This is a genomic window from Ureibacillus terrenus, from assembly GCF_006569205.1.
In the GTDB taxonomy this organism is placed as follows: domain Bacteria; phylum Bacillota; class Bacilli; order Bacillales_A; family Planococcaceae; genus Ureibacillus; species Ureibacillus terrenus.
In genome coordinates, this window is the sequence record NZ_VIGD01000014.1 from 1 (window position 1) to 83,822 (window position 83,822).

The 83,822-nt window shown below is 42.2% G+C and carries 71 protein-coding genes, 1 tRNA gene, 3 pseudogenes, 1 riboswitch and 2 other annotated features; of the genes and pseudogenes, 54 read left to right on the forward strand and 21 right to left on the reverse strand.

Features of this window, described 5'->3' with window-relative positions; translation table 11 throughout:
- The first annotated feature begins 54 nt into the window (after nt 1-54).
- The 7 genes from FKZ59_RS10900 (at nt 55) to FKZ59_RS10930 (ending at nt 7,798) form a co-directional block, all read left to right on the forward strand.
- Nucleotides 55-126 (forward strand) — tRNA-Glu (locus FKZ59_RS10900).
- 115 nt (nt 127-241) lie between these two features.
- The gene (locus FKZ59_RS10905) at nt 242-1,183 is read left to right on the forward strand and encodes a dipeptidase (RefSeq protein WP_141602790.1); all 942 of its coding nucleotides are present in this window, start codon (nt 242-244) and stop codon (nt 1,181-1,183) included.
- Between the two features lie 284 nt (nt 1,184-1,467).
- Nucleotides 1,468-2,841, forward strand: coding sequence for an isochorismate synthase (locus FKZ59_RS10910; protein WP_141602791.1), 1,374 nt, complete (start codon nt 1,468-1,470; stop codon nt 2,839-2,841).
- Nucleotides 2,838-4,559: a 2-succinyl-5-enolpyruvyl-6-hydroxy-3-cyclohexene-1-carboxylic-acid synthase gene (menD, locus tag FKZ59_RS10915; protein ID WP_141602792.1), complete on the forward strand. Its 1,722-nt coding sequence runs from the start codon at nt 2,838-2,840 to the stop codon at nt 4,557-4,559. Before FKZ59_RS10910 ends, menD begins: the two co-directional genes overlap by 4 nt.
- Nucleotides 4,547-5,356: a 2-succinyl-6-hydroxy-2,4-cyclohexadiene-1-carboxylate synthase gene (gene menH / locus FKZ59_RS10920; protein ID WP_141602793.1), complete on the forward strand. Its 810-nt coding sequence runs from the start codon at nt 4,547-4,549 to the stop codon at nt 5,354-5,356. The genes menD and menH overlap by 13 nt, the downstream gene beginning before the upstream one ends.
- A gap of 20 nt (nt 5,357-5,376) precedes the next feature.
- The gene (gene menB / locus FKZ59_RS10925; protein ID WP_141602794.1) at nt 5,377-6,195 is read left to right on the forward strand and encodes a 1,4-dihydroxy-2-naphthoyl-CoA synthase; all 819 of its coding nucleotides are present in this window, start codon (nt 5,377-5,379) and stop codon (nt 6,193-6,195) included.
- Nucleotides 6,196-6,361: 166 nt separating this feature from the next.
- Nucleotides 6,362-7,798 carry an o-succinylbenzoate--CoA ligase gene (locus FKZ59_RS10930; protein ID WP_141602795.1) on the forward strand — a complete coding sequence of 479 codons (1,437 nt, stop codon included), beginning with the start codon at nt 6,362-6,364 and terminating at the stop codon, nt 7,796-7,798.
- A 98-nt stretch (nt 7,799-7,896) separates the two neighbouring features.
- Here the strand turns inward: FKZ59_RS10930 and FKZ59_RS10935 are convergent, their stop codons facing one another.
- The 3 genes from FKZ59_RS10935 to FKZ59_RS14780 form a co-directional block, all read right to left on the reverse strand.
- Nucleotides 7,897-8,844, reverse strand: a complete 948-nt coding sequence (locus tag FKZ59_RS10935) for a metal ABC transporter solute-binding protein, Zn/Mn family (protein ID WP_141602796.1) — start codon at nt 8,842-8,844, stop codon at nt 7,897-7,899.
- Between the two features lie 103 nt (nt 8,845-8,947).
- Nucleotides 8,948-9,181, reverse strand: coding sequence for a membrane protein insertion efficiency factor YidD (gene yidD / locus FKZ59_RS10940; protein ID WP_141602797.1), 234 nt, complete (start codon nt 9,179-9,181; stop codon nt 8,948-8,950).
- Nucleotides 9,178-9,342: a hypothetical protein gene (locus FKZ59_RS14780; protein ID WP_181733275.1), complete on the reverse strand. Its 165-nt coding sequence runs from the start codon at nt 9,340-9,342 to the stop codon at nt 9,178-9,180. Before FKZ59_RS14780 ends, yidD begins: the two co-directional genes overlap by 4 nt.
- A gap of 189 nt (nt 9,343-9,531) precedes the next feature.
- On the opposite strand from FKZ59_RS14780, the gene FKZ59_RS10945 reads away from it, so the two are divergent.
- The 4 genes from FKZ59_RS10945 to FKZ59_RS10960 all read left to right on the forward strand — a co-directional run bounded on the left by FKZ59_RS10945 (nt 9,532) and on the right by FKZ59_RS10960 (nt 11,702).
- Entirely contained in the window at nt 9,532-9,975 is a 444-nt protein-coding gene (locus FKZ59_RS10945) for a Dps family protein (RefSeq protein ID WP_141602798.1), read from the forward strand.
- Between the two features lie 100 nt (nt 9,976-10,075).
- On the forward strand, nt 10,076-10,396 hold the full coding sequence (locus FKZ59_RS10950; RefSeq protein ID WP_141602799.1) for a transposase: 321 nt from the start codon (nt 10,076-10,078) through the stop codon (nt 10,394-10,396).
- Between the two features lie 48 nt (nt 10,397-10,444).
- Complete coding sequence (locus FKZ59_RS10955) at nt 10,445-10,918, forward strand: NUDIX domain-containing protein (RefSeq protein ID WP_141602800.1); 474 nt, start codon at nt 10,445-10,447, stop codon at nt 10,916-10,918.
- Nucleotides 10,896-11,702, forward strand: a complete 807-nt coding sequence (locus FKZ59_RS10960; protein WP_141602801.1) for an alpha/beta hydrolase family protein — start codon at nt 10,896-10,898, stop codon at nt 11,700-11,702. Before FKZ59_RS10955 ends, FKZ59_RS10960 begins: the two co-directional genes overlap by 23 nt.
- A 72-nt stretch (nt 11,703-11,774) precedes the next feature.
- Here FKZ59_RS10960 and pckA read toward each other — a convergent pair whose 3' ends face one another.
- Entirely contained in the window at nt 11,775-13,361 is a 1,587-nt protein-coding gene (gene pckA, locus FKZ59_RS10965) for a phosphoenolpyruvate carboxykinase (ATP) (protein ID WP_141602802.1), read from the reverse strand.
- Nucleotides 13,362-13,603: 242 nt separating this feature from the next.
- Nucleotides 13,604-13,725: riboswitch (SAM riboswitch) on the forward strand.
- Between the two features lie 203 nt (nt 13,726-13,928).
- Here pckA and metK point away from each other — a divergent pair.
- Nucleotides 13,929-15,125 carry a methionine adenosyltransferase gene (metK, locus tag FKZ59_RS10970; RefSeq protein ID WP_141602803.1) on the forward strand — a complete coding sequence of 399 codons (1,197 nt, stop codon included), beginning with the start codon at nt 13,929-13,931 and terminating at the stop codon, nt 15,123-15,125.
- A 42-nt stretch (nt 15,126-15,167) separates the two neighbouring features.
- Here metK and FKZ59_RS10975 read toward each other — a convergent pair whose 3' ends face one another.
- Nucleotides 15,168-15,680 (reverse strand): gamma carbonic anhydrase, encoded by a 513-nt coding sequence (locus FKZ59_RS10975; protein WP_141602804.1) that lies wholly within the window; start codon nt 15,678-15,680, stop codon nt 15,168-15,170.
- 111 nt (nt 15,681-15,791) lie between these two features.
- Between FKZ59_RS10975 and FKZ59_RS10980 the strand changes: the two genes are divergently transcribed.
- The gene (locus FKZ59_RS10980; protein ID WP_141602805.1) at nt 15,792-16,589 is read left to right on the forward strand and encodes an alpha/beta hydrolase; all 798 of its coding nucleotides are present in this window, start codon (nt 15,792-15,794) and stop codon (nt 16,587-16,589) included.
- Nucleotides 16,590-16,732: 143 nt separating this feature from the next.
- A complete protein-coding gene (locus FKZ59_RS10985; protein ID WP_141602806.1) occupies nt 16,733-18,196 on the forward strand; it encodes an alanine/glycine:cation symporter family protein in 1,464 nt (487 codons plus the stop codon).
- 14 nt (nt 18,197-18,210) lie between these two features.
- On the opposite strand, the gene FKZ59_RS10990 is transcribed toward FKZ59_RS10985, so the two are convergent.
- Both FKZ59_RS10990 and FKZ59_RS10995 read right to left on the reverse strand, forming a co-directional pair.
- A complete protein-coding gene (locus FKZ59_RS10990) occupies nt 18,211-18,789 on the reverse strand; it encodes a class I SAM-dependent methyltransferase (protein ID WP_141602807.1) in 579 nt (192 codons plus the stop codon).
- Entirely contained in the window at nt 18,790-19,746 is a 957-nt protein-coding gene (locus FKZ59_RS10995; RefSeq protein ID WP_141602808.1) for a TIGR01212 family radical SAM protein, read from the reverse strand.
- 332 nt (nt 19,747-20,078) lie between these two features.
- Nucleotides 20,079-20,290: a binding site (T-box leader), on the forward strand.
- Between the two features lie 132 nt (nt 20,291-20,422).
- On the opposite strand from FKZ59_RS10995, the gene leuS reads away from it, so the two are divergent.
- From leuS to cysI, 6 genes are all read left to right on the forward strand, one after another.
- On the forward strand, nt 20,423-22,837 hold the full coding sequence (gene leuS, locus FKZ59_RS11000) for a leucine--tRNA ligase (RefSeq protein WP_141602809.1): 2,415 nt from the start codon (nt 20,423-20,425) through the stop codon (nt 22,835-22,837).
- 390 nt (nt 22,838-23,227) lie between these two features.
- A complete protein-coding gene (cobA, locus tag FKZ59_RS11005; protein ID WP_141602810.1) occupies nt 23,228-23,995 on the forward strand; it encodes a uroporphyrinogen-III C-methyltransferase in 768 nt (255 codons plus the stop codon).
- Between the two features lie 14 nt (nt 23,996-24,009).
- Nucleotides 24,010-24,756, forward strand: a complete 747-nt coding sequence (locus FKZ59_RS11010; RefSeq protein WP_141602811.1) for a sirohydrochlorin chelatase — start codon at nt 24,010-24,012, stop codon at nt 24,754-24,756.
- Entirely contained in the window at nt 24,757-24,903 is a 147-nt protein-coding gene (locus FKZ59_RS11015) for a YezD family protein (protein WP_141602812.1), read from the forward strand.
- Between the two features lie 27 nt (nt 24,904-24,930).
- Nucleotides 24,931-26,748, forward strand: a complete 1,818-nt coding sequence (locus FKZ59_RS11020; RefSeq protein ID WP_181733277.1) for an assimilatory sulfite reductase (NADPH) flavoprotein subunit — start codon at nt 24,931-24,933, stop codon at nt 26,746-26,748.
- Nucleotides 26,749-26,761: 13 nt separating this feature from the next.
- Nucleotides 26,762-28,492 (forward strand): assimilatory sulfite reductase (NADPH) hemoprotein subunit, encoded by a 1,731-nt coding sequence (gene cysI, locus FKZ59_RS11025; protein WP_141602814.1) that lies wholly within the window; start codon nt 26,762-26,764, stop codon nt 28,490-28,492.
- A gap of 148 nt (nt 28,493-28,640) precedes the next feature.
- Here the strand turns inward: cysI and FKZ59_RS11030 are convergent.
- Nucleotides 28,641-29,909: pseudogene (locus FKZ59_RS11030) on the reverse strand (NAD(P)/FAD-dependent oxidoreductase).
- Nucleotides 29,910-30,215: 306 nt separating this feature from the next.
- Between FKZ59_RS11030 and asnB the strand changes: the two are divergent.
- The 3 genes from asnB to FKZ59_RS11045 all read left to right on the forward strand — a co-directional run bounded on the left by asnB (nt 30,216) and on the right by FKZ59_RS11045 (nt 34,624).
- Entirely contained in the window at nt 30,216-32,069 is a 1,854-nt protein-coding gene (gene asnB / locus FKZ59_RS11035) for an asparagine synthase (glutamine-hydrolyzing) (RefSeq protein ID WP_141602815.1), read from the forward strand.
- 204 nt (nt 32,070-32,273) lie between these two features.
- Nucleotides 32,274-33,887 (forward strand): putative polysaccharide biosynthesis protein, encoded by a 1,614-nt coding sequence (locus FKZ59_RS11040; RefSeq protein ID WP_141602816.1) that lies wholly within the window; start codon nt 32,274-32,276, stop codon nt 33,885-33,887.
- An 11-nt stretch (nt 33,888-33,898) separates the two neighbouring features.
- Nucleotides 33,899-34,624 carry a pseudouridine synthase gene (locus FKZ59_RS11045; RefSeq protein WP_141602817.1) on the forward strand — a complete coding sequence of 242 codons (726 nt, stop codon included), beginning with the start codon at nt 33,899-33,901 and terminating at the stop codon, nt 34,622-34,624.
- 54 nt (nt 34,625-34,678) lie between these two features.
- Here FKZ59_RS11045 and FKZ59_RS11050 read toward each other — a convergent pair whose 3' ends face one another.
- Nucleotides 34,679-34,900 carry a DeoR family transcriptional regulator gene (locus FKZ59_RS11050; RefSeq protein WP_141602818.1) on the reverse strand — a complete coding sequence of 74 codons (222 nt, stop codon included), beginning with the start codon at nt 34,898-34,900 and terminating at the stop codon, nt 34,679-34,681.
- A 266-nt stretch (nt 34,901-35,166) separates the two neighbouring features.
- On the opposite strand from FKZ59_RS11050, the gene pepV reads away from it, so the two are divergent.
- The 5 genes from pepV to FKZ59_RS11075 all read left to right on the forward strand — a co-directional run bounded on the left by pepV (nt 35,167) and on the right by FKZ59_RS11075 (nt 40,334).
- Nucleotides 35,167-36,555, forward strand: coding sequence for a dipeptidase PepV (pepV, locus tag FKZ59_RS11055; RefSeq protein WP_141602819.1), 1,389 nt, complete (start codon nt 35,167-35,169; stop codon nt 36,553-36,555).
- Nucleotides 36,556-36,571: 16 nt separating this feature from the next.
- Complete coding sequence (gene dat, locus FKZ59_RS11060; RefSeq protein ID WP_141602820.1) at nt 36,572-37,423, forward strand: D-amino-acid transaminase; 852 nt, start codon at nt 36,572-36,574, stop codon at nt 37,421-37,423.
- Nucleotides 37,424-37,573: 150 nt separating this feature from the next.
- Nucleotides 37,574-38,569 carry a nuclease-related domain-containing protein gene (locus FKZ59_RS11065; RefSeq protein ID WP_141602821.1) on the forward strand — a complete coding sequence of 332 codons (996 nt, stop codon included), beginning with the start codon at nt 37,574-37,576 and terminating at the stop codon, nt 38,567-38,569.
- A gap of 151 nt (nt 38,570-38,720) precedes the next feature.
- The gene (gene trmB, locus FKZ59_RS11070) at nt 38,721-39,377 is read left to right on the forward strand and encodes a tRNA (guanosine(46)-N7)-methyltransferase TrmB (RefSeq protein ID WP_141602822.1); all 657 of its coding nucleotides are present in this window, start codon (nt 38,721-38,723) and stop codon (nt 39,375-39,377) included.
- A gap of 84 nt (nt 39,378-39,461) precedes the next feature.
- Nucleotides 39,462-40,334: a YtnP family quorum-quenching lactonase gene (locus FKZ59_RS11075; RefSeq protein ID WP_141602823.1), complete on the forward strand. Its 873-nt coding sequence runs from the start codon at nt 39,462-39,464 to the stop codon at nt 40,332-40,334.
- Nucleotides 40,335-40,364: 30 nt separating this feature from the next.
- On the opposite strand, the gene FKZ59_RS11080 is transcribed toward FKZ59_RS11075, so the two are convergent.
- Entirely contained in the window at nt 40,365-40,679 is a 315-nt protein-coding gene (locus tag FKZ59_RS11080; RefSeq protein ID WP_141602824.1) for a hypothetical protein, read from the reverse strand.
- A gap of 246 nt (nt 40,680-40,925) precedes the next feature.
- Here FKZ59_RS11080 and FKZ59_RS11085 point away from each other — a divergent pair, with 246 nt between their 5' ends.
- From FKZ59_RS11085 to ccpA, 10 genes are all read left to right on the forward strand, one after another.
- Entirely contained in the window at nt 40,926-42,002 is a 1,077-nt protein-coding gene (locus tag FKZ59_RS11085) for a M42 family metallopeptidase (protein WP_141602825.1), read from the forward strand.
- A 265-nt stretch (nt 42,003-42,267) separates the two neighbouring features.
- Nucleotides 42,268-42,783: a hypothetical protein gene (locus FKZ59_RS11090; protein WP_141602826.1), complete on the forward strand. Its 516-nt coding sequence runs from the start codon at nt 42,268-42,270 to the stop codon at nt 42,781-42,783.
- 116 nt (nt 42,784-42,899) lie between these two features.
- Nucleotides 42,900-43,691, forward strand: a complete 792-nt coding sequence (locus FKZ59_RS11095) for a DUF1444 domain-containing protein (protein WP_141602827.1) — start codon at nt 42,900-42,902, stop codon at nt 43,689-43,691.
- Between the two features lie 20 nt (nt 43,692-43,711).
- Entirely contained in the window at nt 43,712-44,329 is a 618-nt protein-coding gene (gene ytpR / locus FKZ59_RS11100) for a YtpR family tRNA-binding protein (protein WP_141602828.1), read from the forward strand.
- A 242-nt stretch (nt 44,330-44,571) separates the two neighbouring features.
- The gene (locus FKZ59_RS11105) at nt 44,572-47,598 is read left to right on the forward strand and encodes a DNA translocase FtsK (protein WP_141602829.1); all 3,027 of its coding nucleotides are present in this window, start codon (nt 44,572-44,574) and stop codon (nt 47,596-47,598) included.
- Nucleotides 47,599-47,763: 165 nt separating this feature from the next.
- Complete coding sequence (gene murC / locus FKZ59_RS11110; RefSeq protein WP_141602830.1) at nt 47,764-49,071, forward strand: UDP-N-acetylmuramate--L-alanine ligase; 1,308 nt, start codon at nt 47,764-47,766, stop codon at nt 49,069-49,071.
- A gap of 137 nt (nt 49,072-49,208) precedes the next feature.
- Nucleotides 49,209-49,682 carry a DUF948 domain-containing protein gene (locus FKZ59_RS11115; protein ID WP_141602831.1) on the forward strand — a complete coding sequence of 158 codons (474 nt, stop codon included), beginning with the start codon at nt 49,209-49,211 and terminating at the stop codon, nt 49,680-49,682.
- 14 nt (nt 49,683-49,696) lie between these two features.
- A complete protein-coding gene (locus FKZ59_RS11120; protein WP_141602832.1) occupies nt 49,697-50,137 on the forward strand; it encodes a YtxH domain-containing protein in 441 nt (146 codons plus the stop codon).
- Between the two features lie 332 nt (nt 50,138-50,469).
- Complete coding sequence (locus tag FKZ59_RS11125; RefSeq protein ID WP_141602833.1) at nt 50,470-51,555, forward strand: bifunctional 3-deoxy-7-phosphoheptulonate synthase/chorismate mutase; 1,086 nt, start codon at nt 50,470-50,472, stop codon at nt 51,553-51,555.
- 174 nt (nt 51,556-51,729) lie between these two features.
- Entirely contained in the window at nt 51,730-52,749 is a 1,020-nt protein-coding gene (gene ccpA, locus FKZ59_RS11130; protein WP_141602834.1) for a catabolite control protein A, read from the forward strand.
- Nucleotides 52,750-52,793: 44 nt separating this feature from the next.
- On the opposite strand, the gene FKZ59_RS11135 is transcribed toward ccpA, so the two are convergent.
- Genes FKZ59_RS11135 through FKZ59_RS11145 form a run of 3 tightly spaced genes read right to left on the reverse strand, consistent with a single transcriptional unit; the run spans nt 52,794 to nt 55,253 of the window.
- Entirely contained in the window at nt 52,794-53,960 is a 1,167-nt protein-coding gene (locus FKZ59_RS11135) for an acetoin utilization protein AcuC (protein WP_141602835.1), read from the reverse strand.
- The gene (locus FKZ59_RS11140; RefSeq protein ID WP_141602836.1) at nt 53,957-54,604 is read right to left on the reverse strand and encodes an acetoin utilization AcuB family protein; all 648 of its coding nucleotides are present in this window, start codon (nt 54,602-54,604) and stop codon (nt 53,957-53,959) included. Before FKZ59_RS11140 ends, FKZ59_RS11135 begins: the two co-directional genes overlap by 4 nt.
- Nucleotides 54,605-54,620: 16 nt before the next feature.
- Complete coding sequence (locus FKZ59_RS11145; RefSeq protein WP_141602837.1) at nt 54,621-55,253, reverse strand: GNAT family N-acetyltransferase; 633 nt, start codon at nt 55,251-55,253, stop codon at nt 54,621-54,623.
- Nucleotides 55,254-55,417: 164 nt separating this feature from the next.
- Here FKZ59_RS11145 and acsA point away from each other — a divergent pair, with 164 nt between their 5' ends.
- The 5 genes from acsA to FKZ59_RS11170 all read left to right on the forward strand — a co-directional run bounded on the left by acsA (nt 55,418) and on the right by FKZ59_RS11170 (nt 61,510).
- Nucleotides 55,418-57,151: an acetate--CoA ligase gene (gene acsA, locus FKZ59_RS11150; protein WP_408057497.1), complete on the forward strand. Its 1,734-nt coding sequence runs from the start codon at nt 55,418-55,420 to the stop codon at nt 57,149-57,151.
- A gap of 195 nt (nt 57,152-57,346) precedes the next feature.
- Nucleotides 57,347-58,381, forward strand: coding sequence for an N-acetyl-gamma-glutamyl-phosphate reductase (gene argC / locus FKZ59_RS11155; RefSeq protein WP_181733276.1), 1,035 nt, complete (start codon nt 57,347-57,349; stop codon nt 58,379-58,381).
- A 33-nt stretch (nt 58,382-58,414) separates the two neighbouring features.
- A complete protein-coding gene (argJ, locus tag FKZ59_RS11160; RefSeq protein WP_141602839.1) occupies nt 58,415-59,635 on the forward strand; it encodes a bifunctional ornithine acetyltransferase/N-acetylglutamate synthase in 1,221 nt (406 codons plus the stop codon).
- Nucleotides 59,598-60,377, forward strand: a complete 780-nt coding sequence (argB, locus tag FKZ59_RS11165; RefSeq protein WP_141602840.1) for an acetylglutamate kinase — start codon at nt 59,598-59,600, stop codon at nt 60,375-60,377. Before argJ ends, argB begins: the two co-directional genes overlap by 38 nt.
- Nucleotides 60,374-61,510, forward strand: a complete 1,137-nt coding sequence (locus tag FKZ59_RS11170; RefSeq protein WP_141602841.1) for an acetylornithine transaminase — start codon at nt 60,374-60,376, stop codon at nt 61,508-61,510. The genes argB and FKZ59_RS11170 overlap by 4 nt, the downstream gene beginning before the upstream one ends.
- Nucleotides 61,511-61,551: 41 nt before the next feature.
- Here FKZ59_RS11170 and FKZ59_RS11175 read toward each other — a convergent pair whose 3' ends face one another.
- A complete protein-coding gene (locus FKZ59_RS11175; RefSeq protein WP_141602858.1) occupies nt 61,552-64,443 on the reverse strand; it encodes a transglycosylase domain-containing protein in 2,892 nt (963 codons plus the stop codon).
- A gap of 165 nt (nt 64,444-64,608) precedes the next feature.
- Nucleotides 64,609-64,796 (forward strand) — a binding site (T-box leader).
- 103 nt (nt 64,797-64,899) lie between these two features.
- Here FKZ59_RS11175 and tyrS point away from each other — a divergent pair.
- Entirely contained in the window at nt 64,900-66,171 is a 1,272-nt protein-coding gene (gene tyrS, locus FKZ59_RS11180; protein ID WP_141602842.1) for a tyrosine--tRNA ligase, read from the forward strand.
- 113 nt (nt 66,172-66,284) lie between these two features.
- Here the strand turns inward: tyrS and rpsD are convergent, their stop codons facing one another.
- The 3 genes from rpsD to hisJ form a co-directional block, all read right to left on the reverse strand.
- On the reverse strand, nt 66,285-66,887 hold the full coding sequence (gene rpsD, locus FKZ59_RS11185; RefSeq protein ID WP_141602843.1) for a 30S ribosomal protein S4: 603 nt from the start codon (nt 66,885-66,887) through the stop codon (nt 66,285-66,287).
- A gap of 415 nt (nt 66,888-67,302) precedes the next feature.
- Nucleotides 67,303-67,782, reverse strand: coding sequence for a GAF domain-containing protein (locus FKZ59_RS11190; protein ID WP_141602844.1), 480 nt, complete (start codon nt 67,780-67,782; stop codon nt 67,303-67,305).
- A gap of 15 nt (nt 67,783-67,797) precedes the next feature.
- Nucleotides 67,798-68,589 (reverse strand): histidinol-phosphatase HisJ, encoded by a 792-nt coding sequence (gene hisJ, locus FKZ59_RS11195; protein WP_141602845.1) that lies wholly within the window; start codon nt 68,587-68,589, stop codon nt 67,798-67,800.
- A 136-nt stretch (nt 68,590-68,725) separates the two neighbouring features.
- Here hisJ and ezrA point away from each other — a divergent pair, with 136 nt between their 5' ends.
- The 9 genes from ezrA (at nt 68,726) to FKZ59_RS11240 (ending at nt 78,760) form a co-directional block, all read left to right on the forward strand.
- Nucleotides 68,726-70,432, forward strand: a complete 1,707-nt coding sequence (gene ezrA / locus FKZ59_RS11200) for a septation ring formation regulator EzrA (RefSeq protein ID WP_141602846.1) — start codon at nt 68,726-68,728, stop codon at nt 70,430-70,432.
- Nucleotides 70,433-70,608: 176 nt separating this feature from the next.
- On the forward strand, nt 70,609-71,748 hold the full coding sequence (locus FKZ59_RS11205) for a cysteine desulfurase family protein (protein WP_141602859.1): 1,140 nt from the start codon (nt 70,609-70,611) through the stop codon (nt 71,746-71,748).
- Between the two features lie 5 nt (nt 71,749-71,753).
- Entirely contained in the window at nt 71,754-72,962 is a 1,209-nt protein-coding gene (thiI, locus tag FKZ59_RS11210; protein WP_141602847.1) for a tRNA uracil 4-sulfurtransferase ThiI, read from the forward strand.
- Between the two features lie 105 nt (nt 72,963-73,067).
- The gene (locus FKZ59_RS11215; RefSeq protein ID WP_141602848.1) at nt 73,068-73,277 is read left to right on the forward strand and encodes an alpha/beta-type small acid-soluble spore protein; all 210 of its coding nucleotides are present in this window, start codon (nt 73,068-73,070) and stop codon (nt 73,275-73,277) included.
- 170 nt (nt 73,278-73,447) lie between these two features.
- Complete coding sequence (gene mbcS, locus FKZ59_RS11220; protein ID WP_141602849.1) at nt 73,448-75,034, forward strand: acyl-CoA synthetase MbcS; 1,587 nt, start codon at nt 73,448-73,450, stop codon at nt 75,032-75,034.
- A 173-nt stretch (nt 75,035-75,207) separates the two neighbouring features.
- On the forward strand, nt 75,208-76,212 hold the full coding sequence (sppA, locus tag FKZ59_RS11225; RefSeq protein WP_141602850.1) for a signal peptide peptidase SppA: 1,005 nt from the start codon (nt 75,208-75,210) through the stop codon (nt 76,210-76,212).
- Between the two features lie 13 nt (nt 76,213-76,225).
- Nucleotides 76,226-77,053 carry an RDD family protein gene (locus FKZ59_RS11230; RefSeq protein ID WP_246045879.1) on the forward strand — a complete coding sequence of 276 codons (828 nt, stop codon included), beginning with the start codon at nt 76,226-76,228 and terminating at the stop codon, nt 77,051-77,053.
- Between the two features lie 121 nt (nt 77,054-77,174).
- A complete protein-coding gene (gene tpx, locus FKZ59_RS11235; RefSeq protein WP_141602851.1) occupies nt 77,175-77,678 on the forward strand; it encodes a thiol peroxidase in 504 nt (167 codons plus the stop codon).
- 155 nt (nt 77,679-77,833) lie between these two features.
- Complete coding sequence (locus tag FKZ59_RS11240; protein WP_141602852.1) at nt 77,834-78,760, forward strand: class I SAM-dependent methyltransferase; 927 nt, start codon at nt 77,834-77,836, stop codon at nt 78,758-78,760.
- A gap of 103 nt (nt 78,761-78,863) precedes the next feature.
- On the opposite strand, the gene FKZ59_RS11245 is transcribed toward FKZ59_RS11240, so the two are convergent.
- The 4 genes and pseudogenes from FKZ59_RS11245 to FKZ59_RS15175 all read right to left on the reverse strand — a co-directional run.
- Nucleotides 78,864-79,835, reverse strand: a complete 972-nt coding sequence (locus tag FKZ59_RS11245) for an acyltransferase family protein (RefSeq protein ID WP_141602853.1) — start codon at nt 79,833-79,835, stop codon at nt 78,864-78,866.
- A 260-nt stretch (nt 79,836-80,095) separates the two neighbouring features.
- Nucleotides 80,096-80,548 (reverse strand): universal stress protein, encoded by a 453-nt coding sequence (locus FKZ59_RS11250; protein WP_141602854.1) that lies wholly within the window; start codon nt 80,546-80,548, stop codon nt 80,096-80,098.
- Nucleotides 80,549-80,697: 149 nt separating this feature from the next.
- Nucleotides 80,698-81,225: pseudogene (locus tag FKZ59_RS11255) on the reverse strand (IS481-like element ISBst1 family transposase); the annotation flags it as partial.
- 140 nt (nt 81,226-81,365) lie between these two features.
- Nucleotides 81,366-81,689 (reverse strand): annotated as a pseudogene (locus tag FKZ59_RS15175) (DUF6431 domain-containing protein); the annotation flags it as partial.
- 51 nt (nt 81,690-81,740) lie between these two features.
- On the opposite strand from FKZ59_RS15175, the gene FKZ59_RS11265 reads away from it, so the two are divergent.
- Complete coding sequence (locus FKZ59_RS11265) at nt 81,741-83,717, forward strand: RHS repeat-associated core domain-containing protein (RefSeq protein WP_141602856.1); 1,977 nt, start codon at nt 81,741-81,743, stop codon at nt 83,715-83,717.
- The last annotated feature ends 105 nt before the right edge of the window (nt 83,718-83,822 follow it).

The following is an 83,822-nucleotide window of genomic DNA, read 5'->3' on the forward strand; positions in this document are numbered from 1 at the left end:
GTCGGGGTAACCCGGCGCGAGGGTTCAAATCCCTCCTTCTCCGCCATGGAAAACGGCCCCTTGGTCAAGTGGTTAAGACACCGCCCTTTCACGGCGGTAACACGGGTTCGAATCCCGTAGGGGTCATTGAAGACTCGAGACAATGAGAAATTGTCTCGAGTTTTTTTTTGCACTAGATTCCCGTTGGAACATCTTCAGAAATTTTTAAATACTATAGTGACAAAAGGGTTGGGGGGAGAAAATGAAGATTGTGGACCTGCATTGCGATGTTCTAGAAAAATTAGCTCGATTTAAAGATGCTGATTTTCGAAATGATTCAAGATTGCATGCCAACTTTGAAAGGCTCAAAGCGGGCAATGTAATGGTTCAAGTTTTCGCGATATTTATCCATCCTAATATCCCTCAAGAGCGGAAGTTTCAGGAAGCTTTGCGCCAAATTGAAGCGTTTCATCAAAATGTTTTGAAAGAGCCCGAAATGGTTCACATTAAGGATTGGAAACAAATTGATGAATTGAAAGAAGGACAAATAGGGGCTGTCTTAAGTTTAGAAGGTTGTGATGCGATTGGAAAAGATTTAGAGAAATTAAAAATGATTCTTGATGCAGGGGTAAAAATTGTCGGATTAACATGGAATTATGAAAATGAACTAGGATACGGTACATTGGAAGATTCAACAAAAGGCATAAAACCTTTTGGGAAAAAAGTAATCGAATTATTAAATGAACGGGATATTATCATCGATGTGGCGCATTTGAATGAAAAGGGATTTTATGAATTATTGCCGCTTGCGAAAAAAGTGATTGCCAGCCATTGCAATTCCCGAACAATCTGTGATCATCCGAGAAATTTAACGGATGAACAGGTGAAATTGCTCGTTGAAAAAGGTGGGCGCATTCATGTAGTATTTTATCCTCCGCTTGTAGAAAAGGAGAGGAAGACGACCACCATTGAAAAGTTGGTTGAACACATCAAATATTTGGCAGATCTGGTGGGACCGGAACATATTGGATTTGGTTCCGATTTTGATGGCATGGATCCATTATCAATAACCAATTTATCCAATGCAGGGGAATTTCCCAATATCATCGAAAGACTGCGGAAAGAATTTAGCGAAGATGAAGTGAGGCTTTTTTCGCAAGAGGGTTTTATGAATTATATAAGAAAATTAAATAAAGCGTCATAAGAAAAAATTTATGACTAATAGTTTGGAAAGAGAACTTTTATCTTCAGATGGAGTTCTCCTATTTTTGTGCTTATATAGCCAAAATGGCAATAATTTTTTATATTGGGCTCAGCAGTACCTTGAAACATGTGGTTAAAAATATTTATTACTAGTACTAAAAAAATGATATGATAAAATAGATGTTGCATTGTTCGGAAAACGCAATCATGAAATATTCAAACAAGAACGGAAAAAGATTTTCCATTTTTATGGCAAAAGAAATAGCTTTTACGGAGGTTTTTTTCATGCAGCAAAAGTGGTTAAAAACCACTGAAGTTGAAGTGGCGTCAAACAAATTATCTTTTTATATCGAAACAATAGAAGTAAACCAATTGTCCCCTTTGGCATTTTTTGCAGCAGGTGAAAGGAAATATAAAGGAAAGAGATTCTTTTGGCAGAACAGGGAAAAGACACTGGCAATCGTTGGACTCGGACAAGCCATTATTCTTGAAAATAGAAGAATTGACCGATTTGATGATATCGAATTTAAATGGAAAGAATTAACTAAAAATATTGTAATGGAGGAACAGGAACCTCAGCCCATTTTGTTTGGGGGTTTTACTTTTGATCCGGAAAATGTGGAACCTGGCGAATGGGATGGGTTTCCTTCAAGTTACTTTACAGTAGCTACCTTTCAACTGACAAAACAACATGAGAAAACTTATGTCAGCATTCATTTGATAACAGATCGGCAAGATTCTTCCGCTCTTTTTGATCAGTTGAGGGAAGAACGGGATCAATTAATTCACGCAGCGCAAGTAAAAGAATTGAAAACGTATGAAAAACCTGAAATCCGCACAATTGATGAACGGAACAAAGACAATTATTTTCAGGCAGTTCAGAGCGTTACAAATTTAATTCGGAATCATAAAGCGGACAAAGTTGTCATTGCCCGCTCATTAGAATTGGAATTTAAAGGACAACCTTCCTCCCCGCAAGTGATATATCAGATTTTAAATGAGCAGCCGGAAAGTTATCTGTTTGCCCTGGAACGCGACAATTTATTGTTTTTCGGGGCTACACCGGAGCGGCTTGTTAAAGTGGAAAACCAATATGCTTATTCTGCATGCGTAGCCGGTTCCATTAAACGGGGCAAAACGGCGGAAGAAGATAAAAAGTTGGGCGAACAATTGCTGAACGATTCGAAAAACCTGAAGGAACATCAATATGTTGTCGATATGATTGCAAGCACTTTCAAAAAACATTGTGAGCATTACAAGGTGCCGAAACGTCCAAAGCTATTGAAGATCCGCGATATCCAACATTTATATACGCCGGTTGAAGGAAAATTATTCGATCATGCAACAATTTTGCAATTAGTGAAACATTTGCATCCAACTCCCGCACTGGGAGGTGTGCCAAGAAACAAAGCGCTTGAAATGATACGTGAATTTGAAAAAATGAATCGGGGCTTATATGCAGGCCCGGTCGGCTGGATGGATGCCGACGGAAATGGAGAATTCGTCGTTGCCATACGTTCTGCAGCATTGATTGATGATAAAGCCTATTTATATGCCGGAGGAGGAATTGTTGCCGATTCCAATCCGATGACGGAATATGACGAGACATTGGTGAAATTTCGTCCGATGCTGCGGGCTTTAGGAGGACAAATTCAATGAGTGAACGCAAACGGTTGACAGATTATGTGTATCAAATTGCAGCTTCCCTTGTGCAAAACGGGGTTGAGGATGTCGTCATCAGCCCCGGTTCCCGTTCCACTCCTTTGGCGTATGCTTTTGCCTCGGCGAAAGAATTGAATGTTTATCGTCAAGTGGATGAACGTTCTGCAGGATTTTTTGCATTGGGACTTGCCAAGGCAAAAGCGAAACCGGTGGCATTGCTTTGTACATCCGGTACTGCGGCCGCCAACTATTATCCGGCTATCGTGGAAGCGAAATATGCACGGGTTCCGCTTGTGGTCATTACTGCTGACCGTCCGCATGAACTCCGTGAAGTAGGGGCACCGCAGGCAATCAATCAATTGGATTTGTACGGAAAACATGTGAAATGGTTTGCCGATTTCCCGATTCCTGATGAATATAGCCAGACATTGCCGTTTATCGAACGTCATATCGCACGGGCAGTGAATGTGGCAATAACTCATCCATTCGGGCCGGTACATATCAATGTCCCATTCCGTGAGCCATTATTGATTGATTTTCGGGACGAATTACCGAACAGCACGTTTTTCGCCAGCTTCAACGGCATCATAGCGCCGGATTTTGCCGCTATGAATGCGCTATCATCGATGATTCGGGATGCCAAAAGGGGAATCATCATAATCGGCGAATTGGCGCTTGGGACGAACCGGGATTATCTGTGGTCGTTCATTCGGAAAATGAAATGGCCGGTGCTTGTTGAAAGCCTTTCCAATATGCGGACGAATGTCCCCGAAGATTGCCGTGAATACATCATTTCGACATATGATGCGCTTTTGAAAAGCGAAGATTTTAAACGGCAAGCAGCCTGCGACACGGTCATCCGTTTCGGGGACCAACCGGTATCAAAATTTTTAACGATTTTCTTAACGGAATGGAGACCAAAAAATTATATTGTCATTGATGAAGATCCGTCATTCCGGGATTCGGCTTCCGTTGCCACCCATTTCATCCAAGCCGCCATCGGTCCGTGGCTGGAGGAGCTGGAAGTTCAGTCCCTGCTTGAGGAAGGCTACTGTGCCCTTTGGAAAAAATCCGAGGATCTGGCCATCAAACACATCAGGGAATATAGCGCACATGCAGAAGATGAGGGAGCTTTTGTTCAATATTTGCTGGAGCATTTGCCAGAAAAAAGCGATTTGTTTGTAAGCAATAGCATGCCAATCAGGGATATTGACACATTCTTGCTGCCAACTTCCAAAGATATACAAATTTTTGCCAATCGGGGAGCAAACGGCATTGATGGAGTCATTTCAACGGCATTCGGATTTTCAAAAGGAAGAGAAGAAAGGGAAACCTATTTGCTCATCGGGGATTTGGCGGCTTTGCATGATTTGAACGCTTTTCTTTTAACGCGCTATCAGCCGTGCAAAATGACAGTGGTTGTGTTGAATAATGACGGCGGCGGCATTTTCTCCTATCTGTCGCAGGCAACGGTGAAAGAATATTATGAAGATCTGTTTGGCACCCCGACCGCTTTGCGATTCCATGATGTGGCCGACATGTATGGAATGGATTATGTGACCATCAAAGAGTTTGATGAAAAGGAAAAGATTTTTGATAATAACGGACAGCCTTTAAGGCTCATCGAAATCATGACAAACAGGGATGATAACGTCCAAGCCCATCGGATGTTGTGGCAAAAAATACTTTCGGAGATGAAAGAATGGCTGCTTTAACGGTTCGTGGTATCCAAGTGAATGTAGAAATATGGAATGAACATGGAAAAGAAACCCTTGTGCTATTGCATGGTTTTACCGGCTCCACAAAAACATGGCAAAGGGTGATCGGGCTTTTGCCAAAAACAATAAAAATTGTAGCCATTGATCTATTGGGCCATGGCAAAACCGATGCACCAAAAGATCCGTCCCGGTATAAAATGACGGAACAAGTGAAAGACTTGGAAGAAATTTTTGACCGTTTGCGCTTGCAAGATTTCACGTTATTGGGTTATTCCATGGGAGGGCGGACGGCATTGTCCTATGCCGTCCATTATCCGAATCGGATCAAACGGTTGATTTTGGAAAGCGCATCGCCGGGGCTTCGTACCGAAGAAGAGCGGGCGGCAAGAAGAAGGTCGGATGAATCGCTGGCAAATGAAATAGAGGAAAAGGGAATCCATTGGTTTGTGGATAAATGGGAAAACATTCCACTTTTTGCTTCCCAGAAAACATTGCCTGCTGAAATCCGGCAAGCCATTCGGGAAGAAAGATTATCCCAATCGGAAACAGGACTGGCCAACAGTTTGCGGGGAATGGGAACCGGAGCCCAGGATTCCAATTGGCCCAAATTAAATCAGCTCTCCATTCCTGTTGTTCTCATCACCGGGGAATTGGATCAAAAGTTTGTTCAAATCACAAAGCAAATGGCCGAGCAGTTGCCAAATGCCAAACATATCACCGTTCCGGATGCCGGACACTCGATTCATGTGGAAAATCCGGAACAATTTGCTACAATAGTTAAGGGAGTTTTATAAAATTTTGGGAGGTTAATTCAATGACTCGTGAGTGGAAAACTCTACATACTTATGAAGACATTAAGTATGAATATTACAACGGAATTGCAAAAATTACCATCAACCGTCCGGAAGTGCGAAATGCCTTTCGTCCCAAAACGGTTGAGGAATTGATTGATGCATTCTCCCGTGCACGTGATGATTCGAACATTGGAGTTATTATTTTAACCGGTGAAGGTGAAAAAGCGTTCTGCTCCGGCGGTGACCAAAAGGTGCGCGGCCATGGCGGCTATGTGGGCGAAGATAATATTCCGCGCTTAAATGTATTGGATTTGCAACGCTTAATCCGCGTCATTCCAAAACCGGTGATTGCGATGGTAGCCGGATATGCAATCGGCGGCGGCCACGTATTGCATGTGGTGTGCGATTTGACGATTGCGGCAGATAACGCCATTTTTGGACAAACAGGTCCGAAAGTCGGCTCTTTTGACGGAGGATATGGCGCAGGTTATTTGGCCCGCATCGTTGGCCATAAAAAAGCGCGTGAAATTTGGTATTTGTGCCGCCAATATAACGCACAGGAAGCGTTGGAAATGGGATTGGTGAACAAGGTTGTACCATTGGAACAGCTTGAAGACGAAACGGTGAAATGGTGCGAGGAAATCCTTGAGAAATCTCCAACTGCCATCCGTTTCTTAAAAGCGGCATTTAACGCGGATTCCGATGGACTTGCAGGTATCCAACAATTGGCCGGGGATGCAACGCTTTTATACTATACAACTGATGAAGCAAAAGAAGGACGCGATGCGTTCAAAGAAAAACGCAAACCGGACTTCGGCAAATTCCCAAGATTCCCTTGATATCCGTCTGTAAAGTGAATTTTTTGGACTCCTCTGGCTGTCATGAAAGTGTTGTTGCTTTCATGGCAGCTTATTTCATTTGCAGGAAAAAGGATGTTTTTAAGCAATATAAAACTCATAAGGCCCAGTTTTTAGTACAATGAAGGGGAGAAATGGAGGAATTTCGATGTATCCGAATTGGATTTTGCAACGTGCGTATTTGACCCCAAATCGAGTCGGATTAACCTTTGAAGGAAAACAATGGACGTTTCGGGAAATTAAAGAGATTTCGATTTTGCGCGCAAAGCAATTGAACGCTTTAGGGATAGAACAGGGAAGCCGCGTCGCCATTCTTGGGGAAAATGATGCAAACACCGTTTTTGTCATGTACGCATGCATGCACCTGCAATGTGAAATGGTCATTTTGAACCGAAGATTAACGAAAAGAGAATTGGCTTATCAAATTGATGATGCAGAAGTTGGAACGGTTTTAGTGAATGACCGGGATTTGCCTCTGCTCCCTGAAAACGTAAACTTCATTCTTTTTTCCGAAATAGAAAAAAGTGCTTGGAAGCCGGTTGAAATACGGAAAGAATGGTCTTTGGACCAGACGGTTTCCATCATGTATACAAGCGGTACGACCGGATTTCCAAAAGGGGTCCGGCAAACGGCAATGAACCATCAATCGAACGCCCTCGCTTCCGTATTGAACATCGGCCTGTCGGAAAACGATGTGTGGCTTTGCGCCGTTCCCCTTTTTCATATTAGCGGATTTTCCATTTTGGTCCGTTCTTTGTTGTACGGGAATGAAGTAAAACTTTACCGGAAATTTGATCCGGAACCAATCGCCGAAGATATCGCTTCAGGGCGGGTTACGCATATTTCCCTCGTCGCTGTGATGCTGGAACGGATTTTACATGTTTTTGAGGAGAAAGAGCTCAGGGCATCTCCATCCTTTAAACTGGTGTTGGCGGGGGGAGGCCCTTTTCCGATTGATTATTTAAAGCGGGCAGAAGAAAGGGGAATGAGGGTATTGCAGACTTACGGGATGACCGAAACCTCTTCACAGACAGCGACATTGCCCGCGGAAGATGCATTGAGGAAAATCGGTTCTGCCGGAAAGCCGTTGTTCTTCAACCAAATCAAAATATTGGGAGCTGAAGGGCCTTATCAGGAAGGAGAGATTTGCATCCGCGGTCCCCACGTGACGCCCGGATATGTAGGGCGTTTTGAACATAATCCTTCAATGATTGACGGCTGGCTGCATACCGGAGATATCGGCTACTTGGATGAGGAAGGCTATTTGTATGTCGTGGATCGCCGTTCAGATTTGATTATCTCCGGGGGAGAGAATGTATATCCGGCAGAAGTGGAAAATGTGCTGATGGGGCATCCCGCCGTGAAAGAAGCGGGGGTTTGCGGAATCGAGGATGCCACTTGGGGGCAAGTCCCAATCGCTTTTGTCGTTCTAAAAAAAGATGCGTCCATTCAAGAAATCATTGAATATTGCTCACAACATTTAGCGAAATATAAAGTGCCAAAAAAAGTGCATATTGTTGACGCATTGCCCCGGAACGCTTCAAACAAGCTGATGAGAAGAAAGCTGAAAGAGCTGTTACGTTAACAGGCAAATCGATATGATAGGATAACCTGTAACCAATGAGCCATTTTTTATGTTGAAGAAATGGAAAAACGTTCAGCACCGATGCTGAACGTTTTTGTTTAATTCAACGCCTTTTCCAAAGTTTTTATGTTTTTTTCCATTAAAGTAAAGTAATCTTCCTTATTTTTGATGTCATCTTCTGTCAATACGCTCAAATTATGCAGCATCAAAGCCTCTGCGCCGATTTCTTTTTGGATAATGGATGAGAGTTTCGATGACACATTTTGTTCAAATAATATATAATGAACATCGTATTGTTTGGCGAGGCCGGCAATTTCCGCAAGTTCTTTCTGAGATGGTTCGCTCTGGGAATTCAATCCTGCAATCGGAACTTGGGTGAGCCCATAATTTCCGGCGATGTAGCCAAAGGATGCATGGGACACAAAGAAAATTTTCTTGGAAGCGTTGTTGGCAAGTTCTTTCAATTGTTGATCCAATTCATCCAATCGTTTTGCCAACCGCTCGTAGTTTTTGTTGAATGTCTCTTCCTGTTCCGGAAGCTGTTGGACAAGTTCTTCTTTTATCGTCAAGGCCAATTCTTTGGAAATCACCGGTGATAGCCAAACATGCGGATCCACATTTCCGTGATGGTGTCCATGGTCATGTCCGCCTGCTTCCTCATGGGAATGGCCGGTCGATGTTTTTAGTTTTTCTTCATCGATATTTTCGCCGACCGCCACAAATTTTACATGTTCATTCGCCAAGGATTTTTTCGCATTTTCCACAAATCCTTCCAACCCTAATCCGATATAGAAAAATAAGTCCGCATCGGCCAAAGCGATCATATCCTTCTGCGTAGGTTCAAAGGTATGTTCATTTGAGCCGGGTGGATAAATGGATGAAACATTTACATATTCCCCACCGATTTGTTCTGCAAAAAATTGCAGAGGATATACTGTTGTATATATATCAATTTGCCCATCTTTCCGTTGCTTTGATTCGGTATTGGAGCAGGCCGTCAGAAAAAGCGCGAAAGTCAGCAACGAGAGGAGTAACAACTTTTTCATTAGATTCCTCCTTATTAAACTGTAATGATTACGATTTATAAAGTTCACGAAATTAATAATACCATGATTAATGTCGAAAAAACAATAAGAAAAACCTTCGAAATTATCTTTTTTTCGAAGGCCATTCGTCAGGTACGGGATCAATTCCCCCGGGATGAAAAGGATGACATTTTAAAATGCGGATGGTTGTCAGGATGAAGCCTTTGACAGCACCGTGCTTTTCAAAGGCTTCAAGCCCATATTGGGAACATGTGGGATAAAACCGGCAAGTCGGCGGCGTCAAGGGAGATATGTATCTTCTATAGAATCGGATCAGCCAAATAAATAGATGTTTCATTGTTTGATTTGTTCATCCCTTTTATTTAATGTCTGTTCTTGATTCGAATCAATCGTTTGCCTGAAAGCACCTTTTCTTTTGAAATGAATAAAGAGAGCGATTGCCCCAATCATGATAATGATATAAATAATTCCGACAACAATCAATATTCCACTGTCCATAGATTTCACCCCTACTTTGATACTTCCATAACTCAATCATAATTAAATTATTGGGATAAATCCAATCATAATCACCATACTATACTTGCCGGGTGTTTTGAGAGAATTCATTCAATTGTTATAGTTTCGCACCATGGTATACAGTATAATAAAAGTACCAAATGTAAAATATGTAAATGGGGTGGAAATATGGCAAACGATAAATTAATCGAACAACTAAACGAATTGGTATCCACTTACTCTGTATTATATACGAAGCTTCACAATTATCACTGGTATGTGACAGGACCAAGCTTTTTTACGCTGCATGAAAAATTTGAGGAATTATACAATGAAATTACATTGAACCTGGATGAAGTGGCCGAACGGATTTTGACAAAAGGCGGAAAACCGGTCGCGACAATGAAAGAACATTTGGAATTGTCCAGAGTAAAAGAAGCGACAGGTTCCGAAAATGCGGAAGAAATGGTCCAATCCATTATTGACGATTTCAAAGCCACAATGCAATTGATCAAAGAAGCGATGGAAGAGGCGGCAAATCAAGGAGACGACCGTACGGAAGACATGTTAAATGACACATTCCAAAGTCTGGAAAAACATGTTTGGATGTTGTCTGCTTTCTTGGGGAAATAATTGAAAAATCTCAACCTCGAAGGTTCTTTCACGAACCTTTGAGGTTTTTTATTTCTGCCGTATAGGAGAGAATTTTTGCTGCATAATGAATATAAGGAGGGTGATTGCTATCGAAAAGACAACGCTTTATGTAAATGTATTAAATCAATCATATAATTATATCCCTACCGGGGAGCCTTGCGAATTCAAAATTGAATTGGAACCCGAAAAGGCCTTTATCTTCAAGAAGCTATTTAACCAGCTGAACGCCTTGGAATTTGATAATTTAGTAAGGGCGCACCTGCCATACCTTCCATACCATCTTGATCAAGAAAATGATGAAATTGATGTGCGATTGAAAAAAATTTATGCTTTAATCCATGAATTTGGCGATGAAGAAGCCAAGGAATTCGTAGAACAATTGCCCTATTTCAGGAATTGAACAAACCGCATCCCTTCGCTACACTATATGTGTATAGGAGTTGAAGGGATGTTTACTTTTTATGATTTGAACAATAATAAAGTGGAATTAAGTTTTGACGGCCCTCCTTTTCCAATGGAGCCTAAGCATGTCCTGGTGCTCGTTCAAAAAGATGGAAAATGGCTTTGCGCCATCAATGAAAATCGTGGCGTGGAGTTTCCTGGAGGAAAAGTGGAACCGGGGGAATCGTTGGAGGATGCCGCAAAAAGAGAAGTGTATGAAGAAACCTTTGTACATATCACGGATTTAAAAATGTTCGCTTATTATATCGTTTATGACCAATCCCCTTTTTGCAAGGTGGTCTTTACTGCAAAGGCGGAAAAAATGGAACCGTTCCGAAAGCGGTTTGAATCGGAAGGCCGCCTGTTTTTAACGACGGAGGAATTGATGAGCCACCCCCATACAAGTTTTTATATGAGGGATGAAGGAATGAAAAGGATGTTGCAGGAAGTGAGACGGTTTGAAGGAAAATGGCCGTATTGAATCGATCAGAAAATATCCATCTCCGAACCCGAATGTAGAGCTTGATGAAATCGTTTATTGGTCGGATGGACTGCGCGTAAAAGGATTGCTCGCCAGACCAATTGAAAAAGGAATTTATGAAGCGATGTTATATTTGCGCGGCGGTTTGCAGTCGGTAGGGATGGTTAGGCCTGCCCGCATTGCCCAGTTTGCTTCGAATGGTTTTATTGTATTTGCCCCTTATTATCGGGGGAATCGGGGAGGAGAGGGACGGGACGAATTTGGCGGTGATGACCGTTTGGATGCCCTCCATGGTATAGAAGTATTGAAGGCCATGTCAGGCGTTGATTCAGTACATCTTTTTGGCTTTTCCCGCGGCGGTCTGATGGCATTATGGACAGCCATCCTGAGCAAGGATATCCGTTCCGTTGTCACATGGTCGGGCGTATCGGATCTTTCGGAGCTTTACCAGGAACGGGTCGATTTAAGAAGAACATTAAAGCGGCTGATTGGAGGGTCCCCTTCCAAATTACCGGAAATTTATGCTGAACGTTCCCCTATTTTTGAGGTGGACCGAATCCAGGCGCCGGTGCTGATTATACACGGAACGAAAGATGAAAATGTCAGCATTGAACAGTCTTATAGATTGGAACGGGCGTTAAAAGAGGCGGGCAAAGATGTGGAGACATGGTATCAGGCTGATTTGGCCCATCATTATCCACCCCATATCAACAGGGAAACGGTCAAAGCAATTTGCAAATGGATGAAGGACAAAGGGAAAACTTCTACCGGAAATCGGTTTTAAAATGAGAAATGGTTTGTGAACAACAAAAAAATGCTATTGGCACATGCCAATAGCATTTTTTTGTTAAAGCCATTAAACGATTGGTCCGCCTTTTTTCTCAATTTCTTCCGGCACGTTTTTAAATTTCTTGAAGTTTTCTTTGAATAAGTTTGCCAAATAGCGGGCTTTTTCGTCGTATGCTTCTTTGTCTTCCCAAGCTTCTCTAGGATCCAGCACTTCACTAGGAACCCCGTCGATTTGCGTTGGGATGTGGAGACCGAAAATTTGATCCTGTTTTGTTTCTACGTTATTTAATTTTCCTTCAATTGCAGCGCGTACCATTGCACGTGTATATGAAAGCTTCATGCGGCTTCCTACGCCATATTCGCCGCCAGTCCATCCTGTATTTACCAAGAATACTTGAACATCATGTTTGTCGATTTTTTCACCCAACATTTCAGCATATCTTGTAGCCGGAAGCGGCAAGAATGGCGCACCGAAGCATGTAGAGAATACAGGCTCTGGTGAAGTAACGCCGCGTTCTGTTCCAGCCAGTTTGGATGTAAATCCGCTTAAGAAGTGGTACATTGCTTGCTCTTTTGTCAATTTGCTGATTGGAGGAAGCACTCCAAAAGCATCAGCAGTCAAGAAAATAATGGTTTTCGGATGACCTGCAATCGATGGTGTAACAATATTATCAATGTAGTGAATAGGGTATGCAGCTCTCGTATTTTCAGTAAGGCTGTTGTCATCGTAATCAGGTTCGCGCGTTTCCGGATCGATTACAACGTTTTCCAATACGGTTCCAAAACGAATGGCATTATAAATTTCCGGTTCTTTTTCAGCGGATAAATTGATCGTTTTAGCATAGCATCCGCCTTCAATATTAAAGACACCGTTGTCAGACCAACCGTGTTCATCGTCACCGATCAGTTTGCGGTTGCTGTCTGCCGAAAGGGTTGTTTTACCTGTACCCGATAAACCGAAGAACAATGCTACGTCGCCATCTTCACCGACGTTAGCGGAGCAGTGCATTGAAAGAATTCCTTTTTCAGGCAATAGATAGTTCATGATGCTGAAGATGGATTTTTTCATTTCACCCGCATATTCTGTGCCACCAATAAGAATAATTTTCTTTTCAAAAGAAACGATGATGAACGCTTCGGAGTTTGTTCCATCCACAGCAGGATCTGCTTTGAAACCGGGTGCCGAAACAATTGTGAATTCGGCCTGATGGGAAGCCAATTCCTCTTTTGTTGGACGGATAAATAATTGATGGCAGAATAAATTATGCCAAGCATATTCGTTTACAACTTGAATAGGAAGCTGTGTTTCTTTGTCGGCGCCGGCAAATCCTTTGAAGACGAATAATTCATCTTTTTCTTTGAGATAGTTTAATACTTTCACATACAAATTATCAAACACTTCTGCAGAAATCGGCTGGTTTACGCTGCCCCAGTCGATTTTATCTTTAATGCTGTCTTCTTCGACAATAAATTTATCTTTCGGAGAACGGCCGGTATATTTTCCTGTTTCTGCCACAATAGCGCCGTCAACTGTAAGTCTGGCTTCTCCTCGGATAATGGATTTTTCAATCAATTGTGGCACTGACAGCTGAGTGTTTATATTTTTACCTTTTAATAATTCCTTCAGCTCATTTGCAACTTCTACTGAATTCATCGATTAAATACCATCCTTTTTTTATTTTTAGGGAAATTAGCTTTAGTTATTATAATACAAAAAATAGTATAACACATTGGGTAGAATAATCTATACTAATTCGAAAATTTATTTATGAAATTTTTTGACTACTTGCAACCCCTTTCTAAGGGACTAATGTTGAAAAATGGACCATTGAAGAATGTAAGAAAAAACATTTGACAATGCATTCTAGATTCCGTAACATGTTGGATGAACGGATACTCTTATCCAGAGATGGTGGAGGGTTAAGGCCCTATGAAACCCGGCAACCTGCATTATTTATATTTATTATAATAATGCGTGGTGCTAACCTGATGCAAGGGGTTCCCTTGAACGATAAGAGTGAAAGGTGGAGATTTCAGTTCCTTTCCTCATGAAAGATGTGGATAGGAACTTTTTTTATTAAAAAACAAAAATCGATTTTTTTCAAGCTAAAATAGATCATTTTGCCTTTCATGATCCTTGGCAAAAGAACTGAAGGATTATGGATAATGAGTACCGTATCACATCTGAGATTCGTCTCACGATTTTGTAGGAGGAAAATTAATGTCAAAACGTCGACTGTTTACATCAGAAAGTGTAACGGAAGGGCATCCGGATAAAGTTTGCGACCAAATATCCGATGCGATATTAGATGCAATCCTTGCAGAGGATCCAAACGCGAGGGTGGCCTGCGAAGCCATTGCGACTACAGGGTTGGTTCTTGTTACGGGAGAAATTACGACAACTACATATGTCGATATTCAAAGCATTGTACGAAATACTGTCGCGGAAATCGGATATACGCGCGGAAAATTTGGATTTGATGCTGAAAACTTGGCGGTGCTTACCGCAATAGGGGAGCAATCGCCTGATATTGCGGAAGGTGTAGACCGTGCGTTGGAAGCCCGTGAAGGATTGATGACAGATGAGGAAATCGAAGCGATCGGAGCCGGTGACCAAGGGCTAATCTTCGGATTTGCATGCAATGAAACGCCTGAATTGATGCCGCTTCCGATCAGTTTGGCCCACCGGCTTGCAAGAAGATTGGCGGAAGTCCGCAAGTCTAAAGAAATTCCTTATTTGCGTCCTGACGGAAAAACGCAAGTAACAATCGAATATGATGAAAACAATGTACCTCGCCGAGTTGATACAATCGTTCTCTCAACACAACATGATGAGGGAATCCCGCTTGAACAAATCAAACATGATGTGATGGAGAAGGTAATCAAAGCCATCATTCCGGAAGAATTATTGGATGGAGATACAAAATATTTCATCAATCCGACTGGACGCTTCGTAATTGGAGGACCAAAAGGAGATGCAGGACTTACCGGAAGAAAAATCATTGTGGATACTTATGGCGGTTACGCCCGTCATGGGGGAGGAGCCTTTTCCGGAAAAGATCCGACAAAAGTGGACCGTTCCGCTGCGTATGCCGCCCGCTATGTAGCTAAAAATATTGTCGCGGCAGGACTTGCCGATCGGGTTGAAGTGCAAATCGCTTATGCAATCGGGGTGGCCCGTCCTGTATCGATTTCCATCGATACTTTCGGAACAGGCAAAGTCAGCGAAAGTCAATTGATTCAATGGGTGAACGAACTGTTTGATTTACGGCCTGCGGGCATCATTAAAATGCTCGATTTGCGTCGGCCGATTTATAAACAAACCGCCGCATACGGCCATTTTGGACGCACGGATGTCGATTTGCCTTGGGAAAGAACGGATGTCGCAGACATATTGCGGAAAAAAGCAGGACTATAAGTTATATATGAAAAAATGCAGGCATTTATGATGCCTGCATTATTATTTCTTTAAGGATTGATAATATTTTCCTTTTTGAACATATTCATTGATGATGCGGTCCATATCTTTGCGTTCCGCTTCTGACACTTCCCGGACAACTTTTGCGGGATTGCCCATGGCAACGGAATTAGGAGGGATTTTTTTTCCTGGAGGCACCAGGCTTCCGGCGGCAACGAGCGCACCTTCGCCGATTTCGGCACCATCCAAAATAATGGCTCCCATTCCGATTAATGCCCGCTTGCGAATAATGCAGCTGTGCAAAGTGACCTGATGGCCTACAATCACTTCATCTTCAATGATGAGCGGATTGTTCGGGCTTTGGTGCAGACAGCTCAAATCCTGGATGCTGCAACGTTTACCGATGATCGTCGGAGCCACATCTCCCCGAATGACAGTTCCAAACCAAACTGTCGTATCTTCGCCGATTGTGACATCTCCTGTAATGGTTACGTAGTCTGCGATATATGCGGATGGATGGATATTCGGTTCTTTCTCTTTATAAGGATAAATCATCGCAATGCTCCCCATTTCTAATGTATTATTTATGTATATTAATCCTAACAAATAAGAAAATCTTTGAAAATATATGCAGCGAAAAGTTTCATTGGATTTAGGAGGAACACTATGTGGAAGTGGGAAACCGAAAAACAGCCGAAAGCGGTTGTGGTGATAGTACACAGCGCTTTCGAGCATCATCGTTGGTATGCATGGTTGATAGAAAAATTAAGAACGGAAGGCTTCCATGTGGTTATGGGAGATTTGCCCGGACATGAAGAGGGTTCGAAATATACCAGGGTCCACGATGAATTAATTGATGAATATTTGTTGTTTATTAAGCAGCTGATGAAAAGCGCGCTTCAATATCAATTGCCGGTATTCCTCATTGGACATGGGTTTGGAGGAACGTTGGCGATCCAATTTTTAAGAAAAACAAAACCGGAATGCGCCGGCGTGATTTTAAGTTCTCCATGGCTGGAATTGCAGAAGCATTCCAATTTGCTGGCCAGTGCACTGGCCAGCATGAATATAGCCCCAAATAAAAAAATATCCCTGGAATTATCCAAACGCCTGTTGACCCGAAATCCTAACGGGATTGAAGAAATGGCCGATGATGTGCCTTATCATTCGAATGTGACAGGCCGATGGTACCGGGATGTTCTTCAATTAATGAGAAATTTAAGTATGCAGCAGGAAAGAACTTTGACATTGCCTATTTTGCTGATGACGTCAGGAAAAGATAAAGTGGCGGATTCGGATGCTGCAAGAAAATGGCTGTTATTGCAACAAACAAAGGAGTTTCAATATAAAGATTGGCCCCACAGCTGCCATAATATTTTTCATGATCAAGATCGGGAAGCCGCTTTTTTATATATGAAGGATTTTATCAATAATGTATTGCGTTCTATTGGTTATATCGTATAACATCACCAATATTTGAATTAGGATTTTCTTGAAATACATAAAATATTATCATAAATATTGATTGATAGTATTAATTTTTGTAATATTAAACTACTCTTCACAAATTATTAATAATTTTTATTTATTTCCAAAGGGGTGTATATATGATAGAGAACGCTTTAAACTGGATTTACAATATCCTTTGGGGCCCCATCATGATTTACGGTATTTTAATCGTAGGGCTTGTATTTTCGATTATGACCCGATTTGTCCAGATCCGGAAAATTAAAGAAATGTTCGTGCTGATGTTTAAGGGGCAAAAATCAGATGCGGGTATTTCTTCGTTCCAAGCGTTAACGGTAGCGCTCTCAGGCCGGGTGGGCACCGGTAACATCATCGGTACGGCAAGCGCCATAGCTTTCGGTGGTCCCGGAGCAGTGTTTTGGATGTGGGTGACAGCCTTCATCGGAGCATCAACGGCGTATGTGGAATCGACGCTCGCGCAAATTTATAAAACGAAAAAGTTGGGAATTTATCGCGGCGGTCCTGCCTATTACATGGAAAAGGGGACAGGGCAGCGCTGGTTCGGAATATTGTTTGCGATTGCGGCGATTTTAGCGATGGCCATATTGATGCCCGGGGTCCAATCGAACGCCATTGCCAGTGCGATGGACAATGCGTTTAACATCTCTCCTTGGATTACCGGCTTAATTACAATCGCTTTGCTCGGTTTTATCATCATCGGAGGCGTAAAGCGCATCGCAAATGCGGCGCAAATTATCGTTCCATTTATGGCACTCGCTTATCTTCTTGTGGCTATCATAGTCATCATCATGAATATTACAGAAGTGCCCGCCGTTTTCGGATTAATATTCCGAAGCGCATTTAATTTGGATGCAACATTCGGCGGCATGATCGGTGCAGCCATCGCCTGGGGGGTTAAACGCGCCGTTTATTCCAATGAAGCCGGACAAGGAACGGGGCCGCACGCAGCAGCCGCGGCGGAAGTATCCCACCCGGTAAAACAGGGCCTAGTTCAAGCTGCATCGGTTTATATTGATACATTGTTTGTGTGTTCCGCAACAGCGTTGATGATTTTGTTCATGGGCACTTATAATACGAATGTCAACAGCGCCGAAGGGGAATTGGTTGTAGAACATGTGCCAGGCCACAATTACACGGAATTTACGCAACTTGCGGTGACCGGGGCTTTCCCTGGTCTGGATAACTTCGGATCTGCCTTTGTCGCTTTTGCCTTGTTCTTCTTTGCGTTCACTACATTGATGGCCTACTATTATATCGCTGAAACGAACGTGGCGTATTTGTTCTCCGGACGGACAGAGGGCATCATTACGTGGATACTGAAGTTCGTTCTTCTGGGGTCTGCATTCTATGGTTCAATCAGAACATCCGATTTGGCTTGGCTTCTCGGGGACATCGGGCTTGGCCTGATGGTTTGGACGAATGTCATCGGTATTATCATCTTGGCTAAACCGACATTCGTGGCTTTGAAGGATTATGAGGAACAAAGAAAAGCCGGAAAAGATCCGGTATTTGATCCTATCAAATTGGGAATCAAGAATGCTGACTTTTGGATTGAACGAAATAAACAAAATCAAAATGATTAAAAAAACTGCCGGCTCTATTCAGAGTCCGGCAGTTTTTTCATTTTCTCCAAGGCGATCAGGAAAGGGGGATCATTTTTTTGATTGATAAATTCGTAACGGAGAACGTGAACATATTTTTGGGGAAGCTGACTGACATATTCAATGACCGCATCCCTTTCTTCTTTTCCTCCTTCATGGCCGGGGTAGACGACCAAAACGATGAGGCCGCCAATTTTTAATCTCGATAACAATTGTTGAATGGCGGAAATGGTTGTTGCGCCCTTTGTGATAATGTCGTGGCTTCCGCCGGGCAAATAGCCCAGATTGAAAATGGCACCTGCAATTTCTTCCTGGATGTATTTCGAAAGATGTTCATGTCCATCCAATATGACTTTCACTCTTTTTTCCAGTCCATGCTTCTTCAAACGATCTTTTGTTGCATCCACCGCTTGCTGCTGTATATCAAAAGCGTAAACAAATCCCGAATCTCCTACAAGCTCTGCCAAAAATACCGTGTCATGGCCATTACCCGCAGTGGCATCAACGGCGACATCGCCTTCTTTAATAACGGAAGACAATAAAGTTTTAGCGTATGGGAGCACCCGTTCCAACATTTATTTCTTCACTTCCGCTTTGTAGTATTTTCCCTGCCAGGAATTTCTCCGTTCCAATTCGGCATCGATTCCATTCAACACTTCCCATTTATTGACGCTCCACATTGGTCCAATCATTAAATCAATCGGACCATCCCCGGTAATGCGGTGTACAACCATCGTAGGAGGGAGTATTTCCAATTGGTCCGCCACCAAATGGATGTATTCATCCATTTCCAAGAAGCGCAACAGGCCTTTTTCGTATTGTTTTACCATAGGTGTGCCTTTCAACAAATGGAGCAGGTGAATTTTGATGCCTTGGACATCCAATTTGGCGACTTCCCTTGCAGTTTCCATCATCATATCATAATCTTCCAGCGGCAGTCCGTTGATGATGTGGGTACATACGCGAATATTATGCTTGCGGAGTTTTTCCACTCCTTTTACATAGGTTTCATAGTCATGGGCGCGATTGATTAATTGCGCCGTTCTTTCGTGAACCGTTTGAAGGCCAAGTTCAACCCATAAAAACGTTCTTTCATTGAGTTCCGCCAAATATTCCACCACATCATCCGGCAGGCAATCCGGCCGTGTGGCGATGCTTAATCCGACGACCCCGTCACAATTCAGCGCCGCTTCGTATTTTTCTTTCAGTACAGGAAGTGGAGCATGGGTATTGGTGAAAGCCTGAAAATAAGCGATCGTTTTCCCGTCTTTCCATTTATTTTGCATTTTGGCTTTAATTTTTTCATATTGGACAGGGATCGGATCAACCCTGTTGCCCGCGAAATCCCCGCTGCCGGCAGCGCTGCAAAATGTGCATCCTCCAAAAGCGACGGTGCCGTCCCTGTTCGGGCAATCAAATCCTCCATCCAGCGCCACTTTATATACTTTTTCACCGAACATGTCCCGCAAATAGCGATTCCATGTATAGTAACGTTTCCCGTCAGAAGGGAATGGATATTGCTGTTCTGTCAATGAATTCACTCCTTACCGGCATTCACAAACGATATTAGTAATTGATTTATTATTGATTTTATTGCACGGAATACCATTACACATTATAGCATTGAAGAAACCGGTTGTAATCTGATTCACCATGCATAAAGAGTGTTATGGATTTTACATTATTGGATATAATAGGAAGTGTAGAAATGCAGAACAGGTTTTTAAATTGATTGATGAACATCTAGCCAGAAAAGGAAATTTAGTCTAAAATATTATTGGCAGTTTTGTTATAGGACAATAGGTCTTGTATATTTTCCATATTTCCATTAAAATGTATACATTGAAAATAAGGTGCGATAAGTGCGACGACGAGGAGAAGGAATAGTAGATTTTGAAGCTTTTCAGAGAGCTAGCGGCTGGTGGAAGCTGGCAAGCGGATAAATCGAACTCGCCTTTGAGTCTGTTTTAGTGAATGACAGTAGCTAAAACCGTTCACCGCGTTAAGGTGTCGAGCTGAGTGCATGTGTCACTAATTTGGGTGGTACCGCGGGAGTGCAATACTCTCGTCCCTTCTCTATGGGTTGGGGCGAGTTTTTTTATTTTTAAAATATTCCGTTAATTCTAAAAGCTTTTGGGATAGTCTGGTAACAGGGCATTGATTTTTTCAATGAAAGCGGCAATACATTAAATTAAGGAGGAAGTACCCATGAGTTACAATCATCGAGAGATCGAGAAAAAATGGCAGGAATATTGGGAAAAAAATAAAACATTTAAAACGTTAAATGATGAGTCGAAACCGAAATTTTATGTTTTGGACATGTTCCCTTATCCATCCGGATCCGGTCTTCACGTAGGGCATCCTGAAGGTTATACGGCAACAGACATTTTAGCCCGTTATAAACGCATGCAAGGTTACGATGTACTTCATCCGATGGGATGGGATGCATTCGGGCTCCCTGCTGAGCAATACGCATTGGATACCGGCAACGACCCTGCGGAATTTACACAAAAAAATATCGCAAATTTCAAACGCCAAATTCAGGAACTCGGCTTTTCCTATGACTGGGACCGGGAAATTAATACAACCGATCCGGAATATTATAAATGGACACAATGGATTTTTATCCAATTATATAAACACGGTTTGGCCTATATTGATGAAGTGCCTGTCAACTGGTGTCCGGCACTGGGCACTGTGCTTGCCAATGAAGAAGTCATTGACGGAAAATCGGAACGCGGCGGGCATCCTGTCATCCGTAAACCGATGAAGCAATGGATGTTAAGAATTACGGCATACGCTGACCGGTTATTGGAAGATTTGGATGAACTCGATTGGCCGGAAAGCATTAAAGAAATGCAGCGGAATTGGATTGGCCGATCCGAAGGTGCGGAAGTTGTATTTAAAGTGCAAGGTACGGATAAAGAATTCCGCGTGTTCACCACTCGTCCCGATACCCTTTTTGGAGCGACATATTGCGTTTTGGCGCCAGAGCATGATTTAGTGAAAGAAATTACAACACCTGAACAGAAAGAAAAAGTGGAAGAATATTTAAAAATAGTCCAAACAAAATCGGATTTGGAACGTACGGATTTGGCGAAGGAAAAAACAGGGGTATTTACAGGGGCTTATGCAATTAATCCTGTGAACGGAAAAGCGATTCCAATTTGGATTGCCGACTATGTTTTGGCTTCTTATGGAACTGGAGCCATTATGGCGGTTCCTGCCCACGATCAACGCGACTATGAATTCGCGAAAAAATTCGATTTGCCAATCATTCCTGTTGTAGAAGGCGGAAATATTGAACAGGAAGCATACACCGGAGATGGTCCGCATATCAATTCTGATTTCTTGAACGGACTAGGCAAAGAAGATGCCATCAAAAAAGTAATCGAATGGCTTGAAGAAAAAGGTGTCGGGGAGAAAAAAGTTTCTTATCGCCTCCGCGACTGGTTATTCAGCCGTCAACGTTATTGGGGCGAACCTATTCCAATCATCCATTGGGAAGACGGTACGATGACAACGGTGCCAGAGGAAGAATTGCCGCTTCGATTGCCAAAAACAAATGATATTCATCCAAGCGGAACCGGGGAATCGCCGTTAGCCAACATTGAAGATTGGGTAAATGTGGTCGACCCGAAAACCGGAAAACGCGGCCGTCGCGAAACGAATACAATGCCTCAGTGGGCTGGATCCAGCTGGTATTACTTGCGCTATATCGATCCTCATAACAAAGAAAAAATTGCGGATGAAGAATTATTAAAACGCTGGCTTCCTGTCGATGTTTATATCGGAGGTGCGGAACACGCCGTACTTCACTTGCTGTATGCCCGCTTCTGGCATAAATTCCTATATGACATCGGAGTTGTGCCGACAAAAGAACCGTTCCAAAAATTGTTTAACCAGGGAATGATTCTCGGGGAAAACAACGAAAAAATGTCCAAATCAAGAGGAAATGTGGTTAACCCTGACGACATCGTACGAAGCCATGGTGCCGATACATTGCGTCTTTACGAAATGTTCATGGGGCCTCTTGAAGCTTCCGTTGCATGGTCAACAAAAGGACTTGACGGAGCAAGACGTTTCTTGGACCGTGTGTGGAGATTATTCGTAAATGATGACGGAACGCTTTCTAATAAAATCCAAGAATCCGATGACAAAACATTGGAAAAAATCTATCATCAAACAGTGAAAAAAGTAACGGAAGACTTTGAACATTTGCGTTTTAATACAGCCATCTCACAATTGATGGTATTCATTAACGAATGCTATAAAGTGGAAATTGTTCCAAAAGAATATGCAGAAGGATTTGTAAAAATGCTTTATCCAATCACGCCGCATATCGGGGAAGAGTTATGGGCGGTTTTAGGCCATAAGGACACTATTACATATGAGCCTTGGCCAACATTTGATGAATCGAAACTTGTTGAGGATGAAGTGGAAGTCGTCGTTCAAATCAACGGTAAAGTCCGTACTAAACTGAAAGTTGCGAAAGATACAACGAAAGAAGAATTGGAAGCAATCGCAAAGGCAGATGACAGAGTAAAAGATTACATTGAAGGCAAGAACATTGTAAAAGTGATTGTCGTTCCAGGAAAACTTGTCAATATCGTAGTAAAATGATCGACATATTCCATGACCCGAAAGGCAAGGGCCTTTCGGGTCATGTTTTATTTTTCGTAAATTCTTACTAAATTTATAGAAATATGAAAATTTCTATTGACTTCCAACATCAACAACCTTATTATTTATACCAAAATACTAAGAATTAGAATGGCTTGTCAATTCTTGGTGCCTTCATTATAAAATTGTAATCATTATTTTCTGATGCAGAAGGGATTTGGAGGAATTTTTAGAGGATTTCAAAGTTTCAGTTAATTTTTTAAAAAAGTATTGAAAAATCATAGAGATATTTCGTAATATATAAAAAACAAAAATACTTAGTTAACCAATAAGAATTAAAGATTTTGTGAAAATTTGGTGAAATAGCCTTAAAAAACGTGAGGGAGCAAAATGGGAAAAGTATATATTGTTGGAGCCGGTCCTGGCAGTGTCGACTTAATCACGGTTAAAGGACTGAAATGTATTCAACAGGCAGATGTGATTTTATACGATCGTCTCGTATCAAAAGAATTGCTTTCATATGCGAAGCCAAATGCAGAGTTGATCTTTGTCGGCAAATTGCCGAAGCTGCATCATGTCATTCAAGAGCGGATTCATAAGCTGCTTATTCAACATGCAAGAAAAGGAAAGATTGTTACTAGGTTAAAAGGCGGAGACCCCTTTGTCTTCGGACGCGGGGCGGAAGAAGCGGAAGTATTGCGGGAAGCGGGCATCCCTTTTGAAATTGTGCCAGGCGTCACTTCCGGTATTGCGGCGCCGGCCTATGCCGGAATTCCGGTTACGCACAGGGAATTTGGTTCCAGCTTTGCCATCATTACCGGCCATTTGAAGGACGGGAAAGAAGACGGGATTGACTGGAAAGGATTGGCGGAATCCGTTGATACGCTGGCGATTTATATGGGAGTCGGAAATTTGCCGTACATCACGGAGCAGTTGTTGAAATACAAGCGAAATCCGGAAACCCCTGTGGCATTGATTGAATGGGGAACCACCCTCCATCAAAGGGTCGTAACCGGCACATTAGAAACGATTGTAAGCATTGCGGAAAAAGAAAATATCCAAAATCCCGCAATGATCATTGTAGGGGAAGTTGTAAGATTGCGTGAAAAAATCGCATGGTTTGAACAATGCCGACAGGAATTGCGCGAGACTATGTAATCGGAGGGATGAAATTGCAAGCATTGTTGTATGTTGCCCATGGCAGCAGGGTGAGAGAGGGGAACCGGGAAGCGGTTCAATTTATCGAATCCGTAAAACCCTTTTTCGATGTTGACATTCAGGAACATTGTTTTCTGGAATTGGCAGAGTCTTCGATTTTAAAAGGGGTCGAGAAATGTGTTTCAAAAGGGGCAACACGTATTGCGGTCATCCCGATTTTGCTGCTTTCGGCCAATCATATGAAAATCGATATTCCTTCCGAAATCGAAAAAGCCAAAACCTATTTTCCGTTTGTTGACTTTACAATCGGAAAACCTCTTGGCGTCCACGAAAAACTGATTCACAGTTTGCACAGCCGTGTCATGGCACAATGTCCATCCCCCCCCGGTGAAACAGATATTTTGCTGATTGGACGGGGAAGCAGCGATCCGGATGTACAAAAGGATTTGGATCAAATTGCGAAGCTTCTTCAGCAAACCTATCATTATGCGAAAGTGGATACTTGTTTTTTGTATGGAAATGGCCCATTGTTTGAAGAAAAATTGCCGACGTTATGTGAAAGTCAAAACCGGGTATTTATCATTCCCTATTTGCTTTTTACAGGATTGCTTAAATTGAGCATCCAAAAAAAAGTAGCCAAACAAGGCTTTTCCAGCCGGAGAGTGGTTTTATGCGATTGTTTGGGCTATGACGAAAATGTTCGTCAAGTTTTCATTCAAAGAATAGAAGAAACATTATATTCATTTGCGGGGAGTGGTTGAATGGATAAAAAACAGCAAAATTTTGAAAAGGCAGTAGAAAGCTTAAAGAAAATGATCAGCACAATGAATTATGGTTCGATCACTTTGATAGTGCAGGACAATTATATTATTCAAATTGAGAAAAACGAAAAAATCCGGTTAAAGTAAGAAAATCATTTATTTGTCGAGGTGTGCATTGTGTTAGAAGTCATCAATAGTCCTTTTAATGAAGAACAAGTAAAGAAATTGAACGAGCTGTTGCCGACTTTAACGCCGCAACAAAAAATTTGGCTCACAGGTTATTTAGCTGCCACAGCAAACATTGCCGCTTTGGAGGCCCCAAAAGAATCGGCAGCCCGGCCTGTTGTCCAGCCCGCTACTCCGAAAGCGGTACCGGCTGACAAACAAGTGACCATCCTCTATGCGAGCCAAACTGGCAATGCGCAAAAGCTTGCCGAGAAATTCGGGGAACAGTTGCGGCAATCAGGATTGCAAGTTACTGTTTCTTCAATGAGCGATTTTAAAACAAACGCATTGAAAAAAGTACAATATTTGTTGATTGTTGCAAGCACTCATGGTGATGGGGAGCCGCCTGATAACGCGATTACCTTCCACAGCTTTTTGCACAGCAAGCGGGCTCCAAAATTGGAACATGTAAAGTACGCAGTTCTCGCATTAGGCGATTCAAGCTACGAGTTATTCTGCCAAACAGGAAAGGACTTTGACCTGCAACTTGAAAAACTCGGTGCAAAACGCTTAGTCGACCGGGTGGACTGCGATCTGGATTATGCAGAACCTGCACAAAAATGGTTTGAAGCAGTAAAGGATAAATTGCTGGGAGAATCCGCTTCATTCACGGCTTCCGAGCAAGAAGCGGCCGCAACGACATTGCAGGAAGTAAAAGAATATTCACGAAAAAACCCATTCCAGGCGGAAATCATTGAAAAAATCAATCTCAATGGCCGGGGTTCCAGCAAGGAAACGATCCATTTGGAACTCTCCCTCGAAAATTCAGGCATTACGTATGAACCTGGCGATTGCTTGGCAATCATTCCGGTCAACAATAAAAATCTCGTTCATTCGTTAATTTCCGCTTTAGGATTCGAGCCAAGCGCGCAAGTGGTTGTAGAGGACAAAACGATTACCCTTGAAGAAGCGCTGCTGAACGTGCTTGAAATCACTTTATTGACAAGACCGTTGATGAGAAAAATCGCGGAATTTACAGAAAATGAAAAACTTCATGCATTGTTGAAAGATTCCGATGCTTTGAAACAATTTATTGAAGGTCGGGATCTGCTGGATGTGGCAGAGCGGTTCGGCCCATTCAAATGGGATGAGCAAACATTTGTCAACTGTTTGCGAAAAATGCCGGCCCGCCAATATTCCATTTCAAGCAGCCTGCTGGCCAACCCTGAAGAAGCCCATCTGACAGTGGGGGTTGTACGTTATGAAGTGGATGGAAGAGAAAGACTCGGCGTATGTTCCACGTACATTGCCGACCAATTGGAAGTTGGAGACCATGTGCAAGTGTATGTGCATAAAAATCCGAACTTTAAACTTCCGGCGGATGATACGCCAATCATTATGATTGGTCCCGGCACAGGAGTGGCTCCTTTCAGAGCGTTTATGCAAGAACGTGAAGAACGGGGAGCTACCGGCGAGAATTGGCTGTTTTTTGGAGAACAACATTTCATGACCGATTTCTTATATCAAAAAGAATGGTTAAGTTGGTTAAAGTCCGGCGTGTTGACCAAAATGGATGTCGCTTTTTCCCGCGATCAAGAGGAAAAAGTATATGTACAGCATAAGATGCTGAAGAAATCAAAAGAGTTCTATGAATGGTTGGAAAAAGGCGCAGTAGTTTATGTGTGCGGAGATAAAGAAATGGCGAAAGATGTGCAGGCGACAATCCTCCGAATCATCCAACAGGAGGGCGGAAAAACGGAAGAAGAGGCGAAACTCTATTTGGAGGAAATGAGAAAACAAAAACGTTATCAGCGGGATGTTTACTAAGGAGGAAGCATAGGTGACAAAAAAAGTTGTATTACCACCCCAAGAAGGAAAACCAAGTGATGTGGAGGAAGTGAAAGCCGCAAGCAATTATTTGCGCGGAACGCTTGCTGAATCCATGCAAGACGAACTTACAGCCGGCATTCCCGATTGGGACAATAAATTATTAAAATTCCACGGCAGCTACTTGCAGGATGACCGGGATCAAAGGGTAGAACGGGAACGAAAAAAATTGGAACCGGCTTATCAATTTATGGTGCGTCTCCGTTTGCCGGCCGGGGTTGCGACACCGAAGCAGTGGCTCAAATTGGATGAACTGGCGGACAAATACGGAAACGGTTCAATAAGGCTTACTACGCGCCAAACGGTTCAATTCCATGGCATTTTAAAATGGAATATGAAAAAACATTTGCAGGAATTGAACAGCGTTTTAATTGACACGATTGCCGCCTGCGGAGACGTCAACCGGAACGTCATGTGCAATGCGAATCCGTACCAATCCAAATTGCACAAAGAAGTATCGGAATATGCCGCAAAAATCAGCGAACATTTATTGCCAAGAACAAAAGCTTATTATGAAATCTGGCTGGATCATGAAAAAGTGGTCGACACTCAGGAAGAACAGGAACCGATTTACGGCGCCCTTTATTTGCCGCGGAAATTCAAAATCGGAATCGCCGTTCCGCCGGCGAATGATGTCGATGTGTTTTCACAGGATATCGGCTTGATTGCGATTGTCGAAAATGATGAGTTGGTCGGCTTTAATGTGGCCATCGGCGGCGGTATGGGAATGACTCACGGAGATACAAGAACATATCCGCAACTTGGCAGATTGATCGGGTTTGTAACGAAGGACAAAATTGTGGATGTTTGCGAAAAAATCATGACTGTGCAGCGCGACTACGGCAACCGTTCAGACCGCAAGCAGGCCCGCTTCAAGTATACAATCGACCGTCTTGGCCTTGAAAATGTCAAAAAAGAAATCGAGAAGCGTTTGGGCTACGAATTCGAAGAGGTCCGCGACTTCCATTTTGAACATACCGGAGACCGTTATGGCTGGATCAAAGGGGAGGACGGAAAATATCATTTCACCCTCTTTATTCAAAACGGACGCATCCGGGATTTCGAAAATTATCCGTTAAAAACGGCGATAAGAGAAATCGCCGAAATCCATAAAGGCGAATTCCGATTTACAGGAAACCAGAACTTGATTATTGCCAATGTTAGTCCCCGGGCGAAAAAAAGCATTGAGAAAATCATCGACAAATACAAATTAACCGAAAGCGAGAATTATTCCGCTCTTCGCAGAAATTCCATCGCCTGTGTCGCTTTGCCGACTTGCGGATTGGCGATGGCGGAATCTGAACGATATCTGCCGACGCTTATTCAAAAAATCGAGCCAATGTTAAAAGAATTTGGGTTATATGACGAAGATATCGTCATCCGTATGTCCGGCTGTCCGAATGGATGTTCAAGGGCGGCGATGGCGGAAATCGGATTCATTGGGAAAGCGCCAGGAAAATACAATTTGCATTTAGGCGGAAGTTTCCAGGGAACCCGTCTCGCGAAATTGTACAAAGAAAACATTGGCGAAGAGGAAATATTGGCTACTTTAAGACCAATCTTTGAACATTATGCAAAAGAGCGCCTAGAAGGAGAACACTTCGGGGATTTCGTCATCCGTGCCGGCTATGTGGAAGCAGTAACGGACGGAAGGGATTTTCACAAACAGAAATCCAATGTTTAACCGATTTTGTAAATAAATAGTCTTCTGCCGTGTCAAGAAAGGGATTTGGCAAACTTTCCTCTTACTTGCGTCAAAATGCATTCACGTATTCGCCAATTTTTTAGAACTTGTACCCAAATCCCGATGAATGACATGGCAGAAGACTTTTCTATTTTTCATCGATATTTTTTGCTGCATTCAACCCCGCAATCCGGCCTGTCACAAGGTCGCTTGTGATGTTGAATCCTCCCGTGTAGCCATGGATGTCCAAAATTTCACCGCAAAAATATAATCCTTTCTTTTTCTTTGAAGCCATCGTTTTCGGATCAATTTCTTTGACGGAAACCCCGCCGCCCGTTACAAAAGCTTTTTCTAAAGGGAGAGTTCCATGCACATCCATTGTAAAGGAAACCAGTTCATGGGACAGCTTCCGGATTTGTTCCTGGCCGATTTCGACGCATGCTTTCGAAGGGGCGATTCCCGCTCTTTCAAGCAAAAATAGCAGCCATCTTTCCGGCGCCAACGGTTTCAGTACATTTTTCACTGATTTTTTCGGCTCTTTTTTCAAAAGTTGTTGGATCAGCCGGAAACAAGTTTCTTCATTATGTTCGGTCAATGTTTGAATGCGGATTTGGACCGGCGCACCGCCATTTTTCTTTAATTCTTTGACGACGAATTGGCTGCAAGCAACGCAGGACGGCAGGCCCGCTCAATCCGAAATGAGTAAAGATCATGTCCATTTGGTGGGTGATGACCGGTTTTCCTTTTTTGTTCAAAACGGAAACTGTTGCATTTCTTAAAGATAACCCTTGCAATGTCCGGGCTTGTATAAATGGTTCCTTTGATATGACCGGTACTTCTGTAGGATACAATTCCGTCACTGTATGTCCGGCTTTTTCGGCCCAAGCGTAGCCGTCCCCTGTTGAGCCCGTTTGCGGCACCGCTTTTCCTCCCACGGCAACAACGACGGATTTGGAGAGAATTTCAGTGCCATCTTCCAGACGGACCCCCAAAATTTTCTCATCATCCATTAACAACTTTTTTACAGCTGTATTGAAGCGGATTTCGACTTTCAGACGTTTCAATTCTTTGGCCAGGGCTTCGACCACATCCTGCGCCCTGTCGGAAACCGGAAACATGCGGCCGTGGTCTTCTTCTTTGAGAGGAACCCCCAATCTTCCGAAAAATTTAATAATGTCTTCATTATTAAAAATTGCAAAGGCGCTATATAGGAAACGGCCATTGCCGGGCATATGCCTGATGATTTCATCCACCGGCAGGCGGTTCGTTACATTGCAGCGCCCTCCTCCGGAAATGGCAAGTTTCCTGCCGAGTTTATTTCCTTTTTCGATCAACAACACTTTTTCTTTTGTTCCCCCGCCGCGATTGCCGCCATTAAACCGGACGGCCCCCCGCCGATGACAATGCAATCATACATAAAAAAGCTCTCTTTCCCTTCAATTTTTTTCTTTCCATATTATATACATTGAAGAAAAAAATAAAAAATGACAAGCAAATGGTTATAACAATATAAAAAAACTATTATGCTAAATGTTATGGAGAAACCATGAAAAAAACTATAAAATTGATTCTAGTGAAAAATTGTCTAGTTCTGTCCAGTTTAGTACAATTGAGAAGATTCATTGAATATTGGTCCGATTCGTTTTATAATCATAATTCGGTATGATTGGGATTCAATTTTTGATAAAATAAGCTTGTTATTCAGAAAGTAGAGGCGAAAAAAATGTGTGGATTTACCGGATATATACATGGAACTGACAATATAAATCACCACGAAACAATCGAACGCATGATGGAAACAATCGTCCATCGGGGACCTGACAGCGGAGGAAAGCATGTTGATGACCAGGTATCCCTGGGATTCCGGAGATTGAGCATCATCGATTTATCCGATGCGGCCAATCAGCCGCTTTATAGCGAAGATGGCAGCATCGTATTGGTTTTTAACGGGGAAATCTATAATTTCCAAGAGTTGCGGAAAGAGCTGATCGAAAAAGGATATCACTTTAAAACCAGATCGGACAGCGAAGTGATCATCTATAGTTATCTCGAATACGGCGAGGAGTTTGTTAAACGCTTGCGAGGCATGTTCGCTTTCTGCATCTGGGACAAAAAGCGCAATCAAATGATGCTGGCGCGGGACGGCTTCGGCATCAAACCTTTATATTATACGAACCATACAAAAGACGATACATTCATTTTCGGTTCTGAAATCAAATCTTTTTTACCTCACCCATCCTTTATTAAAGAATTAAATAAAGATGCGTTGCGTCCGTATTTGACATTCCAATACTCCGCCATGGACGAGACATTTTTTAAAGGCGTTTATAAATTGCGTCCTGCCCACTACATGATCATTAAAGACGGCAAAATCGTAAAAATGGAAAAGTATTGGGATAAAAAATACCATGCAAAAGAAGATACTTTGGAACATTATGTAGAAGCCATTCGCAAAACGGTGAAAGAGTCCGTTGAGGCCCATAAAATCAGTGATGTAAAAGTGGGATCCTTTCTATCAGGCGGCATCGATTCAAGCTATGTAACTGCCCTTTTGCGTCCGAACCAATCCTTCTCTGTCGGATTTAAAAATTACGAAAAAATGTTTAATGAAACGGATCATGCGAAAGAATTATCCGATTTATTAAATATCGAAAATAAAAGAACTTTTGTAAGCGCCGATGAAGTGTTCGAAAAATTGCCGACCATCCAATGGCATATGGATGAACCGCAATCCAATCCATCGTCAGTGCCGCTATATTTCCTTTGCGAATTGGCAAGCAGGGACGTAACCGTTGTTTTATCCGGCGAGGGGGCCGATGAAATTTTCGGAGGTTATGAATGGTACCAGCCTTCCAAACGGATGCAGGCGTATGAAAAAATTCCGTTCGGATTGCGGAGAATCCTGTCAAATATTGCGAAGAAATTGCCAAAAAACAAATATACCAATTTCCTTGTAAAAGGCGGCCAAACCATCGAGGAGCGCTTTATCGGAGAAGCGGTTGTATGGGATGAAGAAGATGCCTTAAAAGTGTTAAAACCGGCTTATCGCAGCGGCCCAAGCGTCCATTCCATCACGAAACCGATTTATGATGAAGTCCCTTATGAAGATGACATCACAAAAATGCAATATTTGGATTTGAATCTTTGGCTGCCGGGGGATATTTTGCTGAAAGCGGATAAAATGAGCATGGCCCATTCCCTTGAATTGCGCGTGCCGTTTTTGGACAAAGAAGTCATGGAACTTGCCAAAAATATTCCGTCAAAATATCGCGTCAACGAGAAAGATACAAAATATGCATTGAGACTTGCCGCTTTGAAAGAGCTTCCGGAAGAATGGGCAAAACGCAAAAAGCTCGGTTTCCCTGTGCCAATCCGCCATTGGTTCCGGGAAGAAAAATATTATAATCTGGTTAAAGAAGCATTTCAATCCGACTATGCAAAAGAATTTTTTGATACGGATTTATTGATGAAATATTTGGACGAACATTATCGTCAAAAAGCGAACCATGCAAGATATATTTGGACCGTCTATGTGTTCCTTGTATGGTATAAACGTTTCTTCATTGATATGAAATAATTGTATAATGTACCGGTTTTCATATGGGTTTGAGAACCGGTACTTCTATCAAAAAATGCTTTGGGAAATGTATGGGACTATCCCGCAACACAAAGGGATAGTGCTTATTTTTGTTGCTTCTTTTCGCAAATTGCTTGTGCACTTAAACCGCCCATATGCGTCATAATAAATGGTGAAAAACTAAATAAAGAATGGATGAATCCAATGTCCTCATTAATGAAAGGTACAGCTATTTTAACAATCGGCATGTTTCTGTCAAAAGTGTTGGGGCTGATTTATGTTTTTCCCTTTTATGCGATTGTTGGGGAAAAGAATGTCATACTCTATCAGTACGCTTATATCCCATATACCATCATGCTTTCCATCGCCATTTCCGGGGCGCCGGTAGCGGTATCCAAATTTGTATCGAAGTATAATGCCATGGGAGATTATGAATCGGGCAGAAGATTGTTGAAATCCGGCCTTCTGACGATGCTCGTCACGGGATTTTTGACATTTTTATTGTTAAACTTGCTTGCGATACCGATTGCGGAAATTGTCATCAGAAGCGAAAAGCAGGTTTTTAGCGTGGAACAGGTGGCATCCGTCATCCGATGGGTCAGCTACGCCTTGATTGTCGTGCCATTTATGAGTTTATGGCGAGGATTTTTCCAAGGATATGGAATTATGGAACCGACCGCCTATTCCCAGCTTGTGGAACAGATTGTGCGGATTGTCTTCTTGCTTGCGGCTTCCTTCATTGTGATGATCATTTTGAAAGGCAAGGCTGAAACGGCGATTGCTTTATCGGTTTTTGCCGCTTTCATTGGGGCGATTGGCGGAATCGCGGTGCTTTTCCATTTTTGGAAAAAATATCGTCCTCAAATGAATGAACTGAGAAGAAAAAGCCAAAAGAAATCCAATATCAAGTTGACCGAAATATATGTGGAGGTTATCCGCTATTCCATCCCGATGATTTTTGTCGGAATCGCCAATCCGCTGTTTCAACTTGTCGATATGCTGACTTTTAATAATGCCATGAAGCATATCGGCATGTCGGAAGTATCGGATTTGTATTTGAGCATGCTGAATTTTACAACCCATAAAGTTGTCATCATTCCCGTAATGCTTGCGACAAGCTTGTCTTTGGCCCTTGTTCCGACGATTACAAAATACTTTAATCGGAATGAATTTGACCTGCTCCAAAATGCAATGGATAAATCCTATCAGATATTATTTTTCATTACATTGCCTGCTGCAATCGGCATTTCATTATTATCACACGAGATATATTTCCTTTTGTACAGCGAAAGTGAAATGGGCGCCAAAGTGCTTGCCCATTATGCTCCGGTCGCCGTTTTATTTGCTTTGTTCCAAGTAACGGCGGCGCTTCTTCAAGGGATTGACTATCAAAAATGGATTGTATTCAGTTTGTTGACCGGTATTTTGGTGAAATTGATGCTGAATACCCCGCTCATTGAAGCAATGCAAGTGGATGGAGCGATCTTGTCGACAGCGATCGGGTATACGATCTCGATTGCAATCAATCTGATCGTTTTAAAGAAAGTGTTAAATTACAATTCAAAAGTTGTTGTAAGACGTACAATGCTTATTGTGATTTTGACGGCTGTAATGGCCGTTTGCGTGATGCTGGCCCAGAAGGTAATCATCTGGCTGGCGGGGCCGGTGGACAGCAAAATCTCCAGTTTATTCGTGGCGTTGATTTGCGTTGCAATCGGCGTCTATGTTTACGCATTTATCAGTTTTAGAACAGGGCTTGCCCAAAAATTATTAGGTGAACGAATTACCCGTATTGCCGGAAAATTCGGGTTGAAGTAGGTGTCTATTGTATGCGTTTGGATAAATTGCTCGCCAACTCGGGGTACGGCTCCCGAAAAGAAGTGAAGCAGTTGTTGAAGAAGGAACAAGTAACCGTTGACGGGAAAGTCGTGAAGGACCCGGCTATGCATGTGGACCCGGATCGGCAAGAAATTTATGTATTCGGAGAAAAATTGGAATATAAAAAATATATCTACATTATGATGAACAAGCCGAAAGGGGTCATCTCGGCAACCGAAGATCTACGGGAAAAGACGGTGATCGATTTATTGAGCCCGCTCCTTCGGCATTATCATCCTTTCCCTGTCGGCAGATTGGACAAAAATACCGTGGGATTATTGCTGTTGACGAACGACGGCGATTTGGCCCACCAATTATTGTCGCCAAAGAAACATGTACCGAAAACTTATTTTGCAAGGGTCAAGGGAAAAGTGACGGAAGAGGATGTGAGGGCTTTTCAACAAGGGGTTGTCCTGGATGACGGCACTATTACCAAACCTGCGGAACTAAAGATTTTAAAGTCCGGGGATTTATCCGAAATTGAACTGACGATTTATGAGGGGAAATTTCACCAAGTCAAAAGGATGTTTGAAGCGGTTAATAAAAAGGTCGTTTTTTTAAAGCGTCTTTCGATGGGAAATTTGACATTGGATCCGAATTTGAAATATGGCGATTACCGCGAGTTAACGGATGAAGAAGTAAAAGCTGTCCAACAATATGTCCATAAAAAAGAGTGACCTTTAATGGTCACTCGTTCATTACTGTTGCCAAATTCCAATCTATATCTATCTCTATGATGATAACTTCACTTTTTTCTTCGTCGTTGTCCATTTGCCTCTACTTGGGCTTTCCACCAAGTTGTTGAAGGCTAACACATTCAAATCTCTTTGAATGGTGCGAGGAGTGATGTTGAATTCTTCAACCAAATCCTGTGTAGTGACTGTCCCATTCTCACGAATGTACATGTACACATCTTTAATGCGTGTAAGCATTCTGTCTGTAGCGGGTTTCATATTTGAACCACTCCTTCATCTTGATTCACATGGCAAAGACCAGCGGACGACTGCTTATGAACGAGAGGTCTAAATTTCTGCCTTAGACATCCCCTTTATCAGAATTTTTTGTCAAAAATTCATTTGACAGACTCATTATAGCAATAAACTATTAATTTTTCCACAATTCCAATGATAAAATTTCTGTTTATTATAAAAGATATGTTACTTATAGTCAAATATACATTTTTTGAATTTTGTCCAGAATTGATTCAGAGGTGGAATATATGGATTTTTTGACATTGGCAGAAGCGCAAAAAGAAGCGTTGATTCAAGATCTGCGACAATTGATTCAAATTGAGAGCGTTTTGGATGAAGAACATCAATCGGATGAGGCCCCTTTCGGGGAAGGACCGAAGCGGGCTTTGTTATGGCTTCTTTCAAAGGCGGAGCAGGATGGATTTAAAGTAAAAAATGTCGATCATTATGCCGGGCATATTGAAATGGGAGAAGGGGAAGAAATCCTGGGCATCCTTTGCCATGTGGATGTGGTGCCTGCGGGGAATGACTGGACTTATCCTCCCTTTCAAGGAGTTTTAAAAGATGGCAAATTGTATGGCCGCGGCTCCATTGACGACAAAGGCCCTACAATGGCCGCATATTATGCGATGAAGATGGTGAAAGAGTCCGGAATCCCCCTTTCCAAAAAGGTTCGCATGATTATCGGCACCGATGAGGAATCCGGTTTTCGCTGTGTGGAACATTATTTTCAAAAAGAAGCAATGCCTGACATCGGTTTTGCGCCGGATGCAGACTTTCCGTTGATCAATGCGGAAAAGGGGATAGCACTATTGCAATTTTCCCAAACGGATCCGTTGTCCTCTGAGGAGCAGCTCATCTCTTTTCAGGCGGGCAATCGGCACAATATGGTTCCGGATTTCGCAAAAGCTGTGGTGAAAAATGTTTCGGAGGATTTAGAAGTTCAATTCAATAAATGGTTTAAAGAGTATGACCGGGAAGCAACTTTTACTTGCGAAGGGGAAAGAGTTATAATAACGGTATCAGGAAAATCCGCCCATGCCATGGAACCGGAAAAAGGAAAAAATGCGGCAGTCGTGCTTGCGCAATTTTTAAGTCACCATTTGACAACCGATGCAAGCAAAGCTTTTGTAACCTTTATTGCCGATGTTTTCGGCGATGTATATGGGAACGCTTTAGGATTGGATTATGCGGATGAAGTTTCGGGGCCTACGACATTGAATGCAGGGGTTGTTTCCTTCGATTCCCAAAACGGAGGAAACATTCTCGTCAGCATGCGTTATTCTGTGACTTATCCGTACGAGGAAAAAATGAAAAAAGCGTCGGAACATTTATTGAAATATCCTTTTAGTTTGCATGTATTGTCAAATTCAATGCCTCATTACATTCCGGAAGAGGATGAATTTATTCAAACGTTGCTAAGAGTTTATCGACGGTATACAGGCGATGACCGAAAACCGTTATCTACCGGCGGCGGCACTTATGCACGGGTGCTGAAAAAAGGGGTGGCATTCGGCAGTTTATTTCCTGGTGAACCGGATGTGGCTCACCAAAAAGATGAATATGTTGTCATTGACAACTTAGTAAAAGCCGCTGCCATCTATGCGGAATCCATAGTTGAATTGGCGGCCAAATAATGAAGGAAGTGGGAAAATGGGATTTACTTTATGGAATGATCAAATTGTAAAAGACGAAGAAGTCAAAATAGACAAAGAGGACCGGGGATATCAGTTTGGCGATGGCGTTTATGAAGTCATTAAAGTTTATAACGGCGAAATGTTTACGGTAAAAGAACATATAGAACGTTTTTATTCTTCGGCGGAGAAAATCCGCATTTCCATTCCATATACGAAGGAACACCTTCAAGAGCTTTTGCAGGAACTGATAGAAAAAAATCAAGTAGGTACGGGACATATCTATTTTCAAATTACGCGCGGCGTTTCCCCGCGGACCCATTACTTTCCGGAAGGCGGCGCAAAGCCGGTTTTGATTGGATATACACGGGAAAATCCGCGCCCGCTAGAAAATATTGAAAAGGGAGTAAAAGCAACTTTTGTGGAAGATATCCGCTGGCTGCGTTGCGACATCAAAACTTTGAATCTGCTGGGTGCCGTGCTGGCAAAACAGGAAGCCCATGAAAAAGGGTGCTATGAAGCGATATTGCATCGCGATAATATTGTAACCGAAGGGGCTTCTACCAATGTTTTTGGCGTCAAAGATGGCATATTGTATACCCATCCCGCCAATCACTTGATTTTAAGGGGCATTACCCGGGATGTGGTCATGGATTGTGCCGAAGAAATCAATATGCCGGTGAAGGAAATACCGTTCACTACTTATGAAGCGTTGAACATGGATGAATTATTTGTCACAAGCACAACGTCGGAAATTACTCCCGTGATTGAAATCGACGGCAAGCCGATCAATGATGGCAAAGTAGGGGAATGGACAAGAAAACTACAAAAACAATTTGAAGCCAAAATTCCAAAGCCGTTGCATATTTAATGCCTTTTGTGTTGTTCATTTCATGACCGGAAATAGTATCCTGCGAAGAGGATACTATTTCTTTTTTCATCATCGCTTCAGCGTTACTATGATTTTTTGGAACAGTCATGTAAAATGGATGGAAGAGAGTAGAGTAGGAGAGTGTTTCCGTTGGCACAGCTCATTAAGTTGCAAGATTATATTTCCAGATATCAATTGGATTTGACAAGATATCCAACCCAATATGTGCGTTTAAAAAGGACCCAATGGGAAAAAGTAAAACAGCAATGGCTGTCAGGCGGAGAGCCGATGGCATGGGAACATTTCGGTGAAGAGGAAGAACAGCCAAAACGGTTTTCCATTTTGAAAAGATGGTTTGCCAAAAAACGGTCCATCCAAGACGACATGGAAAACGTTGATGGATTCCAGCACCCCATTTCCGATACGGAGGAACATGGAGATGGGCCGGATTTATCATTTGAGCCGAAGATCATTCATCGCCCTTCAAACCTAGAAGAGTTGAAGCGGATGTTTCTTGACCAGTTATTTCAATTCCAAATAAGATGGGCCAGTTCGACGCTGTTGGAACAATCCAATGTCGATCCCCGTTTCTATAGGGACAGTTTTTTAAAAACCGTTCTCCAACGGCTGCCGGATAATTATTTCGTCTTTTATTACCCGGTAATCAAAGTCAAAAATGCGCCAATCGAATTGGACGTCATCCTTTTGTCGCCGACCGAATGTTTATGCATCACGCTTGTTGAAGCGGAAGAAGATGCTTTTTATGTTGGCGATGGCGAAAGATTTTGGACGAAAAAAATCGGAAAAAGAGATGTGAAAATTTTAAATCCGCTCTTGCAGTTAAACCGGATGGAAATGATTGTAAACCAGCTTTTTAAACATCATCAAGTTGAAATACCGATACGGAAAATTTTGCTTTCAAGAAACGGCTACTTTGACCGGTCGATGTCGCATTTTAATGTCCAATACGTCGACAAGCGGGGATATTCAAGTTGGTTCTTGCATTTAAAATATTCTCCATCCCCCATCAAGAAAAATCAATTTGAAGCGGCGCAGGCCATTTTAAACAGCGTGGAGACGGCAGCCTATCCCCGCGGCATCCGGAATGGTCAAAAATCGGAAGAGCAGCCGGAAAGTGGTTCATAAGTATCATCTGAACGACTAACGTTATGTACATAAAGAGATATGAAGCAAATACATAGCATCCAATAAAGAAAACACCATTTGGAAAAAATGTTTAAAATATAGAATGGATACGATAAAATAGAGGAACAACATAGAAGGTAGGGTAGATTGAGTGAGACTGCGTAACAAACCTTGGGCAAAAGATTTCATCCAAAAACATCCGGAAATTTTGATTCCAAATCCTGAAGAGTTTAAAGGCAAGTGGAATGAGGTTTTCGGCAATGACCATCCACTTCACATAGAAGTAGGAAGCGGAAAAGGGCAATTTATTGTCGGGATGGCTTTAGCCAATCCGGAGATCAATTATATTGGAATTGAATTATATGACAAAGTCATCGTGAAAGCATTGCAAAAAGCATTGGAAGCAGGTTCGCCTCCCAACTTGAGACTGCTGAAAGTCAATGCTGAAGAGTTAGAGAATTTTTTCCAAAAAAATGAGGTGGACAGGATTTATTTGAATTTCTCCGACCCATGGCCAAAAAAGCGCCATGCGAAACGGAGACTCACCCATGAAAGGTTTTTAAGAATCTATGAATCGATTTTGGTGGATGGAGGAGAAATCCACTTTAAAACCGATAACCGGGGGCTTTTTGAATATTCATTGGTGTCGATGTCCCAATATGGCATGGTTTTGAATGAAGTTTCTTTAGATTTGCATGCCAATGAGCCGGAAGACAATATCCGCACGGAATACGAGGAAAAGTTTTCGGCATTGGGGCAGCCGATTTACCGGTTGGAGGCTCAATTTGCAAAAAGGAACGGGGGGTAAAATTGAAACTTGTTGTCAACGGCTGTTGGCAGAAGTTTCAATGAAAGATAAACAATTTTGATAGTATAGGGGGAGAAATGGACGATGGATCAACTGCAATTTCATGACATGACCTTAACATGGTTGGATGGAGGAGTAACCTCCTTGGATGGGGGTGCGATGTTTGGTGTCGTTCCGAAGCCTTTGTGGTCGAGAAAATATCCCGGGAATGAGAAAAATCAAATTGAGCTGTCTTGTGAACCGATTCTCATCCAATATAATGGGAAAAACTATATGATTGACAGCGGGATTGGCAATAAGTTGAATGAAAAACAAATCCGCAACTTTGGGGTAACGGAGTTATCAAATATTGATGATAGTTTACAGAAATTGGGTTTAACTGCGGAGGATATCGACGGAATTTTAATGACCCATATGCATTTCGATCATGCGAGCGGATTGACAAAATATGAAGGGGACAAATTGGTTTCTTCATTCCCCAATGCAACCATCTACGTCTCTCAAATAGAATGGGATGAAATGCGCAATCCCAATATCCGTTCTAAAGCGACATATTGGGAAGAAAATTGGAAGCCGATTCAGGATCAAGTTTCCACTTTCAACGATTTTATCGAAATTGTTCCTGGCATCGAAATGATTCATACAGGCGGCCATAGTGATGGACATGCCATTGTAAAGTTGAAGCAAAATGGGGAAACTTTGATTCATATGGCGGATATTATGCCAACCCATGCCCACCAAAATCCGTTATGGGTGATGGCATATGACGACTATCCGATGACGAGCATTTTTGCAAAAGAAAAAATATTGAAAGAGGCTTATCAAGAGGGCTACAAATTCATTTTTTATCATGATGCCTACTATCGAATGATTCAATGGGATGAGACGGGAAAAGAAATCATCGATTCCGTGAAACGCGGCAAAAAGGCAAACATTCCTCTGCCTGCAAATAATTAAAAAAGATGGGGAATCCCCCATCTTTTTTAATTATGCTTTCTTTAATTCGACGATCACGCCTGAACGGGCATCTGCTGCAAATTCGAAGTTTTCCGTCTCGCCGTCGATCACTCTTGAAATCCCGCCCCGATATACAGGGATTGTTGTAATGCCGTTAGTGAAGTTTTCCGGTTTCATATAAATCCAGGAACCTTCGATCGGACTTTCTTTTCTGAATTCATCTTTGATATTTTCCAATATTTGATTTGGATTCATATAAGGCTGAATACGTTCTGATGCTTCTTTTATGATGACTGCCGCTGCCAATCCGGTTGTTACCCCTAACATAAAATCACGTAAATTCATATTCCAATTACCTCCTTAAATACCATTGTAACACTAAATGGCTTATGAAGTCTCCTTAAAGCAGGATAAAACATTTTTTAAATTATATACACATTTCGATGGAATGGTTGGAATTCCCTTTTTATTTGCCGGATAAAAAAGTTAAATCTTTTTGACCGGAATGAAATATCATTCCGGCTTTCATCGTTATGTGTACCGGATGTTTATGCTAAAATAAAGCAAGTATTGAAAGAGGGAGTGTTCCAAGTGAATGAAGAAACTTTGGAATTGTTTAAAACATTGACGGAACTTCCGGGAGCGCCCGGAAACGAGCACCAGGTGCGGGCATTCCTGAGAAAAGAGCTCGAAAAATATTCGGATGAAATCGTGCAGGACAATTTGGGCGGAATCTTTGGATTGCGAAAGTCAGAGGAATCTAATGCTCCGAAGATTTTGGTGGCCGGCCATATGGATGAAGTAGCCTTTATGGTAAAGAGCATCACCGACAATGGCATGATCCGCTTTCAACCATTGGGCGGATGGAATCCACAGGTTTTGCTCGCCCAGAGGGTGGTCATCTTTGCAAAAGAACGGGAAATTCCGGGCGTCATTGCCTCAACGCCTCCCCATTTGCTGACGGAAGAGCAGAGAAAGAAACCTGTCGACATAAAAGAAATGCTGATTGATGTTGGAGCCGACAGCAAAGAGGATGCCATTCAAATGGGGATCCGCCCCGGACAATCGATTATCCCGGTTTGTCCGTTTACGGTGATGGCGAACCCGAAAAAAATCATGGCGAAAGCCTGGGATAACCGTTATGGATGCGGGCTTGCGATTGAATTGTTAAAAGAACTGAAAGATGAAAAAGTGGTGAACCATCTTTATTCGGGAGCGAATGTGATGGAAGAAGTGGGGCTTCGCGGAGCCCAAGTCTCCACTTACATGATTCAGCCGGATTTATTCTTTGCTTTGGATGCTTCTGCCGCAAATGATATGACCGGCGACAAAAACGAATTCGGCCAGTTGGGAAAAGGTGTGCTTTTGCGCATTTACGATCCGACGATGGTAACCCACCGTACGTTGCGTGATTTTATATTGGATACAGCTGAATCCAATCATATTCCATATCAATATTTCGTTTCAAAAGGCGGCACAGACGCGGGAAGGGTTCATACGATGAACGGCGGCATTCCGAGCGCGGTGATCGGCATTTGTTCCCGCTATATCCATACATCCGCTTCCATCATTCATGTCGATGATTATTTGGCTGCAAAAGAATTATTGGTGACATTGATCCGTAAATTGGACCGCACAACGGTTGATACCATCCTCCAAAATCCTTAATCAACGTTTCTTTTGGCTTTTACCGCCGCTTCTTTGCGGCGGTTTCTTTTTGTTACAAACATGTAATGAGAATGTAACGAATTTCTTAGAACCATTCCGAACAGATTGTAGTAAAGTGAAATGAGGGAAAACATGAAAGAAGCGATCGGAAGAGTTAACTGTGCAAAAGTACAAGCAATTATCTATGATTCTAAAAGGAAAATTTGAGATTGCGCTCTTTTGAATATCCTACTAAAATAAAGTTTGGTAAAGGAAGTGAAACATTATGAAAAAATGGTTATTATTAGCCATTGCCGCCATGCTGTTAACGGGACTCTCCGGCTGCGGGAAATCTGTCGAAGAGCAGATTAATGTCGGAGTAGCCAGCGCGCAAACGGTATTTGAAGAAACCCCAAGGGAGCCGAATAAAAAGATTGGCCAAATCGAACTCTATTTGCCTTCCGGGTATAGCATCAAAGAAACAGATGATGTCAATAACTACGTAATATCAAAGGGAAAAGATAATTACATTTTGTTCGTCAATGTGAACGAAAAAGAAGACAGCAAACTGCATTATGAATTATTGAAAAAAAATTCCGCGAAGAAAATTGTGAAAGAGCAGCCGGTTGAACTTGACGGCGTCTTTGGCTTTACAATGGTGATCAAGCACAATGATGATCAATATGAATTGATTGCCAGCAGCGGTGGCGTAAAATTGTCCACAATCTCCAACGGCCGAAATATGGATGATAAGCTGGTGGAAATGATGATGATTGCCCGGTCAGTCGAAGTGATCCGTTAATGGATTCGTTCTATTCGACTATTGTTCATCTCATTTGATACAATAAATGCAAGAAGAAAAAAACGGTTCACAATATGTGAGCCGTTTATTTGTGCACATAAGGAAGTGAATGCAAATTGAAGACTGAGCAGCTTGTCGAAGAACTGAAAAAACGGTTAGGGACACAAAAATTCGTGTTTTCTTATAATCGGAAAGACGATAAATTGCGGGTGGACCATAAAACCCTTCAAAAAGGAATGGAAATCCATCTTCCGGGTATTCTTGCAAAATACAACGAAAGAAAAGGACAGGCGATTCATGATGTCGTTTATACGATTGAACAGACGTTTCTCGCAATGGAGAAGGAACAGAATGAAGAAATTTATCACCTTTCGAAAATATATCCTGTCATTCGTTCCACATCCTTCCCGTTGAAATCAAAAGAGGGACATGCTTTCATTACGGCAGATCATACAGCGGAAACCCGCATTTTTTATGCTCTGGATTTGGGCGCTACTTACCGTTTGATTGATGAATCCATGCTTCTGAAATTAAACGCGACCCCCGATCAAATCCGGGAAATTGCCCGATTTTCCGTCCGCCAGTTGCCTACGAATACGAAAAAAGATGAGGTGGCGGGGAATGTCTTCTATTTTGTCAATGAAAATGACGGATATGATGCAAGCCGCATCTTAAACGAAGCTTTTCTAAAACAAATGAGGGAAAAAATCGAAGGGGATATGGCCATTTCCGTTCCTCATCAGGACGTGCTAATTATAGGAGATATCCGGAATGAAACAGGATATGATGTGCTGGCCCAAATGACGATGCATTTCTTTTCCATTGGACGTGTGCCAATCACATCATTATCCTTTGTCTATGAAAACGGAGAGCTGACACCGATTTTTATATTAGCAAAAAATCGATAAGAAAAGGAGTCGGAATTCAAATGATTGCAGCATACAATAAAGAACATGTCGGAGATGTACTGCTCGTTCAATTGACAACGGAGGATGTTGCCGCGCCGGAAGTGGAACGGGTGGGGGATGTCGCGTTAATCAAGGAAAAAGCAACAGGGGAAGTGAAAGGATTTAATCTATTTAATGCGAGCAAATATATGGAACTCAATGTAAGCGGCAATGTGGAAGTGACTGAAGAACTCGTTCAACAAATCCGGGCAGCCCTGAAGGCGAACGATGTGGAAGTTTCCATTGACGTGGATTTTTCTCCGAAATTTGTCGTTGGCTATGTGGAAGAAAAAGAAAAGCATCCGAACGCGGACAAATTGAGCGTTTGCAAAGTGAATGTCGGCGATGAGGTGTTGCAAATCGTATGCGGTGCGCCAAATGTCGAAGCCGGCCAAAAAGTGGTGGTTGCAAAAATCGGGGCGGTCATGCCTTCCGGAATGGTCATCAAACCTGCACAACTGCGCGGAGTAGATTCCTATGGAATGATTTGTTCAGCAAGGGAGCTTGCAATTCCAAATGCTCCTCAGGAAAAAGGAATATTGGTACTGGATGAGGATGCCGAGGTGGGTTCACCTTTTCAAATCCCGGAAAAACTATAACATCCTGAATGGTTAGGGCAAGGCTGTCCTAACCATTTTTTAATGAGATGTTAATGGAATGTAAAGGATTTGCAACACAATTTATGTTATCCTTTTTTGGGCAATCAATAGGATGATTCATGCATGATTCGGGTGAATGATACATATATGAAATATAATGTGAATCGATATAGAACATAGCTATATTGCCGAAAAATATCATATAATTATAAAAGGGATGGTATTAGAAAGAGTGATGACGGATGAAATGGCTAAAAAAAACATTGAATAAGTTATTTTTTCAGAATGATATGGAAGAAGAATATGATGAAATAGAGTACGAAGCAGATTGGGAAGAATATACATACGAACAAAAGCAGCCGCAACCAAAGTTTCGGTTTCCATTAATTCCTGACGAAGAAGTCCGGCCGACAAAAAACGAATCTCCCTACCAGCCGGCTGAAGCAATCAAACATGATAATGCAAAGCATGATGTTCATCATGATAAGAATTCACTGGTGTATGACGTGGATGTTCCAAGAATACATGAACTTCTGGAAATGCGGATTCAAAACAAGAAAAAGGCCTCCCGTCCTGATTATAAATCCCCTCGCAGGAGAGAGCTCAACTTGCGGAAGGATGCTGACCGGGAACCTGTCCGGAAAAAAACAGAAAAGACGACGGAACATGAACAAAATCAACTTCCTCTAAATCGAAAAAGATTCATTCCGACAAATGTTCCTTCTCCTGTATACGGTTTTCAAAAACCTCGGCCAATACACGATTTGCTGGCGAAAAAACAGCAAGAAAACAGGGAACGGGAGTTGGATGATCAAAAAGGTTTGCCTGACGCGTCCACCGAAATTGCATCAGGATTTGAAAACAGGCCACGCACCCTTGCAGTTGAAGAGATCGATAAACAATTGGAGAAAGTGAAGGAAGAAGTTGAACAAATTCTCCATCAAACGAAAGAAAGTTTATCGATTACTTTAGAAGAAAAAGGCAGCGATTCACGGTCCGTTTTGGTAGAAGATGCAGGGAATCCGGATGGAATGTCAGGGATTTTGGAAGAACAGGAAGTGCGCTCGGCTCTGCAGGATGAAGCCCCTATCATGCTTGAACCAGCAGCAAACAGCACCCCTTTTATAAACATACAAAAAGCAAAAGAATCGGCAGCGAATGCGGAAATAGGCGGCCAATCCGACGGCAGCCAGACGGATGTTGCTCCAATTGAAATGGAGGATTTCCCATTTTCCGGAGAGCAAGGCGAAAAAATGAGGACGGAAGAAATCGGGAAGGAACAAAAAGGCCCGATGAACGTTTGTGAAGCCGATGAGGCGGAACGGAGCGAAGAACGATTGCAGGCCGAGACCATCATTTTCGGAGAAGGGGCAAATTCTGAAATTTTATTGCAGGAAAGTGGAGAAGCGCCAACGAAAGAATATCAGCCGGAAGAAAAACAATTTCCGACTTCCGATGAGGGGCAATCCAATACAACATTGTTTGACGGTCCTGTTTCTAACGATGATGAATGGCCATTGAAAAAACCGGAAATCGACGGACATCATCCTAATTCTTTGAAGAAGGAATCGGCAGAACGATTGAATGAGAAAGAGAGAAGAAAGGATGGTCCGCATTCAACGGACGAAACGAAAAACGAAATGAAAGAAAATGGGACAAAGAACAGGCCCATTCCGTTCAACGTCATTATGCTGAAGTCGGATAAAGAAAAGTTGGCCAAAAAAGGGCAATCGCATCTTGACTTCGGAAAGCCTGAGCCTCAAGAGAAAAAGATTGAGTATAATCGAAAGAACTTCGAATCTATAACCGGGAAAAAAGAGTTCTTTGAAAATTCAACACAGGTTGAAAAAAAAGATAGCCGATACGAAAAGCCGCCTTTGAGTTTTTTGACCCCGCCGGAATCATCCGCGGAAGATCGGGAATGGATGGAAAGCCAGGCTCAAAAGCTTGTGGAGACATTATCCTATTTCCAAGTGACCGCCAAAGTGGAATCGATTATGCAGGGCCCTGCAGTCACCCAATTTGAAATTACTGTCGGTCAAGGAACAAAAGTAAGCAAAATACGAAATCTTGCAGATGATTTGAAACTCGCCTTGGCTGCGAAAGACATTCGGATTCAGGCGCCGATTCCGGGGAAAAACACAATCGGGATTGAAATACCTAACCGCATTTCCCGGGCTGTGCGTTTATCGGAAGTTGTAAACAGTGAACGATTTTTACAATCCGAATCGCCGATGGAAGCAGCCCTTGGATTGGATTTGACCGGTGAGCCGGTGACAATCGATTTGCGCAAAATGCCCCATGGATTGATTGCAGGAGCGACCGGTTCAGGAAAATCCGTATGCATCAATTCCATTTTAGTCAGCCTGCTGTTAAAGGCCGAACCAAGTGAATTGAAGTTGATGTTAATTGATCCGAAAGTGGTGGAGCTGGCTCCATATAATCATATTCCGCATCTCGTAAGTCCTGTCATAACCGATGTGAAAGCGGCGACAGTGGCGCTGAAGTGGGCGGTGGATGAAATGGAGCGGAGATATCAGCTGTTTGCCCATGCAGGTGTAAGGGATTTGCCCCGGTATAATAAACTTGTAGAACAAGAGGGAAAAGGCTCCTTGAAACTTCCTTATATCCTGATTGTTATAGATGAATTGGCCGATTTAATGATGATGGCCCCTCAAGATGTGGAGGAATCCATTTGCCGGATTGCCCAAAAAGCGAGGGCTTGCGGCATACATTTGATTCTTGCCACACAGCGTCCTTCCGTTGATGTCATTACAGGTTTGATTAAATCGAACATTCCGACACGCATAGCCTTCTCCGTTTCTTCCCAAATCGATTCCCGCACCATTTTGGATTGCCAAGGGGCGGAACGGCTGCTGGGAAGAGGAGATATGCTTTACCTCGGAAATGGCATGTCGGATCCGATCCGTTTGCAAGGAACCTTTGTGACGGATGAAGAAATTGAAAAGATTGTCGATCATGTAAAAAAACAGGGGGAACCCGATTATCTCTTTGAACAGGAAGAGCTGTTGAAAAAAGTGGAAATGATCGAGGAGCAGGATGAATTGTTCGAGGATGTCTGCCGCTTCGTGTATGAACAGGGAGCCGCATCGACTTCCCTTATCCAAAGAAAATATCACATTGGATACAACCGGGCGGCCCGGTTGATCGAAATGCTTGAAAGTTATGGATTTGTATCCGAGCAAAAAGGAAGCAAACCTAGGGAAGTGTATATTACGGAAAAGGATTTAATGGAGCTGTTCGATTGATGAACAAACATCCGGAACAGGAGGGGGGGAGCCCCTCTCATTTTTTTGAAACGAATAAAAAAATACATGCTATAATGGTATAGGTTTTTGATTTACTAAAAATGTATAAACTAGTCATAAGCTTAATATTTATTCATTAGGCTCAATCCCTGGGAGGTTTTAAACATGACAATTTATCATTTTACAGGCATAAAAGGTTCGGGAATGAGTTCACTTGCCCAAATACTCTTCGATTCGGGCGAAAACGTCCAAGGTTCCGATGTGGAAACATACTACTTTACCGAACAGCCTTTAAGGGAAAGAAATATTAAAATATTAAAATTTGATCCGAATAATATCCAGCCCGGGATGACGGTTATTGCGGGAAATGCGTTTCCTGACAGCCATCCGGAAATTGTCCGGGCAAAAGAATTAGGCGTGGAAGTCATTCGTTATCATAAATTTTTAGGGGAATACATTAAAAAATTTACATCCATAGCAGTTACCGGAGCCCATGGAAAAACATCGACAACGGGCTTAATGAGCCATGTCATCGGGGGATATAAACCGACATCATATTTGATTGGCGATGGAACCGGTTATGGGAAAAAGGACGCAACTTATTTTGTGATGGAAGCCTGCGAATATCGGAGACATTTTCTCGCATATCATCCGGATTATGCCATCATGACCAATATCGACTTTGATCATCCGGATTATTTTTCAGATATCGAAGACGTATTTTCCGCCTTCCAGCAATTAGCGCTGCAAGTGAAGAAGGCGATCATCGCTTGCGGGGATGACGAATATTTACAAAAGATTCATGCGAACGTGCCGATCATTTATTATGGAATGGGAGAACGCAACGACTTTGTAGCGAAAAACATCGAAAAATCAACAATTGGTTCAAGTTTTGATGTATATATCCGAAACGAATATTACGACCGGTTTTTCATTCCAATGTTTGGAGACCATGCCATTTTGAACTCGCTGGCGGTCATTGCGCTATGCCATTATGAAGGAATTCCTGCCGATATCATCAAAGAACGGATAAAAACGTTTAATGGTGTAAAACGGCGTTTTACTGAGACGAAAATTGGCAATAATGTTCTTGTTGATGATTATGCGCATCATCCTACTGAAATTATCGCAACAATCCAGTCGGCAAGACAAAAATATCCGGGACGGGAGGTTGTAGCCATCTTTCAACCCCATACATTTAGCCGGACAGAAGCGTTTTTAGAGCAGTTTGCCGACAGCTTAAAACAGGCGGACTCCGTTTATTTATGCGAAATCTTCAGCTCTGCCCGAGAAAAGAACGGAAATCTGACGATTGAAGATTTGGCTAAACTTATAGATGGAAGCGAAGTGATCCGGACAGAGACGATTGATCGATTGAAACAACATCAAAATGCCGTTTTTCTCTTTATGGGAGCGGGAGATGTGAATAAATTCCAAAAAGCATTCGAAACCCTTCTCAAAAAGGGTGCATAGTTTTGGAAGAAATGTGACGAAATTATTTCAATATATATAAAAAAGGGGCGATTTCAAGCTCCTTTTTTTAACAAAAGAAGGAATTCCGAAAAATTTGTCGAAATGAATATACAACTTAATTCTAGGAGGTCTTCAGCATGGAAGTGATTTTATATATCTCGGCACTTGTTGCAGCGCTGGCTTTCCTCGTGCTTTGTATAAGTATAGGAGCTACGTTGTTCTCATTAAAAGGGATTTTAAAAAGCATGGCCGGCACGATTGCCGGAATAGAAAAACAAATGGAAGGCATTACCCGTGAAACGACTTATCTGCTGGAAAAGACAAATACTTTAGCCGCAGATATCATCGATAAATCCGAAAAATTAAACACGGTAGTGGATGCAATCAAAAATATGGGGACATCTGTCAATAATTTAAACAATTCTCTTAATAAGATAACGGATTCCATCTCGAAAGAAGTAAGCAAAAATGAAGAAAAGATTGCCCAGGTTGTACAATGGAGCAATGTGGTCATGGATATTGCCGAAAGATGGAAACAACGAAAAGCCCATCAGGAAGCGGCAGAAGCGGATCATAAGGGAGTTGCGGTTTACAAGCGCGAGAAAAAATGAAGGGGGAAATGACGATGTCAGGAGAAAAACCAAATTTCAATGAAGTGAAAGATCAACAGTTGCCGCAGGAAACTGCGAATCAGGCGGCAAACGGGGAGGAAACGATCAATATGAAAGATTTTGTGATTGGAGCATTAGTTGGAGGTATTGTCGGCGCTGCAGTCGGACTATTGTTTGCGCCTAAAACAGGGAAAGATTTGCGCAGCGATGTAGTTCAACAGGCAAGCAATATTCGGCAAAAAGGAATTGTTCTTACATCCACCGCGAAAGAAAAAACCGCGCAGCTATCAAGCCAAATTAAAGAGCAATCATCCCATTTGGTCGAAAAAGTAAAGTCGAAAAAGGAAAAATCTCCAAAAGTCATGGATGACGGCACGGCTTCTTATGAAGAAAATCTCGTTGATGCATACGAAGGAGAAGAGATTTCAGAGGCAGCCCGTCCATCCTCAATCTAACATAGATGATCAAGAAGGGCATTTGCGAAAACAGATGGTTTTCCAATATGCTCTTTTTTGATTTTATTGCCCGTTTTCCGGACGCCCGCTTTCCCTTGTTCCATAATTCATTGCAGGCCTGCCAAATATAGAGGACCATATCACATCATTTGATTCATTTCCATCAAGGAAGCCTAGAAATCTATTATCGCTTTAGCGAGTTGAAGCACTAAATTAAAAAGACGTGACATTCTGAATTTTCTTGATTATAATATGTATATTATCTTAAAATGTAATAACATACATTCAGTCTTCTGAAAGTGTTGTATTTCAGTAGGGAGGAGAAATTGGGAATGAGTGAAAAACGGTTAGAAGAACTTCGCCAACAAATCGATGAACTAAACCTGGAAATTCTTCGATTGATCAACGAACGTGCGGAAATCGTAAACGAGATCGGAAAAATTAAAGAAAAACAAGGGGTAAACCGATACGACCCATTGCGCGAACGCCACATGTTGGATTTGTTGAAAAAGCATAATAAAGGTCCGTTAAATCAAATGACGGTTGATTATATCTTCAAAACGATTTTCAAAACGGCTTTAAAACAATTAGAAGCGGATACGAAAAAAGAATTGCTTGTTTCCCGCAAGAAAAAACCTGAAGATACAATCATCGAAATTAACGGGAAAAAAATCGGCGCCGGAGAACCGACTTTTATTTTCGGCCCATGTTCCGTAGAATCTTACGAACAAACAGCGCAAGTAGCCGCTTCCATCAAAGCGAAAGGATTAAAATTCATCCGCGGAGGTGCATACAAACCACGTACATCTCCATATGATTTCCAAGGTTTAGGTTTGGAAGGGCTGAAAATTTTAAAACGTGTTTCAGAAGAATACGGTTTGGCGGTAGTTACGGAAATTGTGACACCTGGGCATATCGAAGAAGCGTTGGATTATGTTGATGTCATTCAAATCGGTGCACGCAATATGCAAAACTTCGAATTGTTGAAAGCGGTAGGGGAAACCGATAAACCGGTATTACTAAAACGCGGTTTGGCCGCAACAATTGATGAATTCATCCTTGCAGCGGAATACATCATGTCCAGAGGAAACGAAAATATCATGCTTTGCGAACGCGGAATCCGCACATACGAAAGAGCAACACGCAACACGTTGGACATTTCGGCGGTGCCAATTTTGAAACAGGAAACACACTTGCCTGTGTTTGTTGACGTAACACATTCAACAGGCCGACGCGATTTATTATTGCCATGCGCAAAAGCGGCTATCGCGATTGGCGCAGATGGCGTGATGGCAGAAGTCCATCCGGATCCATCCGTAGCATTATCCGATTCCCAACAGCAAATGGATTTACAGCAATTTGATGAATTTTATGAAGAATTGTTAAAATTTATGAAACAATATGAGTATAAAGCTTAATGCCGAAACTATCCAATCTTTATGATTGGATAGTTTTTTTGTAAAAAATAATAGTGATAAAATCCTATATTTATAAATATATTGTTATAATTTTTTGAACTGTTCCTATGTATTGAAAAAAATGAGCAATGTATCGTATCATGAAGAAAATAACAATTAAAGGGAGGGAGACCTGTGACGGTTACAATTTATGATGTTGCCCGAGAAGCGAATGTTTCGATGGCAACCGTTTCCCGGGTAGTGAACGGGAGCCAAAATGTGAAGCCTTCCACCCGCAAAAAAGTGCTTGAAGTCATAGATCGCCTCGGTTATCGCCCAAATGCGGTGGCAAGAGGGCTGGCGAGCAAAAAAACGACAACGGTGGGAGTTATCATCCCTGATATCTCAAGCAATGTTTATGCGGAAGCGGCCCGTGGAATAGAAGATATCGCGACGATGTATCGATATAATATTATTTTGGCCAATTCCGACCAAAACGAGGAGAAAGAGTTGTCTCTGCTTGATACAATGTTGGGAAAACAGGTGGACGGAATTGTCATGATGAGTGATGTTGTCACACCAAAATTGCTCCAGACAATGGAAAATTCTCCTGTGCCCATCGTTCTTGCGGGATCTGTCGCCGAATCCGAAAAGCTGCCTTCTGTGAATATCGATTATTTCCAAGCGACTTATGAAGCGGTAAAAATGCTGATTCAGAATGGACACAAACGCATTGCATTTGCCAGCGGTCCGTTGACTTATACAATCAATTCAAAATATAAGCTGGAAGCTTATAAAAAAGCGCTTGAAGATGCCGGATTGGAAGTGGACGAATCATTAATCGTGGCAGAAGACGATTCGTATGATGGAGGCATGGAGGCATGGAAAGAATTAAATGAAATCGAAAATCCTCCGACAGCCTATTTTGCCGGCAGCGACGAATTGGCCATCGGAATCATTCACGCAGCTCAGGATCATGGAATTAAAGTTCCGGAAGATATTGAAGTGATCAGTTTTGAGAATACGAAATTGGCGCGCATGGTAAGACCTCAATTGACGAGTGTCGTGTTGCCGCTGTATGAAATTGGTGCAGTATCCATGAGATTGTTGACGAAATTTTTAAATAACGAAAAAGTGGAGAACCACAATGTGATTTTGCCTTACCGGATTGAAAAACGCGATTCTGCTAAAGTAAAGCGAAGCACGGATAATTAAAAAGTGTAGACAAAGTCTTCCAGGATTTTGTCTACACTTTTCCTTTAAAAATGTCTGTTTTTTTCTGTCCGAATAATACTTAATGCTTTTGTAAGCATTTGGGAATTTTTTTCTTCGATTTCCGCTTTTCGCGGGATTGGTTCGAACAATGGATTAGGATCTTCCCATGTCGGAATCAGCGGCACAGGAGCTTCTTGTTGCCATTTATTGAGCCATTCTTCAGGCAGTTTGCCCGTAGGAACCGGCTGATCGGTCATTTCCAGCCAAATCATGGACCATGCTCTAGGTACGACGCGCCAAATGTCATAACCTCCGCCGCCCACGGCAATCCATCGTCCTTCGCAATATTCATGCGCCAATTGATGGGCAAGTTTAGGGATTTCCCGATAGATTTTTATGGAAGCATTCAAATGGGTTAAAGGATCAAAATAATGGGCATCTGCGCCATTTTGGGTAAAAAGTACATCGGGTTTAAAATATTCAATGACTTCCCTTAACGCCTGTTCATACACCATTAAAAAACTGTCATCTTCTGTAAAGGCTTCAAGCGGAAAATTGAAGGACGTTCCGTAGCCTTGTCCATTTCCTCTTTCACTGATGTTTCCTGTTCCGGGGAACAAATATCTGCCGGTTTCATGGATGGACAGCGTACAAACGCTCGGATCATCATAAAATGTCCATTGTACTCCGTCGCCATGATGGGCATCCGTATCTACATATAGAACGCGGGCATGATATTTTTCTTGTATGTAACGGATTGCAATCGAGCTGTCGTTGTAAATGCAAAATCCGCTGGCTCTTCCCCGGAATCCGTGATGTAAGCCGCCTCCAAGATTTAAAGCATGCCGGCTTTTGCCCTCCATGACATAATCTACCGCCTGGAGTGTACTACCGACAAGCAGGCTGCTTGCTTCATGCATATTAGGGAAAATGGGAGTATCTTCCGTTCCCAGCCCATATGGTTCCGCTTGTTCAGGGGTGACGAGGCCGTGCCCTGCTTTCTTTACCATTTCGATATATTTAGGATCATGGACCAATTCGATTTCTTCTTCCGTAGCTACTCTCGCCGGAATAATATCGTCATCCGATAGAGCATCAATGCTTTTGAGTAAATCCATTGTCAAAAGCAGCCGTTTATGGTTGAATGGATGGCTTTCGGAAAATTTATAGCTTAATTGGTCTGGCGAGAATACAAATACTGCATTTTTCATACATTCACCCCTGGCACATTAGGCCACAAAACTTCATAACCATGATCCCGCAAATCTTTGATGATTGGCAATGGATTCATCATACGGACACGTATGGAAATGATGCGGCTGTTTTCGTGTTCGGCATCGGGAAACACTAAAATGCTTAGTACATTTGCATAATGTTTTTTAAATAATATTAACACATCAGCCAATGTCCCTACTTTATCTTTCAGCCGAATATCAATTTTTGAAGAAGGCTGATGCGCGCCTGTTAATTCGATATAAGCATTGAGCAAATCCGACGTTGTGACGATGCCGACGAGTTTTCCGCCGGAAACGATTGGCAGACAGCTGATTTTTGATTCGTAAAAAGTCATTGCGACATCCTCTACAAAATCAAGCGGATGGCCCAAAATAATATCTTTCACCATGAATTTTTCTATCGGTGTTTCGTAAATGGAGCATGCATCTTCTTCTTTCACGCAGGAGGGCAACGCGTTTTTCACGTCATGGGATGTAATCAGGCCCACAATATTTCCTTCTTCATCAACGATGGGAATGTGCCTAATATTTTTGTCCCTCATCATATTTAAGGCGTCATTCAATGTGTTTTCAGGTGTCAGGGTATATACTTCCGTTTTCATGATTTGTTCGACAATCATTCAAATCCCCCTTTGTTTAATACATATACCTATATTTGAATCGCAATCGGTCAAAACGCGTAATCGTATCGTTATCAACCCGTTTCCCGATGCGAACCATCAAGCAATTTGCCGGATGCGACGTGATTTCCGGATCATCTGTCGCACAATATTCGAAACCTGCAGTTTTCATCAAATTTTCCATCATTCTCCGATAATCCCAAACATTGAGGCCGGTTCCTTTTAAATCCCAGTGCCAGTAATATTCCGTTGTAAATATTAAATAGTCTTCCATTTCATCCGCCATGAAAGACACTTCCAACAATTTTTTGGCAACACCGGCTCCCCTATATGATGGTATCACCTCAATAGCCCCCAATTCTAGTACATTTTCTATTTTATCTTCCGCCCATCTCTCAAGAGGATCCGGATATAGATAAGTAACATAGCCGATAATTGTATTATTGTTTCGGGCGATAATAATTCTGCCTTCTTCTAATTTCGCTATGCCGATTAATGCCTTTTTTTGCTGCTCTGGAGGCCTGAATGCTGTCAAATCTTCGTGGAAATCCAGCTTTTCGATCGTTTCAGGCAGCACGGGTCCTTCGACAAAAACTGTGCCTTGAGGCGTTTCCAGCTGTGCGCAATGGTAATTTTTTATATGTTGCATAACCATCACCCCTTCATCTATTACTTACATTATATGATAAAATTGGCGCATAAAAGCAGAAATTTGTGAAAAATAAAGAAATTCATGAAATCTTAAAAATATTTTGCTAATTATAATGATTCATTGTAAAATGTAAAATATCATAGAAAGAAAGGGGAAATTTAATGGGGATGAAAACGACGGAGAAATTAGCAGTTGTACCAGGGGATTATCATTTGAAAAATTATGAAGAAACTTATGCTAATTTCGACTGGAAAGAAGTGGAGAAAGCATTTACTTGGTATGAGACGGGGAGAGTAAATGCTGCCTACGAAGCAATCGATCGTCATGCAGATTCAGAAGAACGAAAAAACAAAGTGGCTCTTTATTTTAGTAACGGGGATCGTAAAGAAGCCTACACGTTCTATGATATGAAACGCATGACAAACAAGGCTGCGAATGTGTTCAAACAATTCGCGGATCTTGAAAAAGGGGATCGTTTATTTATCTTTATGCCAAGATCTCCTGAATTGTATTTTTCATTGCTTGGCGCATTGAAATTGGGATTGATTGTCGGACCGCTCTTTGAAGCATTTATGGAAGGGGCGGTATATGACAGATTATCCAACAGTGAAGCAAAAGCACTTGTGACAACACCTGAGTTGTTAAAACGCGTTCCGTTAGATAGATTGCCGCACTTGGAAAAAGTGTTTGTTGTCGGGGATCAAGTAGAAGAAAATGAAAAAATTGTCGATTTTAATAAAAGATTGGAAGAAGCGTCTGACGAATTCGACATCGTCTGGGTTGACCGGGAAGACGGAATGCTTTTGCATTATACGTCCGGTTCAACGGGAGCTCCAAAAGGGGTATTGCATGTCCATAATGCAATGATTCAGCACTATCAGACAGCCCGTTGGGTATTGGATTTACATGATGATGACATTTATTGGTGCACAGCGGACCCGGGATGGGTTACCGGAACTGCGTATGGAATTTTCGGTCCATGGCTGAATGGCATAACGAATGTCATCATTGGCGGACGTTTCAGCCCGGAAAGATGGTACGGCGCCATTGAAGAATATGGTGTTACGGTATGGTATAGTGCACCGACTGCCTTCAGAATGCTGATGGGTGCCGGTACTGCCGTCTTAAAACAATATGATTTATCTTCTTTGCGGCATGTGCTCTCAGTGGGTGAACCTTTAAATCCGGAAGTAATTCGTTGGGGCATGAAAGAATTGGGCCATCGCATTCACGATACATGGTGGATGACAGAAACTGGCGGACACATGATTTGCAACTACCCTTGCATGGAAATTAAGCCTGGCTCCATGGGCAAACCAATCCCGGGAGTTTATGCTACGATTGTGGATGATGAAGGAAATGAATTGCCGCCATATACGATGGGTAACCTGGCGATCCGCAAAGGTTGGCCGTCCATGATGAGAGCGATTTGGAAAAACCCTGAGCGTTATCAGCAATATTTCTTGAAAGACAAATGGTACGTGTCAGGAGATTCCGCATATAAAGATGAAGATGGATACTTCTGGTTCCAAGGCCGTGTCGATGATGTCATTATGACAGCCGGCGAACGGGTTGGACCATTTGAAGTAGAAAGCAAATTGATTGAGCACCCGGATGTAGTGGAAGCCGGCGTTATCGGAAAACCGGATCCGGTCCGTGGTGAAATCATTAAAGCCTTTATCGTACTGCGGCCAGGGGTTGAGCCGACAGATGAATTGAAGGAAGACATCCGCCAATTCGTAAAAACGGGTCTCGCTGCCCATGCAGCACCTAGAGAAATCGAATTTAGAGACAAACTTCCGAAAACACGAAGCGGTAAGATTATGCGCCGCGTGTTGAAAGCTTGGGAATTGAATCTTCCGACAGGCGACTTGTCAACAATGGAAGATGATTAATTGACACTCCGCCGCCATGTGATTTATTGAGCAAGATAATAATTATGCATCCACCGAAGGATATTTCATTTTTCGACAAATGAATATCCTTCGGTTTTTATTTAATTAAGAAAGTTTTTTAATATATAAACATACATTTGACTTTATAATTATACAAGTTTATACTAACATTATCTGACTGAAGAGGTGAGTGCGTTGAAAGTTGCTATTATTGGAGCTACCGGTTATGGTGGTTTGGAATTAATCCGTTTTTTGCACAATCATCCTGAAGTGGAAAAGATGGATTTATTTACGTCTTCCGAAGAAGGGGTCATTTTTTCATCGAAATATGGGCATCTATTAAATATTCAAGATGTGCCCCTTCAAAAAATAGATTATGAGACGTTGGAAAATTATGATGTTGTTTTTACGAGCACACCAAGCGGCGTTACAAGCAAATTGCTGCCTCCGCTCGTGGGAAAAGGGCCAAAATTGATCGATTTGTCCGGAGACTATCGATTGAAAAATCTGCAAGATTACGAGAAATGGTATAAAAAAGATCCTGCTCCACAAGAAATTGTGGATCAAAGCGTATATGGCCTGACAGAATGGAATGAAAAGAATATAAAAGAAGCTGTCCTAATCGCCAATCCTGGCTGCTATCCGACAGCTGCACTTTTATCCATTCTTCCATTCATCAAGGAAGGGTTAATCGATCCATCCTTTTTGGTCATTGATGCGAAAAGCGGCGTTTCCGGAGCCGGGAACAAACCTTCGAGAACAACTCATTTCAGTGAAACAAATGAAAATTTCTCGATTTATAAAATAAATGAACATCAACATATTCCTGAAATCGAACAAGCCATTGAAATGTTTACAGGAGTAAAAACAGCCATTACTTTTAACACCCATTTAGTGCCGATGACACGGGGGATTTTGGCGACTTCCTACGCGCCTGTGAAAGACGGGGTAACAACGGAAGATTTGACGGAATGTTTGATGGAAACATATAAACGGCATCCTTTCGTCCGTGTCATTACGGACGCCAATACAATCGGGACGAGCCGGGTTAAAGGTTCCAACTATTGTGATGTGTTCGCAAAAATTGATGAACGGACAAACCGGGCTACAATAGTAAGTGTAATTGATAATTTAGTAAAGGGTGCTGCAGGACAAGCGATTCAAAATATGAATGTACAATTTGGATTGCCGCAAACGACCGGTTTGGATGTCGTACCATTGTTTATTTAACCAGCTGGCTATGTAAGAAATGGAGGAATTTAAATGTCGTCAATTAGAGAAATGAAACTATCTAGCAAAAATATTGTATCCCCTAAAGGATTTAAAGCAGCGGGGATTCACTGCGGTATCAAGCATAAGAAAAAAGATTTGGCGATTTTATACAGTGAGGTGCCTGCAAGTGTTGCAGGGGTGTTTACAACCAATAAAGTACAGGCTGCGCCGATTAAAGTAACCAAAGAAGTGGTTTATGAAACGAAAAAAATGCAGGCGGTAATTGTCAATTCCGGGAATGCCAATGCGTGTACCGGAAAGCAGGGATTGCTGGATGCTTATGAAATGCAGCAATTGGCCGCGGAAAAATTGGGCATTGATCCGAAGCTGGTCGGTGTTTCTTCAACCGGTGTCATTGGCGAATTGATGAAAATGGATTGCATCCGCGAAGGGGTAAAAAAGATTGAACTCGGAAACTCATTGGAAAATGGGATCGATTTTGCGCAGGCGATTTTAACTACGGATACGGTGATGAAAAATACAACATATTCCACTCAAATTGATGGAAAAGAAGTCATCATTTCCGGAACTGCGAAAGGTTCCGGAATGATTGAGCCGAACATGGCAACAATGCTTGCGTTTATTACAACAGATGCCAATATCGAATCTGATGTGCTGCAAAAAGCGCTATCGGAAATTACGGATGTGACATTCAACTGTATTACGGTTGATGGTGATACATCCACTAATGATATGGTTTTGGTATTGGCCAATGGTCTTGCCGGAAATAATCCGTTGACACCGGAGCATCCGGATTGGAACAATTTTTATAAAACATTAAAAATGGTTGCGGAAGACTTATCGAAAGCGATCGCACGGGACGGGGAAGGCGCAACGAAGCTCATTGAAGTGGAGGTCGACGGGGCCGTTTCCGATGAAGAAGCCCGCAAAATCGCCAAAACCGTTGTCGGTTCCCCGCTTGTGAAGACGGCGGTTTTCGGCTGCGATGCCAACTGGGGACGCATCATTTGCGCTGTCGGCTATAGTGGTGCCACTGTTGATCCGGAAAAAATCATCATTAAAATCGGCGATAAGAAAATGGTGGAAAATGGCGAACCGATTCCGTTTGATGAAGACGAACTCATTAAAATTTTAAAAGCCAATGAAATTAAAATTTATGTTTCGCTAGGTTTAGGCGACGGCCATGGGATTGCATGGGGGTGCGATTTAACGTATGACTACGTGCAAATCAACGCAAGTTACCGCTCGTAAGCGAATCGTCATCAAATTGGGCGGAAGCACTTTAGAAGGCTTGAATGAAGCGTTCTTTTCCAATTTTAAAACCCTTCAGGAGGATGGCTACGAAATTATCATCACCCATGGCGGGGGGCCTGCAATTAATCGGGAATTGGAAAAAAGGGATGTCCCTTCCCATAAAATCAACGGGATCCGTGTAACGAACGAAGAAGCGATGGAAATCGTCCAGTCGACGCTGATTGGCCAAGTGAATCCAAAACTTGTCCATGATTTGAACCAGGCAGGGATTCAGGCCATCGGTTTAAACGGATTCGACATGAATCTCCTTGAATGTGAATTTTTGGACTTCGAAACTTATGGATATGTGGGCGAAATCAAAAAGATCGATACCGCGATTATCGATATCCTGACGGCAAACAATGTTGTGCCGGTTATCAGCTGCATCGGCGCTACCGAAACCGGGCAAGGATTAAATATCAACGGTGATACGGTAGCCAGTGAAATCGCCCTGGCTGTTGGTGCGGAACGTTTGCTGTTAGTGACGGATGTATCAGGAATCCGCATCGGCGGCGAATACCAGAAAGAGGTGACTCCTGAACAAATCCGTCAATGGATTGAAGAGGGGAAAATTACCGGAGGAATGATTCCAAAAGTCGAAGGGGCGATCCGGGTGCTAAATGCCGGCATCCCGAAAGTGGAAATTGTTGATGATACGTTGACAGGGACAACAATAACAAGCAAGGAGTTAGTAAAATGAGTGCATTGTTTAATACTTATGCAAGAAGACCGATTGCTCTTGTTGAAGGGAAAGGAACGATTGTAAAAGACCAAAACGGAAAAGAATATTTGGATTTTACAAGCGGAATTGCCGTATTATCACTGGGGCATGCCCATCCGGAGCTTGTAAAAGCCCTCCGGGAGCAAAGCGAAAAGATTTGGCATACGAGCAATTTGTTCCAGGCTCCATGGCAAGAAAAACTTGCCGAATCTTTAGTCAAAGATACTCATTTTTCTTACGCTTTTTTCTGCAATAGCGGAGCGGAGGCGAATGAAGCCGCCATCAAACTTGCCCGCAAGCATACCGGAAAACATCATATCATCACTTTTAAACAATCTTTCCATGGACGCACATTTGGCTCCATGAGCGCCACAGGGCAGGAAAAAATCCAAAAAGGCTTTGGGCCTATGTTGGAAAAATTCACGTATTTGCCATTCAATGATGTGGATGCATTAAGAAATGCCGTCGATGATTCCGTTGCCGCCATTATGCTCGAAGTGATACAGGGAGAAGGCGGCGTCAATCCGGTAACCGACGAATTTGCGGAGGCAATTCAAGAAATCTGTTCCCAAAGCGATATATTGTTAATTGTTGATGAAGTTCAGACAGGAATCGGAAGAACGGGAAGCCGCTTTGCTTTCGAACAAACTCCATTAAAACCGGACATTATTTCTTTGGCGAAAGGGCTCGGCGGAGGTTTCCCAATTGCTGCGATTTTAGGAACAAAAGAATTGTATGATACCTTTGGTCCCGGAAGCCACGGCACCACTTTCGGAGGAAATCCATTGGGCGTTGCGGTTGCCCAAAAGGTCATTGACATTGTCTTCCAACCGGAATTTTTAAATGAAGTGAAAAAGAAATCCGAATATTTCATCGACAAGTTGAAAGAGGCTTTCCCTGACGGAGAATTTAAAGTTAAAGGGAAAGGTTTGCTGCTTGGCTTGGAAAGCGAAAATGAAGTGGGAGAATATATTGGAAAATTGGAAGAAGCCGGCCTTTTAGTATGCCCAGCCGGCACAAAAGTGTTGCGGCTGCTCCCTCCTCTTACGGTGAAATATGAAGAAATTGATGATGCGGTTGCCATCCTGAAAAAAGTATTATCGCGGAAATAAAAACAGCGGCACAAACTCTCAAAGTTTGTGCCGCTGTTTTTTTATGGCTGGTCGTTTTCTTCGGAAGGCTCCTGGGCATTTTGGTCAGGAGGTTCCTGATTGTTTGGATCCGGATCTTCCTGGTTTTGTCCATCTGAAGGGTCTGTTGCCGGTGGATTTTTATCCTTTCCATTTTCCTTCGGAGGTTTTTGATCGATTTTTTCGTCTTTTGGTGAAGGTTCCTGTATAGGTTGTGTCTTGGCAATTTCTGATTCCAGACCGGTAATATCCACCGCGGCGACACCGTATTGGCCTTTTCCGACAGGAATGCTCAAACGTTCTCCGCTTTTGACGGAAGCGATGAGTTTCTTGCCCCCATTGGATAGGTCATAAACGCGATATCCCACAACGTCCCGGGATGGGGAGGAAGACCATGATAATGTATTTCCTTTTAGCGTCACGCTTACCGGCTTTGGAGCGGATTGATCCGGATTAAATTGTTTGATGTCCACAACTTTTAAAATCGATTCTCCCAAAAGTTTATCGGGATTTCCTCCAAATCGTCCAAGAATTTTGGTAATAAATTCTTTTTTTAGTGAAATACCGTTGGACGGATAAGTAAATTCCTCAGGTGTCGAATCCAATGCCAGATAAGTTTCGCCGTTGATTTTGACAGTTCTTGTTTCAGAGGAAACGAAGCTGTCATCCACTTTTCTAGGCACAAATTTTCGGATGAATAAGTCGCTGCGCACCAACCCGGCGTTGCTGCATGCTTTCGAAGGAGCCATTCCGGAAATGCCGCAGAAGGATGCATATACGACATTTTTTGGTTTTTGGAATCTTTCTTTTGCAGCGATTAATTCGGGCTTCACATCATAAGCGGCATTCATCAATGTCGCCCATAACAGATTGATTCGTACGCTTGGCTGGAAATATGTTCCGTTGAATTGATATAAAGTTCTATTTTTATCATATCCCAGCCAAACCCCTAAAGTGACGTTCGGATTGTAGCCGACAAGCCAAACATCTTTATAATTTTGGGATGTTCCTGTTTTTCCCGCAAAATCGGATGAGAATTTTAAAGTATTCCGGGCTTTCGTAGCCGTTCCATATTGAAATACATCCCTCATCATATCCGTGATGATGTAGGAAGCTTCAGGAGAAAATACTTGTACCGGTTCAGAAGAATGTTGGTAAATAATATTCCCTTCAGCATCTTCGATTTTTTCGATCATATATGCGTCGATAAATTTTCCGCCGTTGGCAAAAGTGGCATAAGCGTTCGTATTTTCTTCCACTGTTACACCGTTTGTGATTGCGCCGATTGCGGCGGCGGGATTGACAAAGTCCGCTTCCGTCAATTTGGAAAAGCCCATTTTGACCAAAAGTTCCGCCGGTCTTTTGTCGACAATTTGATCATACAGGCGAATCGCAGTCAAGTTTTGCGAGTAGGCCAACGCTTCCCGTGCCGGAATGATTCCCCGCTCCTCATTCGGATTGTAGTTTGTTGGTGCCCATCCTTTATACCGGAATTTCACATCAACGACCGGACTGCCCGCGCCAATGACCCCATATTCAATGGCAGGACCATATACAAGCAGGGGTTTCATTGTGGAACCATTTGAACGGGTTGCCTGGGTTGCATGGTTCACCTGGATAATCTTAAAGTCCCGGCCACCGACAAACCCCAAAATTCTTCCGGTTTTATTTTCGATTAAAATGCTGCCCACCTGCACCGGATCGGGAACTTCCACTTCCTGGGTTGTTTCCGGATCGATCACCGTTTTTGTGAAGGTATGGCCATAATATTTGAATTCCTTAGCCGCTTTGTTCATTGCATCATACAAACCTTTGTCAATGGTCGTATGAATACGGTAACCGCCTGAGCGGATATCGCGCTCGGCCAAAATTAAATATTTTTTATAAAGATTTTCTTCTTCGTCAAACCGTTTTGGATCGATGCCGTCTTTTTCCGCCAGGATGCGGGCCATAATTTCTTTTGCCCGGCGCTCGATTTCAAAAGTCAGATATGGATAACGAATCGTTTCGATTACGGGGTCTTTGAAATCTTTTGTGATGTCATAGTTGATCGCTTCTTGATATTGTTCTTCCGTAATATATCCCGCTTCTTTCATCCGGTATAGAACGACCTTCATCCGTTCGATACCCGGCTGCAGTCCTTCCATATTTTTTAGTTGCCCTTTCTGGGTATAAGGTGTATAAGAGAACGGTGCCTGGGGAATTCCTGCAATATAGGCGGCCTGCGGCAAATTCAATTCGCTTGCGCTTTTTCCGAAAATGCCCTGTGCGGCTGTTTCCACTCCGGCAATGTTCCGCCCCGAAGCGTTCCGTCCGTACGGGATGATGTTTAAATAAGCTTCCAAGATTTCATCTTTTGACATAAAATGCTCAAGACGCAAAGCAAGAAGCAATTCTTTGGCTTTCCGTTCATATGAAACCTCGTTTGTCAATATCTGATTTTTTATCAGCTGCTGGGTCAAAGTGGAACCGCCGGTCTGGGTCGAAGCATTTGTAAAATCTTGAAGCAATCCCCGGAAAACCGCTTTCGGAACAATTCCTTCATGCTCGTAAAAGAATTCATCCTCCGTCGCGAGCACCGCTTGAATCAATAACGGTGATACTTGATCAAGGGTCGTCTTTTTCCTTTCCAGATCGGTTCGGACTTTGCCGATATAAACATTCCCGGCGAAATACATTTCGCTCGTCTCTTCGTAATTGAAGATCTGTTTTCGCATTTCTTCCTTGGTGTAAAGGGGCTCTTCGTCCACTAATGAGGCAAAATAACCGACCCCTATTGAAAAAACAAAAACAAAGCCGATAAGAAAAATGATGAAAAACACAAGCCCGAGATTCCATATGACGCTCAATGCGATCCGGAGCTTGCTGGAATTATAGGAACTGACCATGTTTTCGATTTTCTCATTAATATGCATGAGTTTCCTTATAAAATCTTGAAGTTTCTCTCTCACGCCATTCCCTCCTAAAATCTTGTTTATTATAGCACAATTCTATATAATCGGAGTATAGTTGTTGACAAAGAAAATTTAACGGGTAGAATAATTCATGTAGTTTTTCGTGAAAATTTTAACAATATCTTTTTTCAAGCGTTGAAGAGGCTGAAGTAGTGTTTTCATTCCCTGTATGAGAGAGCTGGCGGTTGGTGCAAGCCAGTCATAATGAAACCACGAATTACGGTCTTGGAGCTTGAGCGTTTTCCGCGTTAAGGACCAATGAGTGGGAGAGTTTTCTCCAAGCCGGGTGGTACCACGTGCTGAGCGTCCCTGCATGCAACAAGGCATGCAGTTTTTTTATTGTTAAATTTTAACTTAATCTTAACCTAAGTGAATCAACCATAAATTCACAAATTTATGAACTGGAGGGAATCAAAGATGTCAAATGCATTATTGGAAGATTTAAAATGGCGGGGATTAATATACCAGCAAACAGATGAAGAGGGACTGGAAAAACTTTTAAATGAAGAAAAAATCTCATTGTATGTGGGGGTTGATCCGACCGCGGATTCCATGCATATCGGCCATATTGTACCGCTGATTACGATGCGCCGTTTCCAGCAGGCTGGCCATAGACCGGTGCTGCTTGTAGGCGGTGCCACAGGGATGATCGGAGACCCTTCAGGCAGATCAACTGAACGCAATTTGTTGTCGAAAGAACAGATTGAAAAGAATGTGGCCGGCCTTAAAAAACAAATGGAACGCATCTTCGATTTCGGAGATGATAAAGAAAACGGAGCAATTTTGGTAAACAACTATGACTGGATCAGCAAAATGAATGTGATTGATTTCTTAAGGGATTACGGAAAGCTGATTAATGTGAATTACATGTTGGCAAAGGATACGATTGCTTCCCGCCTCGAAACGGGCATTTCATTTACGGAATTCTCCTACACATTATTGCAGGGCATCGATTTTAACCATTTATATGACCATTACAATGTCCGTCTGCAAATCGGCGGATCCGACCAGTGGGGAAATATAACAACAGGCCTTGAAATCATCCGGAAAACCCATGATGATGAAGCAAAGGCCTATGGCATCACAATGCCTCTCATTACAAAAGCGGACGGAACAAAATTCGGCAAAACAGCCGGCGGCGCTGTTTGGCTGGATCCTGAGAAAACAAGTCCATACGAGTTTTACCAATTCTGGATTAATACCGCTGACGCCGATGTCGTGAAATATCTAAAAATCTTTACGTTCCTGAGCAAAGAAGAAATCGAGGAACTTGCCGAATCAGTCGAAAAAGAGCCGCATTTGCGGAAAGCGCAAAAGGCGTTGGCCGAAGAAATGACAAGACTCATTCACGGAGATGAAGCGCTTGAAACGGCAAAACGCATTACGGAAGCATTATTCTCCGGAGATTTGAAATCTTTGTCCGCAAGCGAAATGCGCGATGCCTTCAAAGACGTCCCAACCGCGGAAATGGCGAAGGAGGACAAAAACATTGTCGATTTGCTAGTGGAAGCAAAAATCTGTCCATCCAAACGCCAGGCGAGGGAAGACGTAAAAAATGGCGCAATTTCCATCAATGGCGATAAAGTGACGGATTTGGACTACATTGTCGGCGGAAAGGACCGCCTGGACGATGAATTTACCATCATCCGCCGGGGCAAAAAGAAATACCACATGGTGAAATATATTTAAAAATAAAAAGGGAGGGGCTGAGAAAAGCGATCGGGCCCCTCCTGTTTTGTTTTTTTATTCCAAAGCAAAAATAAAACCCCTGAAACCTGAAGTTCCAGGGGTTTTGGACTGGATTATCGAGAGTAGAACTCAACGATAAGAGATTCGTTGATTTCAGCAGGCAATTCAGAACGTTCAGGATAACGAACGTAAGTACCTTCTTTTTTCTCTGCGTCAAGAGATAGGTATTCTGGTACGAAGTTGTTTGCTTCAAGCGCTTCGTTTACAACTTGCAAGTTTTTGGATTTTTCGCGCAAAGCGATAACTTGACCAGGTTTTACTGTATAAGAAGGAATATCAACACGTTGTCCATCAACCGTGATGTGACCATGGTTTACCAATTGACGGGCTGCACGGCGTGTACGGGCAAAACCTAAGCGGTAAACAAGGTTGTCCAAACGGGATTCAAGAAGAATCATGAAGTTTTCACCATGAACCCCTTTCATTTTACCCGCTTTTACGAATAGGTTTTTGAATTGGCGTTCGTTTAAGCCGTACATATGGCGAAGTTTTTGTTTTTCTTGAAGCTGTAAACCATATTCAGTCAATTTTTTGCGTTGAGTTGGTCCGTGTTGACCTGGTGGGTAAGGGCGTCTTGCCAACTCCTTACCAGTGCCGCTCAGTGAAATGCCAAGGCGGCGGGAAATTTTCCATGTTGGTCCTGTATAACGAGACATTCCGTCTCCTCCTTTTGGTTTTTTTGTTGTAAAACAAAAACCAGTTGTATCCGAACTTATGCGTATTTTATTTTCATGTATTTTCGCCCCGGCAGCCATCAGGGTTACTCATACACCGTCCAATAATCCGAGGATTATTAGAGGAATAAAATACGGACACAAGTTTATACAACTGCTGCTTTTATTTTACACGAAGAACATTGTATATGGTTTTCATAGTGCAGTCAAGAGAAAAAACTTGAAATATCGCTGTTTTATTGATTTTCAATTAGACGATTATTCGGCAAAAACTTGGAGCATCGCCATTTGGTTTCACACATTGAAAACCGCTCCCTTTCACATCGCTTGATTCCAAGCGGCAAGATGCAAAACCGAAAAAATCCCGTTTCGCAATCGCTGCGAAACGGGCAGTTTTTTATAAATATTGGATCAATGTTTGTACGAATTTTTCCAGTCCCAGCCTGTCCTCTTCTTTAAAGCGATCTATTAATGGGCTGTCGATATCAAGCACGCCGATCATTTCGCCATCTTTTACAAGAGGAATGACAATTTCCGAGTTGCTGCGAGCGTCACATGCGATATGGCCGGGGAATTGGTGCACGTCTTTCACGACGATTGTTTCTCCTTTTTCCACAGCTGTCCCGCAAACGCCCCGGCCAACAGGAATCCTCACACAGGCCGGCAATCCCTGAAAAGGTCCAAGGACGAGTTCCCCATCTTTCAATAAATAAAATCCTACCCAATTGACATCCGTTAAAAATTGGTTCAGCAGCGCGCTGGCATTGCTTAAATTGGCAATGATGTCCGTTTCCCCTTCCAGCAGAGCGGCAAGCTGTTTCGCAAGCGTATCATATTGTTCTTCGAGAGAACCTTTGTATTCTATTTTCTTAAACACATGCTCACCTCCGATTTACGGGAAAATTTTTTCATAATGCTGGTGCAAGTCTTTGACGGAATGGGCGTCTGAACCGAATACGAGCGGCAAACGAATGGATTTTGCGTATTCAATCATCGGAAAAGGCGGATACGGTTCCCGGCAATATTTCTTGCTTAAACCGGCGCTGTTGACATCCAATTCGAAGCCGAACTCCTTCATTTTGTTTAATACTTCTTTTATGCGATGTTCATCTTCAACCAGGATGTTATGGGCATGCTGGAATTTATGGACGAGCGTCGGATGGCCGATTCGCCGCGGTTTGAATTGCCCCAGATCCGCTTCGATGGATTGGATAACTGTATCATAATACAAGTCGTAAACCGCTTCAACATTTCCAACTTTTTCTGCAAATTTCATGAATTCTGTTTCTGAATAGTCAATGCAAACATATTCATCGTTCCATTTTAAAAAATGGACGGACAAAATGGCGTCGTCAAGACGAGGTCCGATTTGGTCCAGGAAATTCTTGGTTTCCTCTTCGAAACCGGCGATAAAATCCACTTCCAGCCCGATATGAATGTTAATATCATTTTTATATTTTCGTTTTAATTGTTCCAACGTTTCTATATAAGTTGACAACAATTCCGGTTTCATTCCGCTGTCCTTCTCCGGAGTCGGGTCGGTAAAGTTGCCGGGCAGAGGGGCATGTTCGGTGAATGTAATATCAGTAAACCGATGCTGGATGGCTTTTTCTATATATTGTTCCAGCGGATCTGCCGTACCGTGGGGGCAAAAGGGTGTGTGGATGTGGCCGTCTCTTTTCATGATTTCAACTCCTTTAAAGAAAGAAATGTATTAACTTTCCTTATTTCCGCATTATTTTTTAAAACAAAAGTTCAAAAACATGGTATATTATATAACATATAGCCAATTTGCGTGAGGGTGGAATAGGAGGCTTACGATGAAATCAATCATCTTTGTCATCGCCATATTACTAGTGTTGTTTATTGTCGGGCTTATTTTTAGAAAAAAACATACCCGTGAAATAGAACGGCTTGAAAAAAAGAAATTACAAATTCAACATTATCCCATTTTTGAGGAATTGACAAAAGTAAAGAATTTGAATATGAACGGCCAGACGGAAGAATTGTTTGAACGATGGCGCAATAAATGGACGGAAGTAGTGGACGTGGATATCATCAAAATCGATTCCATGTTATTTGATGCGGAAGAATTCATTGACCGCTTTAAATTTAAAAAAGCGTCCGTGATCGAAAAAGAAATTGAAGAATATTTGAATAAATGCGACAAAATAAAGAATGAAATCTTGGACGAATTGGATGAATTAATCGGCAGCGAAGAAAAGAACCGCATTGAAATGGAACAGTTAAAGGAGCAATACCGTTCTGCGCGAAAGACCCTTTTGGCGCACCAATATTCGTTCGGTCCGGCATTGGCGAATCTTGAAAAATTACTTGAAGAATTTCCGCGGAAATTTGAAGAATATGAAAAGCTCACAGAAGAAGGAAATTATTTGAATGCCCGGGAAATTGTACTTTATCTCAATGAAAAGTCCAAAAAATTGAACGAGTTGATCAATGAAATCCCCGGATTGCTGGCGGAAATTCAGACAAAAATTCCCGCATCCATCCATGAGCTCCGCACAGGGCAGCGGGAAATGGAGGAGCAATCTTATTACCTCAAACATCTGGAATTGACCGAAAATCTTGAACAGATTGAGGAAGAGCTGAAGAAATTGGAAGAAGAACTGGCGAAATTGAACGTCGGTTATGTCGCATCCAGAATTGAAGAAATCAACGATGAAATTGACAATTTCTATGATTTGCTCGAAAAGGAAGTGTATGCGAAAAACTACGTAGACAAAAATTGTGACCGTACATACAAAACTTTGAATGAAGTGTTAAAAACGGCACGGGAAGTAAGCACCGAAGCCGAATATGTCCAAAGCAGCTACCGCTTGCCGAAAGAAGAAGCGGAAATTCCAAAGATTGGCCTGAAGCAGCTTGAAGTAATACAAAAACGTTTTGAATTGTTGCTTTCCCGTGTGCAAGGCGAAAAATCCGCATATTCGAGCCTGCAGGAAGAATTGATGGAAATCAGCAGCGAAATTGAACGCATACAAGAAGAGCAGGAAGAGTTCTCAAATCGGTTAAAGAATTTGCGAATCGATGAAAATAAAGCCCGAGCAAAACTTCAATCGTTGAAGAAAATGCTGCAAGATACGGACCGAATGTTACATAAAGCGAACATCCCAGGCATTCCGGAGGAAATGGACGCGCGCTTGGAAGAAGCGGAAGAGCAATTATTTTTGGTAATGCAAAGCCTCCAAGAAGTTCCGTTGAATATGAAACAAGTCAACAGCAATTTGGATCAGGCCGAAAAGTGCATCCAAGATGTGCAAAAACACGCAAAAGAAATGATAGAAAATGTTATGTTGACTGAGCGGATTATTCAATACGGCAACCGCTACCGTTCAAATCCGCAGGTTCACGAATTATTGCTCCAGGCGGAGGAATCCTTCCACAAATTCCGTTATGTAAAAGCTTTGGAACTGGCGGCGGAAGCGGTGGAAATGGCGGAACCGGGTGCCATTAAACGCTTAGAAGAATTGGTGCAGGAAGAAATGTTCGAAAAAGCGAAACAATAATTTATGCACGAAGCATAATTTCGGGTATAATGATAACGGAAAGTCATATCCGTTCACAGCAATATCACTTTTGTTTTTTCATGATAAGCATTAAAATGGATGGTTGTCCGGAAAGTATCCACTTTCTGTACAACCTTTTCTTTTGAAAAATCTTATGAGTTAGAAGGTTGGTAATGATGATCTATTTTGACAACAGCGCAACAACTCAACCCCATGAAGAAGTGTTGCAAACTTTCATCGAAGTGAATAAAAATTATTACGCTAATCCCGCTTCCATCCATTCATTTGGAGTGGAAGTCAACGAACTGTTGGATGCGGCAAGAGGACAAATCGCCGGCATTCTAAAAACGAACAAGGAACACGTTTTATTTACATCAGGGGGTACCGAATCAAACAATTTTGCGATTTTTGGTGTCGCAAAAGCAAATAAACATATCGGAAAACACATCATTACAACGGAAATTGAACATGCATCGGTGCTTGAAGCATATAAGGCATTAGCAAAAGAAGGATATGAAGTCGATTATTTATCGGTAAACAAAAATGGAGTAATCTCCCTAGATGAACTGCGGGAGAAACTTCGCAAAGATACGGTTCTGGTTACCATCATGCATGTAAATAATGAAATGGGAGCAATCCAACCGATTGAAGAAGCGGCAAAATTGATCCACCAGCATTCCCGCGCCGTTTTCCACGTGGACGCAGTGCAAAGTTTCGGCAAATTGGAAGTCCAATTTAAGGGAGAGGCCGGACCGGACATTATTACGATTTCGGGGCATAAAATCCATGGCTTGAAAGGTACGGGCGTCATCGCTTTCAGAAGAAAATTGAATATTGAACCGTTCATTGTCGGCGGAGGACAAGAATTCGGCTTAAGAAGCGGCACTGTCGCCGTGCCGCAAGCGGTCGCCCTTGCGAAAGCGTGCCGGATTGCAGTGGAACATTTACAGGAAAATCAAGCAAAATTCAAAAAATGGCGAGATGATCTCATTGATTTTTTAACGGCTTTTGGCAACCATATTTATATACTATCTTCGAAAGAAGGGGCACCGCATATCTTGTCCTTTAGTGTACGGGACATCAAAGGGGAAGTCGTCATCAATGCGCTGCAGAAACGCGGTGCCATTGTATCCACATCCAGTGCATGTTCTTCAAGACAGAAGAAAACAAGCCATGTCGTTGAAGCATTAAAAGTGGATCCACACTTTAAAGAAGGTGTCATCCGCATCAGTTTTGGCGCAAAAAATACTGACGAAGAAATCGAACAATTTAAAGCGATTTTTAAAGAAGTTATGAATGAATTAAAAGGAGTATAATGAGAATGCTTTGGAAAGAAATATTGATACGGTATGGTGAATTGACGACAAAAGGACGAAACCGGAAAGATTTTATCCAGCAATTGAAACGCAACATCAAGTATATTTTTTCTGATCTTGGTTCTTTGACAATCCGGGCGGAAAGGGACCGGATGCATATTGAATTAAACAATGAAGAACAATTTGAAGTATTAATGGAAAAACTGCCGCGCGTATTTGGAATCCAGTCTTTCAGCCCTGTCGCCATTTGCGAGAAAGACATGGGAAGCATCCAGCAGCTTGCCCAAAAAATTATGGATCGTTATAAAGATCAACAAATCACTTTTAAAGTGGAAGTGCACCGTTCAGATAAATCATTCCCTTACCAAACTTACGATATACAAAAAGCGGTCGGAGGATATTTGCTAAAAAATAATCCGAATTTATCGGTCGATGTCAAAAACCCTGATGTGGAGCTTCGGGTGGAAATCCGCAAAGAAGCCGCTTATTTAATGTCGGAAGTGATTTATGGGGCAGGAGGAATGCCTGTAGGTTCAAACGGAAAAACGCTCCTATTGCTTTCAGGCGGAATCGACAGCCCTGTGGCGGGATATTTGATGATGAAACGGGGCGTAAGGATTGACGCGATTCATTTTTATAGTCCGCCATATACAAGCGAACAGTCACTGCAAAAGGTAAAAGATTTGGCAAATGAATTAACGAAATTCGGCTCCACTATCCGTTTGCATGTGATTCCATTTACAGAATTGCAAGTGTTAATCAAAGATACAGTACCGCCGGAAATGTTAATGACCACAACGCGCCGGATCATGATGAAAATCGCGGATAAAGTGCGTGAAGAAATTGGCGCTCTTGCGCTTGTTACCGGTGAAAGTTTGGGGCAAGTAGCAAGCCAGACGCTGGAAAGCTTGACGGCAATCAATGCGGTGACAAATACGCCGATTCTTCGTCCGCTCATTTCTTTTGATAAGCTGGAAATTATTAAAATTGCACAACAAATCGGGACATACGAAATTTCCATCAAACCATACGAAGATTGCTGCACGATTTTCACACCGGCCAATCCGAAAACAAAGCCAAAAATTGAACGGGTGGTCCATTTCGAATCGCAGACGGATTTTGATGAATATATTGAGCGCGCCGTGAAAAATAGAGAAATTTATACTTTCCCTGAGAAACAACAAACAGCCGATAAATTTAAACATCTATTATAATTTCACTCTACCAACCGGCAGGTAATAGAAGCACAATTTACCTCTCACCTCTATGTATTATTTTTTGATTGCGGCACATTCTAAATGCACAAGGAGGTGAGAGAGATGGCTACAAACAACACAGGCGGCAGAAACAAATTATTGGTTCCTGGTGCAAACGCAGCATTAGATCAAATGAAATATGAAATTGCACAAGAGTTTGGTGTTCAACTCGGACCTGAAGCTTCTGCTCGTGCAAACGGGTCAGTCGGAGGAGAAATTACTAAACGTCTTGTGCAAATGGCAGAGTCTCAATTACGCGGAACTCAACAATAATGGAAATAAAGCTGGCAGCAGCATGCTGCCGGCTTTTTTTATCTCTGAATTATTTTTTTGTTTCTTATAAAAAAATGTATTTTGAACAAAATTTTTTCTATTAAAAAGAATATTTTGCTATTTTTTTTATATATAATTATAATTAGAATAATATTTGAGGGGGAATTTGCTTGAAGCGGGAAGATTTACTTGCACCAGAAATTTATAATATTGTCGAAGAATTCGAAAAATGGGCAACCGACGAAAACAAAGTCGCTTTATTGCTGCATCACGAAAACGGTTCCACAGAAAAGATCACTTTTGTCGAATTGCTTAAGAGAGCAAACAAAGTCGCAAATCTGTTCAGAAATTATGGATTGGAAAAAGGCGATGTCATTTTAGTGATGGTTCCGCGTTCTGCTAAAGCTTATGCTACATATATTGGCGCATTAAAAGCAGGACTGACGATTATTCCAAGCTCCGAAATGTTGCGGGCGAAGGACATTGACTACCGAATCCAGCATTCAGGGGCAAAAGGGATTGTTGCGTTTTCAAATGAAATTTCCCAATTTGATGAAGTGAAATCTCTGGATGGATTAAAATTGTTTGTTTACGGGGAAGCGCAAGAGCCTTGGATTCAAATTGAAAAAGAACTTGAAAGTCTGCCGGAGGAATTCGATGGAGAGCGAACAAAGAGCTCTGACATTGCCTTCTTATCCTATACAAGCGGAACAACAGGTAATCCGAAAGGTGTAATCCATACCCATAGTTGGGGTTATGCACATTTGCGCACAGCAGCTGAACATTGGCTCGGTGTCAAAGAAGGGGATCTGGCATGGGCAACAGCTGCACCGGGGTGGCAAAAATGGATTTGGAGCCCGTTCCTGGCGATTTTGGGCAGCGGAGCAACGGCATTTGTGCATACAGGACGTTTCGAACCAAAAACGTACTTGCAATTGCTGCAGGATTATAAAATCAATGTTTTATGCTGCACGCCGACAGAATACCGCTTGATGGCGAAAGTGGACGGCTTGGAATCATTTGATTTATCCAATTTGAGAAGCGCCGTTTCCGCCGGAGAGCCGTTAAACAGCGAAGTTATCAACAAATTCTTGGATGTGTTTGACATCCAGGTGCGCGACGGATATGGACAAACTGAAAATACATTGCTTGTCGGAACAATGATCGGCATGAAACCAAAACCGGGTTCCATGGGCAAACCGACGCCAGGAAATATCGTAGAGGTGATTAATGAAGACGGAGAACCTGCAAAGCCGGGAGAAGTCGGCGATATTGCCGTGCATATTTCCACACCGGCATTGTTCAAAGGTTACTTGAATGACCCTGAGCGCACACAGCAGCAATTCCGGGGGGACTGGTATTTAACCGGCGACCGTGCGTACAAAGATGAAGAAGGGTATTTCTGGTTCCAGGGCCGCGGAGACGACATCATCATTTCGTCCGGCTATACGATTGGGCCTTTTGAAGTGGAAGATGCCCTTGTGAAACATCCTGCCGTCAAAGAATGTGCGGTAGTGGCAAGTCCGGATGAAATTCGCGGAAGCATTGTAAAGGCTTTCGTCGTATTGAAAGATCCGTCTTTAAAAGACAGCCCTACTCTTGTGCAGGAATTGCAGGAACATGTGAAAAAGATTACGGCTCCATATAAATACCCTAGGGCGATTGAATTTATTGATGAGCTGCCAAAAACGACTTCCGGAAAAATCCGCCGGGTGGAACTTCGCCAAAAAGAATGGCAAAAGCATGCAATGAAGTAATGCATTCATACAGAATGAAATGAAAGAATAAAATAATGAAGACATTCGGAAAGAAATAAACCTTTCTGAATGTCTTTTTTTCATGTAATCTTATACTAGTAAAGAAAATTTTTTTAAATTTTTGAAACAATTGGCTTTGAAAAACGTATAGAAAAAATGGAGGAGGTTGGAAGATGAATACAAAAAGATGGATAGCGCTGAGTATAGCGGTTTTTTTAATGGTGGTTTCAATCGGGGTAAACATAGTGACAACCATTTTTACAAGCGATTTTTTTAGTCAATTTGAATCTTTCAGTAAACCGGAGCTGACCGAGGCGATTGTCGAACCGGGGTCGTTTGATGAGCGGATCGCTTTGCTTAGTGTGGACGGGGTGATTCAAGATGTCGGTTCAAGTTCCCCTTGGGCAGCCCTTGAATATGACCATCAAAGATTTTTGGCAACATTGGACCAAATTTTGGAAGATGATACAGTAAAAGGCGTAGTATTATCTGTCAACTCTCCAGGAGGAGGGGTCATGGAATCTGATGAGATTTATCAAAAATTAATGAAGATCAAAGAAGAGAAAAAGATACCGATTTATGTTTCCATGCAATCGATGGCGACATCCGGCGGATATTACATTTCTGCGCCCGCCGACAAAATTTTTGCCCATCGTGATACAGTGACAGGCTCAATCGGCGTCATTATACAAAGTTATAATTACTATGAACTTGCGAAAAATTTAGGAATCGAGTTTGAAACCATCAAATCCGGACCGCATAAAGACATGTTCAACGGCACACGTCCTTCGACGGATGAAGAAAAAGCGATGATGCAAGAAATGATCAATGAATCGTATGAAGCGTTTGTAGATGTGGTGAAGCAGGGAAGAGGCATGTCTGAATCCGAAGTGAAACGAGTGGCGGACGGGCGAATCTTAAGCGGCAATCAGGCACTGAGAGCCGGGTTGGTTGATGAAATCGGAACTCTGGAGGAAACAATTCAGGCATTAAGAAAAGACCATGGCCTGGAAGATGCGACATTGTTCGAATATGAGTCAAGTTTTGGAACTTTAAGCTCGTTATTCGCAATGAAATTAGGCACCATCTTTGGCCCTTCAATGGAAGAACGCCTGTTGATCAAATTAATGAATTCATATGATGCACCACGATTGATGTATTTATATGGCCAAAATTAAGGGGGGCTGAAATATGACAGGTTATCATTCAGACAATGACCGGAAAAATTCTGCCCATGAGACGGACGGAAACGCGCCGATTCATGAACAATCGGCCGAAAACGCCATGAACATCCAGGAGCAAAATGATGGAACAAGAAAAGAGCTAACATATACGGAACAATCCAAGCAAGCGGAGGAAGGGCATAAAGAACCGGAAAAAAGCGAATCCAACGCGCAAAATGTGACAGAAACCGGTTTATTAGAAGAAAATCCGCAAACGCAAAGCCGCAATGAATCTTCAACCGAAGAACAGAAAGAAGGGACACCGGAACCTAAAATCGTGAGAGAAACGGAAATCGTGGAAGAATATGAAGAAAAAACCGCAGGGTTCTGGATCCGTTTTTGGGCATTTATCATTGATGGACTGGTTGTGAGTGCGGTTGTCGGCATTTTGGTGAAGCCAATCTTCTACTTGTTTGGCTGGGATGTGGGCGGTTCTCTATGGTACTCGCCATTTACCATCATTTCAGGCATTATTTATTATGCGTATTTTGTCATCATGACAAAATACTGGCAGCAAACGATCGGCAAAATGATTTTCGGCATTAAAGTAAAATCGCTGAAAGAAGAAAAACTTTCGTGGACAACGGTTTTATTTCGGGAATTGGTGTCGCGTTTCATCAATAATACCGTTTGGATATCTTATCTCGCCGTGGCTTTCACACCGAAAAACCAGGGATTGCAAGACTATTTTGCCGATACGATTGTGGTGCAGGAAAATGTATATGTAAAAAATGAAAAGAAAGTGATTAAAGAAAAAATCATTGAGACAAATTCTTCAAATGAGCAAACAGCCTGAAGTTTAACCATTCAGTACCCATTCGGTGCTGGATGGTTTTTTGTTTTTGAGTAAGTTATTTGCATTGGCAAAATGTTGTTTAGTAATATGAAATAAGTAGAAAATAAGGAGGAATGTTCTAGTGGCTCAAGTAACATTTAAGAATAAACCCGTTACTTTGCTTGGAAATGAAGTGAAGGTTGGAGATCAGGCTCCGGATTTTACTGTGCTCGCCAATGATTTAACTCCGGTTACATTAAAAGATTCAGAGGGAAAAATCCGTTTATTTGCAACTGTACCTTCCCTTGATACAGGAGTGTGCGACGCGGAAACCCGCCGATTTAATGAAGAAGCCGCAAAATTGGGTGATGATGTCATTGTCTACACGGTATCCGTGGACTTGCCATTTGCACAAAAACGTTGGTGCGGAGCGGCCGGCATTGATCGGGTAGTGACAGTGTCAGACCATAAGGATTTATCTTTCGGAAAAGCTTATGGTGTTGTCATTGAAGAATTGCGTCTTTTGGCACGTGCGGTGTTTGTTGTTGACCGTGAAGGCGTTGTGCGTTATGTGGAATATGTTCCTGAAGTGACTAACCATCCAAATTATGAAGCGGCAATCGCGGCGGTAAAAGAACTCTTATAAAAGATGTGGCCGCGACATATCTTTTATCGCATTTTTCGGTTATTATTATATTGTGTTTTACCTGTAGACAAAGTCCGTATCGGCTTTGTCTACAGCCATTTTTCCGTAATTTTGCATATCGTAACCCAATGGCGAGTGTTGAAAGGAAGAACAACATGGAAAAAATCGAACAAATCTTTAATTTTATTGATAAAAGCGCGGAGAAACATGAACAATCGGATTCAACATATTTGGACGGGGTATTGGCGACGCTTTCCGGAATTTTGGATGGAAAGGATTCCTTGCCGGTCGGATCGGCCACAAAAGAAGAAATGCGGAAAGCCATACAGCTTGCGATATTAAAAGGCATGCGCCTGTCTTCGCAGCCGCACCATCAAATGACGCCGGATTCGTTGGGGCTGTTCATTGCGTATCTTGTTGAACAGCTTTTGGAAGATAAATTGGAAAAGGGCATGATATCCATTCTGGACCCGGCCATGGGGACAGGGAATTTACTGTTTACCATTATGAATCAATTGGACGGCAAAGTGTCGGCAACGGGTATTGAAATCGATGATTTGCTGATCCAGTTGGCGCGGGAAACGGCTGAGCTGATTGAACAGCCGATTGATTTATACCATCAGGATGCCTTGAGGCCGCTTTTTGTCGAACCGGTCGATCTTGTCGTTTGTGATTTGCCGGTCGGGTATTACCCTAACGAGGAAGTGGCAAAAGGCTATGAACTGCATGCGAAAGACGGGATGAGTTATGCCCACCATTTATACATTGAGCAGTCGTTAAAATATACAAAAGAGGGCGGTTACCTAATATTTTTGATTCCTGCCACCCTGTTCGAGTCGGATCAGGCAGAGGCGCTGCATGCATTTTTGAAAAAGCACGCATGGATATTGGCAGTGATGCAGCTGCCGGAGAACATGTTCAAATCGAAACAACATGAAAAAAGCGTTTTTATTTTGCAGAAGAAAAGCGAAAAAATGCGTCCTCCGAAAGAAGTGCTGCTTGCAAAAGTTCCAAATATGTCCAACAGACATGCGATGTCCTTGTTCTTTGAAAAAATCAAAATGTGGAAAGAGCAGAAGTAGCCGCAGGATTTTATATGCCAAAATGGTCTTGAAGCATCTAGGCTTCGCCGACAATCAAAAAGGATGCGCCATTTTAAATGGTGCACCCTTTTTATATTGGAAATTAAGATTTTTTGGCATTTTTTAAAATCAGCAAGTTAAAGATTTGAATGACCGGTTTTCGCGACAGCAAATAGACGATGAGGAAGCTCATTATTAACAAAATCCAGTATTGGTTTGTTTCGATGATATAATTTTTGATGGAATGTTCCTGAAAAATCCGGACTATGGCCATGTGCAGCAAATAGATGACCAGTGTCGATTGTCCGATGGATGTAAGAAAGCCATGTTTTTTTGGCACCAGGGTGAAAAAGAGATAAGTGGCCATAAACTGAATGGCATACGCACTCAATCTCATCAGAGCCGAGTATTCGATATCATCCGTAATTTCTTCATAAGGCCTTTTTCCCAATAGCCAGAATCGGTAATCAAGGGGCATATACAAGGCAATCAGCGCAAAGCCGGCGACGGCAAGGATGATGCCGGCGACTATATGCTTTCGGGATTTGAGCCGGTTAAAATGCTGTTCTTTTAAATAATAGCCCGCAAGGAAAAACGGAAAAAAGTAAAAAGTGCGGGATAAAGTTAAAAACTCATCCACTTCCGCGTCATAGCCGATGAAAAGCGAAAAGGCGACGGCAAGGGGAAGGGCATATTTCAGTTTGCCGACAAAGTACAATAGAACATTCCAAAAAATCAAGCTTAGAAGAAACCAAAGCCCCCATCTCGGGATGAACAGACTATAGCTGATGTCGTCGCCAAAAACCAGATCATAATACAAAGTATAAAAAACTTGAAAAACGACATAAGGTATAAAGAGTTTGCTTACTAGTTTTTTGAAATACCCCGGTTCATAAACTTTCTTGGCAAAATAGCCGGAAATCAAAATAAAGGCCGGCATATGAAAAGTATAAATAGCCAAATAAAAATCAGCGATCCATTCTTCCTGTTCGATGTATTCGCTGATCATATGGCCAAATACTACAAAAAAGATCAATAAGGCTCTCGCATTGTCAAAGTAAGCGATTCGATTCAAATTGGATCATTCTTTCTAATGTGATAAATTCCAAAAGTTGTTGCAAAAAATATTATTTTTAATGAGAAAAATAGAAAAAAGAAAAATTAAAGAATCAGACATGGACAATAATAGTTTTAGCATACTTTGATAAATTAATCTATCGGAAATGGCGGCGGAATTCGTCAAAACCCTGACATTTCTCCAAGGATGAAACCGGGCTGGCAAAAAAATAAAGGCTGCCTAGAACACCATCCAGGCAGCCTTTGAAACCGGATAAATTATTCTTTAATAGGAGTGCGGACAACAAGCACGTCGCATTTTGCAGAACGGACAATCGCTTCAGATACGGAACCGATGAGGAAGCGTTCCACTGCATTCAGACCTGTCGCACCGCAGACGATTAAATCGGCATCAACAAGTTTGGATAATTCCTTAGTAATGATTGTTTTTGGAGAACCATATTCTATGATTACGTTTACATTTTTAACGCCAGCTTCTTCGGCTTGTTTTTTATATCCTTCAAGCAATTCTTCAGAGAATGCTTGGGCTTTTTCTGCGATTGAACGGTCATATGCCTCGATTGCTGCGAAAGAACGAGTGTCAATTACATTCACCAGGTGCAATTTCGCATCTTCGCCACTTTGTTTAGCAATATCAATCGCTTTTTTAAAGGCATATTCTGCTTCTTTCGAACCATCAACAGCAATGACAATATTTTTGTAGTTTACCATACCAGCAACCTCCTTTATCTATATGTTTATTATATCAAATTATCAGAAAGTGGGAATGAAAATCGGAAAAAAATACGTAAAAAATTCATAGTTTTTTCTAAATTCCGACAGAATATTTGTCGAAAAATTAAATTTTTCAAAACCCCTTTTTTCTGGGCTTTCCCATTGACTCGAATCGTTGGTCCATGGGATAAGTCCCCTTGCCAAAGCTCATTGATCTGGTCATACGCAAAGCGCTTTCGCTCCGGCATGGGCAAGATTTCTTTCCCGACAAGGTTGTGTTTTTTCAACAATCGGTATATAGTAAAGTAAGAGATATGGTTTTTTGGGATTTCCCCCTGCTCGATCAGGTGTTCGTAGAACACCGTCACGGGCATGGTGGGATGTTCTTTTCTTAGGGCTAAAATATGATCCTCATCATCGGGCGACAGACGCCTTGAGTGGCCGCGGTCCGAACGGCGCTTCGGCTTTAAGGCGTCAAAGCCCCCTTTTTTGTATCGGGTGCACCAATCGAGGATCGTCTTGGCTGCGATTCGTTTGTCGCCCTGGTGGGGAACATGGTGCACTCGCTCGCTCACCTCTTTCAGATACGTCTTCGGTTCCACCTGCCCATTCACCAACGGAGCGATTAGCCCGTACCGAAACAGGGCAATGTCGTGTCTCATCGACTCATCCATTCGAATCTCCTCCTTGTCTCACTTGGAATCAGGACCGTTCCGGTCCGTCTGCCCTTATCGTACCGGATCGCTTTTTCTCCGTCGATAGGAAAGGTTTGTGGGAACCTCAACTATTTCCAATTTAGGATATGTATGTAAAATCAGGATCCCATTTGATTCGCAAAAGGGTGTCGGAATCCGTCCTCCCACATGTCTCTGATGACCGAATAGAGACCGTGTTTCTCCAACGTCCGGATCCACCAGGAAGCCCGTTCCTTTTCTTTTTTCACGATAGGGCCTATGATCCTCCACCGCCTCGCAAAAAAGCTGTGAAGGTTTGATAGGTTTCGGCAGAACCGCCGGACATAAAAGATGATGCCGTCCTTTGTCGGGAGAAACGGAGCCCGGTTCGTCCCCTCGGTCAATCCCAACTGCTCTTTCACGACTTGCCATATGGCGGACAACGTATACTGAAAATACGGGAGGAAGATCCGAAGGGCCAAAAAACCACGTTTACTTATGATGCATATGGAAATTTGAAAACAAAAACATATCCAAATGGGACGGTTGAATCGTATAGTTATGATGACAACGGCAACTATGTGAAAACAGTAACCGATCCAGCTGGCAATACAGTGACAACGATTACCGATGAAGTAGGAAATGTCATTAGTTATAAGGATGGAAAAGGATACGAAACAAAATATGAGTATGATCAACATAATCAGCTAACGAAAGTGATTGATGCTAAATTAAATGAAACGAGTTACGAATATGATGGTTCTGGAAACAAAACGGCCATTATCGATGCCAAAGGTCATATTTCCCGATATGAGTATAACGGCAAGAATTTATTAACGCAATATACAGACCAACTAGGAAAATCCACATTGATAGATTATGATCTTAATGGAAATCGCACAAAAGTAGTATCACCTTCGGGAGATGTGATCACATATGCATATGACAAACTCAATCAGTTAACAGATGTGTATGTAAATGGTATTAAGCAATGGAGCTATACTTATGATCAAAATGGAAATATAAAAACGGCCACTGATTCACAAGGACGTTCTAAGACATATGACTATTATGATAACGGCTTGCTGAAGCAAGTTGTCGATGGAAATCATACCATTAACTACGGATATGCAGGTAATGACTTTTTATCTTCCATCAATGTGACGGTTGGGAGTTCAACACTTTCATTAGGATTTACACCGAATGAACTCAATCAGCTTGAAACGTTGACACGAAATGGTCAACTACTCGCTACGTTTGGTTATAATTCATTAGGAGCTATTGAGTCGATCACTCGTGGAAACGGAACAACTACAAACAAAACGTTTGATCAGGCTAATCGTTTAAAAACTCTCACTAACAAACTGGCAAATGGCACTGAACTCAATTCATATACGTACCACTATGACCAAAATAATAATATAGAAACCATTGTTACAAACCATGGTACCGTTTCGTATCAATATGATGAGCTGAATCAATTAGTTCGTGAAACATTGTTGGATGGTACAGTCATTAACTATGAATATGATTCAGTTGGAAACCGCACGAAAAAAATCGTCACCAAAGATGGAAACAGTACAACAACGTCCTATTCATACAATGCAGCGAATCAATTAACCGAAGTAAATGGACAAGCGTACCAGTACGATGATAATGGAAATTTAACGAATGATGGTGAGCGAACGTATATTTACGATGCGTTTAACCAATTAGTCGAAGTTCGAGATGCATCTGGACAATGGATTGCGAAATTTACGTATGATGATAGTGGAAAACGTACAAGCATGACAACAGCCAATGGAACGGTCTACTTCCACTACCACCAAGATAAAGTGATTTACGAAACGGATGAAAATGACCATATCATTGCAGAATATACATGGGATGATGAAGGTCATCCTGTTAAGATGACCAAAAATGGTCAAACGTATTATTATCATTTAAACGGTCATGGGGATGTCGTCGCGTTAACAGACAATAATGGAAATGTAGTGGCAGAGTATGAATATGATGCATGGGGGAATATCCTACATCAAACTGGCCCATTGGCTTCTGAAAATCCATATCGTTATGCAGGTTATCGATATGATGAGGAGACGGGATTATACTATTTACTAGCCAGATACTACAATCCTAACAATGGAAACTTTTTATCTGTTGATCCATATCCGGGAGATCTAGATAATCCAATTTCACAAAATAGGTATGTTTATGCAAATAGTAATCCTGTGATGTTTGTTGACCCGGATGGAAAAACTGCTGTAGTTGTAGGTGTTTACTTTATTCCAGGGATTGGAGAAGTAGCATTATTAGCAACAGGTGCAGTTGTGTTAGGCGGGATAACCTATAAAGCTGGTTCTTGGCTTGGACAGAAAGTCAGAGATTATGTATTTTCTAAAAAAACACCTATTCCATCAAAACTAAAAAATGGAGATAGAGTAAAAACTGTTTTTTGCAAGCAAAAAGTGGCTCTTACGTATATTTGGTGAATGCCTTCCTATCATCCCTGTTGGAGATTTTTATTGTTTTATTAAAATAATAATTAAAGTCTATAGAGAACCCTTTTTTCTAACAAGTCTAATCCAGCACGGCCA

Excerpts from the sequence above, each read along its gene's own strand:
- asnB (WP_141602815.1), top strand. The coding sequence starts at position 30,216 with ATGTGTGGATTTACCGGATATATACATGGAACTGACAATATAAATCAC.
- FKZ59_RS11120 (WP_141602832.1), top strand. The coding sequence starts at position 49,697 with ATGTCAGGAGAAAAACCAAATTTCAATGAAGTGAAAGATCAACAGTTG.
- cobA (WP_141602810.1), top strand. The coding sequence starts at position 23,228 with ATGGGAAAAGTATATATTGTTGGAGCCGGTCCTGGCAGTGTCGACTTA.
- FKZ59_RS11145 (WP_141602837.1), bottom strand. The coding sequence starts at position 55,253 with ATGCAACATATAAAAAATTACCATTGCGCACAGCTGGAAACGCCTCAA.
- hisJ (WP_141602845.1), bottom strand. The coding sequence starts at position 68,589 with ATGAAAAGAGACGGCCACATCCACACACCCTTTTGCCCCCACGGTACG.
- metK (WP_141602803.1), top strand. The coding sequence starts at position 13,929 with ATGTCAAAACGTCGACTGTTTACATCAGAAAGTGTAACGGAAGGGCAT.
- FKZ59_RS11105 (WP_141602829.1), top strand. The coding sequence starts at position 44,572 with ATGAAATGGCTAAAAAAAACATTGAATAAGTTATTTTTTCAGAATGAT.
- rpsD (WP_141602843.1), bottom strand. The coding sequence starts at position 66,887 with ATGTCTCGTTATACAGGACCAACATGGAAAATTTCCCGCCGCCTTGGC.
- FKZ59_RS11090 (WP_141602826.1), top strand. The coding sequence starts at position 42,268 with ATGAAAAAATGGTTATTATTAGCCATTGCCGCCATGCTGTTAACGGGA.
- yidD (WP_141602797.1), bottom strand. The coding sequence starts at position 9,181 with ATGAAACATCTATTTATTTGGCTGATCCGATTCTATAGAAGATACATA.
- FKZ59_RS11115 (WP_141602831.1), top strand. The coding sequence starts at position 49,209 with ATGGAAGTGATTTTATATATCTCGGCACTTGTTGCAGCGCTGGCTTTC.
- argB (WP_141602840.1), top strand. The coding sequence starts at position 59,598 with ATGACTACGTGCAAATCAACGCAAGTTACCGCTCGTAAGCGAATCGTC.
- FKZ59_RS11015 (WP_141602812.1), top strand. The coding sequence starts at position 24,757 with ATGGATAAAAAACAGCAAAATTTTGAAAAGGCAGTAGAAAGCTTAAAG.
- FKZ59_RS10975 (WP_141602804.1), bottom strand. The coding sequence starts at position 15,680 with ATGATTTATCCTTATAAAGAGAAAGAACCGAATATCCATCCATCCGCA.
- FKZ59_RS11140 (WP_141602836.1), bottom strand. The coding sequence starts at position 54,604 with ATGATTGTCGAACAAATCATGAAAACGGAAGTATATACCCTGACACCT.
- dat (WP_141602820.1), top strand. The coding sequence starts at position 36,572 with ATGGGATTTACTTTATGGAATGATCAAATTGTAAAAGACGAAGAAGTC.
- argJ (WP_141602839.1), top strand. The coding sequence starts at position 58,415 with ATGTCGTCAATTAGAGAAATGAAACTATCTAGCAAAAATATTGTATCC.
- FKZ59_RS10905 (WP_141602790.1), top strand. The coding sequence starts at position 242 with ATGAAGATTGTGGACCTGCATTGCGATGTTCTAGAAAAATTAGCTCGA.
- FKZ59_RS11240 (WP_141602852.1), top strand. The coding sequence starts at position 77,834 with ATGGAAAAAATCGAACAAATCTTTAATTTTATTGATAAAAGCGCGGAG.
- FKZ59_RS11125 (WP_141602833.1), top strand. The coding sequence starts at position 50,470 with ATGAGTGAAAAACGGTTAGAAGAACTTCGCCAACAAATCGATGAACTA.
- menD (WP_141602792.1), top strand. The coding sequence starts at position 2,838 with ATGAGTGAACGCAAACGGTTGACAGATTATGTGTATCAAATTGCAGCT.
- FKZ59_RS11040 (WP_141602816.1), top strand. The coding sequence starts at position 32,274 with ATGTCCTCATTAATGAAAGGTACAGCTATTTTAACAATCGGCATGTTT.
- pckA (WP_141602802.1), bottom strand. The coding sequence starts at position 13,361 with ATGAATTCAGTAGAAGTTGCAAATGAGCTGAAGGAATTATTAAAAGGT.
- menB (WP_141602794.1), top strand. The coding sequence starts at position 5,377 with ATGACTCGTGAGTGGAAAACTCTACATACTTATGAAGACATTAAGTAT.
- acsA (WP_408057497.1), top strand. The coding sequence starts at position 55,418 with ATGGGGATGAAAACGACGGAGAAATTAGCAGTTGTACCAGGGGATTAT.
- sppA (WP_141602850.1), top strand. The coding sequence starts at position 75,208 with ATGAATACAAAAAGATGGATAGCGCTGAGTATAGCGGTTTTTTTAATG.
- tyrS (WP_141602842.1), top strand. The coding sequence starts at position 64,900 with ATGTCAAATGCATTATTGGAAGATTTAAAATGGCGGGGATTAATATAC.
- FKZ59_RS11230 (WP_246045879.1), top strand. The coding sequence starts at position 76,226 with ATGACAGGTTATCATTCAGACAATGACCGGAAAAATTCTGCCCATGAG.
- FKZ59_RS11080 (WP_141602824.1), bottom strand. The coding sequence starts at position 40,679 with ATGAATTTACGTGATTTTATGTTAGGGGTAACAACCGGATTGGCAGCG.
- murC (WP_141602830.1), top strand. The coding sequence starts at position 47,764 with ATGACAATTTATCATTTTACAGGCATAAAAGGTTCGGGAATGAGTTCA.
- FKZ59_RS10955 (WP_141602800.1), top strand. The coding sequence starts at position 10,445 with ATGTTTACTTTTTATGATTTGAACAATAATAAAGTGGAATTAAGTTTT.
- ytpR (WP_141602828.1), top strand. The coding sequence starts at position 43,712 with ATGATTGCAGCATACAATAAAGAACATGTCGGAGATGTACTGCTCGTT.
- FKZ59_RS11050 (WP_141602818.1), bottom strand. The coding sequence starts at position 34,900 with ATGAAACCCGCTACAGACAGAATGCTTACACGCATTAAAGATGTGTAC.
- FKZ59_RS10980 (WP_141602805.1), top strand. The coding sequence starts at position 15,792 with ATGTGGAAGTGGGAAACCGAAAAACAGCCGAAAGCGGTTGTGGTGATA.
- ezrA (WP_141602846.1), top strand. The coding sequence starts at position 68,726 with ATGAAATCAATCATCTTTGTCATCGCCATATTACTAGTGTTGTTTATT.
- FKZ59_RS10930 (WP_141602795.1), top strand. The coding sequence starts at position 6,362 with ATGTATCCGAATTGGATTTTGCAACGTGCGTATTTGACCCCAAATCGA.
- FKZ59_RS10945 (WP_141602798.1), top strand. The coding sequence starts at position 9,532 with ATGGCAAACGATAAATTAATCGAACAACTAAACGAATTGGTATCCACT.
- FKZ59_RS11215 (WP_141602848.1), top strand. The coding sequence starts at position 73,068 with ATGGCTACAAACAACACAGGCGGCAGAAACAAATTATTGGTTCCTGGT.
- menH (WP_141602793.1), top strand. The coding sequence starts at position 4,547 with ATGGCTGCTTTAACGGTTCGTGGTATCCAAGTGAATGTAGAAATATGG.
- leuS (WP_141602809.1), top strand. The coding sequence starts at position 20,423 with ATGAGTTACAATCATCGAGAGATCGAGAAAAAATGGCAGGAATATTGG.
- FKZ59_RS11205 (WP_141602859.1), top strand. The coding sequence starts at position 70,609 with ATGATCTATTTTGACAACAGCGCAACAACTCAACCCCATGAAGAAGTG.
- FKZ59_RS10910 (WP_141602791.1), top strand. The coding sequence starts at position 1,468 with ATGCAGCAAAAGTGGTTAAAAACCACTGAAGTTGAAGTGGCGTCAAAC.
- FKZ59_RS11075 (WP_141602823.1), top strand. The coding sequence starts at position 39,462 with ATGGATCAACTGCAATTTCATGACATGACCTTAACATGGTTGGATGGA.
- pepV (WP_141602819.1), top strand. The coding sequence starts at position 35,167 with ATGGATTTTTTGACATTGGCAGAAGCGCAAAAAGAAGCGTTGATTCAA.
- FKZ59_RS10985 (WP_141602806.1), top strand. The coding sequence starts at position 16,733 with ATGATAGAGAACGCTTTAAACTGGATTTACAATATCCTTTGGGGCCCC.
- FKZ59_RS11045 (WP_141602817.1), top strand. The coding sequence starts at position 33,899 with ATGCGTTTGGATAAATTGCTCGCCAACTCGGGGTACGGCTCCCGAAAA.
- FKZ59_RS11135 (WP_141602835.1), bottom strand. The coding sequence starts at position 53,960 with ATGAAAAATGCAGTATTTGTATTCTCGCCAGACCAATTAAGCTATAAA.
- FKZ59_RS14780 (WP_181733275.1), bottom strand. The coding sequence starts at position 9,342 with ATGGACAGTGGAATATTGATTGTTGTCGGAATTATTTATATCATTATC.
- FKZ59_RS11250 (WP_141602854.1), bottom strand. The coding sequence starts at position 80,548 with ATGGTAAACTACAAAAATATTGTCATTGCTGTTGATGGTTCGAAAGAA.
- FKZ59_RS10990 (WP_141602807.1), bottom strand. The coding sequence starts at position 18,789 with ATGTTGGAACGGGTGCTCCCATACGCTAAAACTTTATTGTCTTCCGTT.
- FKZ59_RS10935 (WP_141602796.1), bottom strand. The coding sequence starts at position 8,844 with ATGAAAAAGTTGTTACTCCTCTCGTTGCTGACTTTCGCGCTTTTTCTG.
- FKZ59_RS11175 (WP_141602858.1), bottom strand. The coding sequence starts at position 64,443 with ATGCATATTAATGAGAAAATCGAAAACATGGTCAGTTCCTATAATTCC.
- FKZ59_RS11170 (WP_141602841.1), top strand. The coding sequence starts at position 60,374 with ATGAGTGCATTGTTTAATACTTATGCAAGAAGACCGATTGCTCTTGTT.
- thiI (WP_141602847.1), top strand. The coding sequence starts at position 71,754 with ATGCTTTGGAAAGAAATATTGATACGGTATGGTGAATTGACGACAAAA.